Annotated in this window: 104 protein-coding genes, 2 tRNA genes, 1 other RNA gene and 4 pseudogenes (2 of these 111 cut by a window edge); 85 read left to right on the top strand and 26 right to left on the bottom strand. The window is 40.7% G+C overall.

Annotation, left to right across the window (positions count from 1 at the left end; translation table 11 throughout):
- Nucleotides 1-122, top strand: partial view of an alginate export family protein gene (locus INE92_RS09920; protein ID WP_195435962.1) — the 3' end only. The gene continues 1159 nt to the left of window position 1, outside the view; only the last 122 of its 1281 coding nucleotides appear in the window; its start codon lies off the left edge, out of view; it ends in the stop codon at nucleotides 120-122.
- A 177-nt stretch (nucleotides 123-299) separates the two neighbouring features.
- Here the strand turns inward: INE92_RS09920 and INE92_RS09915 are convergent, their stop codons facing one another.
- Nucleotides 300-989, bottom strand: coding sequence for a Crp/Fnr family transcriptional regulator (locus INE92_RS09915; protein ID WP_074708081.1), 690 nt, complete (start codon nucleotides 987-989; stop codon nucleotides 300-302).
- Between the two features lie 246 nt (nucleotides 990-1235).
- Between INE92_RS09915 and INE92_RS09910 the strand changes: the two genes are divergently transcribed.
- The 3 genes from INE92_RS09910 (at nucleotide 1236) to INE92_RS09900 (ending at nucleotide 6157) form a co-directional block, all read left to right on the top strand.
- Complete coding sequence (locus INE92_RS09910) at nucleotides 1236-1775, top strand: flavodoxin family protein (protein ID WP_004317688.1); 540 nt, start codon at nucleotides 1236-1238, stop codon at nucleotides 1773-1775.
- A 252-nt stretch (nucleotides 1776-2027) separates the two neighbouring features.
- Nucleotides 2028-2849: an MBL fold metallo-hydrolase gene (locus INE92_RS09905; RefSeq protein ID WP_212702018.1), complete on the top strand. Its 822-nt coding sequence runs from the start codon at nucleotides 2028-2030 to the stop codon at nucleotides 2847-2849.
- 17 nt (nucleotides 2850-2866) lie between these two features.
- On the top strand, nucleotides 2867-6157 hold the full coding sequence (locus tag INE92_RS09900; RefSeq protein ID WP_195435958.1) for a S41 family peptidase: 3291 nt from the start codon (nucleotides 2867-2869) through the stop codon (nucleotides 6155-6157).
- A gap of 156 nt (nucleotides 6158-6313) precedes the next feature.
- Here the strand turns inward: INE92_RS09900 and INE92_RS09895 are convergent, their stop codons facing one another.
- Entirely contained in the window at nucleotides 6314-6985 is a 672-nt protein-coding gene (locus INE92_RS09895) for a YczE/YyaS/YitT family protein (RefSeq protein ID WP_195435956.1), read from the bottom strand.
- A gap of 155 nt (nucleotides 6986-7140) precedes the next feature.
- On the opposite strand from INE92_RS09895, the gene INE92_RS09890 reads away from it, so the two are divergent.
- Nucleotides 7141-8031, top strand: coding sequence for a helix-turn-helix domain-containing protein (locus tag INE92_RS09890; protein ID WP_004304051.1), 891 nt, complete (start codon nucleotides 7141-7143; stop codon nucleotides 8029-8031).
- 169 nt (nucleotides 8032-8200) lie between these two features.
- Here the strand turns inward: INE92_RS09890 and INE92_RS09885 are convergent, their stop codons facing one another.
- On the bottom strand, nucleotides 8201-9958 hold the full coding sequence (locus INE92_RS09885) for a 1-deoxy-D-xylulose-5-phosphate synthase (RefSeq protein WP_195435955.1): 1758 nt from the start codon (nucleotides 9956-9958) through the stop codon (nucleotides 8201-8203).
- Between the two features lie 178 nt (nucleotides 9959-10136).
- On the opposite strand from INE92_RS09885, the gene INE92_RS09880 reads away from it, so the two are divergent.
- The 12 genes and pseudogenes from INE92_RS09880 (at nucleotide 10137) to INE92_RS09825 (ending at nucleotide 19658) form a co-directional block, all read left to right on the top strand.
- A complete protein-coding gene (locus INE92_RS09880) occupies nucleotides 10137-10904 on the top strand; it encodes a class I SAM-dependent methyltransferase (RefSeq protein ID WP_120068026.1) in 768 nt (255 codons plus the stop codon).
- Between the two features lie 410 nt (nucleotides 10905-11314).
- Nucleotides 11315-12346 (top strand): alpha/beta hydrolase, encoded by a 1032-nt coding sequence (locus tag INE92_RS09875; RefSeq protein ID WP_004326669.1) that lies wholly within the window; start codon nucleotides 11315-11317, stop codon nucleotides 12344-12346.
- Nucleotides 12347-12363: 17 nt separating this feature from the next.
- Nucleotides 12364-12915 carry a cyclophilin-like fold protein gene (locus INE92_RS09870; RefSeq protein ID WP_004297067.1) on the top strand — a complete coding sequence of 184 codons (552 nt, stop codon included), beginning with the start codon at nucleotides 12364-12366 and terminating at the stop codon, nucleotides 12913-12915.
- Nucleotides 12916-12926: 11 nt separating this feature from the next.
- Nucleotides 12927-13790, top strand: a complete 864-nt coding sequence (locus INE92_RS09865; protein ID WP_015532899.1) for a DUF3737 family protein — start codon at nucleotides 12927-12929, stop codon at nucleotides 13788-13790.
- Between the two features lie 3 nt (nucleotides 13791-13793).
- Nucleotides 13794-14579 (top strand): annotated as a pseudogene (locus INE92_RS09860) (MalY/PatB family protein); the annotation flags it as partial.
- A gap of 135 nt (nucleotides 14580-14714) precedes the next feature.
- Nucleotides 14715-16001, top strand: coding sequence for an IS1380-like element ISBf12 family transposase (locus INE92_RS09855; protein WP_009040242.1), 1287 nt, complete (start codon nucleotides 14715-14717; stop codon nucleotides 15999-16001).
- A gap of 170 nt (nucleotides 16002-16171) precedes the next feature.
- Nucleotides 16172-16549, top strand: a pseudogene (locus INE92_RS09850) (cystathionine beta-lyase); the annotation flags it as partial.
- A gap of 70 nt (nucleotides 16550-16619) precedes the next feature.
- Nucleotides 16620-17405 (top strand): annotated as a pseudogene (locus INE92_RS09845) (EamA family transporter); the annotation flags it as partial.
- A gap of 50 nt (nucleotides 17406-17455) precedes the next feature.
- On the top strand, nucleotides 17456-17827 hold the full coding sequence (locus INE92_RS09840; protein WP_008640050.1) for an ISAon1 family transposase N-terminal region protein: 372 nt from the start codon (nucleotides 17456-17458) through the stop codon (nucleotides 17825-17827).
- 40 nt (nucleotides 17828-17867) lie between these two features.
- A complete protein-coding gene (locus INE92_RS09835) occupies nucleotides 17868-18803 on the top strand; it encodes an ISAon1 family transposase (RefSeq protein WP_008025715.1) in 936 nt (311 codons plus the stop codon).
- Nucleotides 18804-18847: 44 nt separating this feature from the next.
- Nucleotides 18848-18997, top strand: a pseudogene (locus INE92_RS09830) (EamA family transporter); the annotation flags it as partial.
- Nucleotides 18998-19082: 85 nt separating this feature from the next.
- A complete protein-coding gene (locus INE92_RS09825; protein ID WP_009039854.1) occupies nucleotides 19083-19658 on the top strand; it encodes a sugar O-acetyltransferase in 576 nt (191 codons plus the stop codon).
- A gap of 157 nt (nucleotides 19659-19815) precedes the next feature.
- Here INE92_RS09825 and INE92_RS09820 read toward each other — a convergent pair whose 3' ends face one another.
- The gene (locus tag INE92_RS09820; RefSeq protein ID WP_015532896.1) at nucleotides 19816-20727 is read right to left on the bottom strand and encodes a helix-turn-helix domain-containing protein; all 912 of its coding nucleotides are present in this window, start codon (nucleotides 20725-20727) and stop codon (nucleotides 19816-19818) included.
- A gap of 185 nt (nucleotides 20728-20912) precedes the next feature.
- Here INE92_RS09820 and INE92_RS09815 point away from each other — a divergent pair, with 185 nt between their 5' ends.
- The 13 genes from INE92_RS09815 to INE92_RS09755 all read left to right on the top strand — a co-directional run bounded on the left by INE92_RS09815 (nucleotide 20913) and on the right by INE92_RS09755 (nucleotide 36118).
- Nucleotides 20913-21308 (top strand): putative quinol monooxygenase, encoded by a 396-nt coding sequence (locus INE92_RS09815; RefSeq protein WP_151922920.1) that lies wholly within the window; start codon nucleotides 20913-20915, stop codon nucleotides 21306-21308.
- A 115-nt stretch (nucleotides 21309-21423) separates the two neighbouring features.
- Nucleotides 21424-22629, top strand: a complete 1206-nt coding sequence (locus tag INE92_RS09810; RefSeq protein WP_015532894.1) for a cupin domain-containing carboxymuconolactone decarboxylase family protein — start codon at nucleotides 21424-21426, stop codon at nucleotides 22627-22629.
- Nucleotides 22630-23311: 682 nt separating this feature from the next.
- A complete protein-coding gene (locus INE92_RS09805) occupies nucleotides 23312-24898 on the top strand; it encodes an ATP-binding protein (RefSeq protein WP_195435952.1) in 1587 nt (528 codons plus the stop codon).
- A 401-nt stretch (nucleotides 24899-25299) separates the two neighbouring features.
- A complete protein-coding gene (locus INE92_RS09800) occupies nucleotides 25300-26433 on the top strand; it encodes an OmpA family protein (RefSeq protein ID WP_015532892.1) in 1134 nt (377 codons plus the stop codon).
- 214 nt (nucleotides 26434-26647) lie between these two features.
- Nucleotides 26648-27721, top strand: a complete 1074-nt coding sequence (locus INE92_RS09795; protein ID WP_195435950.1) for an STM4015 family protein — start codon at nucleotides 26648-26650, stop codon at nucleotides 27719-27721.
- A gap of 3 nt (nucleotides 27722-27724) precedes the next feature.
- Nucleotides 27725-28735 (top strand): STM4014 family protein, encoded by a 1011-nt coding sequence (locus INE92_RS09790; protein WP_195435947.1) that lies wholly within the window; start codon nucleotides 27725-27727, stop codon nucleotides 28733-28735.
- Nucleotides 28722-29576, top strand: coding sequence for an STM4013/SEN3800 family hydrolase (locus tag INE92_RS09785; RefSeq protein WP_015532890.1), 855 nt, complete (start codon nucleotides 28722-28724; stop codon nucleotides 29574-29576). The genes INE92_RS09790 and INE92_RS09785 overlap by 14 nt, the downstream gene beginning before the upstream one ends.
- Nucleotides 29573-30847, top strand: a complete 1275-nt coding sequence (locus tag INE92_RS09780; RefSeq protein ID WP_195435944.1) for an STM4012 family radical SAM protein — start codon at nucleotides 29573-29575, stop codon at nucleotides 30845-30847. The genes INE92_RS09785 and INE92_RS09780 overlap by 4 nt, the downstream gene beginning before the upstream one ends.
- A gap of 11 nt (nucleotides 30848-30858) precedes the next feature.
- Nucleotides 30859-32388: an STM4011 family radical SAM protein gene (locus INE92_RS09775; RefSeq protein WP_195436044.1), complete on the top strand. Its 1530-nt coding sequence runs from the start codon at nucleotides 30859-30861 to the stop codon at nucleotides 32386-32388.
- A gap of 260 nt (nucleotides 32389-32648) precedes the next feature.
- Nucleotides 32649-34013 carry an MATE family efflux transporter gene (locus INE92_RS09770; protein ID WP_055236535.1) on the top strand — a complete coding sequence of 455 codons (1365 nt, stop codon included), beginning with the start codon at nucleotides 32649-32651 and terminating at the stop codon, nucleotides 34011-34013.
- Nucleotides 34014-34054: 41 nt separating this feature from the next.
- On the top strand, nucleotides 34055-34603 hold the full coding sequence (locus tag INE92_RS09765) for a Crp/Fnr family transcriptional regulator (protein ID WP_009039845.1): 549 nt from the start codon (nucleotides 34055-34057) through the stop codon (nucleotides 34601-34603).
- Between the two features lie 122 nt (nucleotides 34604-34725).
- Nucleotides 34726-35604: an AraC family transcriptional regulator gene (locus INE92_RS09760; RefSeq protein ID WP_008771206.1), complete on the top strand. Its 879-nt coding sequence runs from the start codon at nucleotides 34726-34728 to the stop codon at nucleotides 35602-35604.
- Between the two features lie 91 nt (nucleotides 35605-35695).
- Nucleotides 35696-36118, top strand: coding sequence for a pyridoxamine 5'-phosphate oxidase family protein (locus tag INE92_RS09755; RefSeq protein WP_004317738.1), 423 nt, complete (start codon nucleotides 35696-35698; stop codon nucleotides 36116-36118).
- Between the two features lie 576 nt (nucleotides 36119-36694).
- Here INE92_RS09755 and INE92_RS09750 read toward each other — a convergent pair.
- From INE92_RS09750 to INE92_RS09740, 3 genes are all read right to left on the bottom strand, one after another.
- On the bottom strand, nucleotides 36695-37291 hold the full coding sequence (locus INE92_RS09750; protein WP_004317740.1) for a type 1 glutamine amidotransferase family protein: 597 nt from the start codon (nucleotides 37289-37291) through the stop codon (nucleotides 36695-36697).
- 529 nt (nucleotides 37292-37820) lie between these two features.
- Nucleotides 37821-37894: transfer RNA gene (locus INE92_RS09745), tRNA-Asp, on the bottom strand.
- Nucleotides 37895-37949: 55 nt separating this feature from the next.
- A tRNA-Asp gene (locus INE92_RS09740) sits at nucleotides 37950-38023 on the bottom strand.
- A gap of 418 nt (nucleotides 38024-38441) precedes the next feature.
- On the opposite strand from INE92_RS09740, the gene purU reads away from it, so the two are divergent.
- The 10 genes from purU to INE92_RS09690 all read left to right on the top strand — a co-directional run bounded on the left by purU (nucleotide 38442) and on the right by INE92_RS09690 (nucleotide 48763).
- Nucleotides 38442-39299: a formyltetrahydrofolate deformylase gene (gene purU / locus INE92_RS09735; protein ID WP_008771204.1), complete on the top strand. Its 858-nt coding sequence runs from the start codon at nucleotides 38442-38444 to the stop codon at nucleotides 39297-39299.
- A complete protein-coding gene (gene hisH, locus INE92_RS09730) occupies nucleotides 39299-39889 on the top strand; it encodes an imidazole glycerol phosphate synthase subunit HisH (RefSeq protein ID WP_008643438.1) in 591 nt (196 codons plus the stop codon). The genes purU and hisH overlap by 1 nt, the downstream gene beginning before the upstream one ends.
- A gap of 91 nt (nucleotides 39890-39980) precedes the next feature.
- A complete protein-coding gene (hisA, locus tag INE92_RS09725; protein WP_195435928.1) occupies nucleotides 39981-40700 on the top strand; it encodes a 1-(5-phosphoribosyl)-5-[(5-phosphoribosylamino)methylideneamino]imidazole-4-carboxamide isomerase in 720 nt (239 codons plus the stop codon).
- A 124-nt stretch (nucleotides 40701-40824) separates the two neighbouring features.
- Nucleotides 40825-41577, top strand: coding sequence for an imidazole glycerol phosphate synthase subunit HisF (hisF, locus tag INE92_RS09720; RefSeq protein WP_049702510.1), 753 nt, complete (start codon nucleotides 40825-40827; stop codon nucleotides 41575-41577).
- A 191-nt stretch (nucleotides 41578-41768) separates the two neighbouring features.
- On the top strand, nucleotides 41769-42380 hold the full coding sequence (gene hisIE / locus INE92_RS09715; RefSeq protein ID WP_004313661.1) for a bifunctional phosphoribosyl-AMP cyclohydrolase/phosphoribosyl-ATP diphosphatase HisIE: 612 nt from the start codon (nucleotides 41769-41771) through the stop codon (nucleotides 42378-42380).
- Nucleotides 42381-42422: 42 nt separating this feature from the next.
- Complete coding sequence (locus tag INE92_RS09710; protein ID WP_151921446.1) at nucleotides 42423-43151, top strand: cell division ATP-binding protein FtsE; 729 nt, start codon at nucleotides 42423-42425, stop codon at nucleotides 43149-43151.
- A gap of 13 nt (nucleotides 43152-43164) precedes the next feature.
- On the top strand, nucleotides 43165-44484 hold the full coding sequence (locus INE92_RS09705; RefSeq protein ID WP_004313659.1) for an aspartate kinase: 1320 nt from the start codon (nucleotides 43165-43167) through the stop codon (nucleotides 44482-44484).
- A 78-nt stretch (nucleotides 44485-44562) separates the two neighbouring features.
- Nucleotides 44563-45723, top strand: coding sequence for a diaminopimelate decarboxylase (gene lysA, locus INE92_RS09700; protein WP_151928122.1), 1161 nt, complete (start codon nucleotides 44563-44565; stop codon nucleotides 45721-45723).
- A 142-nt stretch (nucleotides 45724-45865) separates the two neighbouring features.
- Nucleotides 45866-46345 carry a ferritin gene (locus INE92_RS09695; protein WP_004304025.1) on the top strand — a complete coding sequence of 160 codons (480 nt, stop codon included), beginning with the start codon at nucleotides 45866-45868 and terminating at the stop codon, nucleotides 46343-46345.
- A 153-nt stretch (nucleotides 46346-46498) separates the two neighbouring features.
- Nucleotides 46499-48763 (top strand): ATP-binding protein, encoded by a 2265-nt coding sequence (locus tag INE92_RS09690; RefSeq protein WP_178286788.1) that lies wholly within the window; start codon nucleotides 46499-46501, stop codon nucleotides 48761-48763.
- A 33-nt stretch (nucleotides 48764-48796) separates the two neighbouring features.
- Here INE92_RS09690 and INE92_RS09685 read toward each other — a convergent pair whose 3' ends face one another.
- Both INE92_RS09685 and kbl read right to left on the bottom strand, forming a co-directional pair.
- Nucleotides 48797-49204 (bottom strand): DUF2721 domain-containing protein, encoded by a 408-nt coding sequence (locus INE92_RS09685; protein ID WP_004313656.1) that lies wholly within the window; start codon nucleotides 49202-49204, stop codon nucleotides 48797-48799.
- 172 nt (nucleotides 49205-49376) lie between these two features.
- The gene (gene kbl / locus INE92_RS09680) at nucleotides 49377-50570 is read right to left on the bottom strand and encodes a glycine C-acetyltransferase (RefSeq protein ID WP_008025472.1); all 1194 of its coding nucleotides are present in this window, start codon (nucleotides 50568-50570) and stop codon (nucleotides 49377-49379) included.
- Nucleotides 50571-50706: 136 nt separating this feature from the next.
- Between kbl and INE92_RS09675 the strand changes: the two genes are divergently transcribed.
- The 5 genes from INE92_RS09675 to INE92_RS09655 all read left to right on the top strand — a co-directional run bounded on the left by INE92_RS09675 (nucleotide 50707) and on the right by INE92_RS09655 (nucleotide 56026).
- Entirely contained in the window at nucleotides 50707-51660 is a 954-nt protein-coding gene (locus INE92_RS09675; RefSeq protein ID WP_004313654.1) for an NAD-dependent epimerase/dehydratase family protein, read from the top strand.
- A complete protein-coding gene (locus tag INE92_RS09670) occupies nucleotides 51660-52508 on the top strand; it encodes a DUF4348 domain-containing protein (RefSeq protein WP_004313653.1) in 849 nt (282 codons plus the stop codon). Before INE92_RS09675 ends, INE92_RS09670 begins: the two co-directional genes overlap by 1 nt.
- A gap of 101 nt (nucleotides 52509-52609) precedes the next feature.
- Nucleotides 52610-53602 carry a UDP-N-acetylmuramate dehydrogenase gene (murB, locus tag INE92_RS09665; RefSeq protein WP_015532883.1) on the top strand — a complete coding sequence of 331 codons (993 nt, stop codon included), beginning with the start codon at nucleotides 52610-52612 and terminating at the stop codon, nucleotides 53600-53602.
- Between the two features lie 10 nt (nucleotides 53603-53612).
- Complete coding sequence (locus INE92_RS09660) at nucleotides 53613-54371, top strand: MBL fold metallo-hydrolase (protein ID WP_134993472.1); 759 nt, start codon at nucleotides 53613-53615, stop codon at nucleotides 54369-54371.
- Between the two features lie 83 nt (nucleotides 54372-54454).
- Nucleotides 54455-56026, top strand: coding sequence for a DUF3352 domain-containing protein (locus INE92_RS09655; RefSeq protein WP_212702017.1), 1572 nt, complete (start codon nucleotides 54455-54457; stop codon nucleotides 56024-56026).
- Nucleotides 56027-56030: 4 nt separating this feature from the next.
- Here the strand turns inward: INE92_RS09655 and INE92_RS09650 are convergent, their stop codons facing one another.
- Nucleotides 56031-56219 (bottom strand): hypothetical protein, encoded by a 189-nt coding sequence (locus INE92_RS09650; RefSeq protein ID WP_165450665.1) that lies wholly within the window; start codon nucleotides 56217-56219, stop codon nucleotides 56031-56033.
- 301 nt (nucleotides 56220-56520) lie between these two features.
- The gene (locus INE92_RS09645; protein WP_004316866.1) at nucleotides 56521-56895 is read right to left on the bottom strand and encodes a DUF3127 domain-containing protein; all 375 of its coding nucleotides are present in this window, start codon (nucleotides 56893-56895) and stop codon (nucleotides 56521-56523) included.
- A 154-nt stretch (nucleotides 56896-57049) separates the two neighbouring features.
- Between INE92_RS09645 and dnaN the strand changes: the two genes are divergently transcribed.
- From dnaN to INE92_RS09525, 24 genes are all read left to right on the top strand, one after another.
- Nucleotides 57050-58174 (top strand): DNA polymerase III subunit beta, encoded by a 1125-nt coding sequence (gene dnaN, locus INE92_RS09640; protein WP_004316865.1) that lies wholly within the window; start codon nucleotides 57050-57052, stop codon nucleotides 58172-58174.
- Nucleotides 58175-58284: 110 nt separating this feature from the next.
- The gene (locus tag INE92_RS09635) at nucleotides 58285-59064 is read left to right on the top strand and encodes a 3'-5' exonuclease (protein ID WP_004316864.1); all 780 of its coding nucleotides are present in this window, start codon (nucleotides 58285-58287) and stop codon (nucleotides 59062-59064) included.
- The gene (gene coaBC / locus INE92_RS09630) at nucleotides 59064-60272 is read left to right on the top strand and encodes a bifunctional phosphopantothenoylcysteine decarboxylase/phosphopantothenate--cysteine ligase CoaBC (RefSeq protein ID WP_008025458.1); all 1209 of its coding nucleotides are present in this window, start codon (nucleotides 59064-59066) and stop codon (nucleotides 60270-60272) included. The genes INE92_RS09635 and coaBC overlap by 1 nt, the downstream gene beginning before the upstream one ends.
- Nucleotides 60273-60298: 26 nt before the next feature.
- Nucleotides 60299-61960, top strand: a complete 1662-nt coding sequence (gene recN, locus INE92_RS09625) for a DNA repair protein RecN (protein ID WP_087318230.1) — start codon at nucleotides 60299-60301, stop codon at nucleotides 61958-61960.
- 102 nt (nucleotides 61961-62062) lie between these two features.
- Nucleotides 62063-62806 (top strand): 23S rRNA (guanosine(2251)-2'-O)-methyltransferase RlmB, encoded by a 744-nt coding sequence (rlmB, locus tag INE92_RS09620; RefSeq protein ID WP_004316861.1) that lies wholly within the window; start codon nucleotides 62063-62065, stop codon nucleotides 62804-62806.
- Nucleotide 62807: 1 nt separating this feature from the next.
- Entirely contained in the window at nucleotides 62808-64514 is a 1707-nt protein-coding gene (locus INE92_RS09615) for a serine protease (RefSeq protein ID WP_195435910.1), read from the top strand.
- A gap of 368 nt (nucleotides 64515-64882) precedes the next feature.
- Nucleotides 64883-65827 (top strand): tyrosine-type recombinase/integrase, encoded by a 945-nt coding sequence (locus INE92_RS09610; protein ID WP_087323186.1) that lies wholly within the window; start codon nucleotides 64883-64885, stop codon nucleotides 65825-65827.
- Nucleotides 65828-66184: 357 nt separating this feature from the next.
- Nucleotides 66185-66781 (top strand): UpxY family transcription antiterminator, encoded by a 597-nt coding sequence (locus INE92_RS09605; RefSeq protein WP_128858912.1) that lies wholly within the window; start codon nucleotides 66185-66187, stop codon nucleotides 66779-66781.
- Complete coding sequence (locus INE92_RS09600) at nucleotides 66759-69173, top strand: SLBB domain-containing protein (protein WP_203462532.1); 2415 nt, start codon at nucleotides 66759-66761, stop codon at nucleotides 69171-69173. Before INE92_RS09605 ends, INE92_RS09600 begins: the two co-directional genes overlap by 23 nt.
- A 15-nt stretch (nucleotides 69174-69188) precedes the next feature.
- Nucleotides 69189-70325 carry a chain-length determining protein gene (locus INE92_RS09595; RefSeq protein WP_117684788.1) on the top strand — a complete coding sequence of 379 codons (1137 nt, stop codon included), beginning with the start codon at nucleotides 69189-69191 and terminating at the stop codon, nucleotides 70323-70325.
- 19 nt (nucleotides 70326-70344) lie between these two features.
- Entirely contained in the window at nucleotides 70345-71757 is a 1413-nt protein-coding gene (locus tag INE92_RS09590) for an undecaprenyl-phosphate glucose phosphotransferase (protein WP_195504238.1), read from the top strand.
- A gap of 674 nt (nucleotides 71758-72431) precedes the next feature.
- Nucleotides 72432-73298 (top strand): SDR family NAD(P)-dependent oxidoreductase, encoded by an 867-nt coding sequence (locus INE92_RS09585; protein WP_117684786.1) that lies wholly within the window; start codon nucleotides 72432-72434, stop codon nucleotides 73296-73298.
- Between the two features lie 29 nt (nucleotides 73299-73327).
- The gene (locus INE92_RS09580) at nucleotides 73328-74866 is read left to right on the top strand and encodes an MATE family efflux transporter (protein ID WP_015532876.1); all 1539 of its coding nucleotides are present in this window, start codon (nucleotides 73328-73330) and stop codon (nucleotides 74864-74866) included.
- 25 nt (nucleotides 74867-74891) lie between these two features.
- Nucleotides 74892-76637: a thiamine pyrophosphate-binding protein gene (locus tag INE92_RS09575; protein ID WP_015532875.1), complete on the top strand. Its 1746-nt coding sequence runs from the start codon at nucleotides 74892-74894 to the stop codon at nucleotides 76635-76637.
- Nucleotides 76638-76653: 16 nt separating this feature from the next.
- Complete coding sequence (locus INE92_RS09570) at nucleotides 76654-77832, top strand: glycosyltransferase family 4 protein (protein ID WP_015532874.1); 1179 nt, start codon at nucleotides 76654-76656, stop codon at nucleotides 77830-77832.
- A gap of 12 nt (nucleotides 77833-77844) precedes the next feature.
- Nucleotides 77845-79059, top strand: coding sequence for a polysaccharide pyruvyl transferase family protein (locus tag INE92_RS09565; protein ID WP_195436653.1), 1215 nt, complete (start codon nucleotides 77845-77847; stop codon nucleotides 79057-79059).
- Nucleotides 79060-79169: 110 nt separating this feature from the next.
- A complete protein-coding gene (locus INE92_RS09560; RefSeq protein WP_015532872.1) occupies nucleotides 79170-80102 on the top strand; it encodes a glycosyltransferase family 2 protein in 933 nt (310 codons plus the stop codon).
- Nucleotides 80099-81187, top strand: a complete 1089-nt coding sequence (locus INE92_RS09555) for an EpsG family protein (protein ID WP_015532871.1) — start codon at nucleotides 80099-80101, stop codon at nucleotides 81185-81187. The genes INE92_RS09560 and INE92_RS09555 overlap by 4 nt, the downstream gene beginning before the upstream one ends.
- 8 nt (nucleotides 81188-81195) lie before the next feature.
- Nucleotides 81196-82389 carry a glycosyltransferase family 4 protein gene (locus INE92_RS09550; protein WP_015532870.1) on the top strand — a complete coding sequence of 398 codons (1194 nt, stop codon included), beginning with the start codon at nucleotides 81196-81198 and terminating at the stop codon, nucleotides 82387-82389.
- Nucleotides 82390-83214, top strand: a complete 825-nt coding sequence (locus INE92_RS09545; RefSeq protein ID WP_015532869.1) for an alpha-1,2-fucosyltransferase — start codon at nucleotides 82390-82392, stop codon at nucleotides 83212-83214.
- A 22-nt stretch (nucleotides 83215-83236) separates the two neighbouring features.
- Nucleotides 83237-84385: a glycosyltransferase gene (locus INE92_RS09540; protein WP_229097052.1), complete on the top strand. Its 1149-nt coding sequence runs from the start codon at nucleotides 83237-83239 to the stop codon at nucleotides 84383-84385.
- A 19-nt stretch (nucleotides 84386-84404) separates the two neighbouring features.
- The gene (gene wecB, locus INE92_RS09535; RefSeq protein ID WP_015532866.1) at nucleotides 84405-85568 is read left to right on the top strand and encodes a non-hydrolyzing UDP-N-acetylglucosamine 2-epimerase; all 1164 of its coding nucleotides are present in this window, start codon (nucleotides 84405-84407) and stop codon (nucleotides 85566-85568) included.
- A complete protein-coding gene (locus tag INE92_RS09530; protein ID WP_055236187.1) occupies nucleotides 85565-86269 on the top strand; it encodes a WecB/TagA/CpsF family glycosyltransferase in 705 nt (234 codons plus the stop codon). The genes wecB and INE92_RS09530 overlap by 4 nt, the downstream gene beginning before the upstream one ends.
- Nucleotides 86270-86671: 402 nt before the next feature.
- Nucleotides 86672-86905, top strand: coding sequence for a DUF4248 domain-containing protein (locus tag INE92_RS09525; protein WP_008025410.1), 234 nt, complete (start codon nucleotides 86672-86674; stop codon nucleotides 86903-86905).
- 86 nt (nucleotides 86906-86991) lie between these two features.
- Here the strand turns inward: INE92_RS09525 and INE92_RS09520 are convergent, their stop codons facing one another.
- From INE92_RS09520 to INE92_RS09505, 4 genes are all read right to left on the bottom strand, one after another.
- The gene (locus INE92_RS09520; RefSeq protein WP_008025408.1) at nucleotides 86992-87435 is read right to left on the bottom strand and encodes an N-acetylmuramoyl-L-alanine amidase; all 444 of its coding nucleotides are present in this window, start codon (nucleotides 87433-87435) and stop codon (nucleotides 86992-86994) included.
- Between the two features lie 16 nt (nucleotides 87436-87451).
- Nucleotides 87452-87550, bottom strand: coding sequence for a smalltalk protein (locus INE92_RS09515; RefSeq protein ID WP_004303901.1), 99 nt, complete (start codon nucleotides 87548-87550; stop codon nucleotides 87452-87454).
- 74 nt (nucleotides 87551-87624) lie between these two features.
- Nucleotides 87625-88110, bottom strand: a complete 486-nt coding sequence (locus tag INE92_RS09510; protein ID WP_008025406.1) for an HU family DNA-binding protein — start codon at nucleotides 88108-88110, stop codon at nucleotides 87625-87627.
- 258 nt (nucleotides 88111-88368) lie between these two features.
- Nucleotides 88369-90693 (bottom strand): DUF3987 domain-containing protein, encoded by a 2325-nt coding sequence (locus INE92_RS09505; protein WP_195436654.1) that lies wholly within the window; start codon nucleotides 90691-90693, stop codon nucleotides 88369-88371.
- 153 nt (nucleotides 90694-90846) lie between these two features.
- On the opposite strand from INE92_RS09505, the gene INE92_RS09500 reads away from it, so the two are divergent.
- The 4 genes from INE92_RS09500 (at nucleotide 90847) to INE92_RS09485 (ending at nucleotide 92731) form a co-directional block, all read left to right on the top strand.
- The gene (locus INE92_RS09500; RefSeq protein WP_134993255.1) at nucleotides 90847-91206 is read left to right on the top strand and encodes a hypothetical protein; all 360 of its coding nucleotides are present in this window, start codon (nucleotides 90847-90849) and stop codon (nucleotides 91204-91206) included.
- Between the two features lie 137 nt (nucleotides 91207-91343).
- Nucleotides 91344-91850, top strand: a complete 507-nt coding sequence (locus INE92_RS09495) for a DUF805 domain-containing protein (protein WP_009041088.1) — start codon at nucleotides 91344-91346, stop codon at nucleotides 91848-91850.
- A 133-nt stretch (nucleotides 91851-91983) separates the two neighbouring features.
- On the top strand, nucleotides 91984-92277 hold the full coding sequence (locus tag INE92_RS09490; RefSeq protein ID WP_032851637.1) for a RyR domain-containing protein: 294 nt from the start codon (nucleotides 91984-91986) through the stop codon (nucleotides 92275-92277).
- A 79-nt stretch (nucleotides 92278-92356) separates the two neighbouring features.
- Nucleotides 92357-92731: a RidA family protein gene (locus tag INE92_RS09485; RefSeq protein ID WP_004327226.1), complete on the top strand. Its 375-nt coding sequence runs from the start codon at nucleotides 92357-92359 to the stop codon at nucleotides 92729-92731.
- Here INE92_RS09485 and INE92_RS09480 read toward each other — a convergent pair.
- Nucleotides 92699-94189, bottom strand: a complete 1491-nt coding sequence (locus INE92_RS09480; RefSeq protein ID WP_151921587.1) for a bifunctional folylpolyglutamate synthase/dihydrofolate synthase — start codon at nucleotides 94187-94189, stop codon at nucleotides 92699-92701. The two genes, INE92_RS09485 and INE92_RS09480, sit on opposite strands and share 33 nt — an antisense overlap.
- Before the next feature lie 132 nt (nucleotides 94190-94321).
- On the opposite strand from INE92_RS09480, the gene INE92_RS09475 reads away from it, so the two are divergent.
- Nucleotides 94322-95647, top strand: coding sequence for a PhoH family protein (locus INE92_RS09475; RefSeq protein WP_074708612.1), 1326 nt, complete (start codon nucleotides 94322-94324; stop codon nucleotides 95645-95647).
- A 100-nt stretch (nucleotides 95648-95747) separates the two neighbouring features.
- Here INE92_RS09475 and INE92_RS09470 read toward each other — a convergent pair whose 3' ends face one another.
- From INE92_RS09470 to INE92_RS09455, 4 genes are all read right to left on the bottom strand, one after another.
- Nucleotides 95748-96725, bottom strand: a complete 978-nt coding sequence (locus INE92_RS09470; protein ID WP_015532860.1) for a dihydroorotate dehydrogenase-like protein — start codon at nucleotides 96723-96725, stop codon at nucleotides 95748-95750.
- Between the two features lie 24 nt (nucleotides 96726-96749).
- Nucleotides 96750-97418 carry a YggS family pyridoxal phosphate-dependent enzyme gene (locus INE92_RS09465; protein WP_195436655.1) on the bottom strand — a complete coding sequence of 223 codons (669 nt, stop codon included), beginning with the start codon at nucleotides 97416-97418 and terminating at the stop codon, nucleotides 96750-96752.
- 6 nt (nucleotides 97419-97424) lie between these two features.
- Nucleotides 97425-97904, bottom strand: a complete 480-nt coding sequence (locus INE92_RS09460) for a DUF4494 domain-containing protein (RefSeq protein WP_004296648.1) — start codon at nucleotides 97902-97904, stop codon at nucleotides 97425-97427.
- 83 nt (nucleotides 97905-97987) lie between these two features.
- A complete protein-coding gene (locus INE92_RS09455) occupies nucleotides 97988-98551 on the bottom strand; it encodes an HdeD family acid-resistance protein (RefSeq protein ID WP_004317609.1) in 564 nt (187 codons plus the stop codon).
- Nucleotides 98552-98688: 137 nt separating this feature from the next.
- Between INE92_RS09455 and tpx the strand changes: the two genes are divergently transcribed.
- A complete protein-coding gene (gene tpx / locus INE92_RS09450) occupies nucleotides 98689-99189 on the top strand; it encodes a thiol peroxidase (protein ID WP_004296650.1) in 501 nt (166 codons plus the stop codon).
- A gap of 192 nt (nucleotides 99190-99381) precedes the next feature.
- Nucleotides 99382-100266 carry a DUF3078 domain-containing protein gene (locus INE92_RS09445; RefSeq protein WP_004317613.1) on the top strand — a complete coding sequence of 295 codons (885 nt, stop codon included), beginning with the start codon at nucleotides 99382-99384 and terminating at the stop codon, nucleotides 100264-100266.
- Nucleotides 100267-100334: 68 nt separating this feature from the next.
- Here the strand turns inward: INE92_RS09445 and INE92_RS09440 are convergent, their stop codons facing one another.
- The 4 genes from INE92_RS09440 to INE92_RS09425 all read right to left on the bottom strand — a co-directional run bounded on the left by INE92_RS09440 (nucleotide 100335) and on the right by INE92_RS09425 (nucleotide 105168).
- Complete coding sequence (locus INE92_RS09440; RefSeq protein ID WP_004317614.1) at nucleotides 100335-100985, bottom strand: DedA family protein; 651 nt, start codon at nucleotides 100983-100985, stop codon at nucleotides 100335-100337.
- 31 nt (nucleotides 100986-101016) lie between these two features.
- Nucleotides 101017-102468: a tetratricopeptide repeat protein gene (locus tag INE92_RS09435; protein WP_004317616.1), complete on the bottom strand. Its 1452-nt coding sequence runs from the start codon at nucleotides 102466-102468 to the stop codon at nucleotides 101017-101019.
- Between the two features lie 99 nt (nucleotides 102469-102567).
- The gene (locus tag INE92_RS09430) at nucleotides 102568-104307 is read right to left on the bottom strand and encodes a glutamine--tRNA ligase/YqeY domain fusion protein (protein ID WP_004317618.1); all 1740 of its coding nucleotides are present in this window, start codon (nucleotides 104305-104307) and stop codon (nucleotides 102568-102570) included.
- A gap of 48 nt (nucleotides 104308-104355) precedes the next feature.
- Nucleotides 104356-105168 (bottom strand): phosphate ABC transporter substrate-binding protein, encoded by an 813-nt coding sequence (locus INE92_RS09425; RefSeq protein ID WP_008643354.1) that lies wholly within the window; start codon nucleotides 105166-105168, stop codon nucleotides 104356-104358.
- A gap of 179 nt (nucleotides 105169-105347) precedes the next feature.
- Here INE92_RS09425 and pstC point away from each other — a divergent pair, with 179 nt between their 5' ends.
- The 6 genes from pstC (at nucleotide 105348) to INE92_RS09395 (ending at nucleotide 110541) form a co-directional block, all read left to right on the top strand.
- The gene (gene pstC, locus INE92_RS09420) at nucleotides 105348-106544 is read left to right on the top strand and encodes a phosphate ABC transporter permease subunit PstC (protein WP_195436656.1); all 1197 of its coding nucleotides are present in this window, start codon (nucleotides 105348-105350) and stop codon (nucleotides 106542-106544) included.
- A 1-nt stretch (nucleotide 106545) separates the two neighbouring features.
- Nucleotides 106546-107421: a phosphate ABC transporter permease PstA gene (gene pstA / locus INE92_RS09415; RefSeq protein WP_008025376.1), complete on the top strand. Its 876-nt coding sequence runs from the start codon at nucleotides 106546-106548 to the stop codon at nucleotides 107419-107421.
- 8 nt (nucleotides 107422-107429) lie between these two features.
- On the top strand, nucleotides 107430-108188 hold the full coding sequence (gene pstB, locus INE92_RS09410) for a phosphate ABC transporter ATP-binding protein PstB (RefSeq protein WP_151926919.1): 759 nt from the start codon (nucleotides 107430-107432) through the stop codon (nucleotides 108186-108188).
- 75 nt (nucleotides 108189-108263) lie between these two features.
- On the top strand, nucleotides 108264-108953 hold the full coding sequence (gene phoU, locus INE92_RS09405; protein ID WP_004317629.1) for a phosphate signaling complex protein PhoU: 690 nt from the start codon (nucleotides 108264-108266) through the stop codon (nucleotides 108951-108953).
- A gap of 390 nt (nucleotides 108954-109343) precedes the next feature.
- Nucleotides 109344-109946, top strand: a complete 603-nt coding sequence (locus tag INE92_RS09400; protein WP_015532856.1) for a riboflavin synthase — start codon at nucleotides 109344-109346, stop codon at nucleotides 109944-109946.
- A gap of 58 nt (nucleotides 109947-110004) precedes the next feature.
- Entirely contained in the window at nucleotides 110005-110541 is a 537-nt protein-coding gene (locus tag INE92_RS09395) for a nitroreductase family protein (RefSeq protein ID WP_015532855.1), read from the top strand.
- Between the two features lie 368 nt (nucleotides 110542-110909).
- Here INE92_RS09395 and INE92_RS09390 read toward each other — a convergent pair whose 3' ends face one another.
- Together INE92_RS09390 and rnpB are read right to left on the bottom strand one after the other, a co-directional pair.
- Entirely contained in the window at nucleotides 110910-112229 is a 1320-nt protein-coding gene (locus INE92_RS09390; RefSeq protein WP_008643322.1) for a YihY/virulence factor BrkB family protein, read from the bottom strand.
- 22 nt (nucleotides 112230-112251) lie between these two features.
- Nucleotides 112252-112615: RNase P RNA component class A (gene rnpB, locus INE92_RS09385), an RNA gene on the bottom strand.
- A 98-nt stretch (nucleotides 112616-112713) separates the two neighbouring features.
- Here rnpB and INE92_RS09380 point away from each other — a divergent pair.
- The 3 genes from INE92_RS09380 to INE92_RS09370 all read left to right on the top strand — a co-directional run.
- The gene (locus INE92_RS09380; RefSeq protein WP_151926918.1) at nucleotides 112714-113694 is read left to right on the top strand and encodes a C40 family peptidase; all 981 of its coding nucleotides are present in this window, start codon (nucleotides 112714-112716) and stop codon (nucleotides 113692-113694) included.
- Nucleotides 113695-113807: 113 nt separating this feature from the next.
- On the top strand, nucleotides 113808-114959 hold the full coding sequence (locus INE92_RS09375; RefSeq protein WP_004317637.1) for a dipeptide epimerase: 1152 nt from the start codon (nucleotides 113808-113810) through the stop codon (nucleotides 114957-114959).
- Between the two features lie 219 nt (nucleotides 114960-115178).
- Nucleotides 115179-115343: the beginning of a trypsin-like peptidase domain-containing protein gene (locus tag INE92_RS09370; protein ID WP_004317638.1), read on the top strand. 1371 nt of this gene lie beyond the right edge of the window; only the first 165 of its 1536 coding nucleotides appear in the window; the start codon lies at nucleotides 115179-115181; its stop codon lies off the right edge, out of view.

Below are 115343 nucleotides of genomic sequence, written 5' to 3'. Positions count from 1 at the left end.
ATTCTTTTATGCGTGGCACGAAGACGATGGACGCTGTGAAAACCGGCAATCATAAAAGCTGGCAGGATTGGGGTTGGCTATCGTTGAATATTAATCCGAAGATATTGTTTGTGAAGTGGTAAATCCAAGGGAATAGATAGAATTTAAATAAAGAGAGAGTTTTTGAAAGTTTTTGAATTTATAAAATCATCCTTACTACAGTATATCTGAAGTGAGGATGATTTTTTGTTTTAACCACTTCTTGATAGTACACTCTTATTGTTACGTCTGTTGTTACGGATATTTTTCTAAATACGTCGTTACAGATACTTTTCCAAAGTTGTTTTATCTAAAATCTCGATTCGTTTTCCTTCCATGATGACGAGTCCTTCTTTCATCATCTTATTGATTTCTTTAGATAGAGCAGGGCGTGACACATTTAAATATTCGGCGAGCTGGGATTGGGTGTGCATGATATCTACTACTAACGCATCTTTTTTCTTATGTTCGTATAGATAGACAATGAACCTTTCCCGTACGGTTTTACGTGAAAGAGGTTTCAGACGGGATACGGTACAGATGTTACAATTACCTGCGATACAAAGAAAATTATGAAGAACTTGTGGGTCCTGACTAATTACTTTGAAGGTTGAATCTTTGGTTGCCATAAGTATCACACTGTCCTCAAGAGCAGTGAAAGTAGCCGGCAAAGTATTGTTCGAATTAAAAAGATGAGGAGTGGCGAAGGTACGTGGAGCGATAATGTATTCAATCATCACCTCATTACCTAATCCGTCAATAATATCTGTACGTAGTTTTCCTTCCAAAAGTACAAATAACTTGTTGCAGGGTGTTCCTTGTGTAACGACTATCTCTTTTTTATTAGCCGCATAGATTACAAAATCCAGCTTTTCCAATAAGGACTCTTTGATGTTTAAAGGTAAATCCCTGAATAAGGGGATTTGAAACAGCTTTTCTTTATGTGAGTCGGTCAGTTGTATTTTTTTCATTGTATCATGTTGTCTGTATCACGGGCAAAGATATAAATTATATATTAGTGAAAGAAACTTTCAGAACTATTTGTAGAATAACTATATACAAGAAAGTTGTTAAAACGAATGTAAAATATAGAATCTGTAATTATGGTATCTTTCTCTGTAATTTATCTACATGCAGGATACCTTTATTTGTCTATTTTTGCAACATGAATCATTGATAAAAAGAATTCTGAAAATAAAAAGTAATAAAAGAAAGTTATGGCTAAAAAAGTTTTGATAATTTCGTCTAGTCCACGTAAAGGTGGTAATTCGGATTTGCTTTGTGATGAATTTATGAAAGGTGCTATCGAGGCGGGCAATGAAGTAGAGAAGATTTTTCTGAAAGACAAAACGGTTCATCCTTGTACGGGATGCAGTGTTTGCAGTATGTACGGTAAACCCTGTCCACAGAAAGATGATGCAGCGGAAATCGTGGAGAAGATGATTGCTGCCGATGTGATTGTAATGGCAACCCCGGTTTATTTCTATACTATGTCCGGGCAGATGAAGATTATGATTGACCGTTGTTGCGCACGTTATACGGAAATAACTAATAAGGAATTTTATTTCATTATTGCGGCAGCAGAAAACGATAAAGCAATGATGGAGCGTACTATCGACGGCTTCCGTGGCTTCCTCGATTGCTTGGAAGGACCACAGGAAAAAGGGACGGTCTATGGAATCGGTGCATGGAAAGTAGGAGAGATTAAAGATACTCCCTACATGCAGGAAGCATATAATATGGGAAAGATGGTGTAACTGTTTGTTTTCCATATTAAAGATATTCATAAAGAATATGATAAAATGGATTGTTCGAATATTTAAAATATAGTTTCGAACTTAACTTTTAAAACCTGACGGGAAATCTGGAAAAGACGGTTATGTTTTCCAGATTTTCCCCTTTTTACGATTACTTAATTGACTGGATTGCTTGTTCTGCCACAGAATTATTATAATTTTGTGGCAGAACTTTTTATTTTGTATAATTCGTTTGATAACTAACTAAGTATCATGGGCTATAAAATAACGACTCTTGTGGAGAATTGTGTCTATGGACGTAAATTGCAGGCAGAACATGGTCTTTCTCTATATATCGAGACTCAAGAACATAGATTACTTTTCGATACGGGAGCATCTGACTTGTTTATCCGTAATGCCCGCTTGTTGCATATTGACTTGCAAAAAGTCGATTATTTGATATTATCTCATGGTCATAGCGATCATACGGGCGGACTACGTTATTTTTTGGAATTGAATACGCGGGCAACCGTTGTCTGTAAGCGTGAGGTTTTTTCTCCTAAATTCAAGGATGAACGTGAGAACGGGATGATGCATACACAAAACCTCGATCGTTCCCGTTTCCGCTTTATTACAGAGCAGACCGAGCTGCTTCCCGGAGTTTTCCTTTTTCCCTCTATTGATATTATAAATCAGGAAGATACCCATTTTGAACGTTTTTGGGTTCAGCAAGAAGATGGATGCAAAATACCGGATACTTTTCAGGATGAATTGGCGGTGGTATTGGTGGAACCGGAAGGATTTTCTGTATTAAGTGCCTGTTCTCATCGGGGAATAACCAATATTTTGCGTACGGTTCAGGCTGCCTTTCCCGAATCTCCTTGTAAGTTACTTCTGGGAGGTTTTCATATCCATAATGCGGAAAAACAAAAATATCAGGTCATTGCAGATTATTTACAGGAATATCTTCCCCGACAGATTGGCGTTTGTCATTGTACGGGAGTGGATAAATATGCCTTCTTTTACAAAGACTTTGGTGACAGCACATTTTATAATTACACGGGAAAACTAATTCAAACCGATTTATCGGAATAAATTTATAATAATTTGATATGAAGAAACTAATAACTTCTTTAGCGCTGGTACTATCAGCATTATCCAGCTATGCAATTACTCCTTTGTGGATGCGTGATGCACGTATTTCACCGGATGGATCAGAAATTGTTTTTTGTTACAAGGGTGACATTTATAAAGTCCCTGCACAAGGAGGAACAGCTGTTCAACTCACCACACAAACCTCTTATGAAGCCAATCCGGTTTGGTCGCCCGATGGCAAGCAAATTGCGTTTGCCAGTGACCGGAATGGAAATTTTGACTTATTCATTATGCCTGCTGACGGAGGTGCCGCCCGGCGGTTGACCTACCATTCTGCATCAGAAATACCGTCAACTTTTACTCCGGATGGAAAGTATGTCTTTTTCTCTGCCTCTATACAGGATCCGGCAAGCAGTGCCCTGTTTCCTACAGGAGCAATGACGGAATTATATAAAGTTCCTGTTGCCGGCGGACGTACCGAGCAAGTGCTGGGCACTCCTGCCGAACTGGTCTGTTTTGATAAAACAGGGAAGAATTTTCTTTATCAGGATCGTAAAGGTTTTGAGGATGAATGGAGAAAGCATCATACTTCTTCCATTACGAGAGATATTTGGTTATATAATACCCAAACGGGAAAACATACGAACCTGACAAACCGGGGAGGAGAGGACCGTAATCCTGTGTATGCACCTGATGGTAATGCTATCTATTTTTTAAGTGAGCGTGATGGAGGTTCCTTCAATGTGTATACTTTCTCTTTGAATACTCCACAGGAAGTGAAAGCTATGACTACTTTCAAAACTCACCCGGTACGTTTTTTGTCTGTCAGCGATAAAGGTACCTTATGTTATACCTATGATGGTGAGTTATACACACAGAAGTCTGGTGCACGTCCGGAAAAAGTAAAAGTAGAACTGGTCCGTGATGATGGGCAGCAGCTTGCTACACTTAAATTCTCACAGGGAGCAACTTCCGCTTCTGTATCTCCGGACGGTAAGCAAATTGCTTTTATTGTACGTGGTGATGTGTTTGTGACTTCAACTGATTATGCTACCACCAAGCAAATCACAAATACTCCGGCAAAAGAAGCTGCCGTTTCTTTTGCTCCGGACAATCGGACACTGGTTTATGCCAGTGAGCGAACCGGTAACTGGCAACTTTATACCGCTAAAATAAGTCGTAAGGAAGACCCGAATTTCCCTAATGCTACTCTTATTGAAGAGGAAGTATTATTACCGTCCAAAACGGTAGAACGTGCTTATCCGCAATATTCACCGGACGGTAAAGAATTGGCTTTTATCGAAGACCGTAATCGTTTGATGGTACTCAATTTGAAAACAAAAAAGGTACGTCAGGTAACGGATGGTTCTACATGGTATAACACCGGAGGTGGATTCGATTACGAATGGTCGCCTGATGGTAAATGGTTCACTCTCGAATTTATAGGCAACCGCCACGATCCTTATTCGGATGTAGGCATTGTCAGCGCACAGGGAGGGGCAACTACTAATCTGACAAATAGTGGATATATCAGTGGTGCTCCGCGTTGGGTACTCGATGGGAATGCTATTCTTTTCCAAACCGAACGCTATGGTATGCGTGCGCATGCTTCCTGGGGATCGCAGCAAGATGTGATGTTGGTGTTTCTCAATCAGGATGCTTATGATCGTTACCGTTTGAGTAAGGAAGATTTCGAATTACTCAAAGAATTTGAAAAGGAACAGAAGAAGGCAAAGGAGAAAGACGATGAGAAGACGAAAGACGCAAAGAAGTCTAAGGCGGAAAAAGCAGATAAAGGAAATGCTGACAAAGACAAGATCGACAAGGATAAGGCAGACCAAAAAGAGATACTTGTCGAGCTGAACGGCATTGAAGACCGTATCGTGCGTCTGACTCCCAATTCATCCGACTTGGGTAGTGCCATACTTTCAAAAGACGGGGAAGATCTTTACTATTTCTCTGCGTTCGAAGGTGGATATGACCTTTGGAAAATGAATCTCCGTGAAAAAGATACGAAGCGTCTGCACAAACTCAATACCGGTTGGGCATCGTTGATGCTGGACAAAAAAGGAGATATCTTTTTGTTGGGAAGCCGGATTATGCAAAAGATGGATGCCAAGTCGGATGCGTTGAAGTCCATCAGCTATCAGGCTGAAATGAAAATGGACTTGGCTGCCGAACGTGAAACGATGTTTGACCATGTGTACAAACAGCATCAAAAACGCTTCTACAATGTCAATATGCACGGGGTTGACTGGGATGCTATGACTAATGCTTATCATAAGTTCCTGCCTCATATTGATAACAATTATGACTTTGCAGAATTATTGAGTGAGTGGTTGGGTGAGCTGAATGTTTCACATACCGGAGGACGTTATTCTCCCAAAGGAAAAGGAGATGTCACTTCTAATCTCGGACTCTTGTTCGACTGGAATTATCAGGGAAAAGGAGTGCAGATTGCCGAAGTAATAGAAAAAGGTCCGTTCGATCATTCACGTACCAAAGTAAAGGCTGGTTGCATCATTGAAAAGATTAATGGAGAAGAGATAACTCTCGATAATGACATAACTTGTTTGCTGAATAATAAAGCAGGGAAGAAAACATTGATTTCAATCTACAATCCACAAAGTAAAGAGCGTTGGGAAGAAGTGGTGATGCCGGTCACCAACGGGCAACTGAATGGATTGTTATACAAACGTTGGGTAAAACAACGTGCGGCAGATGTTGAAAAATGGTCGAAAGGACGTTTGGGATATGTTCATATTCAGTCGATGGGAGATGACAGCTTCCGTACTGTATACTCGGACATTCTTGGAAAATATAACAACTGCGAAGGCATTGTGATTGATACCCGTTTCAACGGTGGTGGCCGTCTGCATGAAGATATTGAAATACTGTTCAGTGGTCAGAAGTATTTTACACAAGTGGTACGCGGACGTGAAGCCTGTGATATGCCGAGTCGTCGTTGGAACAAACCTTCCATTATGCTGCAATGTGAAGCTAACTACTCGAATGCACACGGAACTCCGTGGGTATATAAACATCAAAAGATTGGCAAACTTGTCGGTATGCCTGTTCCAGGTACTATGACAAGTGTGTCTTGGGAAACTTTACAAGATCCTTCACTGGTTTTTGGTATTCCTATCGTCGGTTATCGTTTGCCTGACGGCAGTTATTTGGAAAATACCCAATTGGAACCGGATGTAAAGGTTGCCAATAATCCGGAAACAGTAGTCAAAGGAGAGGATACCCAACTAAAGATGGCTGTGGATGAACTTCTGAAAGAGATAGATAGTCAGAAGAAGTAAATACGAGTATAATTATATCTAAAATAAAGAGTCGCTTCTTTGTTAGAATCTGATTGATTCTTTCAAAGAAGCGACTTTCTTTTATAGTGATTTTCTTATATTGACCTTTTTATATGACTTCTTTTATAAGGCGTTTATTTTAAATAGATATAGGGCTTACTTCCAGACCGGCAGTAATCTATGGAGGTTTTTTCTAGTCATTATCTTCTGATTCAGGAAGCTGACGATATACCCCGTTATACAAGCGGCAATGAGTGATCCTTCGCGTACTCCCTGAATACCTTGAGTTAGCAGGAGCGAGAGAATCACGGCTAATGTAACCAAAGTAATATCAAAATAAACTTTGAACTTTCCAAATTCCTTGTTATAATGGCGGGATGCATATTTCACAAATGCTTCTGCGCTCATCATGGCTACTCTTGGTTTCAGTTCAAGCACTACTCCGATAGACTGTACCATGCATCCTGTAAGTAATAAAGCAATCGACATACCATAATTAGCGGGATGCAGTTCGCTTGTCAGCATCATATTGAAATCAATGAATGCCGAAAAGATAAAAGAGAACGGTAGTTGAAGAAGAATTTCAATAAGATCCTGTCGGGTTCTATTCTTTCGGATTAACCAGAACTGTCCCAGGATAAGCACCATGTTGATGATAAATGTGCAAGTACCCAACGATAAAGGACTATTCAGGCTTAATACATAATTGATGCTCGATATGGGAGTAGTTCCCAATGCCGAGCGTATAATCAACACGATACCTGCCGCTAAAAAATAGAGTCCGATAACAAACACTAAATACCTCTTAAAAATCTCTTTCATTTCCATGTCTTTTTAACCTCTTTCTATTGATTCCCTTCTCATGTATTGAAAAGGATATGCAAAGGTCCTGTTTTTTACTCTGAAATAGATTATCTAATTCCATACAGTTTTTGTCATATCCGAAACAAATCGTATTTTTACGTCATAAAATAAAGGTGTAAATGGTAAAATCTCGTATATTTGATAATACACAGTTGTTGAAGGAGCATCCTGAACTTCCTCATTATAAAGAGGAGGTAGTCTGTTTCCGGAGTGAATATAAAGATAGAAGTTATCCGGCAAATGAATGTTATTTCAATCGGGAGCTTTATATGATATTCGTTCTTGAAGGTCGTTCGGAAATTCTACTGAATGGAGAGTTTATTGCGATAGAACCGAATATGTTACTTATTCATGGAGCAAATTATCTCACGGAACATCTTTATTCAAGTCGGGATATTAAATTTATCACTCTCGCCCTTTCCGAATCTATGCGGACAGACGATTCATATCTGACACAAATCACGGCAATCCTGCTGGCAACTATGAGGCGGAATAAGCAATATACGATTCAGTTGACAGAGTATGAAGCTCAAATCATCCATAAGGAGCTGGAAGTATTGATGCATCTGATGAATATTGAACATCATTTCCTTTTCCGGCGTATACAGGCAGCGTGCAATTCTCTGTTTTTGGATATAGCAGATTTTCTTTCCCGAAAGACCGTTATCAAAAAAGAGATCAGTCGTAAAGACCACGTTCTGCAAGAATTTCATGCACTCGTTACCCGTAATTTCAGGGAAGAACATTTCGTGAGCTTTTATGCGGATAAACTGGCTATTAGTGAACAGTACCTGGCACGCATTGTACGCCTTGGAACAGGTAAGACTATCAATAGCCTTATTAATGAATTGTTAGTAATGGAAGCGCGTACTTTATTGAGTTCTACCAAATTTACGGTTGGCGAGATTGCTGCTAAACTGGGGTTTAGTGATGCAGCCGGTTTTTGTAAGTTCTTTAAAAGAAATGCGGGACAGACTCCGTTGAATTATCGGAAAGGATTATTGATTTGAACGGAAAGGATTGCTGAACTGAATGGGGAATTACTGAACTGAATAGGGAATATAATGAATTTAAATAATAAGTTGGCTGATTTGAATGAAAATGGAAGTAGGTTGATGCAACTGTCCTTAAAGACTGTATACATCAACCTACCTGAATATATAGTGAATGGGTTTGATTTTAACCGATCAGTGTTGTGATATCTTCTACAATCTGTTCATCCGTCAGATGATTGGCACGGAGAAATTCCTGTATATCATATCGGTCAACAAATTCTTTTTTAGCTCCAAAGTTCAGAACTTTCATGTTTGTAGCACCATAATAACGGGCAATCTTTTCACCGAAACCGCCATCCAATACACCGTCTTCCAACGTAATCACTAATTCGTGATCTGCTTTCAGTTCATCCATCAGTTCGTTGTCTACACCGGTGATGTAACGTGGATTGATGAGTGTTGCATCAATATTGGCTTTTTCTTTCAGAAGTGATGCAACCGACTGTCCCAATCCATAGAACGAACCTAAAGCAAGAATGGCTACTTTCGATCCACGATGCGTCACTTTATAGCGATTGAGAACACTATAATCAGTCTCCACCGGTTCCCCACAAGTAATTACATCTGTTGCCGGCACACGGATAGCAACCGGGTGTTCATTTTGGCGGATACTCCATTCTAGCATAGCAAGATATTCCTCTTTGCAAGTCGGTGCCAGATAAACCATATTAGGAATATTGCTGATGAGCGGAATATCGAAGAAGCAGAGGTGAGTTACATCATTCATTCCGGACAGTGTTCCCCAGAATACCAACAAAACAGCCGGGTTATTATTGATACAGAGGTCTTGCGAAAGTTGATCGTATGAACGTTGGATAAATGTACTATACACTCCGTAAACAGGTTTTCCGCCATTGGCTGCGATACCCGAAGCAAGAGCTACTGCGTGTTCTTCTGCAATACCGACATCTACAAACTGTTTGCCAGCTTCCTTGCGGCGGTCCGGAGTGAATCCGAGAACGGCAGGAGTACCCGAAGTGATTGTCACCACACGAGAATCTTCTTTCATCTTTTTCAGCAGATATTGAGCGGTTACTTCGCTGTAATCTTCTTCCTCATAACTGACTTTTGCTTCTCCGGTTTCCGGATTGAATGGAGTGCGCCAGTGATAAGTCTCTTTATCCTGTTCGGCACGTTCATAACCTTTACCTTTCAAAGTGTTGATGTGTACTACTATCGGATGCTGAATATCTTTCACTTTGGAGAATGCTTCAATCAACGCCTGTACATCGTTACCGTCATTTACATATATATAGTCCAGTCCCATCGCCTTGAAGAAGTTACATTCGCACTGACCGTTACTGTCACGCAATTCTTTCAGGTTCTTATATAGTCCACCGTGATTTTCGGCAATAGACATCTGATTGTCATTGACAATAATAATCATGTTTGTACCAAGCTCCGCCATATAGTCCAATCCTTCAAATGCTTCGCCGCCACTTAAGGAACCGTCGCCTATCACAGCTATGATATTCTCATTGCCACCGATCAGGTCGCGTCCTTTTGCCAATCCGCTAGCCAGGCTGACGGAAGTGGAAGTATGACCGATAACAAAAAAATCATGCTTACTTTCTTGTGGTTCGGAATAACCGGATACGTTGTCATACTCTGCCGGATAGAGAAAAGCATCTTTCCGTCCGGTCAGCATCTTATGTACATAACTCTGATGCGATACATCAAAAACAATCTTGTCTTCTGGTGAGTTGAATACATAATGTAAAGCGATAGTCGCTTCCACCATTCCGAAATTAGGGCCGAAATGCCCGCCGTGTTCACTCAACTTTTGCAGGAGTGATGCACGGATTTCATTACTTAAATCATTGAGTTCTTTAAACGATAACTTCTTTACGTCTGCAGGAGAGTAAATATTTTCTAAATACATATCAATTTGTTTTTTACGTTTATACCTATTATCTTTATCACACTGCAAAGATACTGCTGATTTTAGATTCGGTTTGTATATAGATTACGGATTATTTTACCTATATTACCGACCTTGGAAAATAGGACTGACGATAAACATAAAAATAGTAGATAATATATATTGGAGGACAACATATATGAATAGTGATTATAAAGTGGGCGATTTAATTTATGATGCAAATATTTATGATGCGATGAATACTAATCTAGATGATTGGTACTTTTATAAGCGATGGCTGCCGGAAAACAAGGATGCCCGGATACTTGAACTTTGTTGTGGTACGGGCAGGCTCACTCTGCCCATTGCAAAGGAAGGATATGATATTACTGGGATTGATTATACCCCTTCAATGCTTGCCCAGGCAAAAATTAAAGCTTCCGAAGCAGGATTAGAAATAAGTTTTATCGAGGCAGATATCAGAACTTTGAATTTGCCGGAAAAATACGACTTTATCTTTATTCCGTTTAATTCAATTCATCATTTATATAAGAATGAAGATTTATTTAAGGTATTTAATGTCGTTAAGAATCACCTCAAAGACGGTGGCTTATTTCTGTTTGATTGTTTTAATCCGAATATCCAATATATAGTTGAAGGTGAAAAAGAGCAGAAAGAAATTGCTGCATATACAACCGATGACGGTAGAGAAGTATTGATAAAGCAGACAATGCGATATGAAAATAAAACTCAGATTAACCGTATCGAATGGCATTATTTTATCAATGGCAAGTTTAACTCTATTCAAAATCTGGATATGAGAATGTTCTTCCCTCAAGAGTTAGATTCATATTTGGAATGGAATGGTTTTCATATTATTCATAAGTATGGCGGATTTGAAGAAGAGGCATTTGACGATAATTCGGCAAAACAGATATTTATTTGTCAATGTGACTTAGTGTATTGAGATTTTATTAATAAATAAGTGAAAATGTAATTTGTCGGCAATCAGTATGGTAGCGTGGTTGCCTAAAGGCCTTTTGGGGCTGTCTTTATCCTTTTGAACTGGAAGTACTCATCAGAATTCTTTTTCAGTTTCGACTTTTCTCATTTTGTTTAATGATTCTTTAGTTACTTCTCGTAATAAATTTGGCGTTCGCTAAAGTAGGAAGTCTGACTTTGGCTTCCTTGGTTTTGATACTTACTTCATTTCCTTAAATAGGTTAGAATAGATATTATAGCAGATTGATAAAAAATAGAATCTGTAATTCGGGTAATAATGTCAGTAATTCATCTACATACAGTCTCTTTATTTCACCCTATTTTTGCAACGTAGAAAATAGATAATCAATTCTTTAATAATTAAAAATAAGAGATATGAAACGGATTTTATTATTAACAACTGTATTTATGATGATGCTTGGAACTAGTTTTTCTTCTGCACAGACAGATGCAGATAATTTTTATAAAAGTGATTTGGTAAGTGTGGAGAAAGTTTCTTTTTCCAACCAGTATAAAATGAAGGTAGCCGGAAATTTGTTTCTGCCTAAGAATATGAAAGAAGGGGACAAATATCCTGCAATCATTGTCGGACATCCAATGGGAGCTGTCAAGGAACAGAGCGCGAATCTTTACGCAACGAAAATGGCCGAACGGGGTTTTGTAACACTCTCCATAGACCTGTCTTTTTGGGGTGGGAGTGAAGGCGAGCCGCGTAATGCTGTTCTGCCGGAAGTTTATGCGGAAGACTTTAGTGCCGCAGTTGATTTTTTAGGTACCCGTCCGTTTGTTGACCGGAATCTAATTGGAGTAATCGGTATTTGCGGTAGTGGAAGTTTTGCTATCAGTGCAGCGAAAATAGACCCTCGCCTTAAAGCCATTGCGACAATCAGTATGTACAATATGGGTACGGCTAGCCGTAACGGGTTAAAACACTCATTGACATTGGAACAGAGAAAGCAAATAATGGCTGAAGCGGCAGAACAGCGTTATGCTGAATTTTTAGGTGGAGAAACTAAATATACCGGTGGCACTGTACATCAACTGACAGAAAAGTCCAGTCCGATTGAGCGGGAGTTCTATGAGTTCTACCGTACACAAAGAGGAGAATTTACCCCCGACGGAGCAACTCCTATGACCACCACTCATCCTACACTTTCCAGTAATGTGAAATTTATGAATTTCTATCCTTTCGAAGATATTGAGACTATTTCACCCCGCCCTATGCTTTTCATCACCGGTGAAAATGCCCACTCACGTGAATTTAGTGAAGATGCCTACCGATTGGCCGCCGAACCTAAAGAACTGTATATAGTACCCGGTGCCGGACACGTAGATCTTTACGATCGTGTAAGCCTTATTCCATTTAATAAACTGGAATCTTTCTTTAAAGAATATCTAAAGAAATAAGTTTTAATACTATAAATATGAGATACTATATAATAGCAATTCTTACTATGCTGACATTATCGGTCGGTTCCGCATCATGTAGCGAAGATGAACCTATACAGGGAACAGGTCAACAAGTGACTCCGGGTAATGGTTCTGGTTCCGGTGATAATGGCAGTAACAATAATGGCAATAATCCCGATGATAATGACGACAATAACGATGATACCCCAGTGAGCAATAATCTTAAAATAACAATCGGACCTGTTTCATTCAATGCCACATTGGACAATAATGAGACAGCGAAAGCATTTAAGAGACTACTCCCTATGACAGTGGATATGTCCGAACTGCATGGTAATGAAAAATATTATTATCTGTCGAAGGGTTTGCCGACAGCGTCGTCCAATCCCGGGACTATTCGGACAGGTGACTTGATGCTTTACGGTTCCACTTGTGTGGTCCTATTTTATGAAACCTTTTCCACTTCATATACTTATACCCGTTTAGGACGTATAACAAATCCTTCAGGACTGGCCTCCGCCCTTGGTTCAGGAGGCGTAAATGTAACTTTTGAAATAACAGATTAAAGAATAAACTAATGGAACAAATAAGAAATAAAGAATATGGAGGCGAACGTCCTCTGTTCGCGACCCACGACCTTCAACTGGAAGATGTAACAATTCACGCCGGTGAATCTGCGTTGAAAGAATGTAGTAATATTATAGCAATCAACTGTCGCTTTGAAGGAAAATATCCTTTTTGGCATACCAACGGATTCATTGTGAAAAACTGTCTCTTTACAGAGGGAGCCCGTGCTGCTCTATGGTACTCTCAAAGTCTGCAAATGGCAGATACCTTGGTAGAAGCACCGAAGATGTTCCGTGAAATGGACGGAATAAAACTCGAAAACGTGCAGTTGCCTAATGCTTTGGAAACGTTTTGGTATTGTCGTAATATAGAGCTGAAGAACGTACAGATTGATAAAGCGGATTACCTTTTTATACACAGTGAGAATATTAAGATACAAAACTATGCCCAAAACGGGAACTATTCGTTCCAATATTGCAAGAATGTAGAAATCCATAATGCAGTTATCAATTCCAAAGATGCTTTCTGGAATACGGAAAATGTAACAGTCTATGATTCCGAGCTGAACGGAGAATATCTGGGCTGGCATTCTAAAAACTTACGTCTGGTAAATTGCAGGATTTCGGGGACTCAACCGCTTTGCTACGCACATGATCTGGTGATGGAAAATTGTACGATGGCGGAAGATGCTGACCTTGCTTTTGAACACAGTAGTGTGAAGGCAACGATTAAAAGTCCCGTTCATTGCGTAAAAAATCCTCGTACGGGAAGTATTGTTGCCGAAAGTTTCGGAGCAATCATTTTGGACGAAAATATTAAATCACCAGCAAATTGTGAATTGAAACTTTGGGACGATCTAACCTGTTTTAATTGAAATATGAAATATAATTTCGATGAAATTATTCCACGCAGAGGAACGAATTCTTATAAATGGGATTCGGCTGAAGATGCGGATGTATTGCCGATGTGGGTAGCTGATATGGATTTCCGTACGGCTCCCCCTGTCGTGGAGGCATTGAAGAAACGGGTGGAACATGGGATTTTCGGTTATGTACGTGTACCTGATGCATACTACGAGGCAGTTCTAAATTGGTTTGCTCAACGGCATGCCTGGCGGATGGAAAAAGAGTGGATTATTTACACCACCGGTGTTGTGCCGGCAATATCTGCTGTGATTAAAGCATTAACGCTGCCCGGAGATAAAGTAATGGTGCAGACACCTGTATATAACTGTTTTTTCTCCTCTATCCGTAATAACGGATGCGAGATGATTGCCAATCCTTTGGTATATAGAAACAGGGGCTATCAGATTGACTTTGATGATTTGGAGCGGAAAGCTTCAGACCCGAAGGTAAAACTTCTGTTGTTATGCAATCCGCACAATCCTGCCGGAAGAGTGTGGAGCAAGCAAGAGTTAAGGCGGATAGGTGAGATTTGTCTTCGAAATAATGTGTTTGTGGTTGCGGATGAAATTCATTGTGAATTGGTATTTCTGGGGCATGAATATACTCCTTTTGCTTCTATATCAGAAGAATTCCTACTGAACTCGGTCACTTTTGTTTCGCCTAGCAAAGCCTTTAATTTGGCAGGACTTCAGATAGCCAATATCATTTCCGCAGATGCAGATGTACGGAGGCGGATAGATAAAGCGATTAATATAAATCCTTAATTCCGCAACACTATTATAAATTAAACTTTTTAAGTACCTGAGCAACAAAAAGTTGCTCAGGATTTTGCCATGTCAGAATTTTCACTTATCTTAGTGTTGCAAAAAAAACAAGAGAATCCGACGATAGACATGGCGAAGATACAAATTAAATCTGAGAGACTCACTCCTTTTGGGGGATTATTTTCAATCATGGAGCAATTTGACTCCACATTATCATCTGTAATCGACTCAACCCTCGGTCTAAGGTGTAGATCGTTCGGTTATCAGTACAGCGAAATCATCCGTTCTCTCATGAGTATCTACTTCTGTAGCGGTTCATGTATTGAGGATGTCACTACTCATTTGATGAACCACCTCTCGCTTCATCCGACACTTCGCACTTGTAGCTCTGATACTATCCTCAGGGCGATAAAGGAGTTGACGCAAGAAAACATTTCATACACATCAGATATGGGCAAGACCTACGATTTCAATACGGCTGACACTCTCAATACTTTATTGCTCAATTGTATATTTGCATCTGGCCAACTGAAAGAGGGTGAGATGTATGATGTTGATTTCGACCATCAGTTCATAGAGACAGAGAAGTATGATGCAAAGCCTACATACAAGAAGTTCCTTGGTTATCGCCCTGGCGTGGCGGTTATTGGCGATTTGATAGTCGGTATAGAGAATAGCGATGGTAACACAAATGTTCGTTTCCATCAGAAGGACACGCTGAAGAGGTTCTTTGCGAGATTTGAACAGAATGGGCTCACTATCAATCGCTTCAGAGCTGATTGTGGATCATGTTCCGAGGAAATCGTGGAGGAAATAGAAAAACACTGCAAGTCCTTCTATATCCGTGCTAACCGCTGCAGTTCGATCTACAATGACACCTTTGCTCTCAAAGGCTGGAAAACTGAGGAAATCAATGGCATTGAGTTTGAATTGAACTCTATCCTTGTTGAGAAGTGGAAAGGTAAGGCATATCGACTTGTGATTCAAAGACAGAAACGGATGGATGGTGTGCAGGATTTTTGGGAAGGAGAATACACATACCGTTGTATCCTGACTAACGACTATGATTCTTCCGTAAGAGAAATTGTCGAGTTCTATAACCTTCGTGGAGGAAAGGAACGTATCTTCGATGATATGAACAATGGTTTCGGGTGGGACAGATTGCCCAAATCCTTCATGGCAGAGAACACAGTGTTCCTTCTTCTTACAGCACTTATCCGTAACTTTTACAAGGCCATTATTCAAAGACTTGACGTAAAGAAGTTCGGGCTCAATGCAACAAGTCGCATAAAAGCGTTTGTCTTCAGGTTTATCTCTGTACCAGCCAAGTGGATCAGGACATCAAGGCGGTATGTGCTGAACATCTATACCTGTAATAATGCTTACGCAGATGTTTTCCAGACTGATTTTGGATAATGCCTACAACTTATGGGAATGATATTGTGTATTGCCTCAAGTCACATTGTGGGGTAAGGGGATATTGTAGGCAGAAGTGGGTGCTTCAAGTTCAAATTATCTGCAAATTCAGTAATGAGAGGACGTGTAAACGCAATAAGGACGTTCAAGGGCTTAGTTGCGGATTTGAGGTAAATGAAGTCTGTGATGTGAATCCTTTTGGAGTGGAGGCGTTGATAGCTGCTTATAATGAGGGTGAAGAATGGCTGGAAGAACTTAAAATCTATTTGTTTGCGAATTACATCTATTTAAAAGGTTATTTCGAGACCTATCTTCCGGAGTTTCCTGTAATGATGTTGGAAGGTACGTATTTAGTTTGGGTAGATTGTTCGGTTCTGCATCAGGCGTCAGCGGAAATAGTCAAAGACTTGTTGAAGAAAGAAAAACTTTGGGTGAACGAAGGCAGCCTGTATGGAGAGGCTGGTGAAGGATTTATCCGTATCAATATTGCCTGTCCGCGACAGCGGTTGATAGATGGATTAAACAGATTGAAGCGGGCTTTGAAATAATAAAATAATTGTCAGTTTATTGAGAAATCCCCCTTCTCACTCCCCGTAAATACGAATGAAAAGAAGTAATATGGAAAGTCTGAATTGTTCGAAAGGGAATACGGTAGGTATTGTTGTTGCCTATTTTCTCATTTATGTAGTCTGGGGCTCCACCTATTTTTTTATCGGTGTGGCCTTGAAAGACTTTTCGCCTTTCCTTCTCGGAGCGCTCCGGTTTACGGCTGCCGGGATTATACTTCTGGGAATCTGTTATTTGCGGGGAGAACAAATTATAAAGAAAAGCTTGGTAAAACGTTCCGCCGTTAGTGGCATTGTATTGTTGTTTGTAGATATGGCTGTCGTTATGTTGGCGCAACGTTATCTGACCAGTAGCCTTGTAGCCATTATCGCTTCTTCCACAGCCCTTTGGATTTTGCTGTTGGATGTCCCGATGTGGCGTACTAATTTCCGTAATCCACTTACTATAATGGGAGGTTTGATTGGTTTCGGAGGGGTAGTGATGCTTTATGCAGAGCAACTCAATGTCAGATGGTTACATTCGTATAGTGAGCGTGGTATTCTGCTCCTTATTTTCGGGTGCATATCCTGGGCTTTGGGAACGCTATATGCCAAATATCGTTCTTCTCGTGAAGAAAAAGTGAATGCTTTTGCCGGTTCTGCCTGGCAGATGCTTTTTGCCAGTGGAATGTTTTGGCTTTGTGCTGTTATCAATGGAGATGTTCGGGAGGCCGATTTGCGTGAAGTCTCGGTTACAAGCTGGCTCTCCCTGCTTTATTTAGTCTCTTTCGGTTCTTTACTGGCATATTCGGCATACGTTTGGCTGTTGAAAGTGCGTCCGGCTGCGGAGGTAGGGACGGCTCAGTCTGAAACCTTGGGGGATTGCGTTAAAATTCTTATTTTTGCATCATGAAAACATCCTCTTCCCAAACGATTGATCCTGTTGCTTCTTTAAGCTTGTTCTTGCCTTCAGGAATCCTTGATTACTTTACCCTAGTCAATCATGTTTCTCAGGATACTTGCTTTATTCTTTATTTAGAGGAGAAAGCCACTATTCCTGCTGAGTACTCTGATCTCCATCTTCACTCAAAAGGTTTCCTCCCTGAGATTGAAGTTCAGGACTTCCCTATCCGTGGTAAAGCCGTTTATTTACGTATCAAGCGTCGTCGCTGGGAAGATCCATCCACTGGGCAGACATATAGTCGTGACTGGAGTTTGGTAGCCACCGGTACTCGCATAACCGCTGAGTTCGGTGCTTTTTTAAAAGAATTACTTAGATAATCACGCCGTTAGCTGCCAAAGTGTAGCTGAGCATTACTGTATGGATGGCAAACAGCTTCAAAGCCAATATAAAGACCACCTGAGTGACTTCCAGAATTGGGATCAGAGAGCACATGCCCAAGAGTATATCCTTTATCCAAAGAATATGGGTTATCACCTATGTATTGACGAAACGGCTTTAAGTAAGGGAGATCTTTATACCATCTTAATAAATAGAGATAAGCGAGGTAGGAAAGGTTCTATTATAGCTGTAATTCAGGGCACTAAAACCGATGATATCATTGCGGTACTTACAAAGATGCCACAGGAGCTGCGTAATCAGGTCAAAGAAATTACACTGGATATGGCCGGGAGCATGCAAAAGATTGCCAAAACGTGCTTTCCACGTGCCATGCAGGTGATTGATAGGTTTCATGTACAAAAACTTGTATACGAAGCTGTACAAGAGTTGCGCATTACATATAGATGGCAAGTGATAAAAGAGGAGAATAAAGCTATGAAAGCGGCAAAAGAGAAGGGGGAAGTATATAAAGCAGAAGAACTCGAAAACGGAGATACACTCAGGCAATTATTGGCCAGAAGCAGATATTTATTATTTAAATCACCTGATAAATGGACCAAGAGTCAGAAAATCAGGGCAGAATTACTTTTCAAGCAGTTTGAAGATATTAAGCACGTATATTACTACTCATTGGAGTTGGGAAAGATCTTTTCCACAAACTATGACAAGGATGTAGCAAGAGCAAAGCTGGCACTATGGTATAATAAGATTGAAGAATATGGATACGATACATTCACAACAGTAGCAAACTCTATTGAGAATCATTATGAAAGGATTCTGAACTTCTTTGTGAACAGGAGTACAAATGCAGCAGCGGAAGCATTTAATGCTAAAATCAAAGCATTTAGGGCATCATTTAGAGGAGTAGTGGATATGAGCTTCTTCCTTTTTAGGCTAGCAAAGGTATATGCATGAAGGGAATTGACTAAACTTAATCCCCCAAGAATTACAACTGAGCCGTAGGGACACATGCTTATGTCAATCCTTTTATTGCTGTTCTTTTAGGAGTCTTTTTAGGAAACGAACAGGTTACTTTTATTCAGGTTTCCGGTTTGCTGGTTATTCTGTTGGGAGTGATGTTGATAGGTCGGAAGCGTAAAGCGCAATAAATAGAAAACGATGTACATCTTATATCATTTCGATAATATAATTCCTTATATTTGTATCAGGATGAATAAACCAATAATTTGAGAAATGAAAACAGAAAAAGAAAAAATGTTGGCGGGAGAAGTTTATGATTGTGCTGATAATGAGTTACTGACCAGATGGCATAAAGCAAAGCAGCTTCAACAGGAGTATAATAATACTCTCACTACTGATGCAGGTAAAATTTCTGATTTATTAGATGAATTAATCGGTTCAAGGGGGGATAATGTCTGGATTAGTGCTCCTTTCTTTGTGGACTATGGTGAGAATATTTATATCGGGAAGAATGTAGAGATTAATATGAATTGCGTTTTTCTTGATTGTAACAAGATTGTTATCGGTGATAATTCGGGGATTGGGCCGGGAGTACATATTTATACTGTTTTTCATTCTACAAAGGCATCGGAAAGAACCTCTGAAAACAGTACTTTTTGGAAGTCACAGACAGCTCCGGTGATTATTGGCAATAATGTGTGGATTGGTGGAGGATGCATCATTCTTCCGGGAGTAACTATTGGCGATAATACAACTATTGGGGCAGGGAGCGTTGTCACAAAGTCTATTCCGGCCAATGTGCTGGCGGTTGGCAATCCGTGTAGAATCCTTAAACAGATAGAGGATTGACGCTTCTTTAATATTCGTATTATCTCGTCAGTAAAAAAGTCACTTGTAATGCTATGTTAAGCACTTCCCATTCATAACGTAAAAAATACGTGAACGGGGAGTATTAGGGAGGAATGTGGTGATCTAATAATGACGCTATATCTCTGTATTTAAGATGTCAGGTTTGCGTGCGGAATTTATTAGGAGTCATCCCGACAATTCGTTTAAACATTCGGCTAAGATGTTGTGGATACTGGAATCCGATTTCGTAGGCAATCTGACTCGTTGTTTTATCTGAAGACAAGAGTTGTTCTTTTGCCAGTTCAATCATTTTATCCTGAATATATTCGGAGACGGTTTTACCAGTTTGCTTACGAATCATATCGCCAAAGTAGTTGGGAGAAAGAAATACTTTGTCGGCAAAGTATTTGACCGATGGCAATCCTAAATGTTGCGGAGCATCTCCTTCAAAATATTCATTGAGCAGATGTTCGAAGCGGACGATAATATCATTGTTAACTTTGTTTCGGGTTTCAAACTGCCGTTCGTAAAAGCGCATACAATAATCAAGCAGCAATCTGATATTGGTACAGATCAGGCGGCGACTGTGTCTGTCGATAGCATGGTTTAGCTCGATTGCTATTTTTTGCAGGCAATCCATTACTATCTGTCGCTCCTCTTCAGAAAGATGGAGTGCTTCATTGGTTTCGTAAGAGAAGAATGAGTAGTTTTTTATTTCTTGTCCGAGGCTAGTGCCTCGTATGAGGTCGGGATGGAATAGGAGGCCGTGCGCATTGGGCTGAATGTTTTGGATTAATTCCAAATCAGTAATTTGCCCGGGGCCAAAACAGACAATGGTTCCGTCTTGATAGTCATAATATTGACGACCGTATTTAATATCACCGCATTTTACATTCTTCAAGAATAGCGCATACACTTCATAGCGAAACCATGCGCGTGTAGGCCATGTGGTGGACTTGGTGAGATCGATGATGCTGACCAACGGATGTTTGGTTTCAAGTCCGAATATTTCGTTATAACGATTCACGTTATCTATTACAATCATTTCGTCTTTATAATTCTCTTCCATAGCGTTGTCTGCTTTTAGTAGGTTACAAATATAATTCTTTTATCCATAAAATTAGTTCTCCATCTTCAAAATCCATGATTGGGGTATAAATATCCGTAAATCGTCTACATTCGGGGTGGATGATTCCCAGTAACTTTGTTATCGGTAATTTAATACTGAAATTCGAACTATCATAAGTTATCAAGATGAAAAAGTTACTGATTGCTTTTCTATTGTTTGCTGCCGCTATTTCGGCCAGCATCATTAAACCGGTTGAGCGGCTTGCCACCGAAAATAATAAAGTACGGTTGTCTCGCATAACAGTCGATTCGGCACGACTGGAAGAATATAATGCTTATCTGAAGGAAGAAATCGAAGCCTCAATGCGATTAGAACCAGGTGTGCTGGTACTCTATGCCGTAGCGGAGAAAGAACGTCCCCACCATGTGACAATTCTTGAAATTTATGTTGATGAAGCAGCTTATAAAAGCCATATTGCTACGCCTCATTTTCAGAAATATAAAAAAGAAACGCTTGATATGGTGCAGTCGCTCGAACTGGTAGATACCACTCCACTCATTCCCGGGCTGAAGATTAAGTAAATTGAATCAGTAATATTGGTTTCTATATCCGTAATTTGTATCATAAAGAGTTGGAACAGAATAGCTAACTTTGCATTATCAGAGAGTTCATAAATAATAAACCATACGTAGTTATATGAGAAAATTGTTTTTTATTATTGTAACAGCCATCGGAATGATGCAAATCCCGATGCAATCTATAAATGCACAGAATATGAAAAAAGAAGAAGTACCTCAAAACATCAGCGCATTTCCGGTAGGAAAAGCGAATACAGGATTCGAACAATATTTCACGGGTAGATCTTGGCTGGCACCGCTGACTGGTAACAAAGACTTGAATGTACCCATGTCCAACGTTACTTTTGAGCCTGGCTGCCGGAATAATTGGCACAGCCATACGGGTGGACAACTCCTGATTGCCGTCGGCGGTGTGGGATATTATCAGGAACGTGGTAAAGCGGCGCGCCGTTTACTTCCCGGTGATGTGGTTGAAATTGCTCCGAACATCGAACATTGGCATGGCGCCGCTCCCGATAGTTGGTTCTCACATCTGGCTATCGGATGCAATCCGCAGACCAACCAGAATACATGGTTGGAACGAGTGGATGACCAACAGTATGCCGAAGCAACGAAAGGTAACGTAGCAATCGGACTGCAAGCTACCGATCCTGAATTGGACGATATATTTAGTAATTTTACAAAAGAAGTGCAAGAATACGGTGCACTGGACATTAAAACCCGTCTTATGGTAACATTGGCATCCAATATTGCTTCACAAGCGCAGGCCGAATACCGCATCACACTCGAAAGCGCACTTAATGAAGGCATTGCTCCGATAGAAATAAAAGAAATCCTTTACCAGTCAGTAGCCTATGCGGGCATGGCTAAGGTCAGAGATTTTATCGGTATCACCAATGATATATTGCTCGCCCGTGGCGTGCGTCTTCCTTTGGAAGGACAATCGGTTGTATCATCCGAAACACGTTTCAATAAGGGACTGGAATTGCAGAAATCCATATTTGGTGAACGGATAGAACAGATGCATAAGAACGCTCCCGACAATCAGAAGCACATCCAACGTTACCTCTCCGCCAACTGTTTCGGCGACTATCAGACACGTAGCGGACTGAATGTAAAGACCCGCGAACTGATTACATTCTCGATACTTGTTTCTTTAGGCGGCTGTGAATCGCAGGTAAAAAGTCACATACAGGGAAATGCCAACGTAGGGAATAATAAAGATACGTTGCTGGCAGTCGTAACGCAACTCTTGCCATTTATTGGTTATCCGCGCACACTCAATGCCATAGCCTGTCTGAACGAAGTGATTCCGGAAAAGTAATAAAGACATTGATGCATCCCCAAAGATAACGATTAAAATCTATCCGGGACTTGACAAACGCTTTTTAATGTTATATATTTGTAGTCCGGGAAAGTATGAAACGAATGAATACTGAATGAAAAAACAGACGGAATATGGATATGAAATGGATGGAAAATAGTATAATATTACAACGAACTTAGCTCATTCCCTTAGCTTATACTAGGGGATAAGGCAACAGATATAGCCCAAAGGCTGCGAACTTTACAGAGTTCGCAGCCTTTTTTGTAACCTATTATTGAATATATTTTTGCAAATTCAGGTTTTAAAGTTTATAATAAACAGGGGGGACGTTTATAATAAACGGTCACAGTATTTATTAATAACGCTCTTTATGTTTATGTGGTAGGTTGTTATCTTTTTTGTATAACCTTTCTCTAAAGGATAGAAACTTGTGTGGTTGTGATAATAATAATTGATATATTGACTGGGTAATTTAATTTTATAAAATATAGTTTCTCCACTATTCTTGTTATTGTTACTCTATGTTATCTATCAGCTTTGTTTTGAAATGCACTTTGAATACCTGTTTTTATCTGTCGGAAACTTTGCAGGACGAGATAATAAAACCTCATATTTGATGATCGATTCACTGCAAGATTTGTTATCTTTGCAAAGGTTTCATTTATAAAGAGAAGAAGTTATGGATATCATGGACCGTTTGAAAGGGCCTCGGCGCAATCTGCCTATCGGGATACAAAGTTTTGAGAGACTTCGTCGCGACGGCTATTTGTATGTTGACAAAACAGCATTTGTCTACGAACTTGCCTCAACGGGCAATCCGTATTTCCTTAGCCGTCCGCGTCGTTTTGGCAAAAGTCTGCTGCTTTCTACACTGGAAGCGTATTTCTGTGGAAAGAAAGAGCTTTTTGAAGGACTTGCCATTGAGCAGCTCGAAACAGAATGGAACGAACACGCTGTACTGCATCTTGACCTTAATGCCGAGGATTACTCTGAAATAGAAGGATTGAGAAACGGACTTGAATTGCAGCTTCGTAGTTGGGAAAAAGTCTATGGAACCAGTGAGGAAGGTTTGAGTTATTCCGGTCGTTTCATGCAAGTCATTAAAGAAGCTTATCGACAAACAGGTCGTGGCGTAGTTGTTCTTATTGACGAGTACGACAAACCGCTGCTTCGCTCCATGCATAATCCGGAATTACAAGACAAGTTCCGCGAAATGCTCACCGCTTTTTATACTGTACTGAAATCAGCAGACCCCTGGTTGCGCTTCGTCTTTATCACCGGAGTGACCAAATTTGCTCAAATGGGTATATTCAGCACTCTCAACCAACTGATCGATATCAGCTTCGACCCGCAATACAATGCTCTTTGTGGTATGACCCGCCCGGAAATTGAAGCCAATTTCGTCCCGGAACTGGAACGGTTGGCAGAAAGGAACGGTTTGACAAAAAAAGATTGTATGGCATACCTTACTCGTATGTATGACGGATATCATTTCAACTATGTCCGTAAGGAAGGTATGTACAACCCGTTCAGTATACTGAATGTGCTTAGGAGCGGGATGTTTGAGAATTACTGGTTTGCCAGCGGAACACCTACTTTCCTAGCCGAAATGCTGAAGAAGACCCATTATGATTTGCGTGAACTGGACGGATTGGAAGTAACTGCTGCCTCTCTTACCGACGACCGTGCTGACGTAAACAACCCTGTGCCGATGATTTATCAAAGCGGCTATCTGACCATTAAAGGATATGATACAGAACTGCGTCTCTACAAGCTGGGTTACCCCAATGATGAAGTGAAGTATGGCTTTCTTAATTTTATCACTCCGTTTTATACCTCGTTGGATGAATCGAAAGCCCCCTTCTATATCGGACAGTTTGTAAAGGAACTAAGGGCAGGAGATGTTGAGGCTTTCCTCACCCGCCTTCGTGCGTTCTTTGCCGATTTCCCCTACGAACTGAATGATAAGACAGAGCGTCACTATCAAGTGGTATTCTATCTTGTTTTTAAACTACTGGGGCAGTTTATTAACGCCGAAGTGCAAAGTGCCCTGGGACGTGCTGACGCTGTGGTGAAAACAGCAAATGCTGTTTATGTCTTCGAATTTAAGCTAAACGGTACCGCAGAAGAAGCATTGGCACAGATTGATAATCGCGGCTATCTCATACCTTATACTACTAATGGTTGCCGTATAGTGAAAATAGGTGCAGAGTTCAGTAAGGAAGAACGCAATTTGAGTCGATGGTTAGTAGAGGAAGAAGGATAGTAGGGAATTGATAATAAAAGTATAGTATATAATTTCAAACCCAAAAAGTAACGCCCAAACGGTAAAAACAGCATCCGTTTGAGCGTTTTTTTTAGAAATCTTTTTGGAAGGATGAGGAAGGAAACGATAGCTTATATCTTCCATTACGCCGTTCCCTATGCGATATAGACGTTGATTTTAATGTTTCCTTTGACAACTCCCGGTTGATGTTCTATTTTTCATATTTTAGATTGCTCGAAAACACAATAGATGTTAATTGGCTACCAGGCTTGCGAACTAATTTTTGATATGATATGTTGTTTAAAGTGAATAACGAATTAAAAAATGAACTAGAAAGTTAGACATGGACAAATAAAACATTTCTAATGATTTAGCAGATAAAACATTACATTTTAAAACTTATGATTATGAGAAAATCGATTATTTTATTAGCCTTGATATTGGGTGGCGTTACAGCAAATGCCCAATCAGTTGTAGAAGGTACAAAAGTAACAGACAATTGGTCTGTGGAAGTCAATGCCGGTGCAATCACTCCCCTTACTCACAGTGCTTTCTTTAAAAGTATGCGTCCTGCTTTTGGAGTGGGAGTTTCCAAGCAATTAACTCCTATCTTCGGTTTGGGATTCCAAGGAATGGGATACATTAATACTACTCCGAGTAAAACATCTTTCGATGCTTCCGACGTCAGCGTATTGGGTAAAGTCAACCTGATGAACCTGTTTGCAGGTTACAAAGGCGAACCCCGTTTGTTTGAAGTGGAAGCCGTTGCAGGAATGGGCTGGTTACATTATTATGTGAATGGTGATGGAGATCAGAACACTTGGTCTACCCGTTTGGGATTGAATTTCAACTTCAACTTGGGTGAAAGTAAGGCATGGACATTGGGTATCAAACCTGCCATTGTATATGATATGCAAGGCACTTACCCCGAAACAAAGAGCCGTTTCAATGCCAATAACGCAGGTTTCGAATTGACAGCCGGATTGACATATCACTTTAAGACAAGTAACGGAACACATCATTTTGCAAAAGTGAGAGTGTACAACCAAGCTGAAATTGACGGATTGAACTCTTCCATCAATGCGCTTCGTTCGGAAGTGAACAACAAAGACGGTCAGATCAGCAACGCCAACCAGCGCATCAACGGACTGCAAGAAGAACTTGAAGCCTGCCGTACAAAGGTTGTTCCGGTAGAGACTGTAGTGAAAACCGCCCGTGTGCCCGAATCTATCATTACTTTCAGACAAGGTAAATCATCGGTTGACGCTTCCCAACTTCCTAACGTGGAACGTGTAGCTTCATACATGAAGAAATATCCTGACTCAAAAGTAGTTATTAAAGGATACGCTTCTCCGGAAGGTAGTGTGGAGGTCAACGCAAGAATCGCTGCTGCACGTGCAGAGGCTGTAAAAACTATCCTTGTTAATAAATACAAGATTAGTGCATCCCGCATCACTGCCGAAGGTCAGGGCGTAGGCGACATGTTTACCGAACCGGATTGGAACCGTGTAAGTATATGTACGATTGAAGATTAAACAGATAGATTACATAAATAGAATAATGAAGGCTGCCCAAAAGGCAGCCTTTGTTGTATGTACTGGTTTTATAGATAAGCGGCTAATTTTTGAATATCCTGAAAGATTAGTAAACAGATTTCTTTGTACATTACATAAAATAGCTATTTTTGCAAGTATTGTTCATGCGCGTTCTGTGTTGAGTGTGCAAATATCAACCATTAAAAACTGTATTATGAAGAGAGTATTCGTTTTTCAAGATTTTAAATCGCAGAAATTCTGGAGTATAGAGGTAGTCGGGACAGATGTTACTGTAAATTATGGTAAGCTGGGGACTGCCGGACAAACACAAGTGAAAAACTACGCAACTACTGAAGAGGCTGAGAAGGCTGCCAACAAACTGATTGCAGAGAAGACAAAGAAAGGTTATGTGGAAACTGCCGAAGAAACAGCACGTGAAATGAAAGTGGAAGCTAAGAAATATACATTGAGTTATGATGAGTATGAAAACGATGTGAAGCTTTTGGATAAGATATTGAAAGACAAGCATCTCTCTGAATATAAGCAAATAACGATTGGCTGTTGGGATTATGAAGGTGATGACTGTTCGGCTTTGTTACAAGGTCTCATTGAAAATAAGGACAAGTTTGCGCAGATAGAAGGCCTGTTCTGGGGGGATATTGAACAGGAAGAACAGGAGATCTCATGGATTGAACAAGCCGACCTTAGTCCGCTGCTCGATAGTATGCCTAAATTGAAGGATCTGAAAATAAAAGGAACAAACAATCTGCGCTTGGGAAGAACTTCACGTCCGGAGTTGCGGTCGCTGGAAATAATCAGTGGTGGTCTGCCTACTGAAGTGGTAGAGGACATTCTTGCTTCTGATTTTCCCAATCTGGAAAAACTGGTTCTATATGTTGGTGTGGAAGATTACGGATTTGAAGGTGATATTGAGATCTTCCGTCCGCTTTTCTCCAAAGAGCGTTTCCCGAAGCTGACTTATCTGGGGCTTGTTAACTCTGAAGAACAGGATAGTATTGTAGAAATGTTCCTGGAATCGGATATTCTTCCTCAACTTGAAACCATGGATATTTCGGCTGGTACTCTGAAAGATGAAGGTGCACAGTTGTTGCTGGATAATATGGATAAAATCGTTCACTTGAAGTTTATCAATATGCGCTATAATTATTTGAGTAAGGACATGAAGAAACAGTTGCAGAACCTTCCTATGAAAATAGACATTGCCGAAACCGAAGAGGCGGATGAATATGATGGTGAATTGTGGTATTACCCGATGGTTACAGAATAGGAGATGCAGATAATCGTTGTCAGCAACTCTTTATCCAAACGTATAGAATACTTTGTTGAAGCAGGTAAGCACCTGCAGACAGAAGTTTGTTTTATGACTTATGAGGAACTTTTTAACTGCTTGCCGCTATTGCGGCAGGCAGTTATCAAACTGGAACCCTGTGTAAGTGATGAAACTGATCTCCTGAAATATGCGCTGTTGAATCAGGCATATAAGGAGACATTGCAACGTTTGAGCGAGATGAGCCTGCCTGATGATGTGTGCTTTTTAAATACTCCTGATGCTTTGTTGCGTGCTCTTGATAAAAAGGAAACAAAAGAAGTCCTGATGGACAAAGGGCTGAAAGTGACTCCGATGTTGCCGTCTCCACAATCCTTCGATGAGTTACGGCAGCTTCTTGCCGATTGCGGTAGAGGATGCTTTTTGAAACCCCGTTATGGTTCGGGTGCGGGAGGCATTATGGCGATTCGTTATCAGCCCAACCGGAACAAGTGGGTAGTCTATACTACGCTGCGGCAAGTGGACGGAGTGATTCATAATACCAAACGAATCAATCGTTTGAGCGTGGAAAAAGAGATAATCCCGTTGGCAGAAGCTGTGATACAAACAGAAGCTATCCTGGAGGAATGGATTCCTAAAGCACAATTGCAAGGAGAAAATTATGACCTTCGGGTAGTGTGCCGGGAGTCTGAAATAGATTATATCGTTGTGAGATGCAGCAAAGGAAGCATAACGAATTTACACCTGAACAACAAGGCGCATTGGTGGAATGAATTGTCTCTATCCGAAGAGGTACGGCAACAAATCTATTTTCAATGTCAGGAAGCTGTGCAATCCTTGGATTTGCGTTATGCAGGAGTAGATGTATTGATAGAAAGAGGGACGGATATTCCTTATATAATAGAAGTCAACGGACAAGGAGACCATGTTTATCAGGATATGTTTGCTCATAATTCTATTTATACTCAACAAATAAAAAACATAAAAAAGAAATATAACCATGCAAATAGATGAACTGCCGGCTGGCGAACAGACCCGTCATCCGGATCTGGATATGAATCAGGTGGTGGGTACTCATGATATATTGATGCTTTGCTTTGACACCTTGCGGTATGATGTCAGCAAAGAGGAAGAAGCGGCCGGAAGAACGCCTGTACTGAACAGCCATGGAGGAGAATGGGAGAAAAGACATGCTCCGGGAAATTTCACTTACCCGTCTCATTTTGCCATCTTTGCCGGATTTCTGCCTTCTCCGGCAGAACCTCATTCGTTGCGTAGCCGTAACTGGTTGTTTTTCCCCGTGCAAGCGGGTACAGGACGTATTCCGCCCAAAGGAAGTTATCCATTTACAGAAGCGACTTTTGTGCAGAGTCTTGCCCATACAGGCTATGAAACGATTTGTATAGGTGGCGTAAACTTCTTTAGCAAGCGTAATGAGCTGGGGCGTGTATTCCCCGGTTACTTTACTAAAAGTTATTGGCTGCCTACCTTTGGATGCACAGCACCCGATAGTACTGAAAAACAGATTGATTTTGCATTGAAAAAACTAGAAAATTATCCGGACGACAAACGGATCTTTATGTATATCAATTTTTCTGCTATCCATTATCCGAACTGTCATTATGTGGAGGGTAAAATGAAAGATGATAAAGAATCACATGCGGCTGCCCTGCAATATATTGACAGTCAGTTACCTCGTTTGTTTCAGGCTTTTCAGAAACGGAGCAATACGCTGGTGATTGCTCTTTCCGATCATGGCACTTGTTATGGTGAAGATGGGTATGAATACCATTGCATATCTCACGAAACGGTTTATACAGTCCCTTACAAACACTTTATTTTAACGAAACAATGAATCAACCGCTACCACGATATGTAGACTATATGTATAGCTATCCACATAAAACTGCCTATCGTCCTTTTCCATCTCCGGTTTCGCTGCTTCCTTACCTGGAACAGGTGGAAGGGCAGAAGGCATCACTCTATTTTCATATTCCTTTTTGTAGTCATAAATGTGGATATTGTAACCTGTTTTCTCTACAAACCAATCGTGCGGATTATATCGCAACTTATTTGGAAACCCTTCATAAGCAGGCACAACAATTGTCACCTCTCACCACCGGACTGATCTTTGACAGTTTCGCCATTGGAGGAGGTACACCGTTGCTTCTCACCGTTTCCCAACTGGAATACTTATTGGAGACGGCTGCCCTGTTCGGAGTGCATCCCTCACATGCTTTTACTTCCATAGAAACATCACCGGAGTATGCTGATCCTGCCCGTTTGACATGGTTGAAACAAGCCGGAGTGGCTCGTATAAGTATCGGTATACAAAGTTTTCTCAACGAAGAGTTAACCGCTTTGAAAAGACGTCCCCGGCAAGACACGATCAATCAGGCGTTGGAAACTATCCGGAAGATGGAATTTCCTTTTTTTAATATCGACTTGATTTACGGAATCAAAGGACAAACAGTGGATAGTTTTCTCTATTCTTTAGAGCAGGCTCTTCTGTTTCAGCCTAACGAACTCTTTATCTATCCGTTATATGTGCGACAGGGAACAGCTATCACGGAGCGGGAATCTGATGATGTCTGTTTCCGGATGTATTGTGCCGCCCGTGATCTCTTGAAAGACAGAGGCTTTCTACAAACTTCGATGCGGCGTTTTATTCATCATCCGTCTACTGATGCGGAAATTTCCTGTGGAGATGAAGTGATGCTTTCGTGTGGTTCCGGTGGACGTAGTTACTTGGGTCATTTGCATTATGCCACCCGGTATACTGTTTCTCAACACTGCATTGCTCAAGAGATAGATGACTATATGGACACTACTGATTTTACAGTAGCTCGCAATGGATTTATTCTCTCTCAAAAAGAACGGAGGCAACGTTTCATCATTAAAAATCTGATGTATTATATGGGGCTTGATAAAGCCGAATATGAGCGTCGTTTTGGCGAATCACCGGATGATATTCCATTATTCCGGCAACTGGCAGAACGGCAATGGATAGAAAATACAGATGATCGCATTTGTCTTACTTCCGAAGGAATGGGATATTCTGATTATATTGGTCAGTTATTCATTACCCCTGAAATAAGAGGGCTGATGGAAACTTATTCTTATTGAACGAAATGGAAATGAAAAACGAGGGGGATTTACTTTCCATCAAGCGTATCTATTATCGCGGTAAATTGAATAGCTGCAATTATACCTGCTCTTACTGTCCTTTCGGCAAAAAGTCACATCTGACAGCCACTACGCAGGATGAACAGGCGTGGAACCGTTTTATTACGGCTATTGAACAATGGAAAGGGGGACCGTTGCAGTTATTTATTATTCCTTACGGTGAAGCATTGATACATCGTTATTATCGGAAAGGGATCATTCATTTAGCGGCGTTGCCACAAGTGGCCGGAATTTCCTGTCAGACTAATCTTTCTTTTTCGGCCGATGAATGGCTGGACGAATTTCCGGCTACACCGGCATTGATAAGTAAGATAAAGATTTGGGCCAGCTTTCATCCGGAAATGACTTCAGTAGAAAGTTTTGTCCGGCGACTTCATACGCTTTATAATGCAGGAATACAGGTCTGTGCCGGAGCGGTAGGCAATCCGATGGCAAAAAGTGTACTTAGCGATTTGCGAAATGCTCTTTTGCCGGATATTTATTTGTTTATTAATGCTATGCAAGGTTTGAAGTCTCCGTTGAGCGTAGAAGATATTCGTTTTTTTACGCAACTGGATAACCTTTTTGAGTATGATTTAAAAAACGCTTCGGCTCAATGGACTATCTGTTCGGGAGGGAGAAGTAGTTGTTTTATTGATTGGAAAGGAGATATCTTTGCTTGTCCCCGAAGTCAGGTGAAGATAGGAAATCTTTATCAGAATCAGATCTTGGACCCCTTGCTTCCTTGTCGGCGGAAGGTCTGTGATTGTTACATTGCTTTCAGTAATTTGACTAATCATCCTTTGCATCGAATAATGGGAGCAGGTGCATTTTGGCGGATCCCGGATAAGCCTTTCATTACTTCCGTGTTTTTTGATGTGGATGGAACACTTACCGATGCACAGGGAAGGGTTTCGGAAAGTTATGCCCATGCTTTGCGGTACATAGCGCAATTTGTTCCCTTATATCTTGCTACTTCTTTATCTATGCAACAGGCACGGAGAAAGTTAGGCAAGACTCTTTTCAGCCTGTTTGAAGGAGGGGTGTTTGCCGACGGTGGATTACTGGTATATGGCGGGCAGAGCCGGTGTATGCCGGTTGAATTACTACTGGACATAAACGAAGAATCCGCAAAGATAACGGCGCATAGCTATGAAGGCCAAGTTTATAAGTACAGCATGCTGGTTTATGATAAGGAAGAGAGAATAAATATTCTTTCTCGCTTAAAAGAGAAACCTTATCAGGTGTTTTATAAACCACCTCTTATTACGGTTATCCATAAGGAAGTTGATAAACGGAAAGGAGTGCTTCATATATGCAAGGCTTTAGCTTTTCCCCTTGACCAAGTATTGGTTGTCGGAAATTCACTGAAGGATTGGGAGATGATGTCAGTAGTATTTCATTCTTGTGCAGTGATGAACGCCGAACCACTTTTAAAAGAACGTGCCCGCTACACGCTGAATCCGGATCGATTGGCTGCTTTCTTCCGCTTCCGGGAGTAGAAAAGCGGCTGCAATAAAAGCTTCACATTGATACCTGATTGTACCATTCAAAAATAAAAATCAGTTATAATTTGGTAGTTATAAAAACAAAGCGCATATTTGCAGCCCGAAAATAGGGACAGGCATAAAAATCCTCATCGGAGGGTGCTATAATAGATAATTATAGTGCTGGATAAGATGAATGGTGTAAATCATTCGCTTGTCCGGCACTATTTTTTATTGTAACAATTTAAGATAAGAGGTAAAGTAGCGGAGAAACTATGAAAGAGTTAAATTTGACACAAGGAAGTGTTCCGAAGGTATTGCTGCAATTTGCAGTGCCTTTTCTTATTGCCAATGTGCTTCAGGCGCTTTATGGTGGAGCCGACTTGTTTGTTGTGGGGCAATATGATGATTCGGCAAGTGTGGCGGCTGTGGCTATCGGCAGTCAGGTGATGCAGACGATTACAGGTATTATCCTTGGCATTACGACAGGCACAACTGTATTGATTGCTATCGCCATCGGAGCAAAAGATGATCGGAAAGTAGCTTTTACAATCGGTTCTTCTGTGTGGCTATTTTCAATTGTAGGAGTCTTGCTGACCTTAGTCATGGTGGCATTTCATGGGCAGATAACCGAACTGATGCACACGCCTGCGGAAGCGATGGCTGATACTAAAAACTATATTCTGGTATGTTCGGCTGGTATTTTGTTCATAATAGGGTATAATGTTGTATGTGGTATCCTGCGTGGATTGGGTGATTCAAAGACACCGCTTTATTTTGTAGGCTTGGCATGTGTAATCAACATAATGCTCGATTTTATACTGGTCGGCTATTTCCATTGGGGAGCTACAGGAGCGGCTATTGCTACTGTAACCGCGCAAGGCGTCAGCTTTGGAATAGCGCTTTGGTTCTTATACCGGCATGGATTCCACTTTGATTTCTCACGGAAGGATATCCGTTTGAACCGGAATCTGTCTAAAAAGATCATGGTATTGGGAGCGCCTATTGCTTTGCAAGATGCTTTAATCAATGTTTCATTTCTGATAATCACTGTCATTGTGAATCAGATGGGAGTCATTGCGTCTGCTTCTTTAGGTGTTGTTGAGAAAATCATAGTGTTTGCCATGCTGCCTCCGATGGCTATATCATCGGCTGTGGCAACCATGACTGCACAAAATTACGGGGCGGGACTTATCAAGAGAATGAATAAATGTCTTGCTTCCGGAATAGGGATTGCTCTTGTTTTCGGTGTGTCGGTTTGCGTGTATTCGCAATTCCTGCCGGAGACTCTTACCGCTTTCTTTACGAAAGATGCCGCTGTGGTGGCAATGGCAGCAGAGTACCTGCGGGGATATAGCATCGACTGTATCGTAGTCAGTTTTGTGTTCTGCATCAATTCTTATTTCAGCGGACAAGGGAACTCGTTATTCCCGATGATTCACAGTCTGATAGCCACTTTCCTGTTCCGTATACCATTGTCATACTGGTTCAGCCAGATGGATAGCTCGTCGCTGTTTATCATGGGATTTGCTCCACCCATTTCAACGGTGGTTTCATTATTGATTTGTATCTGGTATTTGCGATATACCCAAAGGAAATTATACTTGAGAGGCACATTGATGCCTGCTATGTCGAATTAGGTGTTTTTAGGTGACATATAATTAACTAAAATCTATTTTGTATGGAAGCTTATTTGAAGAAACTCTGTTTTGAGTATCAGGTTGATGAAAAAGAAGTGAAAGAGCTGTTGGCTCGTATGGAAATGGTGTATCTGGATAAAGGAGAAACGATTGCATCTGCCACAATGCCCGAGCAGAGCTTGTATATTATTGTTTCCGGCATTCTGCATACATACACGACTCATGAAGGAGAGGATAGAACCATCCGGTTTTTATCTGAAGGGGATGCTGTATTGTGCTATAACTCCAGTCAATATGCTGTAAAGGCGCTGACGAAATGTGCTGCTTATTACATCAGCGAAGAGGAGATTGAAGAGTTGTGCGCAACATCTATTTCGTTTGCCAACTTGGTTCGTCAACTGATGGAATATCAGTTCTATTTTAAAGAAGAAGAGAATATGAACGTTCGGAAACTGACGGTAAGAGAGAGGTATCTTTCTTTATTGGCAGAAATCCCGGATATCCTGTACAGGGTACCTTTGAAGTATATTACTCATTATCTGGGTGCCGATGTAACCAGTTTGGGATATATGGCTGGAAGTTCTAAATAGGAAATATAACCTGGACATCTATTTTTCTATGTATTCCTTATCAGATGGTTCATTGACTATTCAAAATTGAGTTTGAAAAGTCTTTGGATTATTTGGTAAGGAATATTATTTTTGTATTCCAAATGAAAAACTCAATACCTCGATATACTTTTTATAAGAATAAGTATGGAAGCGAACTTTTGGTCGATGTGGTAGAACTGAAATATGTGAAGAAGTTCTTGGCTGAAAGTGCTATTCACACGTTGAATTATTATGATGTTACTTTTATAACAGAAGGTAAAGGGACGTTTTCTGTCGATAACCAAACCTATGAAGTAACCCCATGTGACGTTCTATTCTCTAAACCGGGAGAAATCCGGAACTGGGATACGCGTCATATCATCAATGGTTATGCGCTGATTTTCGAGGAAGAGTTCTTGTCTTCCCTCTTTAAAGATTCTTTGTTTGTACAGCATCTTTCGTTTTTTCAGCTGGAAAGCTTTTCATCAAGACTGCATTTGCCAGATGAGCTTTATGCCCGTATACTCCAAATTTTGCATCATATAAAGATGGAGATCGACTCGTATCAGCAAAACGATGTGCATGTATTGAGAGCGTTGCTTTATGAAGTCCTGATGTTATTGGACCGGGCTTATCTTAAAATGACTTCGATAGAGGAGGGCAGGAGCAGAGAAGCGTCTAATAACCATGTAAGTAAATTCATGAATTTGGTAAATATCCATTCGAAAGAGCAACACTCGGTTCAGTATTATGCGGATAAACTCTGCATTACTTCTAACTATTTGAATGAGATGGTAACCTCGACAATGGGGTTTAGTGCCAAACAATATATTCAGAATAAAGTGATGGATGAGGCTAAAAGACTGCTCGTTTATACAAATGTCCCCATATCGGATATTGCTTTTGAACTCTGCTTTTCAACGGTCTCCTATTTTATTCGCAGCTTCCGGCAACATACGGGAGAAACTCCATTACTTTATCGGAAAACACATAAACCGTAAAAAGTACTATTTTCCCCTTTCTTTTTATTACGCCGTTCCTCTTCTATTTCTCTACTTTCGCATCAGATAATAACTAACAATAAAAAATGAAATGATGAGAGACGCAGAAAAAACAGTAGGGAACATGATTGATAAGTTGAAAACAGCTTTTATCGGTTCTATAGACAGGGAGGGATTTCCTAATATCAAGGCAATGTTGCAGCCAAGAAAAAGGGAAGGGATAAAAACGATTTATCTGACAACGAATACTTCATCCATGCGTGTGGCGCAATACCGGGAAAACAATCATGCGTGTATTTACTTTTGTGATACAAGATTTTTTAGAGGTGCGATGCTGCGGGGTACAATGGAAGTATTGACAGACAGTGCCAGCAAAGAAATGATTTGGCAGGAGGGTGATACCATGTATTACCCGGAAGGAGTGACAGATCCCGACTATTGTGTATTGAAATTTACGGCAACTTCCGGTAGGTTTTATAGTAATTTCAAATCGGAGAGCTTTATCGTAGAATAAAACTCATAGTATATAAGAGATACTAAGAGACAGCGCTTTTATAGTCTCAATGTGCTATTTTTAAGATTGTATAAAAGAATAGCAACTTTAAAAACAATGAACCAGTGAATAAACGGCATAAAATAGGGCAATAATATGCGGAAATACAGGTCTATTTCGCATAAAACTACATACGGAATGCATCTTTTCTTGTTGGCAAAGCGTTCGTTCCTCGGTGAGGAGCGGGGTGTTCCTCGGTGTGCGTCGCTAGCTTCCTCACCGAGGAACTTGTTTGTCATCGGTGAGGAAGCTGAAACTGGTCTTTTTGAGGGTGGTTTTTCTCTAGTTTGGCATAACTGTTAGAAAGGATAGGAATAATAAAAAGAACGGTTATCTTAATATTTTATGTTGAATGGTGAATGAATAATGGAAAATAGCTGCTATTTGGATGATATATGTCCCAAATGATAATAATAAAGAACTTTCTCCCGACAGATGCCGGGCTTTTTTCTATTTTTCTTAAATCGTTATGCTATTGTCTCTCTTTCTGATTGCTTAAATATTCCTTTTTTAAGAATGGTCATTCTTTCATTCATTTTATGCTCCCGGACAGAATCCGTTTTTATAAAACAGATAACTTTCCTCTATCGCATCGGCAGTATCAGCTTCTAATGCATATAATATTTCTTTGCAAAATTCCAATTGCCCGGTTCCGTTGGCAGTTACAATATTCTCGTCTCTTACAGCTTGTTCATTGATATAGTTCGAATCGCCTGTATATTTATCCCCAGCATACTGTTTTAGATAATTGAGCGTATTGCTGGTATGCTTTACCTCATTAAGGAAACCGTGCATACCCAGAAAAACAGAAGCATTACATATTCCGGCAACTAATTTCTTTTCTTTAATAGCTTTTTCTACAAGTGGAACTATTAATTCAGCTTCAGGTGAGAACCAGTTCATACCGCCAATTAACACCAGCCCCGCATAATCTTCCGCCATATCTTTTAGCCCATAATCAGGCAGCACTCTGAATCCGCCTATTGAACTTACGGGTTCTTGAGTTATTGATAGGGTTTTCACTTTATAACTAATAGGATTTCCGGGCTTGACTCCCTGATTCAAACAGGTAGCTATATATGCGCCTTCCCAGTCGGCGAACCCTTCTAAAATTACAAATATTACTTCTTTCATATATGATTCTAATTTTTAGTGAGTACAAAGGTGTGATATTTAATTGACTTTTGTAGTAGTAATTGTGGTAAAATATCGAATAATACAATTAAAATATGATTATTCAGTTTACAATAGGAAACTTTTTATCATTCAAAGAGCAATGATGAAGGGCGTGAAGTAAAAACTATAACTTTTCCATTCAGGAAAAATGAATTGGAAGGTACAATACCTTATGGAGGAGTGCGATACGCTCGGAAAAGAAATGACTCAATTAACGGAAGATAAATTTTTGTCCGTACTGGGACTGTCAATACACAAACAGGTAAACTTGTCGTCGCAGGTTATTATGATACAAACAATAATAACAAGTATGACAAAACAGATAAGGATGAAATCTTAATCTATGATTTGAAAACCTTGAAGTTAGCTTCGAGAATATGATTTCCGGCTAGATAGCCAACTGTGTACAAAGTAGAAAAGTGAAATAAAAAAAACTCTGTAATCATTGAATTACAGAGCTTTTTCTTTGTTTCGCTTTCTTAAGAAGCGGTGCGTACGGGACTCGAACCCGTGACCCCATGCGTGACAGGCATGTATTCTAACCAACTGAACTAACGCACCAAATTTTAATTGGATTAACTCATTTCTATTCTCTTTTACTTCTTAATGAAAGAAGCGGTGCGTACGGGACTCGAACCCGTGACCCCATGCGTGACAGGCATGTATTCTAACCAACTGAACTAACGCACCAGAATTTCAATTTATTAATCTGCATCTCTCTCGATTGCGGGTGCAAAGGTAGTTGTTTTTTGTAAATCTGCAAGCGTTTTGAGAAAAGTTTTTTTCAAGAAAAAACGATAAAAATGCTTAGTGTCTCATTTTGAGTACTTTTGTAATGAAAAAAATATTGTTTTTTTTCTCTTCGGATAGTGACGCTATCCGGTTGTTATAGTGACGCCATCACGATAGGATAGCGTCACTATCCTGAAGTTTGTCATTCTATTCATAGAAAATAACTCCCGATATCTTTCTATCTGTAAGAAATCACCGTTTTTATATCAACTTTATGCTTGGATAATTCGTAATTTTGCAATAAATCGTTATTTTTGCGGACTAAAATAAGAAAGGTGGAAAATTATCCGCCTAGAATCGTTAATTAGTAAAAAGAATGATGACAACAGCCAAACTGTTATTGCACTGTCCCGACAAACCGGGAATCCTTGCGGAAGTGACAGACTTTATTACGGTAAACAAAGGAAATATTATCTATCTGGATCAATATGTAGATCATGTAGAGAACATATTCTTTATGCGTATTGAATGGGAACTGAAAGACTTTCTGGTTCCGCAGGAGAAAATTGAAGATTATTTCAGAACTCTCTACGGGCAAAAATATGAAATGGATTTTCGCCTTTATTTCTCTGATGTAAAACCACGTATGGCTATTTTCGTTTCCAAGCTGTCACATTGTCTTTTCGATATATTGGCACGATATACAGCCGGAGAATGGAATGTAGAAATACCTCTTATTATAAGTAACCATCCGGATTTGCAGCATGTAGCAGAGCGGTTCGGAATTCCTTTCTATCTGTTTCCTATCACAAAGGAGACGAAAGAAGAACAGGAGCGTAAGGAGATGGAACTGCTTGCCAAGCATAATATTACATTTATTGTATTGGCGCGCTATATGCAGGTAATTTCCGAGCAGATGATTAATGCTTATCCGAATAAGATTATTAATATACATCACTCTTTCCTTCCTGCGTTTGTAGGAGCGAAGCCTTATCATGCGGCATTCCAGAGAGGTGTGAAGATTATCGGTGCAACCAGTCACTATGTAACGACTGAATTGGATGCCGGACCGATTATTGAACAGGACGTGGTGCGTATTACTCATAAGGACGCTATTGAAGATCTTGTAAATAAAGGAAAGGATTTGGAAAAAATCGTTCTTTCACGTGCAGTACAGAAGCACATCGAACGTAAAGTTTTGGCTTATAAAAATAAAACAGTAATATTTAGCTGATGAAAGTAGCAGTTGTAAAATACAATGCCGGCAATATTCGTTCTGTGGATTATGCTTTGAAGCGGTTGGGTGTGGAAGCGGTGATTACTGCTGATAAAGAAGAACTCCAATCGGCAGATAAAGTTATTTTCCCCGGAGTGGGAGAGGCGGAAACTACCATGAACCACTTGAAAGCAACGGGACTGGACGAACTGATAAAAAATCTCCGTCAGCCTGTATTTGGAATTTGTCTCGGTATGCAGTTGATGTGCCGGTATTCCGAAGAAGGAGAGGTCGATTGTTTGAATATCTTTGATGTGGACGTGAAGCGTTTTGTTCCGCAGAAACATGAAGATAAAGTGCCGCACATGGGATGGAATACCATTGGAAAAACGAATAGCAAATTGTTTGAAGGATTCACTGAAGAAGAGTTTGTCTATTTTGTACATAGCTTTTATGTGCCTACCTGTGACTTTACTGCTGCTACAACAGATTATATTCACCCGTTTAGTGCTGCATTGCATAAAGATAACTTTTATGCCACCCAGTTTCATCCGGAGAAAAGCGGCAAGACAGGAGAGAAGATTCTGACGAACTTTTTGAATCTATAATAAACTATGTTGCCGTTTATAATAAACTCCATCATAATTTATAATAAACTCGTTCATCGTTTATAATAAACTTTTAGCAAATAAATAATAGATGATAGAAATTATTCCAGCCATTGATATTATTGACGGAAAGTGCGTACGTCTTTCCCAGGGAGATTACGACAGTAAGAAAGTATATAACGAAAATCCGGTGGAAGTTGCCAAGGAGTTTGAAGCGAACGGTGTTCGCAGGCTTCATGTGGTAGACTTGGACGGTGCTGCTTCTCATCATGTAGTCAATTATCGGGTGTTGGAACGGATTGCTGCGCACACTTCTCTCGTTATCGATTTTGGTGGTGGAGTAAAGAGTGATGAAGATTTGAAAATTGCTTTTGAGAATGGAGCACAGATGGTTACAGGCGGAAGTATTGCGGTGAAAGATCCGGAATTGTTCTGTCATTGGCTGGAAGTATATGGCAGTGAGAAAATCATTTTGGGAGCAGATGTGAAAGATCATAAGATAGCCGTTAACGGTTGGAAAGACGAAAGTTCCTGTGAGCTTTTTCCATTTCTTGAAAAATATATGGATAAAGGTATACGCAAGGTAATCTGTACGGATATTAGCTGTGACGGAATGTTGAGTGGGCCTTCTATTGATTTGTATAAGGAGATGCTGGCAAAATTCCCTGACCTCTATCTGATGGCTAGTGGCGGGGTGAGTAAGGTGGATGATATTGTTGCTTTGGATGAAGCTGGTGTTCCCGGAGTTATTTTCGGTAAGGCATTATACGAAGGACATATCACCTTAAAAGATTTGAGAATCTTTTTATAATTAGCGTACCAGAATGAAATGGTTGTTTATATTATAAATAGCTACCTTATTATAAGAGAAAACAAAGAATCAAACTTCAGGGATATAGATTATAAATTGTTGAACAATAAATAAAAGTAGGATTGTGTTAGCAAAAAGAATAGTACCTTGTCTGGATATAAAAGACGGACAAACCGTGAAAGGAACGAATTTTGTCAATTTGCGCCAAGCCGGTGATCCGGTAGAGTTAGGCCGTGCTTACAGTGAACAAGGAGCAGATGAACTTGTTTTCCTGGATATTACTGCAAGTCATGAAGGACGTAAGACTTTTACGGAATTGGTAAAACGGATTGCTGCTAATATCAATATCCCATTTACCGTAGGTGGCGGAATCAACGAATTAAGTGATGTAGACCGCCTGTTGAATGCAGGGGCGGATAAGATCTCTATCAATTCTTCCGCTATCCGTAATCCTCAATTGATTGACGAGATTGCAAAGAATTTCGGTTCGCAAGTTTGTGTGTTGGCAGTAGATGCCAAACAAACCGAAAATGGTTGGAAATGTTACTTGAATGGAGGACGTATCGAAACAGATAAAGACCTGTTCGAGTGGACAAAAGAGGCCCAGGAACGCGGAGCAGGAGAGATTCTCTTCACAAGCATGAATCACGATGGGGTAAAGGCCGGTTATGCAAATGATGCACTTGCCGCTTTGGCGGATCAGCTTTCCATTCCTATCATTGCTTCGGGAGGTGCGGGCTGTAAAGAGCACTTCCGCGATGTCTTTTTACAAGGAAAGGCAGATGCTGCATTGGCTGCCAGCGTTTTTCACTTCGGAGAAATTAAAATTCCCGAATTAAAATCGTATCTTTGCGGCGAAGGAATTACCACTAGGTAATTGCTGCGTAGCAAAAATTAGCCTTTAGGCTGCGGCGAAGGAATTACCATCAGGGGGTGAGGCACCCCGGCCGGGTTTCCATGCGGATGAATAATCTATTTAGATAAATAGAATAAGATATTTGCAAAAAAACTCCATAGGCGAATAGAACATAATTGTAATTTGGAATAGTAATTAGAACTTATATAAAAATGGAATTGGATTTCGATAAAATGAACGGACTCGTTCCGGCTATCATACAGGACAACGAGACACGTAAAGTCTTGATGCTGGGCTTCATGAATAAAGAAGCTTATGATAAAACAGTAGAAACCGGAAAAGTTACATTCTTTAGCCGTACCAAGAATCGTTTGTGGACAAAAGGCGAAGAAAGCGGTAACTTCCTTCATGTGGTATCTATAAAGGCCGATTGCGACAATGATACACTACTGATTCAGGTAAACCCGGTAGGTCCCGTGTGTCATACTGGTACAGATACTTGTTGGGGTGAGAAAAACGAAGAACCGGTTATGTTCCTGAAAGCATTGCAAGATTTCATTGACAAACGTCATGAAGAAATGCCCGAAGGCTCTTATACTACCAGTCTGTTTGAGTCGGGAATCAATAAAATAGCTCAAAAAGTAGGTGAAGAAGCTGTAGAAACAGTAATCGAAGCAACAAACGGTACTGACGAACGTTTGATCTACGAAGGAGCCGACCTTATTTATCACATGATTGTATTGCTTACTTCAAAAGGCTATCGTCTCGAAGACCTTGCACGTGAATTGCAGGAAAGACACAGCAGTACATGGAAGAAGCATTAAACAATTAAAATTTAATAATTAAAAATTAAAACGGGAGTCAGCATGGATGACGAGGCGTTGATTCAATATAAGAACGTAGAAATCCATCAACAGGAACTCTGTGTATTAAGCGATGTAAATCTGGAACTGCACAAAGGAGAGTTCGTCTATTTGATCGGAAAAGTAGGCTCGGGAAAAACGAGTTTGCTCAAGACTCTGTATGGCGAAGTGGACGTAATTGACGGTGAAGCGGAAGTGTTGGGTTATAACATGCGTTCTATCAAACGTAAGCATATCCCGCAACTGCGTCGGAAATTAGGCATTGTCTTTCAGGATTTTCAGTTGCTCACAGACCGTACTGTATATAATAATCTGGAATTTGTGCTTCGTGCCACAGGCTGGAAAAACAAACAGGAAATCCAAGACCGCATTGAAGAAGTGCTCCAGCTGGTGGGAATGTCCAACAAAGGTTATAAGCTCCCGAACGAGCTTTCCGGTGGCGAGCAACAGCGCATTGTGATTGCACGTGCCGTACTCAATTCTCCTGCTATTATTCTAGCGGATGAACCGACCGGAAATCTGGACGTAGAGACCGGTAAGGCCATTGTAGAATTGTTGCACAATATCTGTGAATCCGGTTCATCCGTAGTGATGACGACGCACAATTTGCAATTGCTGAAAGAGTATCCGGGCAGGGTATATCGTTGCGCCGACCATCAGATTGTAGATGTGACAGCCGAATACATGCTCAGACAGAGAACAATAGAAATAGATTTAAATATAGATAACTAAAACAGTAACGAAAATGAAAGTTTTAAAGTTTGGAGGAACTTCCGTAGGTTCTGCTCAGCGCATGAAGGAAGTAGCCAAATTGATTACCGATGGTGAACAGAAGATTGTTGTTCTTTCTGCTATGTCAGGAACAACAAACACATTGGTGGAAATTTCGGACTATCTGTATAAGAAGAATCCGGAGGGTGCCAACGAGATTATCAATAAGCTGGAAGCAAAATATAAACAGCACATTGATGAACTTTTTGCAACCCAGGAATATAAACAGAAAGGTCTTGAAGTTGTCAAATCCCACTTCGACTACATCCGCTCCTATACTAAAGACCTTTTCACTTTGTTCGAAGAGAAAGTGGTTTTGGCACAGGGAGAGCTTATTTCTACGGCGATGGTAAACTTCTACCTGCAGGAATGTGGCGTGAAGTCCGTGTTGCTTCCAGCTTTGGAATTCATGCGTACTGACAAGAACGCAGAGCCGGATCCTGTATATATTAAGGATAAATTGCGCGCACAGCTCGATCTCTATCCGGATACAGAAATCTACATTACGCAAGGTTTCATCTGCCGCAATGCTTACGGTGAGATAGACAATCTGCAACGTGGTGGTAGTGACTACACTGCTTCTTTGATTGGAGCCGCAGTAAACGCTTCTGAAATCCAGATTTGGACAGATATCGACGGTATGCACAATAACGACCCGCGTATTGTTGACAAGACCGCTCCGGTTCGTCAGCTTCACTTCGAAGAAGCAGCCGAGTTGGCTTACTTCGGTGCAAAAATCCTGCACCCTACCTGCATCCAGCCTGCTAAATATGCCAATATCCCTGTTCGTCTGTTGAACACAATGGATCCGGAAGCTCCGGGCACACTGATTTCCAACGACACGGAAAAAGGTAAAATCAAGGCAGTGGCCGCAAAAGAAAACATTACTGCGATCAAGATCAAATCCAGCCGTATGTTATTGGCTCACGGTTTCCTGCGTAAGGTATTCGAAATCTTCGAAAGCTATCAGACGTCTATCGACATGATCTGTACTTCAGAGGTAGGTGTATCTGTAACAATCGATAACACGAAGCATCTGAACGAAATTCTGGATGACCTGAAGAAATACGGAACAGTAACCGTTGATAAAGAGATGTGTATCATCTGCGTTGTAGGTGACCTTGAATGGGAAAATGTCGGTTTTGAAGCGAAAGCTCTTGATGCGATGCGGAATATACCGGTGCGAATGATCTCGTTCGGAGGAAGTAACTACAATATCTCCTTCCTCATTCGGGAGTGCGATAAGAAAGTAGCTTTACAGTCGTTGAGTGATATGCTTTTCAACGACAAATAAATCCACAAATAACACGAGCGCTTTTACCGAACTGATAAAAGCGCTCTTTTTTAACCAACTAAACAAGTTTTTCGAATTATGAAGGGAATATTTCCAATCGATAAATTCCGCACTTTGCAGACACCTTTCTATTATTACGATACCAAAGTGCTGCGTGATACATTGTCGGCTATTAACCAGGAGGTTGCCAAATATCCTAATTATTCAGTGCATTACGCTGTTAAAGCCAATGCCAACCCGAAAGTACTTACCATTATCCGTGAGAGCGGAATGGGAGCCGATTGTGTGAGCGGCGGAGAAATCCGTGCCGCTATCCGTGCCGGATTCCCTGCCAATAAAGTTGTTTTCGCAGGAGTCGGCAAAGCAGATTGGGAAATCAATCTCGGACTGGAGTATGGTATCTTCTGTTTCAATGTCGAGTCTATTCCCGAACTGGAAGTAATCAATGAATTGGCTGCTGCTCAAAATAAGATTGCTAATGTTGCTTTTCGTATCAATCCTGATGTCGGCGCACATACACATGCCAATATAACTACCGGTTTGGCAGAAAACAAATTCGGTATCAGTATGCAGGACATGGACAAGGTGATAGACGTAGCACAAGAGATGAAAAACGTAAAGTTTATCGGTCTTCACTTTCACATTGGCTCGCAGATTCTGGATATGGGTGATTTCGTAGCCCTCTGCAATCGTGTCAATGAGTTGCAGGACAAACTGGAAGCACGAAGAATTTTGGTAGAACATATCAATGTAGGTGGTGGTTTGGGTATTGATTACGGACACCCCAACCGTCAGGCTGTCCCGAATTTCAAGGATTACTTTGCTACCTATGCCGGACAATTGAAATTGCGTCCTTATCAGACACTGCATTTTGAACTGGGACGTGCAGTGGTAGGTCAGTGTGGTTCTTTGATATCCAAAGTCCTCTATGTAAAACAAGGAACACGGAAGAAATTTGCCATCCTTGATGCAGGTATGACCGACCTGATTCGTCCGGCTTTGTATCAGGCATTCCATAAAATGGAAAATATAACTTCTGAAGAACCGTTGGAAGCCTACGATGTAGTAGGACCGATCTGTGAATCGTCAGACGTTTTCGGAAAAGCGATTGACTTGAACAAAGTGAAGCGTGGTGACTTGATCGCCCTTCGTTCTGCCGGTGCGTACGGTGAAATAATGGCTTCCGGATACAACTGTCGTGAACTGCCGAAAGGATATACTTCCGACGAATTGGTGTAAGTAAAAAATGAACTGCTACAATCAAAATGTGAATGTAGTTTAAAAATATAGGGTGCATGGAACAATTTTAACTGAAAGCGTGTTATTTTTGTAATGAGTTCAAAAAGAAACTACATTAACAACTTAATAAAAAAATACGATTATGATTTCAGAAAAATTACAGAATGCAATTAACGAACAGATTACTGCTGAAATGTGGTCTGCTAACCTGTATTTAGCAATGTCTTTCTATTTTGAGAAAGAAGGTTTCAGTGGTTTTGCTCATTGGATGAAAAAGCAATCCCAGGAAGAAATGGGACATGCTTATGCAATGGCAGATTATATCATCAAACGTGGAGGAACTGCTAAAGTGGATAAAATAGATGTTGTTCCTAACGGATGGGGTACACCTCTCGAAGTATTCGAACACGTTTACAAACATGAATGTCATGTTTCTCAATTGGTAGACAAGCTGGTAGACGTAGCAGCTGCTGAAAAGGATAAAGCAACACAGGATTTCTTGTGGGGATTTGTTCGTGAACAGGTAGAAGAAGAAGCTACAGCGCAAGGCATTGTTGATAAAATCAAGAAAGCCGGTGATACTGGAATTTTCTTTGTAGATTCACAATTGGGACAGCGTTAATGATGCTACTCTGAAAAAATAGTTTTTTATATAGAAAGAAGCTACTCGAAATTTCTTCAAGTAGCTTCTTTTTTTTCACTTATTTGGCTCGTATCTGGAAATAAACTACCTTTGTATTAAGAGTCAGAGAGAAATTAATCCCGATTATTATAAATGAATGGTGTGAACAGAGGAATTTTTAGATTGCTCCCTATATTTTTATTGCTCTTTTTGGGGGTGAGCAGTTGTTCTCAAAAAGAGGAACGGCGTATTTTAGTTATCCACTCTTATGAGGAGACTTACGCGGCTTATCCGGAATTTAACCGGATGATAGCGGAGCAATTTGAGAAAGAGAAAATAGATGCTGATATCCGTACCGTTTATTTAGATTGCGAGTCCTACAGGGAAGAACCGGAGTTGGAACGAATGCGTTTTCTGGTTGATTCCGTTTCGAAAGACTGGCGGCCGGAAGTGATTCTGGTGAATGAAGATCAGGCTACCTATTCATTGATGAAATGTGGGGTTCAGTTGGGCAAAGAAGTACCTGTGGTTTTTGGTGGTGTCAATTACCCGAATTGGGGATTGCTGAAACGCCATCCTAATGTGACGGGTTTCCATGATAAGATTGCCTTTAATGAAAATGTCAGTGTGGCAAAAGAACTTTTCGGTGAACACGTCCGGTTGTTTACCATGCTTGATACCACTTATATCGATAAACAAATCAGAAGAGATGCAAAGGAACAGTTTAAAGGTCATAAAGTGACCGGATTCGTCGATAACCCCGAACTTTCTCTTGAAGAACAGATACGTTTGACGCAGGAGGAAGGTTATACTCGTTTCATGGCTATTCCTTTACGTAATGCCAGAAATCATTCGGACGCCACCTTTATGTGGGTGTTGAACAGAAGCTATCGCGATCAATGCTATATTCAGCTGAAACGGGATTATACTACCATTAATATTGGAAGCATTTGTGGCAGTCCCAGCTTGACAGCTATCAATGAAGCCTTCGGGTTTGGTGAGAAGTTGTTGGGTGGATACATCACCTCGTTGCCTATTCAGGTGGAAGAAGAGGTGAAAGCAGCCGTTCGTATATTACACGGTGTGAGTCCGGCGGACATGCCTATTGTTGAAAGCCGGAAAGAGTATGTTGTTGATTGGAATACAATGACGCAAATAGGTTTGAGTAAGGAAAGTATTCCTGCTAAATATCGTATTATCAATATTCCGTTTAGTGATAAATACCCTTTGTTGTGGGGAATTTCAGTCGCATCGTTCATTCTTATATTAATTATTCTTTTCGCTTCTCTTTGGTGGCTATACCTTCGGGAACAGATGAGGAAAAAGCAGGCTCTTATAGCATTGGCTGATGAAAAAGAAACATTGTCATTAGCCATTGAGGGTGGAATGACGTATGCCTGGAGATTGGATAACGGTTGTTTTGTTTTTGAAGATGCATTCTGGGCGTCGCAAGGGTTAAATTCCAGACAACTTTCGTTTAAGGAATTCATGAGCTTTATCCATCCCGACCATTGGGAAGGAGTGAAGTTCAACTGGCGAAATCTGAAAAGTGCTCATAAAAAGATTGTGCAGGAGCTTTGTAACTTCGACGGCAAAGGCTATCAGTGGTGGGAGTTCCGTTATACTACCAAACAGCTACCCGGAGGCGAATATAAAACCGCAGGTTTGTTGCTTAATATACAGGATATAAAAGATCGTGAAGAAGAATTGGAAGCAGCACGCTTATTGGCTGAAAAGGCGGAATTGAAACAATCATTCCTCGCAAATATGAGCCATGAGATACGTACTCCGCTTAATTCAATCGTTGGCTTTGCCAATATACTGGCATTGGAAGATGGATTGAGTTCCGTAGAACGCGAAGAGTATATCAGTACTATTAACAAGAACAGCGAGTTATTACTCAAACTGATTAATGATATCTTGGAACTTTCCCGTATCGAATCAGGATATATGTCTTTCTCATTCAAGAGATGCAAGGTGAGAGAGTTGATTGACGATATCTATATGACACATCAGGTTCTGATTGCTCCACATTTGGAATTCCTGAAAGAAGTGGATGATACACCTCTGGAAATCAATGTGGACAGAGAGCGCTTGATACAAGTTCTGACAAACTTTCTGAATAACGCCTGCAAGTTTACGGAAACCGGATATATCAAATTAGGATATAGTTATCTGCCGGATGAAGGCAAAGTGCAGATTTATGTAGAAGATACCGGAAGAGGGATTCCGCGAGAAGAACAACGGATGATTTTCAGCCGTTTCTACAAACAAAACGAATTTTCGCAGGGAGCAGGATTGGGACTTTCTATTTGTCAGGTGATTATAGAGAAGCTGGGTGGAAAGATCGAACTCAAGTCCGAAGTAGGCAAGGGAAGCCGTTTTACGGTTATTCTTCCTTGCCGGGTGGTATCTTGATAATGATAGACTTTAACGGGAATACGAACAATCTTATTTCTTGTTTTTTCCTTTCTCCATCGTTCCCAGGTAAATCTCCAGTGAACGGGTGGAAATCTGTATTTCGCGGAAAGATACGCCTAAAGAAGCTATCAGCAGAATCAATGCCAATCCGAATACATAAGCAGAGAATAATTGAAGCCCGATATAAATAAGGAACATGCTGACTACACAGAAAAAAAGGCTTGCAATACCTAGTCCTTGCATTCTACGGGTCAGGTTTAACCGTTTCCGTAGATTCTCGATTTGTGCTTCAGTGATATCCGAAGGGTTTTCCATGTAGCGGTCACGCAGTTGGCGCACAAGTTGGGCATACGATAAGAAACGGTTAGTATAAGCCAGCAATATCAATGAAACTGCCGAGAAAAGTAGGGCAGGAGTAGTGAGAGTCAATTCTTCCATAATCTTTTTTTTATAGTCAAGTAGCGGTTCAAAATTCATTTTATAAAAGAGAATTTTTTGGCACGGGTTACACGGATTTCACGGTTTTAGAAATATGCTTGCATAAAGCAGCAGCGTAATCTGTGTAATCCGTGCCTAAAAATGGATGCTGCAAGTAAACCTTGCCCCGGAGTTATTCCGCTTTCAGCACATTAAGCTCTTTGCCTACCTTGATAAAGGCAGCGATGCACTTGTCAAGATGTGCTTTCTCGTGCCCTGCAGAGATTTGCACACGGATGCGTGCCTGATCTTTCGGCACTACCGGATAATAGAAACCTGTCACATAGATGCCTTCCTCCTGCATACGTGCAGCGTAAATCTGGGACAACTTCGCGTCATACAACATAACGGCACAGATAGCGCTTTGTGTCGGTTTGATATCAAATCCGGCAGCTGTCATCTTATCACGGAAGTAGTTTACATTCTCAACAAGTTTATCATGTAATGCATTGCTCTCTTTCAGCATTTTGAAAACTTCAAGGCTGGCACCAATGATGCCCGGAGCCAAAGAATTCGAGAACAGATACGGGCGGCTGCGTTGACGAAGCAAATCGATAATCTCTTTACGACCGGTGGTGAAACCTCCCAGTGCACCGCCAAAAGCCTTACCTAATGTTCCGGTATAAATATCTACCCGTCCATGAGTCTTATACAACTCGCTTACTCCATGCCCTGTGGCACCTACCACACCGGCAGAGTGTGACTCGTCCACCATTACCAGTGCATCGTATTTCTCGGCAAGATCGCAAATCTGATCCATTGGAGCTACATTGCCGTCCATAGAGAACACACCGTCCGTCACAACAATACGGAAACGTTGTGCCTGCGCTTCTTGCAGACATCTTTCCAAGTCCTTCATGTCAGCGTTGGCATAACGGTAGCGCTTTGCCTTGCAAAGACGTACTCCGTCAATGATAGAAGCATGATTCAGAGAATCCGAGATGATGGCATCCTCTTCAGAGAAAAGCGGTTCGAATACACCGCCGTTAGCATCGAAGCAAGCGGCGTACAAGATCGTGTCTTCCGTTTGGAAATACTCCGAGATGGCAGCTTCCAGTTCTTTGTGTATATCTTGCGTTCCACAAATGAAGCGGACGGACGACATTCCGTAACCACGGTTATTCATCATTTCCTGCGAAGCCTTAATCAATCGCGGGTGATTGGATAATCCTAAGTAATTATTTGCACAGAAGTTCAGCACTTCCTTACCTTTTACAGTGATGGCAGCTTGCTGCGCACTTTCAATCAGTCGTTCTTCTTTATAAAGTCCGGCTTCCTTGATTTCAGCCAATGTTTGGCGGAGATATTCTTGCATTTTACCGTACATAGTGTTTGGGTGATTAAGTTATATTGCAAAGGACACAATTTTTCTTGGAATAACAATGTCTTTTTGATTAAAATCTGAAAAAAAAGTGCTTACTTTGCGCACTATTTAAGCTTGATATTCTAAGTCAGAAGAAAAAATGGAACACATTTTGATTATTGGAGCTACCGGACAGATAGGGTCGGAGCTAACGATGGAGCTACGTAAACGTTACGGAAATGCAAATGTAGTAGCAGGTTATATTCCGGGTGCAGAGCCTAAAGGGGAATTAAAGGAGTCCGGACCGTCAGCAATTGCTGATGTAACGGATGGAGAGGCGATTGCATCTGTGGTAAAAGAGTATCACATCGATACAATTTATAATTTGGCTGCTCTGCTGTCCGTAGTTGCCGAGTCGAAGCCCAAGCTGGCCTGGAAAATAGGTATCGATGGATTATGGAATGTATTGGAAGTGGCACGCGAACAAGGATGTGCAGTGTTTACTCCGAGTTCTATCGGTTCGTTTGGCGCTAGTACGCCTCATACGAAAACACCGCAGGACACTATTCAGCGTCCGCGCACCATGTATGGAGTCACCAAGGTAACGACCGAGCTGCTAAGTGACTACTATTTTAATAAATATGGTGTCGATACACGTGCTGTCCGTTTTCCGGGCATTATTTCGAATGTGACCCCTCCGGGAGGAGGTACGACCGATTATGCTGTCGATATTTATTACTCGGCGGTGAAAGGAGAAAAATTTGTGTGCCCCATTAAGCAAGGCACTTTGATGGATATGATGTACATGCCGGATGCGCTGAACGCAGCAATTACGCTGATGGAAGCTGATCCGACAAAATTGATACACCGAAATGCTTTCAATATCGCCTCAATGAGTTTCGACCCGGAGACGATTTATCAGGCTATCAGGAAGCATGTGCCGCAGTTTGAGATGATCTATGATATAGATCCTTTGAAACAGCGCATTGCCGATAGCTGGCCCGATAGTCTGGATGACACCTGCGCTCGTGAAGAGTGGGGCTGGAAGCCGGCCTACGATTTGGAAAGCATGACGGTAGATATGCTTGAAAAGTTAAGAGAGAAACTAAAATAATGAAAAAACTAATTGTAGGGGTCATGTTGCTCGGTATACTGGGTGCTTGTGGAAACAAGAAAACAAACATTGACCCCTTCGCATCTATCACAAAAGAAGTGGATTCTATCCGGCGGGTAGCCGATTCTATTCACTGTGATGAATCGCCGGAAGATCCGCAACCTATACAGGCAGATGAATCTTTCGATGATTTTATCTACAATTTTGCTTCCGATGACGTGTTGCAGCGTCAGCGTGTGAAATTTCCGTTGCCTTACTACAATGGAGATAAAAAAACGAATATCGAGGAGCATAACTGGAAGCATGATGACTTGTTTACCAAACAGCATTATTATACGCTTCTGTTTGATAGAGAAGAAGATATGGATTTAGTAGGAGATACCTCCCTCACTTCCGTACAGGTAGAATGGGTGTTTGTGAAAACACGAATGGTAAAGAAATACTATTTTGAGCGTATCAAAGGTGCATGGATGCTAGAGGCAATTAATCTGCGTCCCATTAAGCAAAATGATAATGAAAATTTCGTGGAGTTTTTCGGACACTTTGCCGCAGATAGTCTTTTTCAGAGTAAGCGTGTGTGTGAGCCTCTGGCTTTTGTAACCACCGATCCGGACGATGATTTCTCTATTCTGGAGACCACCCTCGATCTTAATCAGTGGTTCGCTTTTAAACCGGGACTTCCTGCCGATCGTCTTTCTAATATCAATTACGGGCAGCGGAATGACGATGATTCGCCAACGAAAATTCTGGCGTTGAAAGGTATCGGTAATGGTTTTTCCAATATCCTCTATTTCCGTCGCAAAGCCGGGGAATGGGAATTGTATAAGTTTGAAGATACAAGCATTTGATGCAGGTAGTAATACGCTACAAGAAATAGCCTTGCTGTTAATGATATAACAGTATTTGCCGGCTTATAACGAATAATGATATAACTTATAATTAAAAATATATGTATTCTCTTTTACCCTACAATACATTCGGTATTGATGTCAGTGCCGCTCGTTTTTTAGAGTACACTTCGGTTGAAGAACTGAAGAAGCTGATTGTGCAAGGTGCCGTTACGACACCTTTTTTGCATATTGGTGGTGGCAGTAACCTGTTGTTTACCAAAGATTACGACGGGTTGATATTGCATTCCCGCATTGAAGGAATCGAAGTGACGGAAGAAGATGCTCACTCTGTATCAGTGCGAGTGGGAGCAGGGGTGGTATGGGATGACTTTGTAGCTTATTGTGTAGAGCATGGATGGTATGGAGCGGAGAACCTGTCGCTGATTCCCGGTGAGGTGGGGGCAAGTGCAGTACAGAATATCGGAGCCTATGGCGTTGAGGTAAAAGATCTGATAACGGCTGTGGAAACAGTGAACATTCAAGCTGAAGAACGCGTTTATTCAGTTGGTGAATGTGGATATACCTATCGCAACAGTATTTTTAAGCGTTCGGAAAACAAATCGGCTTTTGTTACTTATGTCCGTTTCCGGCTAAGTAAAGAAGAACATTATACATTAGACTATGGCACCATTCGTCAGGAGCTTGAAAAATATCCGTCGTTGACACTTTCTGTTGTCCGGAAAGTGATTATTGCTATTCGCGAGAGCAAGCTGCCCGATCCGAAAGTGATGGGTAATGCCGGCAGTTTCTTTATGAACCCCATTGTGCCGAAAGAAAAACTGGAAGCCTTGCAACAGGAATATCCCCGCATACCTTACTATGAGCTGGCCGACGGCCGCGTAAAAATTCCGGCAGGGTGGATGATTGACCAATGTGGTTGGAAAGGAAAAGCCTTGGGACCGGCTGCTGTGCATGATAAACAAGCACTGGTGCTGGTGAATCGTGGCGGAGCAAAAGGTAGTGATATTATTGCACTTTCAGATGCGGTCCGAGCTTCTGTTCGTGAGAAGTTCGGTATTGATATCCATCCGGAAGTCAACTTTATAAATTGAGAATAAACAAGTGAAAGTAAGAATTATAGGAAGTGGAACATCGACGGGAGTACCTCAAATCGGCTGTACATGTCCGGTTTGTACTTCTTCCGATCCGAAAGATAATCGATTGCGTGCCTCTGCTATTGTGGAGACAGATGACGCGCGGATTCTGATAGATTGTGGTCCCGATTTCCGGACACAGGTATTACATCTCCCTTTTGAGAGGATAGATGGTGTGCTCATTACGCACGAACATTATGACCATGTAGGCGGACTGGACGATTTACGTCCGTTTTGCCGGTTCGGTTCCGTGCCTATTTATGCGGAAGATTATGTAGCGCAGGGATTGCGTTTGCGTATGCCCTATTGCTTTGTCGATCATCGTTATCCGGGTGTTCCCGATATTCCTTTACAGGAAATTTCGGTGGGGCAATCCTTTGCTGTAAACCACACGGAAGTGCTTCCTCTGCGTGTGATGCATGGCCGACTGCCGATTCTGGGGTATCGTATCGGGCAGTTGGGGTATATCACTGATATGTTGACCATGCCCGAAGAATCCTATGAACAATTGGCAGGAATAGATGTTTTGATAATGAATGCGCTTCGGATCGCCTCGCATCCTACTCACCAAAATTTGGAAGAAGCATTGGCGGTGGCCCGGCGTATTCAGGCAAAGAAGACATACTTTATACACATGAGTCATGATATGGGCTTGCATGCGGAGGTTGAAAAGAACCTTCCGGAAAATATTCACTTGGCGTTCGACGGATTGGATATCTATGTTTGAATATCGGTGAAATTTTTAGCAAAAGTTTTGTTTTCTTTGTAGAAATTATTATTTTTGCACCTAGCCGATAAACAGCGAATATTATGAAACTTCGTACGATAGTGAAAATAGCGATCACATCTTCTGTTGTACTTTTGTGCTCAGGTTTCGCATTGTACTCTTTTTTTAGACTGTCAGCAGCTGAAGGGCAGAAAGACTTTAATCTTTATGAACTGGTGCCATCCACAACTTTAGCAGTATTCGTTACTGATGACGTGCTCGAATTTGTAGCAGAAGTCGATGAGCTGACTTGTAGTAAAAATCAGCAATATCTTTATGTATCCAAACTCTTTTCTTATCTGAAACAGAGTCTTTACGCCCTTTCAGAAGATACTCCCCACGGTTTAAGCCGGCAAATGAATCAAATGTTGATTAGTTTCCACGAGCCGGATAACGAACGTAATCAAGTGCTCTATTGCAGATTGGGAAATGGAGATAAGGAGTTGGTAAACAGATTTGTACGCAAATATATATCCTCACTTTATCCGCCGAAAACGTTTATTTACAAAGGAGAAGAGATAATTATTTATCCCATGGCGGACGGTGATTTTCTTGCCTGCTATCTGACATCCGATTTTATGGCATTGAGCTTTCAGAAAAAACTGATTGAAAACGTTATTGATGCGTATAAAAGTGGAAAATCGTTGGCTGATGATTCTACCTTTACAGGAATACGTGCTCCGAAAAAAAGTGCGGCGGCCGCTACCATCTATACCCGTATGCAAGGGATGATGGGATGGACGGAATTTGACATGAAAATGAAAGATGATTTCATCTATTTCTCCGGCATCACTCACGATGCAGACACTTGCTTTGCGTTTATAAACCAGCTTCGCCAGCAACAATCCGTCAAGGGATTTCCGGGAGAAGTGTTACCGTCTACTGCTTTCTATTTTAGCAGGCAAGGGATTACGGACTGGGTGTCTCTACTTTCTTATGGAAATGCCCAAGGACAGAGCGTGCCTGCCCGCACGAGTGAAGTGCAAAATAGGGATAAAGAGTTTTCACGCTATCTGATGGAAAATGCCGGGCAGGATTTGGTTGCCTGTCTCTTTCAGCGTGAAGATACTTTGCAGGGTGCAGCGGCAGTCTTGAGCCTGTCGGTGGCAGATGTAACGGAAGCCGAGCGAATGCTTCGTGCCCTTGTTAATGCCGCTTCGGCGGACGAAGGAAGAAGAAATCCGCGTATAACTTTTTGTTATACTGTAAATAAAGCATATCCTATCTATCGGTTACCTCAAACAACATTGTTTGAACAACTAACCAGTTTTGCGGAACCAACCTTGGATGTATATGCAGCCTTCTATGGCGGGCGCTTGTTGCTCGCTCCTGCGGATGCTCTCGCGCATTATATTCGCCAACTGGATAAAGGTGAGGTGCTCAATGGAGCGATGGCCTATCAGACAGGCATGGATCATTTGTCCGATTCCTACCATTTTATGCTGATGGCGGATTTCGACCACATATTCCAACAATCAGAAAATCACGTTCGTTTTGTACCGGATTTCTTTCTGCGCAACGCCGACTTCTTCCGTCATTTCACCCTCTTTGTTCAGTTTGCCTGTGCAGACGGAATGGTATATCCTAATATTGTTTTGAAATATAAATCAGAATAAAAAATCATCGTTTGTCTGCGATCATTTTTCTGAAAACCTCCATAGCTTTTGGCTGGATTATCCATAAACTTTGCCTGCTTCCTCCATACATTTTCAAGATGCTGTTTATCGTTTTTTTTGCTCCATTGACCCATACTTTTTTGTGTGCGTTCTGCTTTTGGAGAAACGCCTTTTTGTTTTTTTCTTTTTGCATTTTTGCCGTTTTTATATGTGTGCTTATAATAGTCCTATGGTCAGCTTATTATGAGTGATTTTAACATTTGAATCTGTAAAATATACAGAAAAATTCACAGAAAATACGTAAAATATACAGAAAAATTCATCCCCCATTATAAACAAAGAAATAAATAAAAAAACTTCTTCTTCTGAAGATGAAAAAGAAGAAGAAAAAGATTTGTTTTTTTTCGGGAGAAAAGGAGATAAAAAAACTCCCGATGGAGTTTAATCCTATCGGGAGTTTTTTATGCTTATTCATCGAACGAATGACTTTCGGTTTAGAATGGCAGATCGTCTTTGGCATCGCCCGGAGTAAATTCCGGCATAGCCGATGGAGCTGGAGGAGGAACGGGAGAACCGGAAGCCATTGGAGCACCTGTGCTAACACGCTCTACTTTCCATGCGCGGATACTATTGAACCAGCGATCATTCCACTGACGGGCGTCAACGTCGAATGATACAGTCAATTCTTCGCCCATTTGAATGTTGAACTGCTCGATTTTGTCTGCGCCAAATACGTCGAAGCACATTTTGCGCGGATATTGGTCGTGGTTTTCGATAACGTACTCTTGTGATTTCCACTCGTTGCCGCTAGTTTTTGAAACTCCGCCTCTCGGGGGGAGGATAGCGATGATTTTTCCTGTAAATTCCATTGCGATAATTTTAAATTCTGCGGCGAAGTTACAATTTTTTAGTAATATCCCTCGCACAATACCTGTTTTTTTCTTTTGTTTTTATTGGGCAGCCCAAATCTTTTTTCGTAACTTTGTGCGATAGAACATTTAAAACTTAAATACACGAAAATATATGAAATTTATCGTTTCAAGTACTGCTCTTTCCAGCCATTTACAGGCCATCAGCCGTGTTATTAATTCAAAAAATGCGCTGCCAATTCTCGATTGTTTCCTCTTCGAATTGGAAGACGGAACATTATCTGTGACTGTATCCGACAGTGAAACAACGATGGTGACTACCGTAGAAGTGAATGAAAGCGATACGAACGGGCGTTTTGCCGTAGTAGCGAAAACATTGCTTGACGCACTGAAAGAAATTCCGGAACAACCACTCACATTCGATATCAATCCGGATAATTATGAAATAACGGTGCAGTACCAGAACGGAAAATACAGCCTGATGGGGCAGAATGCGGATGAATTCCCGCAATCGGCTACACTGGGGGATAATGCTGTCCGCGTGGAAATGGAAGCAAGCGTACTTCTGGGAGGTATCAACCGTTCGGTGTTTGCTACTGCCGATGATGAACTTCGTCCGGTGATGAACGGTATTTATTTCGATATTACAACAGAAGACATTACAATGGTTGCTTCGGACGGTCATAAACTGGTGCGTTGTAAAACGTTGGCAGCCAAAGGCAACGAGCGTGCAGCCTTCATCCTTCCAAAGAAACCGGCTACATTGCTAAAGAATCTTTTGCCGAAAGAACAAGGCGCAGTGACCATCGAATTTGACGAACGCAACGCTGTATTCATGCTTGAAAGCTACCGGATGGTTTGCCGCCTGATTGAAGGACGTTACCCGAACTACAACTCGGTAATTCCGCAAAACAACCCGCACAAAGTAACCGTAGACCGCCAACAGTTGGTAGGAGCTTTGCGCCGTGTGTCTATCTTCTCGTCACAAGCCAGCAGTTTGATTAAACTTCGTATGCAGGAAAACCAGATTGTGATTTCCGCACAAGATATTGATTTCTCTACTTCTGCCGAAGAAACACAAGTTTGCCAGTATGCAGGTGCTGCAATGAGTATCGGTTTTAAATCGACGTTCCTTATCGACATACTGAACAATATTTCGGCAGATGAAGTAGTCATCGAACTTGCAGATCCTTCACGTGCCGGAGTAATCATTCCGGTAGAGCAGGAAGAAAACGAAGACTTGCTGATGCTGCTGATGCCGATGATGCTAAATGATTAATACGTTTCACCACAGATTAACACAGATTCACACAGATGTTTTTTCTTTAGAAGAAGTAAAATCTGTGTGAATCTGTGTTAATCTGTGGTGACTCAATAAAATAAACAGAAATGAAATTAAACCTGAAAAATCCCATTGTTTTTTTTGATTTAGAAACAACCGGAACCAATATCAACACAGACCGAATTGTTGAAATTTGCTATCTGAAAGTATATCCGAATGGAAATGAAGAAGCAAAGACATTACGTATCAATCCTGAAATGCATATTCCGGAAGCATCCTCTGCTATACATGGTATTTATGATGCCGATGTAGCAGATTGTCCTACTTTTAAAGAAGTAGCGAAAAACATAGCCCGTGACATTGAAGGTTGCGATTTGGCAGGATTTAATTCCAACCGTTTTGATATTCCTGTTCTTGCCGAAGAATTTCTTCGTGCCGGAGTAGATATTGATATGACAAAACGTAAATTTGTAGACGTACAGGTCATCTTCCACAAAATGGAACAACGCACCCTGTCTGCTGCCTACAAGTTCTATTGCGACAAGAATTTGGAAGATGCGCACACTGCCGAAGCAGATACACGGGCTACTTACGAAGTGTTGAAAGCGCAGCTCGACCGTTACTCCGATCTTCAGAATGATATTGCGTTCCTGGCAGATTATTCAAGTTTCAGCAAGAATGTCGATTTTGCCGGACGCATGGTGTACGATGATAACGGAGTAGAAGTGTTCAACTTCGGAAAATATAAGGGAATGTCTGTAGCCGAGGTTTTGAAGAAAGATCCCGGATATTACAGTTGGATTTTGAATAGTGATTTCACGCTGAACACCAAGGCGGCATTGACAAAAATCCGCTTGCGTGAAATGAGTAATTTGATTACAAAATAATGCTAAAAGGAAAGAAAATAATTCTTGGAATTACCGGCAGTATTGCCGCGTATAAGGCGTGCTATATCATTCGCGGACTGATAAAACAAGGAGCGGAAGTGCAGGTCGTAATTACTCCGGCGGGAAAAGAATTTATTACTCCGATCACTCTTTCGGCTTTGACCAGCAAACCGGTCATCAGTGAGTTTTTTGCCCAACGTGACGGAACGTGGAACAGCCACGTCGATCTCGGTTTATGGGCGGATGCCGTATTGATTGCGCCGGCCACTGCCTCTACCATCGGTAAAATGGCCAACGGAATAGCCGACAATATGCTGATAACCACTTATCTTTCGGCAAAAGCTCCCGTGTTTGTTGCTCCGGCAATGGACCTCGATATGTTTGCCCATCCTGCCACCCAGAAAAATCTGGATATTCTGCGTTCCTATGGTAATCATATTATCGAGCCGGGGACAGGAGAACTAGCCAGCCATCTGGTAGGGAAGGGGCGAATGGAAGAGCCGGAGAATATCATCCGGGTATTGGATGAATTCTTTGCTTCGAGTGACGAACTGTCCGGAAAGAAAGTGATGATTACTGCCGGACCGACTTACGAAAAGATAGACCCGGTGCGTTTCATCGGCAATTATTCGTCCGGAAAGATGGGATTCGCGTTGGCAGAAGAATGTGCCCGTCGCGGAGCACAAGTGACCTTGATAACAGGTCCTGTGCAACTCAAAACGCAACATTCTGGTATCATCCGTGTCGATGTCGAATCTGCTGAAGAAATGTACAAAGCAGCGCAGGCTCATTTCCCGGATGCTGATGCCGGTATTCTTTGTGCGGCAGTAGCCGACTATCGTCCGGCAACGGTAGCCGATAAGAAGATTAAGCGGGAAAAAGAAGAAGAACTGACCCTGCATCTTCAGGCAACACAAGATATTGCTGCCTCTTTAGGAGCCATAAAAAGAAAACAACAATGCCTGGTTGGCTTTGCGCTCGAAACCAATAATGAGCAGCAGAATGCCGAAGGAAAGCTCGAACGCAAGAACTTCGATTTTATCGTGCTCAACTCGTTGAATGATGCAGGAGCCGGTTTCCGCCATGATACCAATAAGATAAGTATAATCGACAGGAAAGGTCGTACAGACTATCCTCTGAAGTCGAAAACAGAAGTAGCTCAAGACATCATTGATCGTCTGGTAGCCACCCTGTCTCCCAATTTTTAATTTTCAAATTTTAATTTTTAATTAGTTTGTTACGTTCACTATACATTCAGAATTACGCATTGATAGAAAAACTGGATATCAGTTTTGAAACAGGCTTTTCCGTTATAACAGGTGAAACGGGAGCCGGGAAATCAATTATTCTGGGAGCTATTGGGCTCCTGCTGGGGCAGCGTGCCGATGTGAAAGCGATTCGTCGCGGAGCTTCCAAATGTATTATAGAGGCACGGTTCGATATTGCTGCCTACGGTATGCGTCCGTTTTTTGAAGAAAACGAATTGGAATATGATGAAGAGTGTATTTTGCGTCGTGAGGTACAGGCTTCCGGCAAAAGCAGGGCATTCATCAATGATACTCCCGCTTCACTGGCACAAATGAAAGAGCTGGGCGAACAATTGATAGATGTACATTCTCAACATCAGAATCTGTTACTTAATAAAGAAGGATTCCAGTTGAACGTGCTTGATATTCTGGCACATAATGATGCAGCATTGGAGAAATACCATCTGCGTTATGGCGAATGGAAGCAGACAGAACGCGAACTGGCTGAATTAATGTCACTGGCAGAGAAAAGCCGTTCCGATGAAGATTATATCCGTTTCCAACTTGAACAGCTCGAAGAGGCCCATCTTGTAGAAGGAGAGCAAGAGGAATTGGAGCAGGAAGCCGAAACACTAAGTCATGCGGAGGAGATTAAAGCCGGACTTTACCGGGTAGAACAGTCATTTGTCTCGGATGAAGGCGGATTGCTTTCTTACCTGAAAGATAGTCTGAATACGCTGAATAGCCTGCAAAGAGTCTATCAGCCCGCTAAGGAACTTACCGAACGTATGGAGAGCGCCTATATCGAATTGAAAGATATTTCGCACGAAGTCTCTTCGCAAAGTGATTCCGTTGAATTTAATCCGGTCCGCCTGGAAGAAGTGAACGAACGGCTGAATCTGATTTATTCCCTGCAACAGAAACACCGGGCACAGACTCTTGACGAGTTGATAGCGTTGACGGATGAATATCGTAGCAAATTGTCAGACATCACTTCATACGATGAACGTATTGCCGAGCTGACCGTTCGTAAAGAGGAACAATATAAGCAAGTGAAACAACAAGCAGAACTGCTCACCAAAGCCCGTACGAAAGCTGCGCGTGAAGTGGAAAAGCAATTGGCCGCCCGCTTGATTCCGTTGGGAATGCCGAATGTTCGTTTCCAGATCGAAATGGGACTGAAGAAAGAGCCGGGATTGCAAGGAGAAGATACAGTCAACTTCCTGTTTTCTGCCAATAAGAATGGTACCTTGCAGAATATCTCTTCCGTAGCTTCGGGAGGTGAAATTGCCCGTGTCATGCTTTCTATCAAAGCATTGATTGCCGGAGCCGTGAAACTGCCGACTATCGTATTTGATGAAATAGATACCGGTGTTTCCGGTGAAATAGCCGACCGCATGGCGGACATGATGCAGGAAATGGGCGACCGGAACCGTCAGGTAATCAGCATCACCCACTTGCCGCAGATTGCTGCCCGCGGACGTGCACATTATAAAGTATATAAGAAAGACAGCGATACGGAAACAAACAGTCATATCCGCCGTCTCACCGATGAAGAACGAGTAGAGGAAATAGCTCACATGCTTAGTGGCGCCACTCTGACCGAGGCCGCCCTTAGCAATGCCAAATCCCTGCTTGATGCTAAGTAATTAATGGCTAAATTGATTCATTCAAAGTAGTTGAGGTAGTGAATTGTTAAGCGGTAACTGATAAGTAGTAAATTGTAAATAGTAAAATAGTAAATCAAATAGATGTTGGATAAAAGTGAAATGATTTTCGGTGTTCGTGCCGTGATAGAAGCCATTCAGGCAGGTAAAGAGATTGATAAAATTCTGGTAAAGAAAGACATTCAGAGTGATCTTTCCAAAGAATTGTTTGCTGCTTTGAAAGGGCTGATGATACCGGTTCAGCGTGTTCCGGTAGAACGTATTAACCGCATTACCCGGAAAAATCATCAGGGAGTGATTGCTTTCATTTCTTCTGTGACTTATCAGAAAACGGAAGATCTTGTTCCTTTCTTGTTCGAACAAGGGAAGAATCCGTTTTTTGTTATGCTGGACGGAGTGACCGATGTACGTAATTTCGGAGCCATTGCCCGTACCTGCGAATGTGCAGCTGTCGATGCAGTGATTATTCCTGTCCGCGGGAGTGCGTCTGTCAATGCTGATGCCGTGAAAACATCGGCAGGAGCGCTGCACACGCTGCCTGTGTGTCGTGAGCAGAACCTCCGTTCAACGCTGCAATATCTGAAAGACAGTGGTTTCCGTATTGTAGCTGCTACCGAGAAGGGAGATTACGACTATACAAAAGCCGATTATACAGGACCGCTGTGCATCATTATGGGAGCGGAGGATACGGGAGTTTCTTATGAAAACCTTGCGCTCTGCGACGAATGGGTGAAAATTCCGATGCTGGGCACCATCGAATCTCTGAATGTTTCCGTGGCTGCCGGTATCTTGGTTTACGAAGCTGTGAAACAAAGAAATAATGACTGATATGAAGAAGATTTTAATTCTACCTTTACTGCTTTTCTTCCTGATACAGGGAAGCATGGCGCAAACTCCCAAATGGGTAGAGAAGGCAAAACGGGCAGTCTTCTCTGTGGTGACTTATGACAAGAATGATAAAATGCTGAATACCGGAAACGGATTTTTTGTATCCGAAGATGGATTGGCTTTATCAGATTATACTCTTTTTAAAGGAGCCGAACGTGCAGTGGTTATCACTTCCGAAGGCAAGCAGATGCCGGTTAGCTTGATACTTGGAGCGAATGATATGTATGATGTCATTAAGTTCCGTGTGGCTATCACCGAGAAGAAAGTGCCTGCGCTCATTGTGGCTAAAATAGCTCCGGCAGTGGGAGCCGATGCGTGGATGCTTCCTTATTCTACACAGAAAAGTATCGCTTGCGTTACTGGTAAAGTGAAAGAAGTTTCCAAAGTAGCCGGAGAATATCATTACTATACATTGGGTATGCAGATGAAAGATAAGATGGTGAGCTGTCCGGTGATGAACGCTGAAGGTCAGGTATTTGGTATTGCGCAGAAATCATCCGGCATTGATACGGTGACCACTTGCTACGCGGCAGGAGCAGCTTTTGCCATGTCACAGAAAATCAGTGCTCTTTCTTTGGGAGACGCTGCTTTGAAAAAGATTGGCATCCGGAAAGGCCTGCCCGAAACGGAAGACCAAGCATTAGTGTACTTGTTTATGGCATCTTCGAGCCTGTCAGGCGACGATTACGAAAAGCTGTTGGATGATTTCATCCGTCAGTTCCCTGCCAATGCGGATGGTTATCTTCGTCGTGCCAATTATTATGCAGCTAAAGGTAAGGACGACCAGACTTGGTATGATAAAGCAGTTGCCGACTTTAATCAGGCTTTGAAAGTAGCCCAGAAAAAAGATGATGTATATTATAATATAGGTAAGCTGATGTATGCTTATCAATTGTCGAAGCCGGAAAAAACGTATAAAGACTGGACGTATGACACTGCTTTGCAGAATGTTCGTCAGGCAATCGCCATTGATCCGCTGCCTATTTATATTCAAATGGAAGGCGATATACTGTTTGCCCAGCAAGACTATGCCGGTGCTTTGGCAGCTTATGAAAAGGTAAATGCCAGTAACATTGCTTCTCCGGCCACTTTCTTTAGTGCTGCCAAGACGAAGGAACTGGCGAAAGGTGACCCGAAAGAAGTCGTAGCTTTAATGGATAGCTGTATTGCCCGTTGCCCGCAACCGATCACAGCAGATTTTGCTCCATATTTGTTGGAACGTGCGCAGATGAACATGAATGCCGGCCAGCCACGGAATGCGATGCTCGATTATGATGCTTATCATACAGCAGTCAAAGGAGAAGTGAACGACGTATTCTATTACTATCGCGAACAGGCCGCTTTGAAAGCACGCCAATTCCAACGCGCCTTGGATGATATAGTTAAAGCAATCGAAATGAATCCGACAGACCTGACCTATCAGGCGGAACATGCAGTGGTCAACCTGCGTGTAGGACGTTATGAAGAAGCTATTCAGATTTTGGATAATATACTGAAGGCTGATCCTAAATATGCCGAGGCTTACCGCTTACTGGGGCTTTGCCAGATACAGTTGAAGAAGACAGATGAAGCTTGTGGCAACTTTAAGAAAGCGAAAGAACTGGGTGATCCAAATGTAGATGAGCTGATTACCAAATACTGCAAGTAAGAGATTGCCTCTTCGAAAACAACATAAGTAAAAATGAATCCCTGCCAACTCGAAAATTGGCAGGGATTCCTCGTTTTGGGGGACGTTGTATAAAAAACTCTCTCTCTTTTTTTATTTTTCCCCACTTCACTTGTTAAGCTCAGGTTGTAGGTTTTAATGATATATGGTTTGATTTCCCTTTTTCCCCTCTTTTATAAGTTAAATGCACGCTTATTGAAAATACTGCATGGCTTCACTTATTTTTTTTAGAAATTATTCGATTTTCCATCTAAAACAGTGACTAAATTTAAAAATGTGATTCATTTTATCTATAATCTTACTATATTCCGCACGTTTTTTAATAACACTTATGAGATAAGTTATAATTTATGGAAAAAAATCGATTTACTATTTGTGCAAACAATTACATCGATTGTTTGCGACAAGAGGGTCGTTATTCTACGGCCCACGTGTATAAACACGCTATTCGTTCTTTTTCGCAGTTTTGTGGGACCCAATCCATTACGTTCAGTAGGATAAACCGCGAAACTCTAAAGAGGTATAGCAACTATCTGTTGGCTTCCCGTTTGAAGCCTAATACGATTTCTACGTATATGCGTATGCTTCGTAGTATCTACAATCGCGGAGTCGATACGCATCAGGCTCCTTATGTACATGGCTTGTTCCGGGATGTATTTACCGGGGTGGACACACGTCAGAAGAAAGCCATCCCGATCGGTGAACTTCACATATTACTAAACAAAGATCCTCAATCGGAAAAGCTTCGCCGGACACAGGCTATTGCCAATCTGTTATTTCAGTTTTGTGGAATGCCTTTTTCTGATTTGGCCCATTTGGAAAAGTCCAATTTGAAACAAGGTCTTTTAAAGTACAACCGTCTCAAGACTGGTACTCCTATGAGTATAGAAGTGTTGGAGTCAGCGCACAATGCAATCGGAGGATTATATAATAAAACCGATGCGCGGAGTCCCGATTATCCTGATTATCTTTTTCGGATATTAAGCGGAGCATATAAGAGAGAGGAAGAGGAAGCTTATCGTGAATATCAGTCAGCCTTGAGACGTTTCAATAATGATTTGAAAAGCCTGTCCAGAAAATTAAGGATATCTTCATCCGTCACGTCTTACACGCTTCGTCATTCTTGGGCTACGACTGCCAAGTACAGAGGTGTTCCTATCGAGATGATTAGCGAATCATTAGGGCACAAATCTATTAAAACAACACAGATATATTTAAAGGGTTTCGAATTGGAAGAAAGAACAAAGGTTAATAAATTGAATTATTCTTACGTATGTAGTTTTAAAATGTTCTGATTAATATTATTAAAGCATTATGGATTAGGGACTTAATGCTGGTGTTACTTCTTAGGTAACGGAAATATATTCGCTACAAAGATAGGTAAAAATATTAATAGCAAACAAGCAAAAAACTTCTTTTTTTCCTTTTTCTCTCAAATATGCAACATGAATCTATCTGAACATGAAAGATAACATCTTCATGCTCAAGGGATTTTTATTACCTAAATTCAAAAAAGTCTTATATTGAATGTTAGGTACCCGCTTTTATATTCCCTCATAATCGATTTTTTTCCTTTTTTCACTGCTATGTGTATCCTATATGTGTGTTATCCGTTACCTAAGAAGTAACGGAATCACATGGGGTAAAAAAATATGATTTTAACGAAACCAAAATCAGTAAATGCCGGGCCTATTAGTGGGACAGGGGAAGGCGTAGCACACTCAAAACGCTGGTATGTAGCACTCGTTCGAATGCATCACGAGAAGAAGGTATCCGAGCGTTTGTCTAAGATGGGAATTGATTCTTTTGTTCCCGTTCAGCAACAGATCCATCAATGGAGCGACCGTCGAAAGATGGTTGATACAGTCTTGCTTCCCATGATGGTTTTTGTTCATGTCAATCCAAAAGAGCGTATGGAAGTCCTAAGCTTCTCCACAGTTAGCCGTTATATGGTGATGCGTGGTGAAAGCACTCCTGCCGTTATTCCTGACGAGCAGATGGCGCGTTTCCGTTTCATGCTCGATTATTCCGATGAAGCAGTCTGTATGAATGATACTCCACTGGCGCGTGGTGAGAAAGTTCGTGTCATAAAAGGTCCTTTGAGCGGCCTTGTTGGCGAACTCGTGACTGTCGGGGGTAAGAGTAAGATTGCCGTTCGTTTAAATATGCTTGGCTGTGCTTGTGTAGATATGCCAATCGGTTATGTAGAACCTACAAAGATTAGTAATGACGACACAAAAAAACTTTAACATATTTCTATTCATTCTACTGTTAGGAGTTTTTTCTCCTTTGATGGCTCAAAATATGAGCGATTCTCAAGTGTTGGAGTATGTCAAAGAGGGGATTAGACAAGGGAAAGAACAAAAACAATTAGCCTCCGAACTTGCCCGTAAGGGCGTGACCAAAGAACAGGCTATGCGTGTGAAGCAGCTTTATGAGCAGCAGAACAACGTCAATGCTTCCAACGCTACCGGTACGGATGTCAATGAATCCCGTCTTCGTGAAGAAATGAAGGAGAACACCTCCGATATGCTGGAAGACCATCCGAGTACTCAAGATCTTGCACGTAGTAATCAGGTTTTCGGACGTAACATTTTTAATACCCGTAACCTGACTTTTGAACCCAGTGTCAACATCGCCACCCCTTTAAATTACCGTCTCGGTCCCGGTGATGAAGTGATTATCGATATCTGGGGAGCCAGCCAGAACACTATCCGCCAACAGATTTCTCCTGATGGCACGATTAACATTCAGAAAATAGGTCCCGTCAACCTGAACGGCCTGACTATTGCTGAAGCCAATGACTACCTCAAAAAAACATTAAACAAGATATATAATGGTCTTAATAATACGAATGATCCCACTTCTGATATCCGTCTGACTCTGGGCAGCATCCGTACTATTCAGATCAATGTGATGGGTGAAGTTGTCCAACCGGGCACTTACTCTCTTTCTTCCTTTTCTACTGTCTTCCATGCACTTTACCGTGCAGGAGGTGTGAGTGACATAGGAAGCCTTCGCAATGTTCAGCTGGTACGTAATGGCAAAAACATCGCCACGATTGACGTCTACCAATTTATCATGAAAGGCAACATTCAGGATGACATTCGTCTACAAGAAGGTGATGTTGTGATTGTTCCCGCCTATGACGTATTGGTTAAGATTGACGGAAAAGTGAAACGTCCGATGCGTTTCGAAATGAAGAAGGACGAAAATTTATCTACTCTAATCAGTTATGCCGGTGGGTTTGAGGCCGACGCCTACACCCGTTCCTTGCGTATCGTACGCCAAAACGGACAGGAGTATGAAGTAAACACAGTCAAGGACCTTGATTATAGTGTCTATAAAATGCGGAATGGTGATGTTGTGACTGCCGAGGCTATCCTTAACCGCTTCACTAATAAGCTTGAAATCCGTGGTGCCGTTTACCGTCCCGGTATCTACCAGCTAAACGGTAAACTGAATACCGTCCGCGAATTGGTGAACGAAGCCCAAGGACTGACGGGTGATGCTTTCTTGAATCGTGCTGTCCTTTATCGTCAACGTGAGGATCTTACTACTGAAGTTATCCCTGTTGACATTAAAGCCATCATGGATGGTACTTCTCAAAATATCATCCTGGCGAAAAACGACATTCTTTATATTCCCAGTATCCATGATTTGGAAGATAGGGGAGATGTTGTAATCCACGGCGAAGTGGCCAAACCTGATTCCTATCCTTATGCTGACAACATGACTCTTGAAGACTTGATCATTCAGGCCGGAGGCTTGCGTGAGGCCGCTTCTGTTGTTCGTGTGGATGTATCGCGTAGAATCAGGAATCCCCATAGTACAGTGGATAATGATACGATTGGTCGGACGTATACATTCTCCCTGAAAGAAGGTTTTGTCGTCGACGGCACACCGGGTTTCGTACTTCAACCTTATGATGAGGTTTATGTTCGTCGTAGTCCGGGTTATCAGGCTCAGCAGAATGTAGCCGTTGAAGGTGAAATCCTGTTCGGAGGGTCTTACGCCATGACCAGTCGTGAAGAACGTCTTTCAGATTTGATCAATAAAGCGGGAGGTGCTACGAATTATGCCTATTTACGTGGTGCAAAGTTAACCCGTGTAGCTAATGCAAGTGAAAAGAAACGTATGGTTGATGTAATCCGCCTAATGAGTAGACAGTTGGGAGAAGCTATGATTGACTCTTTAGGTATTCGTGTAGAAGATCATTTTACAGTCGGCATTGATTTGGAAAAAGCACTGGCCAATCCTGGCAGTACAGCGGATATTGTCTTGCGTGAGGGTGACGTGATTTCCATTCCGAAGAACAATAATACGGTCACGATCAATGGTGCTGTGATGGTTCCAAATACAGTTTCTTATATAAAGGGTGAGAATATAGATTATTACCTGAATCAGGCTGGTGGTTATTCTGAAAATGCAAAGAAGAGTAAGAAATTTATCGTATACATGAATGGCCAGGTAACTAAAGTGAAGGGTAGTGGTAAGAAACAGATTGAACCGGGTTGTGAGATAATTGTGCCTAGTAAAGCTAAGAAGAATACCAATATTGGTAACATTTTGGGTTATGCTACTTCTTTCAGTTCGTTGGGTATGATGATTGCCTCTATTGCTAATTTAATCAAGAAATAACGAATACCTTTATTTATGTCTACTTTGATGGAACAAACGTCTGAAAAGGAAACAAAACAGTTGCATAATAATCACAATGATGAGGAGATCGAAATTGATTTGATGGATCTTCTTCGTAAGGTAATAGGTATTCGTAAGAAGATCTATAAAGCTGCCGGTATTGGACTGATAATTGGTATTATTGTTGCGATAAGTATCCCTAAGCAGTACACGGTTGAAGTTACTCTTTCTCCGGAAATGGGTAATAACAAAGGTGGTGGTTTATCCGGTTTGGCTGCTTCTTTTTTAGGAAGTGGAGTTTCTATGGGAGATGGAACCGATGCCTTGAATGCTTCCTTATCTGCAGATATCGTCTCTTCTACTCCCTTCTTGTTGGAACTTTCTAATATGAAAGTACCTGTATCAGGGAGTGAGAAAATCTCTTTAAGTTCTTATTTAGATGAAGAATCTTCTCCCTGGTGGAGTTATGTAATCGGGTTTCCTGGTATGGTAATTGGCGGAGTAAAGTCTTTGTTTATCGAAGATGAGGATGAATCTATTTTTTTGGATAAAGCGAGTCAAGGTACCATTGAATTATCCAAAAAGGAATCTCAGAAGATTGAATCACTAAAGAAAAAGATTGTCGCTTCTGTGGATAAGAAAACTTCAATGACTTCCGTTACTGCAACTTTTCAGGATTCTAAAGTTGCTGCAGTCGTAGCCGATTCCGTGGTTAAGAAATTGCAGGAATACATCATAGATTATCGTACTTCCAAATCTAAAGAGGATTGTCTCTATCTGGAGAAATTGTTTAAAGAACGTCAACAAGAATATTATGTCGCTCAGAAGAAATACGCCGACTATATGGACTCCCATGACAATATCATTTTGCAGAGTGTTCGTACCGAACAGGAACGTTTGCAGAATGACATGAGTTTGGCTTACCAGGTATACAGTCAGGTTGCCAGTCAGCTTCAGGTTGCCAGAGCTAAAGTTCAGGAAGAAAAACCTGTTTTTGCTGTGGTAGAGCCTGCAGTTGTACCATTATATCCTTCGGGAACCAGTAGGAAGGTATATGTTTTAGTTTTTGTTTTCCTATCAGTTTGTATTGTTATATTCTGGAATTTATTCGGAAAAGATTTTCTGAATAAGTTCAAAGAAGTATGTGCCTAAAATCAATCTTTAATGTGATATGGTATCAACCACCAGTCAAATCAATAAATTTATAGAATTTATAGCAGTTCTGGGAGACCTGATCATTCTGAATCTGGTATTGTCCTTTCTCCTTTTCTTTTGGGAGGAAGCTTTTGTTTCTTTACCTTTCTCTTGTAGAGTTTCCTGGATGATGACTTCGTTAAGTCTCTGTTATCTGGCCTGTTCCGGTTCTCGTGGGAGAGTTTGGGATAGTCGGGGAATACGCCCCGACCAGCTAGTGTTGCGCGTGTTGAAGAATATTATAGCTTTTTCCATCTTTTGGGCATGTATCATGACTTTTAGTGGAATCTCTATCTATTCTCCTCTTTTCTTTGTCGCTTATTTCTCTTTCCTCTTTGTCATCTTAAGTATTTATCGCATTATTATCCGTCATTTCCTGATGGTCTATTGTGCTAAGGGCAAGCATAGACGTTATGCCGTTTTTATAGGTGGAGGCAATAATATGCAGGTATTGTATGAGGAGATGGAAAGTTCTCTGGCGTCTTCTCTATATGAGGTCGTGGGTTATTTTGATATTAAACCGAACGAAGCCCTTTCTTCGCAATGTTCTTATTTGGGTAATCCTGACGGTTTTTCAGATTTTATGTCCGCACACCCGGGAATCAAGCATGTTTTTTGTTCTCTGTCGATGGAGGAGGGACGTTATAATTTTTCTATCATGAATCATTGTGAAAACCATTTGCTTTATTTTCATGGTGTTCCTAATGTCTGTAAAGGTTTTCCTCGTCGTATCTGGCACAGTATGGTTGGCAATATGCCTATTTTGAATCTGCGTTATGAGCCTTTGGGTAAGATGGAGAATCGTATATTGAAGCGGATATTTGATATTGTTTTCTCCGGCCTTTTTCTAGTTACTATTTTTCCTTTTGTTTATCTCATAGTTGGAAGTATCATAAAGTTGACCTCTCCCGGTCCTGTGTTCTTTAAACAAATGCGTACGGGTTTGAATGGTGTGGATTTTGTGTGTTACAAATTCCGTTCTATGAAAGTGAATGATGAAGCCGATAGTAAACAGGCTACGGCTGATGATCCCCGAAAAACTCGTTTTGGGAACTTTCTTCGTCGTTCTAATATAGACGAACTTCCCCAGTTTATCAATGTCTTTAAGGGTGATATGTCGATAGTTGGTCCCCGTCCACACATGTTGGCTCATACGGAGACTTATGCCCGTTTGATTGATAAGTATATGGTGCGGCACTTTATAAAACCTGGAGTAACCGGTTGGGCTCAAACTCATGGCTTTCGTGGTGAAACGAGGGAACTTTCACAGATGGAGGAACGTGTAAAGGCTGATATTTGGTATATGGAACATTGGACAATGCTGCTTGATATCTATATCATTTATAAGACTGTGGCGAATGTAGTCTCGGGAGAAAAAAATGCGTACTGAAAAATAAAAAATAACTCTTAACTCCATACAGAGTGAATTAATGTCTACTACCCTTTGATTATGGTAAACGGATAGCTAAGAACAATTTTTTACTTTATACACGAATGCTGTTCATCATGACAGTACAACTTTATACCAGTCGGACTGCATTGGATGTACTGTAAGTATTCAATTGCTTATTTTGTATACTACCAGAAATATTGTAATGCTTCGATTATTCTGGTTGAGTTTGTGTAGACTATTCATTTTCAGAATATTTGCTTTTCCGTGCTGAAGTTTCTTGTCGAAAAGATAGAGGTTGGATATTAGCATTTAATGAGGATATCAGACTTTTGTATATTGATTATGTTACAGATATGTGTTTGGTAAGTATCATTTATTTCAATTGATTAAAAAAAGAATATCTTAATTTTCTATGAGGGTGGCACGCTCGCTTTTCTGTCTAAAAAAGCGTGCGTTATGATAAACACAAGATTATCCTTTATGGTATCAATTGATTTGAAATATTTGATTGCCCTTTTGGTATGTCTCTAGAGCGTATTATAATTGGTATGTGGATGAGGTGAAAAACGTGCTGTTAAATAATGATTAAGAAGTATAAAGATGGGAGTTATTGTTGTTTTTTCTATAATAGAACTCTTCTGGATTTAAAGTAACTGCTTGTATTATTTGAAATGTCAATAAAAAAATACTTAAAACGTGCTTTTGTTTTTTTATTACATGGTATACCTGAACGCCATGTAATAGCCAATATCACAAAACTTGCCCCAAATGAAATGCTGAAGGGGCGTACTGCATTGATCACGGGAGCTACTTCGGGTATTGGCTTTGAAATAGCCAAGTCTTATCTTGAAGCAGGAGCAAAAGTAATCATAACGGGGCGTGATAAAGATCGTATCCAACATGCCTGCTCACTGTTGAAAAGCATACATCAAAATTATATAGTTCACGGTATTCAAATGAATAATTGTGATGTACCTATTTTCAAAGAAAAATTAGAGGAAATGCTTCGTTGGAAAGATATTAATCAAATAGATATATTGGTAAATAACGCAGGAGTACTGGGCGGAGATATTAGAGATACCACAGAAACAGAATATGACAATATTGTCAATACCAATCTTAAGGGTGTATTCTTTTTATCTCAAATGATAGGACACTATTACAAGGAACAACACATTGAAGGAAATATTCTAAATATTGCATCTTCTTCAAGTCTACGTCCTGCGGCGTCTGCTTATACAATCACAAAATGGGGGATAAGGGGCCTGACATTAGGATTGGCGAAAATTTTAACTCCCTACGGTATTATTGTTAACGGTATTGCGCCTGGACCAACGGCAACCCGTATGATTTTTAAAGAAAGTAATACAGATATTGCATTCAAAAATCCAATAGGACGATGTGCCATGCCCGAAGAGATAGCTAATATGGCTGTTTTTTTGGTAAGCAATATGGGACGCAGTATCGTAGGAGATATTATTTATATGACAGGTGGTTCTGGACTGATAACGTTAGATGATGTAAACTATGAATTTTAAACTCATATACTTTTGGCGGTAATAGTTATATGAAACAGATGTCAATAAACCGGGAAAATAATAAAAGGATAGCGAAGAATACTCTCTTGCTCTATATACGGATGCTTTTTATAATGGTGGTTTCACTTTATACTAGTCGTATAGTATTAGCCACATTAGGTATCTCAGATTATGGAATCTATAATGTAGTAGGAGGAATTGTAATTATGCTCTCTTTTTTGAATGGGGCCATGTCTAGTGCGACTCAGCGATACTTGACTTTTGAGTTGGGGAAAGGTAATTTTTCAAGGTTTCAGTCTGTATTTAGCACTACAATACAAATACATGTACTATTGTCTTTATGTATTATTCTTTTGGCAGAAACAATAGGGCTATGGTTTCTGCTTAACAAAATGCAGATTCCTGTCAATCGGCTGACAGCATCAATATGGGTGTACCAGTGTAGTATTATTACTGCTGTCATCTCTATCATGTCTGTACCTTATAATGCGGCTGTCATTGCTCATGAAAGAATGTCTGCTTTCGCTTATATTTCGGTGCTGGAAGTTGCATTAAAACTAATAATTGTTATCCTTCTTCCGATGATAAATTGTGATAGATTAATAACGTATTCTCTACTAATTATGTTAGTTCAATTGCTGATACGTTTATGTTATAGTATTTATTGTAACCGACATATTAAAGAGGCGAAGTACAAACATCGGTATGAGAGGAATTTAATGAAAGAAATATTTAGTTTTGCGGGCTGGAGCTTTGTTGGGCACTTTGCTTCAGTAATGCATACTCAGGGTGTTAATGTTTTGTTGAATATGTTCTTTGGGCCAATAGTTAATGCGGCTCGTGGCATAGCGGTTCAGGTGCAAATGGCGGTATTTCAATTTTGCGGAAATTTTCAAACGGCTTTAAACCCACAGATTACAAAAACTTATGCACAGGGAGATCTTGAGTCAATGAACCGACTTATATACAGAAGTACACGGTTTTCTTTTTTTTTACTGTTTATGCTCACCTTTCCGGTAATTCTTGAAGCAGGAGAAGTTTTATCCATTTGGCTGAAAAATGTGCCCAACGATACGGTCGTTTTTTTGCGTATCATGTTGTGTACTTCATTGTTGTGGACTTTCTCCAATCCTATGTCGGCAGCTATACAAGCTACAGGAAAAGTTAAGAAACATAGCATGGTTTGCGGATGTATTCTTTTGGCAGTATTACCTTGTTCCTGGGGGGTGTTAAAAATGGGGTTTCCTGCATATAGTGTATTCGTAGTTCATTTTTTTCTTGAATTAATCTCACAAATAGTTCGTATGTATATGCTTTGTTCATTGGTGAAGTTTTCAATTAAAGAATTTCTTTGTGAAATATGTCCGAAGATTGTGAGCGTGGTGGGAGTATCTATCATTCTACCTTTGTTCTTTTTTGTGTACATGGAGCAAAGTATTATTCGGCTTGTTGTAGTAGTGTTTATTTCATTTATTTCTACAAGTATAGCTGTATATTGTTTAGGATTAACCTCCAACGAGAGGTATTTTATTAAGGAAAAGGTAATACTGCGTTTATATAAAAAGTAAAAGTTATATGTACTAATATAAAAATATGGAACAATTTTATACTGATGAACGTAACGTTCAAATCTTGATTGCTCTGCTTAAAAAACATGGTATTAAGCATATTGTAGCATCACCAGGTTCGACTAATGTTACATTTGTGGGGAGTGTTCAACAGGATTCTTTCTTTGAAATATATTCTTGTGTAGATGAACGATCGGCGGCTTATATGGCTTGCGGTTTGGCGGCAGAAATTATGCAACCTGTTGTGTTGAGTTGTACCGGTGCCACTGCATCACGTAATTATTTTCCTGCATTGACTGAAGCTTACTATAGAAAATTGCCTATTCTTGCTGTAACATCTACACAGGAAGAATCAAAGATAGGTCAACTCATTCCTCAGGTAATTGACCGTTCTATCCAACCTGCGGATACGGTAAAAATGAGCGTACATCTTCAGACTGTGAAAGATGATGATGACCAATGGAATGTGATGCTAAAGGCTAACATGGCAATTCTTGAGCTAAGCCATCGAGGATATGGTCCTGTTCATATCAATTTGACTACTCGGTATAGCAAAAAATTTGCGATAAAATCGCTACCTGAAGTTAATAAAATAAGTCGTGTAATGCCGTTTGATTCTTTCCCTGAATTATCGGTAAACGGTAAGATTGCACTCTATATTGGTACACATTTGCGTTGGACTGAAGCGGAAACAGAACTCATTGATAAATTTTGTGCTCTATATAATGCTGTGGTATTCAATGATCCAGCTTCTAATTTTCATGGTCATTACCGATTAGATTATGCTTTGAATGCTTCACAATCTTCATCTGACCCTAACCGTTCTCCAGATCTCCTTATTCATGTTGGAGAAATGAGTGACTTTTGCAGTATTATAGAAAATCCTAAACAAGTTTGGCGTATAAGCCCTGATGGAAAGATTCAAGATCGGTATCATGCTCTTTCGCATGTATTTGAAATGCCGGAATCCTACTTTTTTCAACATTATAATGCTTTAAGAGAAAACGGACCAGAAAGTGATAGTTATTTGCAATCCTGTCTTTCTGCTCAAAAACGCATATTAAGTAATCTACCGCAGTTGCCTTTTTCACACCTTTATGTTGCATCAAAGCTGTATGATAAACTTCCGAAGGGATGTACCTTACATCTAGGTATCTTAAGTCCGCTCCGTTCATGGGGCTATTTCCCATTGGATAAGTCTATTGAGGTCTATTGTAACGAAGGAGGATTTGGAATTGATGGGAATATGTCATCCTTGTTGGGTGCTTCTCTTGCATGCCCTGACAAATTATTCTTTGGAGTTGTTGGCGACCTGTCATTCTTTTATGATATGAACGTGTTAGGGAACAGGCATATACAATGTAATTTCCGTATTCTCCTGATTAATAATTCGCTTGGTGCTGAATTTCATTTATTCAAACAGCTTAATTCAGTGTATGTTAATAATATAGACTGGTATTTATCAGCAGGTAATCATTTCGGAAATCAATCACCAGTTTTGGTGAAACACTATGCGGAAAATTTAGGATATGAATACTTATCAGCCTCTTCTAAACAGGAATTTATTCAATGTTATGAGCGATTCATCACTCCGGAATTGACTGAAAAACCTATGATATTTGAGATATTTACTCAAGTTGATAATGAAAATGAGGCTTTAAAGCAAATCTGGAATATTGAAGTCCCCGGTGCTAAAACAATAATAAAGCAAAGCATAAAAAAAATCTTAGGTGACAAGGTGGTCAATCTAATAAAAGAAGTTATTAAGTAATTTTCTGATAAATAGTATGAAACAGAAACGATTTGTTGCTTATTTCAGTCATACGCAAATAATAGGGTTTACTAAAGATGGAGTATTACTTCCTCTTTATCTTGCTAAGTTATTGGATATGTCAGGTACTTTTTATTATGGTTATAATATAGGAGAATTACCTGTTCCTAATGAACATCGTGGTATGAAGTTCATACAATTACACTCAAAGGTTCCTACTGCATTCCAACAATTTTTCGATATGATACATCATATAGTCTTGCCTGCACGATCTATCGGCAGTATATTTCTGATACATAAAAGCCGCCAGGTTATGCTGATTACAATTCTTTATAAATTATTAAATCCTAAAGGAAAAGTAGTGGTTATGAGTGATTTGAATTCACAAGATGCTATTAATAGCAAAGAAAATGAATTTATTTATTCTCACCATTGGCTAAAAAAGAAGATTGATATTCTGTTCCGTAATCAGTTCTTCAAAAAATGTGATGTGTTTTCTGTAGCGAACCAATATGCTTATGAGACTTGTATCCCTTTATTTAAAAAGAATGGATGGAAATGTTTGGTACATTGTTATCCTGGAATAGATGATGAATTATTTCATAATCTTAGTCTAAAAGAGATTCCATATAATAAAAAGGAAAATATTATACTCTATGTGGGGAGAATAGGGAACTATGAAAAAAATACAGATATGATATTAGATGCGGCTAAAATTACAGACTTAAAAGATTGGAAAATAGTGTTGGTGGGTCCTATGACTGATAGCTTTATTACAAAAGGAACTTCAAAATATGCAGAATATGTAAAACAGTATTTCAAGGACAATCCCTCTTTAAAGGAGAAAGTCATCTTTATCGGTCCTGAATATGATCCCAAAAGATTGTTTGAATATTATGTGAAATCTAGAGTCTTTTTATTAACCTCACGTTCTGAAGGTTTTGCTAATGTATTAAGTCAAGCAGCTGCTTTGGGGTGCTATATTGTATCCACAGATGTAGGTGGTGCATCTATTGTTTCTAACAACTGGCAATTTGGCTGCAAACTGCCTCAAGAAGATGCGTTATATCTATCGAAAGTACTAACTGATATAATTGAGGAGAAACAAGATATTGATCCAGACAAAAGATTGTCATTTAACGAACTGTCTTATAGTAATATATTGAGCAAAAAAGTATTATCCAAAATGATGTAAGTAAGTCCTGAAATGAAAATTGTAATAATTAATCAACCATTGAATAACAGAGGGGATGAATCTGCTCACAAAGCTCTTGTCCGTTCTATTTGCAACTCAATACCAGATTGCAGAATAGAAGTACTTTTTGTACAAGCGAATAAAGATTCTATCAAACAGTTTAATGTCAATCTGTCTAATGTACAATATTTGAACTTAAGGGCTTTCAAAGGGTTTGGAAAATGCAGTTGTTGGGGAATGATTTATAAAGTAAAGTGGTTATGGAAGTTGCATCCAACAATCGTACATATTTTGCAAGTCTACAAAAAAGCAGATTTAATAATATGTGCTTCTGGTGGCATTTGTATGGGAGGCTTTCAGGATTGGAATCACCTTTTTTATCTTCAGTTGGCTAAATATGCTCGAAAACCTTTGGCTTATTATGGTAGATCGTTTGGTCCCTTCCCCATAACTACCAAATCTAATCGTGATTTCAAAAAATTAAGTTTGGAGATGTTGCATTATTTTTCGTTTCTGTCTATTCGTGACAGTAAAACAGAAAAATTAGCTCAAGAGTTGGGATTAGGTTATGTTTCTACGGTAGATTCTGCTTTCTTGGATGCTCCTAAAGTTATTCTTCCAAAAGAAATTCAACAAATTTTAGAAGGGAAAAAATATATAGTATTCGTTCCTAACTTATTAATTTGGCATTATGCTTATAAAGGAAGAATTTCAAAAGAAATGGTATTGTCTTTTTATTCACGGATGACGGATGTTATTGGAGCACATTATCCAGATCATGAAATTATTATGCTTCCTCAAACTTTCAATTACGGAAACTATGAGGGAGATGATATTCATTTGTTCAATGAGATAAAAGCCATGAAAAAAGACTATCCTATAACGGTTATCTCTGATCAGTATAGTAGTGATATCCAACAGACTATCATTCAAGGGGCGTCATGCTTGGTGGGTGCCCGTTATCACTCTGTAGTATTTGCCATAAATAATAATGTCCCATTTGTAGCACTCAGTTACGAACATAAAATATCCGGTTTGTTGGAAACTTTAGGAAAGACAGAATGTATGTTAGACATTACATTTGCATTGGATAGTGAGAAAAAAACAAATGAATTTTTAGTTCTCTTTAAAGAGAAACTGAACAATATAAAATCTGATTCAAAAGTGCAAGCATTAGCAAAAGCCATTTCAAATAAATGCTTCAGTTATTTTGTTAATCAACTTTGAAGAAGAAAGATAATCAAAATGAAATGTAGCTACAGACTATCGTGAATGTTATACAGGTAAAATATAAATGTATGATAACGAAGTTTTAATTTTTAATTTACTTAAGGTTAATGGTGAAATTTTCAATTGCTATTCCAGCTTACAAAGGAGTCTTCTTTAATGAGTGTTTAAATAGTTTGTTGCAACAAACTTATTCCGATTTTGAAATTATTATTGTGGATGACGCTTCGCCAGATAACTTGTTCCAAATAGTAGAAAACAATCAAGATATTCGTATTCAGTATTACAAAAATGAAACAAATATAGGGGCAGAAAATGTTGTCGATAACTGGAATCGCTGTCTGCAATATGCAAAAGGGGAGTACTTTCTTTTAATGGGTGATGATGATAAAGTATCACCATTATACTTAGAACAATTTGCTAAATATATAGAGAAATATCCACAGGTTAATGTGTTTCATTGCAGAACTGCAATTATTGACCAACAATCGAATATAATTGATTTATCAGAAGGATGGCCTGAATGGGAAAGTATGCTTGATAATATTTATCACCGCATGAAAGATAGAAGGATTCAATTTATTTCGGACTTTGTGTATCGAACAAGCTTCTTAAAAAATATGAATGGTTTTGTGAAATTTCCTCTTGCCTGGAATTCAGATGATGTAACTGCATTCGAAGCAGCAACTAACAATGGTATAGTACATATCAATGAAATTCTATTTTATTATAGAACCAATCCCTATAATATATCTACAACTGGTAATTGGATGTTGAAGGCAGAAGCTATGTTGCAAAAGGAAAAATGGATTGAAAATAGAATCAGCAAGATAGATAAGGCTAATAAACAAGAATGTATTATCTGTCAACTAATACAACAAAATTTACCTTCACAGATGCATTCTAAGCTTTTACAAGAACTATCTAATGGGGTAAAGGGACATAAAATCCACAATCTATTTTTTATACTTAAGAAATATAAGAAATATAGGCTCACTTTTATAGAATCAATTCATTTACTCCTTATTTGTATATTCAAATGATTCCTTATTGCATAATTTATATTCCTTTCATTTTATCATCAATTTTCGACTTTGATCGGACTAGTGAGAATACTAAAAGGAAAATAGTTTGGTTGTGGGTCTGTATATTAACTGTCTTTTGGGGAATACGATGGAATTGTGGGACTGATTGGGATAATTTTTATGATGTTTTCCAAGGATCTGATTTAAGTAATATATTCACTTTTACAAGAGGGATGGCTGAACCTATAGAGCCAGGCTATGTACTACTAAATGCGCTTGTAAAATCTGTAGGAGGCAATTATTCATGTTTCCTTTTTGTGTTTAGTTTTCTTATATTGTATTGTCTGGCACGTATTTCTTTTAAATTCACAAGTTATCCCTTGATTAGTTTTATATATCTAGTGATATCTTTGGGAGTTATTTTTCCCAGCAGGCAGGCTTTAGCAATGGGGATATCTTCTTATGCCATACCATTTCTCATTAAACGAAGGTTTATAAAATATTGTTTTCCTATTTTGATAGGAGCTACCATTCATATATCTGCTCTGTTGTTGTTACCATTCTATTTTATTAATCCTTCAAAAGTAGGAAAATGGCTAATTGGAGGACTTTATATTTTATCCTTTAGTCTCGGGAATTGGCTTCCGTCTATTATTGGGTCTGTTTTAAATTTAAATTTGTTGGGACCTCTTATTTCTATTAGATTGAATTCGTATTCTCAGACTGTATCATCAATTGATGAAGATTTTTCATCCAGAGGAACAATGAGTATCATGTTAAGCCTTATGTTTCTTTTATATTTTATGGTGAAAAAGTATTATAATGATAGGGGGAAATTATTGAGTTATTCATTTCATGGCTTTTTGGCAATGGAAATGATTAGGAATATTTTTATGCAGACAATGCGAGATCTTATGCGTTTAGAATTATTCTTTAGGCCATATACGGCTATTTTATATGCTGTTTCATTTGGGGAGCTAAAATATAGTAAATATAAGTATGTGTCCTATCTTGTATTTATTTTACTGATGTTTTACTATTTCTTTAAAATGCTAACAGGGGTATTTTCAACTGAATATTTGCCATATAAAACTATATTTTAATAGAAGTTATGAAGATAGCAATAATAGCTTATGGATTTTCAGGAAGTACATTACCTTTAGCAAAACATTTACGAAAACGTGGACATATCGTGACTTGCTTTTATTTGGTTGATCCGGGGACTTCTTCTCTCGAAGGTATTGATTTTGATTGTAGTTATTTAAGACCAGGGATACATACAGTTAAATCTTCTTTTGTAAATCAATATTTTGTTGATGATGAAATTCTGATATATACTGTTGTATTAGTGAGGAAACGACAGAATCTTGGAAATACTATTCTGAATAAAATCATCGGAAAAATAGATCATAATACTATATATGGTTTGTGTGATAGGATTAAAAAGGAGAAATATGATTTAATAAATTTAGTAGGACATACACATCCAATGGAACTTATAGGCAAATATCTGCTGGACCAAAAGTTGTTTTATTCATTACATGAAGTAATGAAAAACCATGCAGAGGCGAAAGCTGATGCTAATGTCGCGGCTTCATTTGCTTTGAAAAATGGCATACCTATTATTGTGCATTCATTGAAATCTTTTAATGATATATCTACTTTTAGTAGAAAGCTGGGTAATACTTCTTTTCTAAAACTTATTCGTTTTGGGATGTTTGAAACATTTCAGGAATATCGTCAAATGGGCTATAATCCGGAAATAAGTGATAATTTTCTTTTGTTTATAGGGTACATATTACCATATAAAGGTTTATCGATTTTATATGATGCTTGTGAATTGCTGGAAAAGGAAAGAATACTTAATTTTAAGATTGTTGTTGCTGGTAAAGGGTATGATCCAATATTACCTAAACTGAAAGCAAATAAACACTTTATATTAAAAAATAAATATATAACAAACCAAGAATTTGTTGATTTAATTTCATCTTGTAAGTCTGTCGTCTGTCCATATTTATCTGCTTCTCAGTCCGGTATACCACAAGTTGCATCTATATTTAGCAAACCTGTTATTGCTTCAAATGTAGGTGCTTTTCCTGAAGTGATTAGGACTGGAAAGAATGGAATATTGATAGAATCTGCAAATAAGGAAGAATTAGCTGCTGCCATTAATAAGATAATGTGTGATAATCAGTATTATGACAATCTTTCTCCACAATTGCTAGGAGCCGATGAATCCTTTTTATATGATTGGAATTTTATATGTAATCAATATGAAGATTTTTTTAACGAAATAGTAAATTAAATGAAGGTCTTATATTTCGGAGGGGGCTTAGGAAATCAAATTTTTGAATATACTTTTTATTTAGCTTTAAAAGATAGATTTCCTAAGGAGCGAATTTATGGTGTTTATCCTAATTTTAAATTTCGTGAACATATTGGTGGATTTGAGATAGAAGAAATATTCAATGTGAAATTTCCACCAACCTCTTTAAAAGCGAAATTTTTTATTGTCTTGGTATTTTTTTATAAAAAAATGTTCCCTAAAACACGTCTGTGTAGTTTGCATAGTACCAATGTGAATTGGGATGCAATAGTATTTAATGCGTTTAAATCAGATTTATCTTTTTATGAGAATCGTAATGATTGGATTAGTTTTAGACCAATAAATTTAAATGCAAAGAATCAAAATCTTATAAATCTAATGCTTTCGGTCCAGTCTATCGTTATCCATGTAAGAAGAGGTGATTTTTTGTCGTCTAAATATTGTGATATATTGGCTAACATTGCTACTCTTGGTTATTATCAAAAAGCAATTGAACTAATAAAGGGACGATTTTCAGCCTCTCATTTTTTTGTGTTTTCAGATGATATAGAATGGTGTAAATCTCATTTATCTATTCCAAACGATACAGTATATGTTGATTGGAATACAGGCAAGGATAGCTATATCGATTTGTATTTAATGACTCATGCGAAGGCCAATATAATAGCAAATAGTACTTTTAGTTATTGGGGTGCATATCTTAATAAAAATAACCCTATTGTGATTTATCCAAAGAAATGGATAAATGCAAATTATTATCCTAATATTTTTCCTGTTGATTGGATTGGTCTAACATCAGAATAATACTATGAACATTCTTTTTTTGATGAAGTACTATAGTCTTGGTGGAGTAGAGATGGTCACCAATGTTTTGGCTTCTAGATTTTTGGATAATGGCTGTAGGGTTTCCATTGTTAGCTTTATAGAACCCTCTAATGAGATTTTGTGTAGAAAAGACTCTAGGATAATTTATTACTTATTATCTGGATTCAATACGTCAAAAAAGAATATTGACCAATTGCGCAATATTCTTATTGAAGAAAAAATAGATATAGTAATAAATCAATGGGGGTTACCATATGTTCCGATCTATGTATTGAAGAAGGCATCAAAAGGCTTATCTTTAAAAATATTTTCAGTTCATCATAATTCTCCGAAAACGAATGGGCGCTTGAAAGATATAGAAATTGCTATGTCAGAAACAAATAATAAGTTCTGTGCCTTGATCTTATGTATGAAAAAGGTTCTGACTTATTATGTCACTAGCTATAGTATGTGGTATGTTTATCAAAAGAGTGATAAATACATATTGCTTTCAGATAGTTATATAAGAGAATTTCTTTCTTTTACTAGAGTTAAGAAAGCTACTAAACTAGTTGTAATAACAAATCCCATTACGATCCCATATATTGAAGAATATGAGAAAATTCTATCCTATAAAAGGAAAGAGATTATTTATGTCGGTCGTATTGATTATAATCAAAAAAGGGTATATCGAGTTATTGAAGTATGGAAACTTTTGGAAAAAAAATATCCTGATTGGAAATTAATTATTATAGGGGATGGTGAGGAAAAAAGCAAACTTGAAGAACAAAGTTTTCAATTAGGATTGAAACGTATTGTTTTTGAAGGATTTAAAAATCCATTGGAGTATTATAAGTACGCTTCGTTATTGATTCTTACTTCTGAATATGAGGGATTTCCACTTGTCATTCCAGAGGGTATGGCTTGGGGGGTAGTTCCCTGTGTCTATGGTAGTTATTCAGCTGTATATGATATTGTAAAAGATGATGTGAATGGAATAATAATCGAGCCGCAGAAAGATGAATTTGATGCAGAAAATATGGCGGAAAGAATGAGTCTGTTAATGTGTGACAATGTTCGGTTAAAATTAATGGCTAAAGCGGCAAAGCAAATGAGTAATCAGTATTCTTTAGATGTAGTTTCTGATAGTTGGTATAAATTGTTTGTCTAATAATGTAATTGTGTCATATATGAAAAAAGTAATGTTAGTCTTCGGGACGCGTCCCGAAGCTATAAAAATGGCTCCTTTAGTTAAGGAGTTTCAACTGCTTTCTGATGAATTTGAAACTATAGTATGTGTAACGGGGCAACATCGCGAAATGTTGGACCAGGTTCTTCAAATATTTGATATCCAGTCGGATTATGATTTGAATATTATGAAGCAAGGGCAGGACTTATATGATGTGACAGCTCGTGTTTTGACAGGTATGCGTGATGTACTTAAGGCCGTTCAGCCAGATTTGGTATTGGTACACGGTGACACCACAACTTCCACAGCTGCTGCATTGGCTGCTTTTTATCAACAGATCCCGGTAGGACATGTAGAGGCTGGGTTGCGTACTCATAATATTTACAGTCCATGGCCGGAAGAAATGAATCGGTTGATTACTGGACGTATTGCTAGTTGTCATTTTGCTCCGACGTCATTGAGCAAACAGAATTTATTAAATGAAGGTGTGTCGGAAGAAAAAATAGCAATTACGGGTAATACTGTAATCGATGCACTTCATATAGTGGTGGATAAGATAAAAAATGATGATGAGTTGGAGGCTGCTTTAAAAAATGCTTTAAGGAGGAACGGTTATAATATGGATCGTTTAATCAACGGTAAGAAGTTGGTTCTTATAACAGGACATCGGCGTGAAAATTTTGGTGATGGATTTCTTTCAATGTGCCAGGCTGTAAAAGCATTAACGATGAAGTATCCTGATGTAGATTTTGTCTACCCAATGCACTTGAATCCTAATGTTCGTAAACCAATTCATGAGGTTTTTGGTGAAAATCTGACTGACTTGGGAAATATGTTCTTTATAGAACCTTTGGAGTATCTTTTATTTGTCTATTTGATGGAGAATTCCACTATTATTCTTACCGATAGCGGGGGCATTCAAGAAGAAGCTCCTGGTTTGGGAAAACCTGTTTTGGTTATGCGTGATACAACGGAACGTCCGGAAGCATTGGAGGCGGGAACTGTAAAATTAGTAGGAACTAATTATGATAAGATAGTGGCAGAAGTTTCTGAATTGCTTGATAACAAAACTCATTATGAGCAAATGAGTAAGGCAGTTAATCCTTATGGCGATGGTAAAGCTTGTGAGCGCATTGTGGATTTTCTTAGAAAACAAATGAAATGAAAGTTGTTCCAGTAAAAATTAGAAATGTAAACGTATATCCATTTCAGGATATGGAGGAATTGATAGATTATACGGTCGATAAAAAGAAGCTGTTATTGTCATTGAATGCTGAAATTATAATGAGGGCGGAAGGAGAAGTGGCAGATATAATCAATTCCAATGTTGGGTATGCAGATGGTTATGGAGCTGTAAAAGCTATGTACCGTAAAGGTGAGAAGGAGTTAAAACGTATTCCTGGGTGTGAGTTATGGTTGGAACTAGTAAAAAGGTATCACTCTTTGAAAACATTTTATTTAATTGGAAGTACGGAGGATACTATTTGTGCCACAGTTAAGAAATTGAAAGAACTTTATCCGGATATTAATATTGTAGGATATCGTAATGGCTTTATCAAGGAAACTTCAGAAAAAGAGGCTTTATTGGTCGATGTGAAGGAAAAGAAGCCGGATTTTGTTTTCGTGGCAATGGGATTCCCAATACAAGAATTGTTGATGTATGAATTATATAGAATTCATACTGCTACTTATTTGAATTTGGGAGGTAGTTTTGATGTTTTTACTAACAAAGTAAGTCGTGCTCCAAGATGGATTCAAAATATAGGGATGGAGTGGTTCTATCGTTTCATTACTCATCCGAGTCGATATAAACGTCAAGTTGTATATTGGCAGTTTTTGTGCGCTTATTATGGGGGGCGTCTATAATAGAGGAAATAAATAAACTGCTAAGAGTTGAAGCGTTGGATTATATAATTAATATTCATGAAAATAATTGTGGTATAAAATAAATGTTGAAAATGTTGAGATGTAATAAACACGTGAGTGTTTCGTATGTGAGATGAAAAAAATGTAGGTCCCTAGCTTCATGCTGTAAAAAGCATGATTCTCCTACATTGTGGATTAGAAATAGCGCGACGGCGCATTTCTAATCTACGCCCTGACATCGGAGGTTAAAGCCGATGTGAATTTCCCACTATATCAACTGTCTGTGAAGATCGTTGATATTTCTTTTTATTCCCATTATACCGGATAATAGCCTCTTCTTTCTTTGTTTATATGTTCTAATTTTTGTAACTTTATAGCATATAAAACAGTAATAAAGAAACGATGGAACATTCAGAATTTGTAGTGAAATGTTATAATAAACAAGAGTTGGCGCAGATGTATTTTCCTGATTTGACGATTCGTGCTTCGGTCAATAAACTCCGAAGGTGGATGAGGAGATGCAAGCCATTGATGAATGAGATACTGTCTACCGACTTTCATCCGAAGACAAAGGCATTTTCTGTGAGAGAGGTACGGCTTATTACCTATTATTTAGGAAAGCCGGGAGAGCTATAAATGCTGTAATAATTGAATCTCTAAATGATATAAACATAAAAAAGAACTACGGGAGACTGCACTTTCGCCAGCTCCCGTAGTTCTTTTTATATATCCATATACTCCTTGCGACTGTCAAAACAGGGACAAGCTTTATGAATCGAAGCACTAAGTTGATAATGCCCCATGATTTGCGCTTCCGGATACTGATGTTTGAGAATTGTCAACAAGTCAAGCAACGCAAAACGCTGCGCCTGTGTTCTCGTATCTGCCGGACGGCCTTCTTCATCCAGTCCACCTTCATAGCAGATTCCAATACTGTGTCGGTTGAATCCTCTCACATGCGCTCCCGGTTCCGATACCGGCCGGCAATGGTGAAGTTCCCCATTGCGGGTGATGTAAAAATGATAACCTATATCCTTGAAACCTCGTTGCAGATGACATTGTCGAAGCTGCTCTACGGTGAAGGGAACATTGCAGCGCGTTGCGCTGCAATGAATCACCAACAACTTAATCTCACGTGGGAGATAGCTTTCTTCTGAATTTTCCATATCGGTCAGCAGGAGATTAATGTCCCACACAGGACGTTACACCGATAGCCGAGATGATAGAAGTCGCGATAGTCACGATAAACTGGAGAATGTTTTTCCAAAGTTGCTTTTTCATACGAATTTAAATTAAAGAATAGATACTCATGCATTATAAACTATAAACTCAAGAACCAATCAACAACCGGTTGATTATGCCGCCGGATCCGGAGCTTCTCCGCTGCCGGAGCCTCCTTGATTGTCGTCACCATCATCAGGCAGTGGATCTTTATCCGAATCTGCGGAAGAATCACTTTTATACAATGTATAATCCAGCGTCTTACACAGTTTGCGAAGATCACTTCCCGGATAAAAAAGCACTTTGCCCTTATCGATACACGATGCCTTGAATTCTTTTACCGTATCAGTAGGAGTACCCGTTTTGATACTCATGCGGAAATTGCCCAGGTCACCCATCTGCACGATGTTTCCTTCCTCCAGTACATTGACGATTTCGAGCAGGAACTCACCGATACAACCTTCCAATTCTCCTTTGGAGTAAGAAGAACGTTCGGTGATTCGTTTGCAGACTTCCTTGACCGTTACTTTGCGACCGCTACGTGCCACTGCATAGTACTTCGGAGTTTCATCAGGTTTCAACAGGTTCTTGCGAGCCATGAGAGTGTAATTCTGTGCCATAAACTTTTAATTTTTAATTTCTAATTTTTAATTGTTTAATTCTCTTGTAATCGATTACATGACAAAAGTAATACATTGGAAAAGTGACATGACGCATAGTGACGTACACGGGCGCATAGATAAAAAGAAAAAACATTGGGAGATTTGTATCGAAACTTCCCAATGTTTGATTTCAATTATTGAGATGTTTTTTTCAAATCTCCCGATGTTTTTCCGATTCTCCAAAAGGACAAAAGGACAAAAAGACACCTATGACTGTTATTTATTCATCTTAGTATAAGAACCATGAGATACCTTGCTGATTTTTATTCCGTTAAGTGATTTTAGAAGACGTGTAACCTTACGAAGGTTGAAATCGTATTTTGCGCCAATCTGAATTGCTTCATCTGTAGTGAAGTTATCAGGCAACTCATTGACGAAATTACGAATAATGTCCGGATTCTTCAGAGGACGGACCGCAGGAGCCGGCATGGATGAGTGTAACAGACGGCTGTGCTCGTAACAACATAGAACGATTTGAAGAGATCGTTCGAAATCGGCATCTATACAATAAATTTCGGAGGAGAGATCGGTTGCCTCAAATTGCCGGATGCGGGTCTGAATCATGCTGATACGCATCACCAGAAAAGCATAGCGCTTCACTACGGCTTGGAGGTCATCATTGCCCTCCATCGCTACCTCGGACAGCATACGTGAGAAAATCTCATTCAGACGGTTCCATTGCGGACGGGTGAAATGAAATAAAACAGGATGCGCCAGGCAGAAATTATATAGTTCGTAGACACGATGGGCAATCGGCTTGAAAGAGTCTTCCAATGAAATACAATCATCACCCATCTCTTTCCAGTGGGGAGCTTCACGGAAAGTGTAAGCCAGAATACGGCTGGGAAGTCCGTTCCCATAACTGTTTAACAAACAGTCTATCTGTCCGGGAGTGCCCGTTAGAAGCAAAGCTAATTTGGGATAACGGATATAGATTGGGATGATACCGTTGGCTTTATAGGAAGAATCAATGTTTTCGTGCTCAAAAGCTTTGCGGAGCATATCATCGAAGTTACCACAATCCAGGTGATTGGCCGTGGAGAGCGTTTGGGCTTCCGTATCGAAAATGATACTTCCTTGCGAACCGTTGTCCTGCATCTGAATTTGCATACGGGTGTAACTGGTAGTGGCGGGAATGAATAACATTTTAAAAGGAGGTCTTTGAGGCTCTTCGGAACACGTTTCTCCTTTTTTCCTTTTCCGCTGACATTCTGCTTGCCAGGTATTGTGCGCTGTATGGTAGTTTTTTAACATGGATTCACTGGTAGACAGTATTTCAGTCTGTATTTCTTCCAATAGATAGCGTCCGGTTTGGGCAATGCTTTTACCGCTGCCGGCAGAAGAAAATATGACACTGAACAAATGGGGGGAATATTTTTTGTGGTTATAAATTCCGAAAGTTTGTGGAAGTGCCGCACTTAGTGCGGTAAGATCGGAAAGGAGGGAGATGTCTTGTTCGCGGTCGCTTGCGTCTTCAATGATACAGTCATTCAGTAGATCGGGAAGATTATTGTACAAATCGCGCGGGAATAAAGGTGTTCCTTTCCTGAATTCTTCTCCCAGCCAATAGGCTTCTTCGGTGCTATCGGAGTTTTCTAAAGTGCCATAGGGGATTTTTGTCCTTATGTCCTTTTGAAAGGAAGAAGAGGTGGCTGTAGAGGAAGCAGGTGCGTGCTCGTTAACTTGCTTGTATCCAGATGATAAAACACTTGTCAATTCTTCGGGACGAAAATCTGTATGCTCGAAAAATGCAGTAAGCTCACGTAATATGCTTTCTTGCGGATAGTGTCGGCGGGAGGCTTCGCAGGCCAGTTTGAAGACATTGGAATGACGTTGTCCGGCGGTCAGGGGATGGAGGAAAATATAGGACGAAATAAATTGGGCGATTTCTGCTTCAGACACGTTTTCCGGGGTATTATCCTGAAGAGGAAAGGGAGGAAGCACTTTATTTTCAGAGGAAGCGTTTGTTTCCTCTTTTAGATGTGGTTCCAACACAAATGCCTGATAAAGACCGGCAACATATCCATTGGGCGAATAACTGAAATAACACAGACGACTTTCGTCCTTGCAGGCCGGATCACTCTCCAATCCCAGCAATTGATTGTAGTAACGGCTCACTAATTGCTGCCCTTCACGATGGCGGTTTTCGATACCTTCCACATAGGCGAAAACTTTCACTCCGTCGGTAGGACTTTCTATGACCGCTACCGTGTGAGGATCTGCCGCACAACGTTGGATGACTTGAAGACGATCTTTTACATGATCGTAATCGAGCCCGACAATATGGCTGGGGAGGAGGAAGTTTTTGATGGCATGTGCTCCGTCAAAAGTACCTGCCGGAGTGAAACAGGGGAGCTGGCTCTTCAACTTCTGTGCCGCGGCATGGTCTCCTTCTGCATAGTATCGGCGGATAGCGTTTATAATAGAGGCATAGACCGGATGAATACACATAATGATGACTTCAAGGAAAGACATGACTTTGGGCTTTTTTGAATACACGTTCTCGTAAACCGAGACTTTGATTTCTTCTAAGGCTTTCATATAAAATTGTTTTTTGTAAGATTGAGTTACCTGACTATCAGATAACGGGAACAAAGGTCGGGATATTAAAAATAGGGTTGCTTCCCTATGTGAATAGTACTTGATAAAGCAAATAAAAACTGAAATATTATAAATTATTAATCATAGAATGACATGGCAAAAGAAAAACAGGAACCATACGAGTTTTTGAGCAATTTGGTATTGGCTTTAATGGATATAGATCGTATTTTCAGTAACAGTTTTTTTACGAGCGAACTTGATATCTCTCCCAAAACACTGAGTGAGATAAGACGGGGAGAGGATATGTGTATTTATCAGTATGTGCGCGTGATCCGGTGTATGACGGAGTATCTTCATTTAATCATCCGGATGGATATGTTGCTGAAGGAGTTAAGAACCGTATTAGCTTCCAATTGTGATTTGGTGGTTGCTACGGTTCCGCACCGTTTTCATGGAACTTGCCAACCGAAAGAGTGGGTGGTAGTGATGCAATGGGATGGGGTGAAATTGTGATTTCTACAGAAAATAGGGCATTTTTTCAATCTTTTTGCCTGAATCCTTTCTTTATTTAATTTTTTTTATATCTTTGCTTTCATATTGAGAAACACGGATAAAAACTCACTTATTTATTCATATAAACTTAATAAATTATGTTCAAAGCTCCTTTTTCATTTGACGGTCGTATTCGTAGAATCGAATACTTCTTGTCAGGCATTATTGGTGGTATAGTTTCTAGTATTGCATGGGCACTAGGCGTAGGTACATTTGTTTTGGGTGCTGCCAGCGGATCGGCCGGGGGATCAGTATTTGGTTTATTGATCGGTCTTGCTGCTATGATTGCATCTGTTTGGTTCTCTCTGGCACAGGGGGTGAAACGTCTGCACGACTTAAATAAATCCGGTTGGCTGATTTTGTTGTGCTGTGTGCCTATTGTTGGTTGGATTTTTGCATTGTACATGCTGTTTGCAGATGGCACGGTAGGTCCTAATCCTTATGGTGCAGATCCGAAAAACCGTATGCCGTATCAGGCACAACCTGCTTCTGTAAACGTGACTGTAAACGTTTCAAGAGAAGATGTAAAAGTTGACAAGCCGGTAGAAGCTGCTCCTGCACCTGCGGAAGCTCCTGTAGAGGAAGATAAAGAAAAGGCTGAATAATCTTATTAAAGAAGAAATAATAGAGCCTCCTGCGAAATTCGTTTTGCAGGAGGTTTTTTTGTTATTAACCTGTTTGTTATTCAATATTTTGTCTAAATTTGTAAGTGTAACATAATAAATAATGATTTGTAAGATGAAAGAGTATATTCCCAATCCGGTGGATACAGGACACATCCAACTCCCGAAGGAATTGGAATACCTGGTAGAAGAAATGGCTAAGAATGTTCATGAGGTCTGGTCGAAAACCAGAATAGAACAAGGTTGGACGTATGGCGAAAAGCGGGATGATGTATTGAAACAGCATCCGTGTCTGGTTCCGTATGAAGAATTGCCTGAAGAAGAAAAGGTATATGACAGAAATTCTTCAGTGGAAACCTTGAAACTGATAATGAAACTGGGGTTTAAGATTTCGAAGGATGAAAAATAGATGATGAATGATGGCAACAATCTTATTCAGAATTTATTTTTATCTTTGAAATCCATTATAAACAGAAAAAGAAATAGATATGAAAAAAGTAATTTGCAGTGAGAAAGCTCCGGGGGCTATCGGCCCTTATAGTCAGGCGATAGAAGCTAATGGTATGGTATTTGTGTCCGGTCAGTTGCCTATTGATGCCGCTACGGGACAGATGGCTGAAGGGATAGAAGGACAGGCTCGCCAGTCGTTGGAGAATATCAAACACATTCTTGAAGAAGCAGGATTGACAATGGGAAACATTGTCAAAACCACAGTATTTCTTCAGGATATGTCCCTGTTTGCAGGGATGAATGGCGTGTATGCCACGTATTTTGACGGAGCTTTTCCGGCACGTTCGGCGGTTGCCGTAAAAGCTCTGCCCAAGGATGCGTTAGTAGAGATTGAGTGTATCGCGGTTCGCTAACAAATCTGCGACAATGAAACTGCTGCCTCCTACAAAGATCAGATCTTTTGGGGGGCAGTTCTTTTTTGCCGCCTGTACAGCTTCTACAACAGTGGGGTAGGTGGTACCTTTCAATCCGGCTTCTTCTGCCAATGCCAATAGTTCATTTTCCGGAAGTGCACGTTTCACGCTTGCTTTGGTAAAATAATAGGTGGCATATTTCGGCAATGCTCGCAGAACTCCCCGGATGTCTTTGTCATTGACCATGCCGAATACAAAATGGATCTCCTGATCGAAAGTTTTGTGAATGGCATTGAGCTGTACATGGATATATTCGATTCCATCAACATTATGTCCCGTGTCACAGATAATATCCGGATAGCTGTGTACTTTCTGCCAACGCCCCATCAGACCGGTGAGCTGACATACGTTTGCAAGACCTGCGCGATAGTCCTGGGATCTGATGTTGTAGTTCAGACGGGTCAGTGTCGCAAGGGCTTTTAGGATGGTGAACATATTTTCGAATTGGTAAGCTCCGCTCAACTCTGTGAAAAGTCCGAAAGGAAACATCTCATTGTGGATTTTGATAGCATCTTTTCTTTTGTCGAGTATCCGGTCTAGCGCACGTAGACTGTCTGGCAGATCTAACATGAGTAATGCTTGCCGCATCTGATTTGCCTCTTCTTCTGATTGTTCGTCCATTGCTTCGATCATTTCGTGCATGCTCTGAATTGTGTTGTCCATCATCGGTCTTATTTCTTGCAATTTCGAATAAGGAACTATTTCCATGTCCCAGTATCGGGTATTTTCACGGGCATATTCGATGGGCGCATTCTTTTCTTTAGCTTTCATGGTAAATACACGTTTCACCGCCCCTTGGGCTCTGCCGATAACGACTGGAACTCCTTCTTTGATAATTCCGGCTTTCTCTTTGGCAATCTTCGTCAGCGTGTCACCCAGATATTGGGTGTGGTCGAGGCCTATGTTGGTGATAACACACAAATCCGGATGGATGATATTCGTACAGTCCAATCTTCCGCCCATGCCTACTTCGATAACTGCTACATCTACTTTCTGGTCGGCAAAATAACGGAATGCCATAGCGGTGGTCAGTTCGAAGAATGAAGGATGCAGCGGCTCGAAGAAAGAGCGATGCTCTTCTACGAAATTGACTACATACTCTTCTGGTATCATCTCACCGTTGATACGGATACGTTCGCGGAAGTCGATTAAATGAGGGGAGGTGAATAGTCCTACCCGGTAACCGGCGCACTGCAATACGGCTGCGATAGTATGTGAGCAGGAACCTTTTCCATTGGTTCCGGCGATATGTATCGTTTTGAATTGTTGATGGGGATGCCCGAAATGTTCGTCTAATCGATGAGTAGTCTCTAAACCTGGCTTATATGCTTTGCTTCCTATTTGTTGAAACATTGGCGCACTCTCATATAAGTACTTTAAAGTGTTCTGATAGTCCATGTTTTATAATATTTAACTTCGGGCAATCTTTATTGCCCGCTAATTTGTTTATCTTTAGAACCGTCAATCTAACCGTAAATGCGGGGATTGGCGAATGAGATTGCAAATATCAACATTTAAATCTAAGAAATCATGGGAACTAAGAAAAATTTTGTGTTAGACACAAATGTTATTCTTCACGACTACAATTGCTTGAAGAATTTTCAGGAAAATGATATTTACCTCCCTCTTGTTGTACTCGAAGAACTGGATAAGTTCAAAAAAGGAAACGAGCAGATTAACTTCAATGCTCGTGAGTTTGTGCGCGAATTGGATGTATTGACTAGCGACGAGCTTTTCTCCGAAGGGGTGAAACTCGGCGAAGGATTGGGACGTCTGTTTGTTGTGACAAGCAATGTGCCGGCTACCAAAGTTTGGGAATCGTTTCCAATAAAGAAACCCGACCATCTGATTTTGGCAGCAACCGAATACCTGACCGATAAGTATCCGAATGTGAAATCTATCTTAGTGACCAAGGATGTGAATCTGCGTATGAAAGCTCGTTCAATCGGTCTGCTTTGCGAAGATTATATTACGGATAAGGTGGTCAATGTAGATGTGTTCGAGAAGTCGAATGAGATTTTCGAAAATGTAGATCCTGCATTGATCGACCGCATTTATTCTTCCAAAGAAGGCATTGACTTGAGTGAATTCGACTTTAAGGATTTGATTCATCCCAATGAATGTTTTGTGTTGAAGAGTGACCGGAATAGTGTATTGGCACGCTATAATCCTTTTACCCATTCTATTATCCGCGTGATGAAGGGTAAGAATTATGGAATCGAACCCCGGAATGCGGAACAGAGTTTTGCTTTTGAGATCCTGAATGATCCGAATATCAAACTGGTAGCTCTGACAGGAAAAGCAGGAACAGGTAAGACTTTGCTGGCTTTGGCTGCTGCGTTGGGTAAACTGACCGATTACAAACAGATTTTGCTGGCACGTCCTGTTGTAGCGCTTTCTAATAAAGACATAGGTTTCCTTCCGGGAGATGCACAAGAGAAAGTAGCTCCTTATATGCAACCATTATTTGACAATCTGAACGTGATAAAACGTCAGTTTGCAGCAAACTCTACCGAAGTGAAGCGCATAGAAGATATGCAGAAAAGCGAACAGCTGGTGATTGAAGCTCTGGCCTTTATCCGTGGTCGTAGTTTGAGCGAAATGTATTGCATCATTGACGAAGCGCAGAATCTGACCCCAAATGAAATAAAGACAATCATCACCCGTGCAGGCGAAGGTACGAAGATGGTGTTTACCGGGGATATTCAACAGATTGACCAACCTTATCTGGACAGTCAGTCCAATGGTCTGGTATATATGATTGATCGTATGAAAGATCAGAATATCTTTGCACACGTTAATCTGCTGAAAGGTGAACGAAGTGAATTGAGTGAACTGGCAAGCAACCTGCTGTAGGAAATGAAAATGAAGAATGAAAAATGAAAAATGAAGAATTTACTATGCAGCATAATAGCGCAGCTTATTCTTCATTCTTCATTTTTCATTCTTCATTTCATTATTCTTTCTTTCCGAAATATTTAAGGAACTGTGTACGTTCAAATGTATTGACGCCTTTAATATCTTTGATATTCAGTTTGCCTTTGAATTGAGCTATATTTTCGAATCCTTTGCGTTCCATCCATGCAGAGAGGAAGCGGTTGGCTTCTCCAATAAATGCGTTTGTATTCAGATAGACTGCGCTACATACTTCTACGGCTGAAGCACCGGCAAGGATCGCTTTCACTACTGATTCAGCATTGGCAACACCACCGGAAGCCGCATAGTCGATCTTATCTACCACTGCAGATGCAATTCCAATCCAGCGGAGCGGATTGGCGAGGTCGGAAGCATTACTGAATATTTCTCCTGACATATGCTCCATCTTTTCGATGTTGATGTCCGGTTGATAGAAGCGGTTGAAGAGAACAACTGCGGCTGCACCGTTGGCATACAACTGATCGATTAATACTACAGGGTTGGTCAGGTTATCACCCAGCTTCATGATAACGGGAATGTTAACCGTCTGCTTGATGCGGCGGAGAATGTCGATGTGGCGTTGTTCGAATGAACCGTATGTATATTGCAGTTCTGATTGCAAGGCGAGGATATTGATTTCCAATGCGTCGGCACCAGCCTCTTCAATTTTCTTTGCAAAGTCGATCCATTCGGAATCAGTGTAGCAGTTGATGCTGGCAATGATAGGAATGGGGCATACCTTTTTGCTTTCTTTTATTAAAGTCAGGTATTCAGATAACTTGTGCTCACGGATATATTCTTCCAGATAGTCACTGGCTTCGGGATAGAATGCCGGGTCTTTCAGTTGATCTGCTTCCAGCATGATCTGTTCCTCAAACAGTGATTTCAGAACGATAGCACCGGCACCATCTTCGGCCAATTTTTTGTTTTTGCCGACACTGTTGGTCAGCCCTGAGCTACTGATGATGATAGGGTTTCTAAGAGAAAGCCCTGCGAAAGTAGTTTTTAAATCGGTCATAGCAATATGTTTTTTAATACTTAATCAATAATTTCTTTCTCCGAAAATCTTGCTTCCTACTCGTACCAGCGTACTTCCTGCGGCAATGGCTTCGTGATAGTCATGTGACATTCCCATTGATAGTTCGCAGAAAGTATCAGAGTGGGTGAACCAAGTTGTTTTTATCTCGTTAAAGAGTCTATTTAGTGAACAAAATTCCCGGTTGATTTGTTCAATACAATCGGTGTTGCTGGCCATACCCATTAATCCGCAGATGTGCACATGAGTCAGCTCTTTCCATTCTCCGACATTCAGCATCTCTTTACATTCTTCGGGACTGAAACCAAATTTGGTTTCTTCCTGTGCAACGTGAATCTGCAACAGGCAGTTCACAGTACGTCCGGCCTTGACAGCTTGTTTGTTGACTTCGGCCAGTAGTTTATAACTATCAATTCCATGAATCATCGCTACGTATGGTATCATGTTTTTGATTTTATTCGTTTGCAGGTGCCCGATAAAATGCCATTCGATATCTTTCGGCAAACTTTCGTATTTAGCTGTCATTTCCTGCACTTTGCTTTCTCCAAAAATACGCTGTCCCGCCTGATATGCTTCTTCTATCGCTTCATTGGGATGGAATTTTGAGACAGCAACCAGCCGGACTCCTTGAGGGAGTTCGGCCAGCACTTGCTTTAAATTGTCAGCAATACTCATTGTTACTTATGCTTTTGACGGATCAAATTCCGGTTTGTCATTCGGTTCGGCGCTGTAAGGATATACATCCATGAGCGGAGTTTCGGATACCATACCGATCTGATAATCTGCCATGGTTCCTTTCATGCCTTCATCCAGCTTTTTCACTGCATCACGCAAGTCGGCAGCTTGTACCAATACTTGAGTAGAAGTCTTTTTTTCCGCACCGCTTTTTTCATCGAGCGTGATAAAAATAAGTTTGCATTTGAACCAGCGGTCGGCACTTTCTTCGTCACTGGGGAATAATTCGCTATAGTTGGCACGTTTGATGTCTGAAACGGTAAATTCTCCGGAGATAAACGGAGTCATTTCTTCGATAATCCGTGCTTCTGCTTCTGTAAAGCTGAGTGCGTCAACAAGATAAGGTTCAGTTACTTTCTTCTGCATTCCGTTTTCCATTACTTTCTCATAACGGATCTTGCACTCAAACCATGTATGCATTGCCATAATTTTCTTCCTTTTTAATTAATTGATTCATGTAAATTGCCTACAAAGATAAACAAAATACCAAAGTAAGTGCCGAAAGATTTTTATTTTCTTTTATGCAGATTTTTTAGTTCAAATGAAAGCATGACACGGAAAAGTCCGATGATGAGGAAAGTAAAAGAAATCATGTAGACTGCGTAGAGTGCTCCTATGGCGGGTTGCCATAATATTAAAAGGGAACACAGAATGGCAAGGATACCGAAAGCCATGTACCAGCCCCAGTCGCGGGTTCCGTAACGTTTCAAGTCGATGGAATAGCCGGTGGAGGAGAAGCCGCGGAACATAAGCCAGAAGGCTATGATAAAAGGAATGACTTCCATGCTGACCATTGGGTAGGCAATCAGGTAGATACCCAGAACAAGGTCGATCAGTCCGCCTACGATATACCATCCCCAGCTCGGGACACCTTTCCGGTTGCTAAAAGCGAAGATAATTTCCAAAATACCGCTTATCAACATCGATACGCTGAAGATGATACTTAAAGCTACATAGGTGCTCACGGGTGAGAACATGAGCCAAAGGGCTACAATGATATACACGATTCCCAAAAGAAGAGAAGTCCACCAATTTTTTACTGAATGTTGAATCTCATTGAATACAGTTTCCATACATTTTATATTTTAAATTGAATACTAGGGTGATTTCGTTGTGGAATAACAAATTCAATTTAGAAAAGGTTTTCCGTGAACATATTTGGGGGAATCGTTGTTTCTTATATAAAGTAAATTTTAAATATAGATGCATTATGGCAACAACAAATTTCAAAGGACAACCGGTGAAACTAATCGGTGAATTTATACAAGTAGGTAAGGTAGCTCCTGACTTCGAGCTGGTAAAAACAGATTTATCTTCTTTCTCTCTGAAAGATTTGAATGGTAAAAATGTGATTTTAAATATTTTCCCGAGTCTGGATACCAGCGTATGTGCAACCTCTGTACGTAAGTTTAATAAGATGGCTGCCGGACTGAAAGATACGGTAGTATTGGCTATCTCTAAGGACCTTCCTTTTGCGCACGGTCGTTTCTGTACAACGGAAGGTATTGAAAATGTAATTCCACTGTCTGATTTCCGCTTCTCTGATTTCGACGAAAGTTACGGAGTGCGTATGGCAGATGGTCCGTTAGCAGGACTTTTGGCCCGTGCGGTAGTTGTGATTGGCAAGGATGGCAAGATTGCTTATACGGAACTTGTTCCTGAAATCACCCAGGAGCCTGATTATGATAAAGCCTTAGCTGCTGTAAAGTAATATAGAATATGGAGTATTAAGTATTAGGTATTAACTATTAGTTGCAGCTAATAAACGAATACGGCTAATACTTAATACTGCTACTTATCTTAAAGATTTTGACCTAATGGGAACTGGTAAAAAGGCTTGGTAAACTGCCAAGGCTCCGTTCTTATTAGGTTGTGTTTTTTTCTACACTAAACCTCAACTATCATGAACAAGATGAAAACTCTATTCATCACCCTGCTATGTATGGGTGCTGGAACCCTGTCGGCTCAAACTGCCGATAGTACACAAACTTCTCCCTGGACAAAAGAAGGATTTGCCGGACTGAAACTGACACAGGTGAGCCTGACTAACTGGGCTGCCGGAGGTGATAACTCTGTTGCCTTTGACTTGCAGGGCACTTATCAGATTAATTATAAGAAAGGAAAACATCTGTGGAATAATCGTATCGAACTGGCTTATGGATTGAATAAGACCGGTGACGACGGAACCAGGAAGGCTAATGATAAGATTTATTTGAATACGAATTATGGCTATGCTATTGCCAAAAGTTGGTATGCCAGCGCATTCGCCACTTTCCAGACGCAGTTCTCTCCCGGATATGACTATTCTGTCAATAAGGATGTTGCTATCTCCGAATTTATGGCTCCCGCTTATTTGACTACCGGTTTGGGCTTTACCTATGATCCGGGTAAGATATTTACCGTTGTATTGTCTCCTGCTGCGTGGCGCGGAACATTTGTTCTCAATGACCGTCTCTCGGACGAAGGAGCCTATGGAGTGGATCCGGGCAAACACCTGTTATCCAGCTTCGGTGCTAACTTGAAAGGGGAAGCCAAATATGAATTTTTGAAGAATATGACAGTATATTCGCGTTTGGATTTATATTCCGATTATCTGCACAAGCCATTGAACATAGATGTGAACTGGGAAGTGCAAATAAATATGATTATCAATAAATGGTTTTCAACCACGCTCACTACTAACTTGATGTATGACGATGATGTGAAGATTGTACAAAAGGATGGTACCAAAGGATCTCGTGTACAATTTAAAGAGATCTTGGGAGTAGGAGTCCAATTCAATTTCTAAGGATTGGTTTTTAAGTATTAGGTATTAAGTATTAGTCATGGTAATACTTAATACCTAATACTTAATACTCATTTTTTCTTCTTCTTCTTCAGTCCCTTATAAGCCAGGAATCCGATGACCAATACCACCACTGCTATAATGACATAGCCGATTTCGTGGCTGTATGTGGTTGCCATTACATAGACGTCATTAGTGGTTTTGAGGTCTGTAAACCGGTAGATCAGGTATCCGAGTAGAGCCAATATACTGTTCCATATCGCAGCGCCGAGAGTGGTGTAAAGTAGGAAAGGTCCTAATTTCATGCCGGCTAATCCTGCGGGAATACTGATAAGTTGGCGTACCGCCGGAATGAGACGGCCAAAGAAAGTGGAGGCTGCACCGTGCTTTCTGAAATATTCTTCTGCATGGTGTACCTTTTCTTCGTCAATAAGGCACATGTGCCCTAAACGGCTGTTAGCGAATTTATAGACAATAGGACGACCCAGCCAACGCGCCAGGTAATAATTTACTAATGCACCGATATCTGCTCCTATGGTGGCAAATAGGACCACGAGAAAGATATTCATACTGTCGTCTGCCATAGCTTTCCATGCGGCAGGTGGCACTACGGCTTCCGAGGGGAAGGGAATAAAAGAACTTTCGATAGCCATAAAAATGGTGACTACCCAATAGTTCAAATTTTCTAATACCCATTTAAGAAGTTCTGCTACTGATTCCATGTTTTTTGAGGATAGAATTTATTAATCTGATTTATTTTTTCCCTTTCTTCTTTTTCTTATTCTCTTTTTTCATGCGTTCCCACACTTCCTTGAGAGTTCTTTCATCTTCCTCTCTATGTTCGGGACTATTTAACAGATCCAGAATCATATCTTCTTCCAGTGGATGTTCACATTCTTTGTTGTATTTAAAGAAGTTGTCGATTTCACCGTGCATGAGGCAAAGCACACTCAATTTCTCCGTCACATCTTCGTATTTCGGATTCATCTGGTACGCTTTTTCAAAGTATTCTTTGGCTTCTATCAGATAGTCACTTTCCGAATAAGCAGAGGCGATCATATACCACATTTCTATGTTAGAGTTAATCTCTATCGCTTTTTCGAAAGACAAGGCTGCTTCGTCTTCCAGCTCCTCTGCCAGATATAGTTTTCCCTCTGTCAGATAAATCAATCCTTCATTCGGGTTTATCTCTTTGGCTTTCTCGCAGAGCTGATGTGCTTCTTCATATCTTTCCAGATGAGACAGGGCGAAGGCTTTGCTGGTATATGTGTCTATTAATAGGACAGACTGTCTGTCTCCGTCTTCTTCAAAACGTGCGATTACTTTGTCGTAATAGTCATCGGCTTTCTGCCATTCTTCTTTATTGCCGTAAGATATTCCCATGAACATATAACCCAGTTCAGGGGGGATGGATTTAAGTTCGATCGCTTTTTGGTAATTCTCGATGGCATCATCCGAATTGTTCAGATAGAAAAAACAATGCGCTTTATAAGCGTAGGCTTCTCCACACTGATCGTCGGCTGCCAACGCAAAATCACAGGCTTCGATGGCCTTGTCTATTTGTTCCTGAACAAAGTAACATTTCACCAGTCCCATCCAATAGGAAGGGTTGAAAGGGGATTTGTCGATGAGTTTGTTGTAATAGATGATAGCCGATTCTACTTGGTGGGTCGATGCCAGATAATCGGCTGTGAGGGCCATATATTCTTCATCTTCGGCATAACGCGATTTACCTCGGTCGAGCCATTCTTTGGCTGCGTCCGGGTATCCCATGTCCAGATAGAGAAATACGACATCAATGATTGTTTCCAGTTCGTCGGCATCCGCTATCGTACTTAATAGCCATTGGGCTTCTTCCAGTTTTCCTCCATTCAGCAATAGTTCGGCTTTCAGCAGTTTCACTTCCGAGTCAAAATCTTCGGTGATGGAATCTGCTACTTTCTTTGCTTTTTGCAGTTTTTGGGTGTCCAGGTAGAGATAGGCTTGTTCGATGAGTAAAGCTGTATTTCCCGGATGTATCTTAAGTCCGTAGGTGATTACTTCTTGTGCTTCTTCAAATTTCCGTTCGGAGGCATACCAGTCGGCGATGTCGGCCAGTTGGTCAGCATCCAGATAAAGTTGTCGGTTTTCTGCTTTTGCTTTTTCGTAGTTTGTGATAAGTGTGGCTAGTTGCTTTTTGGCTGATGGTGAGTTCTTTCTACCCATTTTTATTAATTTTGTTCACCACAGATTACACGGATTAACACAGATTAGAGAAATAAAGAATAAAAATCTGTGTTAATCCGTGTAATCTGTGGTGAAAGGTTATTTATTAATCTTCCCCCACGTATCTTTCAACCCTACTGTGCGGTTGAAAATCAGTTTTTCCGGGGTTGATTCTTTGTCGATATTAAAGTAACCGATCCGTTGGAACTGCAGGTAGGAGAGTGTAGGCAGGGTAGCTGCGAACTTCTCTATGTAGCAGTTGGGCAGAACTTTCAATGAGTCCGGATTGATGATTTCTTTCATGGCTTCCAGTGCTTCGCAATTTTTAGCTTCGCGGATGGCAGCCAGTTCGTCGCGCGGGTTTTCCACTTTCCACAGGCGGTCGTACAAACGTACTTCTGCTTGCAGGCAGTGATTGCAGCTTACCCAATGGAGCGTGCCTTTCACCTTACGGTTTGCGTCCGGCATACCGCTACGGGTATTAGCGTCATATTCGCAATATACCTCTGTTATTACGCCGTTTTCGTCTTTCTTGCAACCGGTGCATTTTACGATATAGGCATTTTTGAGGCGTACTTCCTGTCCCGGTGTCATGCGGAAGTATTTCTTGGGAGCGTCTTCCATGAAGTCTTCGCGTTCCATCCACAGTTCACGGCTGAATTCGATCAGGTGGCTTCCTGCTTCCGGGTCTTCCGGGTTGTTGATTGCTTCCAGTTCTTCAACCTGTCCTTCCGGATAGTTGGTGATGATTAGTTTAACCGGGTTGATCACTGCCGATACACGGGTGGCACGGCTGTTCAGATCGTCCCGAACGGAGCTTTCCAACAGGGCGATGTCGTTTAGGGCATCGTATGTGGTATATCCGATTTTATCAATAAATTTATGAATAGACTCCGGTGAATAACCGCGACGGCGGAAACCGCAGATAGTCGGCATACGGGGGTCGTCCCATCCGTTCACCAATCCTTCTTTTACCAGTGTGAGCAGGTTACGTTTGCTCATCAGGGTGTAGCTTAGGTTCAGTTTGTTGAATTCAGTCTGACGGGGACGGTTGTCGTTCAGGTCTTTTCCTTCTTTCAGCCAGTCGATGAAGAGGTCATAAAGAGGACGGTGTACCACAAATTCGAGTGTACACAGCGAGTGAGTTACTCCTTCGAAGAAGTCACTCTGTCCGTGAGCGAAGTCATACATCGGATAAGCCTTCCAGGTAGTACCTGTACGGTGGTGCGGGTGTTTCACTACACGATAAATAATCGGATCGCGGAAGTGCATATTCGGGTTAGCCATGTCAATCTTGGCACGGAGCACCATGGCACCTTCTTCGATCTCGCCGCTATTCATTTTCTTAAAAAGTTCGAGGCTTTCTTCGATAGGACGATTGCGGTAAGGGCTTTCCACACCCGGTTGGGTAGGAGTACCTTTTTGCTGTGCGATCAGTTCGGAGCTTTGTTCGTCAATATATGCTTTTCCCTCCTGGATCAGGCGGATAGCGAAGTCCCATAATTGTTGGAAGTAGTCGGAAGCGTAGTATTCGTTTCCCCACTGGTAGCCCAACCATTGAATATCTTCTTTGATAGCTTCTACATATTCCACATCTTCCTTGGTCGGGTTTGTGTCGTCGAAACGAAGGTTACATACACCGCCGTGTTTTTCTGCGATGCCGAAATCAAGGCAAATAGCTTTGGCATGGCCGATGTGAAGGTAACCGTTAGGTTCGGGCGGGAAGCGTGTCTGCACTTTTCCACCATTTTTACCTTCTTTCAAGTCTTTCTCTACTGCCTGTTCAATAAAGTTCAAGCTTTTCTTTTCGCCTGCTTCTTCGTTTTTAATATCTGTCATAACGGTTAATGTTATCTGTATTTAGGCTACAAAAGTAGGACATTTTTTTTATTTAACCGGAATATAACCGCTCTTTTTTATAATGTCCTGTCCGTCGGACGAGAGAATAAACTGAATCAGGGGTGATACTTGTTCCTTATTTTTTACATTGTAGTAGTAATAAAGCGGGCGCACGATGGGGTAGGTCTTATTGGTGGCGTTCTCTACCGTAGGCGTGGCATAGTGGGTGCCGTCGTATGATACGGAAAGCGTTTTGACACGGGGAGATACGTATGCCAGTCCGACATATCCGATGGCTCCTTTGGTCTGGCTGACAGACTGGATGATGGCACCTGTTGCCGGCATGGAAAGGCTGCTTGCCATGTAGTTTTTATTTTTCAGTACGCTCTCTTTGAAAAATTCGTAAGTACCGGACGATGTTTCGCGCGAGTAAACCACTATTTTGCGATCGTCTCCGCCTACCTGTTTCCAGTTGTTTATCTTCCCCCGGAAAATGTCTTCCAGTTGTTGGCGAGTCAGCTGCTTTACCGGATTGGAGGGATGCACCACCACGGCAAGAGCATCGTAGGCTACAATCACTTCGTCTACTTCTTCTCCGGCTCCTTTTATTTTCATCTTTTCGCTGAACTTGATCGGGCGTGAAGCCATTGCGATGTCCGTTGTATGATCCATTAAAGCGGAGATACCTACACCGGTTCCGCCACCGGTCACTGTGACACGGGCCTCCGGATGCTGGTTCATAAACCGCTCTGCTGTCTGTTGTGCGACAGGCAGTACCGTATCGCTACCTTTAATACGTTGTGCGTTGGCACCGAGCGAGAGTAAGGAAAGGGCGATTAATAAGTTTCTTCTCACTTTCATATTTCTTCGTTTTATTAACGTTGCAAATTAAGCAATCGGATATTACATTTTCATTTCATCCGGAGTGGAAATGATACTTGTAACACAAACGTAACATGATTGAAACATTTCCTTCAAACGTTAGTCACACCTCCTTAATAAAGAGATGCTTTCTTTGCATCAGAAATCATAGCAGGTATATGAAAAAGGTATTTGAAAAGATTATAGAAGGAATGTTGACTTGTAGCGGCTTTGTGACAAGTATTACTATTCTGCTGATTGTACTCTTCCTTTTCACTGAAGCTTTCGGGTTGTTCAAGAGTAAGGTGATAGAAGAGGGATATGTGTTGGCGCTGAATAAGAGTAACAAAGTTAGTGTGTTGAGCCCTGCACAGATAAAGGATGTTTTTGATGAGGAGATTACAAACTGGAAGGAACTCGGTGGGGAAGATCTCCCTATCCGGGTTTTTCGTTTGGAGGATATAACGCAATATTGTACGGAAGAGGAGTTGGGACCTGCTTATGAATATGCAGGCGACAAGATTACGGAGCTGGTGGAGAAAACACCCGGCATCGTAGCTTTTGTTCCGCAGAAATTTATTGTTCATCCGGACGCGGTACATTTCATAGAGGATAACACTATTTCCGTAAAGGATGTATTTGCGGGTGCCGAATGGTTTCCTACGGCCACTCCGGCTGCTCAATTCGGCTTTTTGCCGTTGATTACCGGGACGTTGTGGGTGAGCCTGTTTGCCATCCTTTTTGCTTTGCCGTTCGGGCTGTCGGTTTCTATCTATATGTCTGAAGTGGCAAATCCGAAAGTGCGGAACTGGCTGAAACCGATTATCGAACTGTTGAGTGGTATTCCTTCCGTTGTTTATGGCTTTTTCGGATTGATTGTCATTGTTCCGTTGATTCAGAAATTGTTTGATCTTCCGGTAGGAGAGAGTGGCTTGGCGGGAAGTATCGTACTGGCCATTATGGCATTGCCTACTATTATAACGGTGACGGAAGACGCGATGCGCAACTGTCCGCGTGCAATGCGGGAAGCGAGTCTGGCATTGGGCGCTTCGCAATGGCAGACGATATATAAGGTAGTGATTCCTTATTCTATTTCGGGGATTACATCCGGTGTGGTACTCGGTATCGGACGTGCTATCGGGGAGACGATGGCAGTATTGATGGTGACGGGTAATGCGGCTGTGATTCCGACAACAATCCTTGAGCCTCTGCGTACCATTCCGGCTACGATTGCGGCCGAACTGGGAGAAGCTCCTGCGGGAGGACCTCACTATCAGGCGTTGTTCCTGTTGGGTGTCGTACTGTTCTTCATCACATTGATTATCAACTTTAGTGTGGAATATATTTCCTCTAAAGGATTAAAACGTAGCAAATAAGATGGAAATACGGAGTAATAATAAAGCTAAACACCGTTCGCAGAAAGTTGCTTTCGGGATTTTCCGGCTGTTGAGCCTTTGCATTGTACTGATATTGTTTGCAATTCTGGGATTTATCGTCTATAAAGGAATCGGCGCTATCAGTTGGGATTTTATCACTTCGGCTCCTACGGACGGGATGACAGGTGGCGGTATATGGCCGGCTATTGTCGGTACTTTCTATCTGATGGTGGGGAGTGCGCTGTTCGCCTTTCCGATAGGGGTGATGAGCGGAATTTATATGAATGAGTATGCGCCGAAAGGTAAGTTGGTACGCTTTATCCGGGTGATGACCAATAACTTGAGCGGTATTCCTTCCATCGTATTCGGATTGTTCGGTATGGCGCTGTTTGTCAATTATATGGGATTTGGTGATAGTATTTTGGCCGGTTCTTTGACATTAGGTTTGCTTTGCGTACCTTTGGTCATTCGGACAACGGAGGAAGCTCTGAAAGCCATTCCCGACAGTATGCGTGAAGGCAGCCGGGCCTTGGGTGCAACGAAGTTGCAGACGATCTGGCACGTCATTCTGCCGATGGGGATGCCGAACATTATCACAGGGTTGATTCTTGCCTTGGGACGTGTTTCGGGAGAGACGGCACCGATTCTGTTTACTTGTGCCGCATACTTCCTGCCACAACTGCCAACGGGTATTTTCGATCAGTGTATGGCATTGCCTTACCATTTGTATGTGATTTCCACGAGTGGAACGGATATGGAGGCACAATTGCCGCTGGCTTATGGTACGGCATTGGTGTTGATTATGATTATCCTGTTCGTGAATCTGCTGGCTAATGCATTGAGAAAGTATTTTGAGAAAAGAGTAAAAACAAACTAGATTAGTATATGGATACAGTGAAAATAGATGCGCGTGATGTGAACTTTTGGTATGGAGATTTTCATGCATTGAAGGGTATCAGTATGCAGATTGAGGAAAAGTCGGTTGTCGCTTTTATCGGACCGTCCGGTTGCGGTAAGTCTACTTTCCTCCGGCTTTTCAACCGGATGAATGATTTGATTCCTGATACCCGTCTGGAGGGAGAAATCCGTATCGACGGACATAATATATATGCGAAAGGGGTGGAAGTGGACGAACTCCGCAAGAATGTAGGAATGGTGTTCCAGCGTCCGAATCCTTTCCCGAAAAGTATATTCGAGAATGTAGCTTACGGACTTCGTGTTAATGGAATAAAAGACAATGCTTTTATTCGCCATCGTGTGGAGGAAACGTTGAAAGGAGCGGCTCTTTGGGATGAGGTGAAAGATAAGTTGAAGGAGTCGGCTTATGCGTTGTCCGGCGGACAGCAACAGCGGCTTTGTATCGCCCGTGCGATGGCTGTCTCTCCTTCGGTATTGCTGATGGATGAGCCTGCGTCTGCACTCGACCCTATTTCTACGGCTAAGGTGGAGGAGCTGATCCATGAATTGAAGAAGGATTATACGATTGTAATCGTTACGCATAATATGCAGCAGGCAGCCCGTGTCAGTGATAAGACGGCGTTTTTCTATATGGGCGAAATGGTGGAATTCGATCAGACGAAAAGGATATTCACCAATCCGGAGAAAGAGGCTACCCAGAATTACATAACGGGACGCTTCGGGTAATTCGTGAAATCCGTGCCTGAAATTTATTTCTGAAATGTCATTAGCAAAATATTAATCATTTATATATAATAGACTATGGTAAAGTTTATAGAATCGGAACTTATCCTATTGAAGAAGGAAATTGATGAAATGTGGACCTTGGTGTACAACCAGCTTGACCGTGCCGGAGAGGCTGTGTTGACCCTCGACAAGGAGTTGGCTCAACAAGTGATGGTTCGCGAGCGTCGGGTGAATGCTTTTGAATTGAAGATAGATAGCGATGTGGAAGACATCATTGCATTATATAATCCGGTGGCGATTGACCTCCGTTTTGTATTGGCTATGCTGAAGATCAATACGAATCTGGAACGCTTGGGCGACTTTGCGGAAGGTATTGCCCGCTTTGTACTTCGTTGCAAAGAGCCGGTGTTGGATGCGGAATTATTGAACCGTCTTCGTCTGGCAGAGATGCAGGCAGAAGTGTTGTCGATGCTGGAACTGGCGAAGCGTGCCTTGAATGAAGAAAGCAATGATTTGGCAGCGGGAGTGTTTGCCAAGGATAATTTGCTGGATGAAATCAATGCGGATGCGACAGGTATTCTTTCTGACTATATCATCGAACATCCGGAAGCTGTACATACCTGCGTAGATTTGGTCAGTGTGTTCCGTAAACTGGAACGTTCGGGAGACCATATTACCAATATTGCCGAGGAGATTGTTTTCTTCATTGACGCCAAAGTGTTAAAACATCGTGGAAAAACGGACGAAAACTACCCGGAAAAGTAATTTTTTGCGGATTTTTAAACAGAAATTAGGGCTCCTTAAAAAATTATCCTATATTTGTCACCTATAACGGACAAGTTACAGGAGATTTTGCTTCAAATGATAATAAATCCAAAGAATTTTCAAAAAGATGTTATATGACATGTTTTATAATTTGGATAGTATCGGTAAAACCGCCTATATTTGCACCGTTATCCTGAAAACAATCTTTTTACCTTAAAAAAAAACTAATACCTATTGAAAACTGAAAAATGGAGCTTTGTGAAAAGCCCCATTTTTTTTTGCTCTTATTTTTTAAGCTCCTTTCTAATTCGTATCTTTGACCCTTGCATTAAGAGAGTATTCTCAATCTTAAAATAGTAAGTAGTAAATCGTAAAATAGTAAATGAAATTATGTTTTCTGGAATCGTAGAAGAATATGCTACTTTGGTAGCACTGGTGAAAGACCAGGAGAATATACACTTTACATTTAAGTGTTCGTTTGTGAATGAGTTGAAAATCGACCAGAGTATTTCTCACAATGGTGTGTGTCTGACAGTGGTGACTCTGACAGATGATACGTATACGGTGACTGCCATGAAAGAAACATTGGAACGCTCTAATCTCGGTCTGCTGAAAGTGGGGGATAAGGTGAATGTTGAACGTAGCATGATGATGAATGGCCGGTTGGACGGACATATCGTTCAGGGACATGTAGACCAGACCGCTACTTGTATTGATATTAAGGATGCGGAAGGTAGTTGGTATTTTACCTTCCAATATGCGTTTGATAAGGAAATGGCGAAACGTGGATATATCACGGTGGATAAAGGTTCGGTAACTGTGAACGGTGTTAGCCTGACGGTATGTAATCCGACCGATGCTACTTTCCAGGTAGCTATCATTCCTTATACGTATGAGCATACAAACTTCCATACGTTTGAGATTGGCAGTGTGGTAAATATTGAATTCGATATTATCGGTAAGTATATCAGCCGGATGATTCAGTATAAATAGTTGGCTGTCGCAAAAGCGAATTTCAATCGTAAATTGTAAATCATAAAATCGCAATCTTATGGATTTTCTTCAATTGGTACAGGCTCGTCAAAGCGACCGTTCGTATGATAAGGAGCGTCCGGTAGAGCCGGAAAAGTTGGAACGGATACTTGAAGCTGCTCGTTTGGCGCCTTCGGCCTGTAATGCGCAGCCTTGGAAGTTTGTAGTCATCACGGATAAGGAACTGGCCCAAAAAGCGGGGAAAGCTGCTGCTGGTTTGGGGATGAATAAGTTTGCTAAAGATGCTCCCGTGCATATTCTGGTGGTAGAGGAATCTGCTAATATTACCTCTCTGCTTGGTGGAAAGGTGAAAGGCAAGCATTTTCCATTGATCGACATTGGAATAGTTGCTGCTCATATTGCTTTGGCGGCTGAAGCCGAAGGACTGGGCTCTTGTATTCTGGGTTGGTTTGATGAAAAAGAAATGAAACAGCTTGCCGGTATCCCTGCTTCCAAACGTTTATTGCTGGATATTGTCATTGGTTATCCGGCAAAGGAAAAACGCAAGAAAATGAGGAAGCCGAAAGAAAAGGTGATTTCATACAACCGTTATTGATTGAAAAATAATTATATTCTTAGTTCTTTAGGATAAGCATATAACAGAAAGCATCGTTGGTTTTAAAGGAAGAGTCCGTTCCTTTTAAACCAACGATGCTTTCCTTTTAAAGGAACGGACTGTTTATTTAAAACCAAAAGTGTTTCCTCTAAAGTGTTGATATATAACTTATTATTAATGCCGCTGAATAAGCGGCATTAATAATGTAGTATTTATTTCTTTTTTGACAAATCCTTCAGCAAATAGTCTACTGCCACTTTCAGTTGGGCGGCTTCTCCTTTCAGGCTGGCTTTGGGCTTATTATAGATAAGAGTATCAGGTTGTAAAGTCTGATTTTCGAGATCGTTGCACTGCTTGCGTCCTTTTCCTTATAAATCTTTCAGTAATACTTGACTTGCTTTTTTATAGTATTCTTCTCTGGACTCGGTCAGCACTTTCCATTCGTCGTTGAATTCTTCGTCTTTATCAATTTTGAAATTCTCGGAACCGTATGTATCCAAACGATCCAATAAGATGGCTACATTCAATTGATTGATATCCATTGATGGCTGATAGCCGATTTCTTCGCTTTTTTCGTCGGTGACTACCTCGTGAATCAATTCTATTTCTTGCAACTGATAAAGTACCTGGTTGGTTAGCCGGATGGGAATCTGATGCTCTTCCGAGATTTCTGCAGCCGTATAGGGAGGTTCGTTCTTCTCAAACCGTTTGGCTATGAGTGACATAATCAGGATGGATATAAAGTCTCGGTATCGTCTGCTGATATTCCGGGTGTCCTGGTCAAAACTAAAACTGCGGATGTTCTGCCCGGCATACGTCAATTCGGCTCCGAATAAACAGATTGTCCAAGATATTTGCAACCAAAGCAGAAATAAAGGAAGTGCAGCAAAACTACCGTAAATGGCGTTGTACTTTGACACCCACAACTGGCTGTTGATATACAGGAACTGAAAAGCCTGATAAGCAGACCCCGCCAGAATGCCTGCAATGAGCGCGTGTTTGAATTTTACTTTTGTATTCGGCATGAAGATATACAGCCCTGTGAACATCAGCCATGTCAGGACGAAAGGGATAAGCCGTATCATGAATTTCATAATAGGAGCAAGCAGGACGAAATCATCCATCTGTTTGAGAATGGTGCTCATAAACAGAGAAAGTCCTCCGGATACTACAATCAGAATCGGCATTAACAGGAACATAGAAAAGTAATCCGTAATCTTGCGATACATGGACCGTGCTTTTTTCACTTCCCAAATACGGTTGAAGGTGATTTCAATATTGCTGACCAGATTGATAACCGTCCATAACAACATGACCAAACCAACTCCAATGAAAATACCTCCTTTGGTTTGTGAAAGATAGGAGTTGACAAATGAGAGAATGGCCTCTGTTGTTTCTATATTTCCTCCGAAACCATTGCGGAACTGATGTTCCATCAGGTTGTCGAATCCAAAACCGCGTGCCACGGCAAACAGGATGGCAAGTATCGGTACAATGGCGAGCAATGTGCTATATGTCAGTGCGGAAGCTTTATTAGCCATCCGGTCTTTGGTAAACCGGTTGATACAAAGATAGATGGTCTTTATAATATTGTAGAGTGAGAACTTGGTTCGGGTCACTTCATCTTCCGTAATGCGCCAGATGTCATACGTAAGAAACTTCCATATATCGGTGATTTTCTTCTTCATAGTTCAACGGATAATTAAAAGAAAAAGCAGTCAGCCTATAAGCCGAGTTCTGTACCTTATATAAAACAAGGTGCCTGTCATTTATCTGAGTGGCGTGTCACCACGACACTTTAGCGGTCTACCCTCCGACATGGAGCGAGCAACTCTCATAACGCCGGTTTACATGACCTTACAACTCCTAAGACGTACAGCCCGACATGTCACCATGCGGCTGGTGGGCTCTTACCCCACCTTCTCACCCTTACCTCTCCCCGAAAGGAGCGGCGGTTATTTTCTTCTACGTTACTCTACCCTCACGGACAGCTTTCTGTTAGGAAGTAGGATGCTCTATGTTGCCCGGACTTTCCTCCTGCACGAAACGTGCACGCGACAGACCGGCCAACTGCTTTAGACTGCAAAAATACGTCATTTATTTTGTTTTAGCCAAAGAAAGTACCACAAATAGAAATAATTTCTACCTTTGCTATTATTAAAATGAATTTCAATGAAGAAGAATATCCTCCTTTTCTCTTGTTTTCTGGTGATTGCGGCAGTCAGCCTGAAAGCACAGGAAATACGTCCCATGCCTGCCGATTCAGCTTATGGGGTAGTGCATATCTCTGTTTGCAATTTGCGCGAAGAAGGCAAATTTACTTCCGGCATGAGTACACAGGCATTGTTGGGGATGCCGGTCAAAGTACTTCAATATACCGGTTGGTACGAGATACAAACGCCGGATGATTATACCGGATGGGTACACCGGATGGTGATTACCCCCATGTCGAAGGAACGTTATGATGAGTGGAACCGGGCGGAAAAGATAGTGGTTACTTCGCACTATGGATTTGCGTATGAAGAACCGGATGAAAGTTCTCAACCTGTGTCCGACGTGGTTGCAGGCAATCGTTTGAAGTGGGAGGGAAGCAAAGGTCATTTCTACAAAGTATCTTATCCCGACGGTCGGAAAGCATACATTTCTAAATCTATTTCTCAACCGGAAACAAAATGGAGGGCTTCATTGAAACAAGATGTTGAAAGTATCGTTGCGACTGCTTATTCGATGATGGGAGTTCCTTATCTGTGGGCAGGAACCTCTTCCAAAGGAGTGGATTGTAGCGGCTTGGTACGTACCGTGCTTTTTATGCATGATATTATTATTCCGAGAGATGCGTCTCAACAGGCTTATGTGGGCGAACATATTGAGATTGCTCCTGATTTTGCCAATGTACAACGGGGGGATTTAGTGTTTTTCGGTCGTAAAGCGACTGCGGAGCGTAAAGAAGGAATCTCTCATGTTGGTATTTACCTTGGTAATAAACAGTTTATCCACGCTTTGGGCGATGTACACATCAGTAGTATGAACCCTGCGGATAAGAACTATGACGAGTTCAACACGAAACGTCTGCTTTTTGCCGTTCGCTTCCTACCTTATATTAATAAGGAGAAGGGAATGAATACTACGGATAATAATCCTTATTATAAATAGTTGATAAATGATGGTTGATAGTTACTGTGAGTATTTGGCATAAATATCTATCATCTATTATCTGCCACCTGTCATTTATCACTTATCATTTGTAATTTATCATCTATTAAAGCATGCAGAACAGAAGAGATTTTTTGAAAACAGCGACTTTGGCTGCTTTGGGTTCAGGGTTGGTTGTCCGTCAGACATTAGCCGGAGAATCATCGCTTTCTAACGTCTATATAAATAAGCTCGGTTTGGGAGGAAAGATGAAAATGAGCTTTTTCCCTTATGAATTGAAGTTGAAGCATGTGTTTACGGTTGCCACATATTCACGCACAACGACTCCTGATGTACAGGTGGAAATAGAATATGAAGGGATAACGGGGTACGGAGAGGCCTCTATGCCTCCTTATTTGGGAGAGACGGTAGAATCGGTAATGAGTTTTCTGGGGAAAGTGAATCTGGAACAGTTTAGTGATCCTTTTCAGCTAGATGACATTTTGTCATACGTTGACAGCCTCTCGCCAAAAGACACGGCGGCGAAAGCTGCGGTAGATATCGCCCTTCATGATTTGGTGGGAAAACTGCTGGGTGCTCCCTGGTATAAAATATGGGGATTGAACAAAGAAAAGACGCCTTCTACCACCTTCACGATAGGTATTGATACACCGGATGTAGTACGGGAGAAAACAAAAGAGTGCGCCGATCAGTTTAATATATTAAAGGTAAAGCTGGGACGGGACAATGATAAGGAGATGATTGAAACCATCCGCTCGGTAACGAATCTACCGATAGCGATAGATGCCAACCAAGGCTGGAAAGACCGTCAATACGCGCTTGATATGATTCATTGGCTGAAAGAAAAAGGCATTGTGATGATAGAACAGCCTATGCCGAAGGAGAAGCTAGACGACATTGCCTGGATAACGCAACAAAGTCCATTGCCGATATTTGCAGATGAATCGTTGCAGCGTTTGGGAGATGTAGCTGCCTTGAAAGACGCTTTCACGGGAATTAATATTAAGCTGATGAAATGTACCGGTATGCGTGAAGCATGGAAGATGGTAACACTGGCTCATGCGCTTGGTATGCGTGTGATGGTGGGTTGTATGACAGAGACCTCGTGTGCTATTTCAGCAGCTTCACAGTTCTCGCCATTAGTCGATTTTGCCGACCTGGATGGTAACTTGCTTATTTCTAATGATCGATTTAAAGGGGTAGAAGTGGTGAATGGAAAGATCACCTTAAATGATTTGCCCGGAATCGGTGTCATGAAAATCTGACTTTACTGAATGAATGTCAGAGTGTTAAAGCCATCTGACATACAACGAATGTAAATTTGTCAGGTGTTGTCGTTAACCGCTGTTAAGCTCCAAATATTCTCTGTTAAAAGTGGACAAAAAAGAGTGACAAGTAGAATAAGTGAACGATATTTGTTATTATTTTAACGTCGTAAAAGTTAAAACAATATCGAATATTAACAATTTAAAGAATTATAAATCATGAAACAGACAACAAAGAACATTCTGGGAGTAGGAGCAATCATTCTTCTTAGCTCAGGAGTTGCAGGATTGACAACTTACAAATTGTTGCAATCTAACGAAGCTGCTAAAGAGACATCTTTTAATGAGATGTTCAAGCAGAATCCCAATGTCAAATTGGCTGCT

This window comes from Bacteroides xylanisolvens, assembly GCF_018289135.1.
In the GTDB taxonomy this organism is placed as follows: Bacteria; Bacteroidota; Bacteroidia; order Bacteroidales; family Bacteroidaceae; genus Bacteroides; species Bacteroides xylanisolvens.
Note: the sequence above shows the minus strand (reverse complement) of the source record. Positions and strands in the feature narration are given on the sequence as shown.

Excerpts from the sequence above, each read along its gene's own strand:
- INE92_RS09865 (WP_015532899.1), top strand. The coding sequence starts at position 12,927 with ATGGAACAAATAAGAAATAAAGAATATGGAGGCGAACGTCCTCTGTTC.
- INE92_RS09655 (WP_212702017.1), top strand. The coding sequence starts at position 54,455 with ATGAAACTTCGTACGATAGTGAAAATAGCGATCACATCTTCTGTTGTA.
- murB (WP_015532883.1), top strand. The coding sequence starts at position 52,610 with ATGTATTCTCTTTTACCCTACAATACATTCGGTATTGATGTCAGTGCC.
- INE92_RS09475 (WP_074708612.1), top strand. The coding sequence starts at position 94,322 with ATGGGAACTAAGAAAAATTTTGTGTTAGACACAAATGTTATTCTTCAC.
- INE92_RS09440 (WP_004317614.1), bottom strand. The coding sequence starts at position 100,985 with ATGGAATCAGTAGCAGAACTTCTTAAATGGGTATTAGAAAATTTGAAC.
- INE92_RS09435 (WP_004317616.1), bottom strand. The coding sequence starts at position 102,468 with ATGGGTAGAAAGAACTCACCATCAGCCAAAAAGCAACTAGCCACACTT.
- INE92_RS09770 (WP_055236535.1), top strand. The coding sequence starts at position 32,649 with ATGAAAGAGTTAAATTTGACACAAGGAAGTGTTCCGAAGGTATTGCTG.
- INE92_RS09825 (WP_009039854.1), top strand. The coding sequence starts at position 19,083 with ATGAAAACAGAAAAAGAAAAAATGTTGGCGGGAGAAGTTTATGATTGT.
- INE92_RS09545 (WP_015532869.1), top strand. The coding sequence starts at position 82,390 with ATGAAGGTCTTATATTTCGGAGGGGGCTTAGGAAATCAAATTTTTGAA.
- INE92_RS09390 (WP_008643322.1), bottom strand. The coding sequence starts at position 112,229 with ATGAAGAAGAAAATCACCGATATATGGAAGTTTCTTACGTATGACATC.
- INE92_RS09500 (WP_134993255.1), top strand. The coding sequence starts at position 90,847 with ATGGCAAAAGAAAAACAGGAACCATACGAGTTTTTGAGCAATTTGGTA.
- INE92_RS09495 (WP_009041088.1), top strand. The coding sequence starts at position 91,344 with ATGTTCAAAGCTCCTTTTTCATTTGACGGTCGTATTCGTAGAATCGAA.
- INE92_RS09635 (WP_004316864.1), top strand. The coding sequence starts at position 58,285 with ATGAAATTAAACCTGAAAAATCCCATTGTTTTTTTTGATTTAGAAACA.
- INE92_RS09875 (WP_004326669.1), top strand. The coding sequence starts at position 11,315 with ATGAAACGGATTTTATTATTAACAACTGTATTTATGATGATGCTTGGA.
- INE92_RS09795 (WP_195435950.1), top strand. The coding sequence starts at position 26,648 with ATGAAGAGAGTATTCGTTTTTCAAGATTTTAAATCGCAGAAATTCTGG.
- INE92_RS09755 (WP_004317738.1), top strand. The coding sequence starts at position 35,696 with ATGATGAGAGACGCAGAAAAAACAGTAGGGAACATGATTGATAAGTTG.
- INE92_RS09690 (WP_178286788.1), top strand. The coding sequence starts at position 46,499 with ATGAATGGTGTGAACAGAGGAATTTTTAGATTGCTCCCTATATTTTTA.
- INE92_RS09675 (WP_004313654.1), top strand. The coding sequence starts at position 50,707 with ATGGAACACATTTTGATTATTGGAGCTACCGGACAGATAGGGTCGGAG.
- INE92_RS09430 (WP_004317618.1), bottom strand. The coding sequence starts at position 104,307 with ATGACAGATATTAAAAACGAAGAAGCAGGCGAAAAGAAAAGCTTGAAC.
- INE92_RS09610 (WP_087323186.1), top strand. The coding sequence starts at position 64,883 with ATGGAAAAAAATCGATTTACTATTTGTGCAAACAATTACATCGATTGT.
- INE92_RS09530 (WP_055236187.1), top strand. The coding sequence starts at position 85,565 with ATGAAAGTTGTTCCAGTAAAAATTAGAAATGTAAACGTATATCCATTT.
- pstC (WP_195436656.1), top strand. The coding sequence starts at position 105,348 with ATGAAAAAGGTATTTGAAAAGATTATAGAAGGAATGTTGACTTGTAGC.
- hisIE (WP_004313661.1), top strand. The coding sequence starts at position 41,769 with ATGGAATTGGATTTCGATAAAATGAACGGACTCGTTCCGGCTATCATA.
- INE92_RS09835 (WP_008025715.1), top strand. The coding sequence starts at position 17,868 with ATGGATGGCAAACAGCTTCAAAGCCAATATAAAGACCACCTGAGTGAC.
- INE92_RS09915 (WP_074708081.1), bottom strand. The coding sequence starts at position 989 with ATGAAAAAAATACAACTGACCGACTCACATAAAGAAAAGCTGTTTCAA.
- INE92_RS09790 (WP_195435947.1), top strand. The coding sequence starts at position 27,725 with ATGCAGATAATCGTTGTCAGCAACTCTTTATCCAAACGTATAGAATAC.
- INE92_RS09560 (WP_015532872.1), top strand. The coding sequence starts at position 79,170 with ATGGTGAAATTTTCAATTGCTATTCCAGCTTACAAAGGAGTCTTCTTT.
- INE92_RS09750 (WP_004317740.1), bottom strand. The coding sequence starts at position 37,291 with ATGAAAGAAGTAATATTTGTAATTTTAGAAGGGTTCGCCGACTGGGAA.
- INE92_RS09580 (WP_015532876.1), top strand. The coding sequence starts at position 73,328 with ATGAAACAGATGTCAATAAACCGGGAAAATAATAAAAGGATAGCGAAG.
- lysA (WP_151928122.1), top strand. The coding sequence starts at position 44,563 with ATGAAGGGAATATTTCCAATCGATAAATTCCGCACTTTGCAGACACCT.
- INE92_RS09600 (WP_203462532.1), top strand. The coding sequence starts at position 66,759 with ATGACGACACAAAAAAACTTTAACATATTTCTATTCATTCTACTGTTA.
- INE92_RS09810 (WP_015532894.1), top strand. The coding sequence starts at position 21,424 with ATGAGAAAATTGTTTTTTATTATTGTAACAGCCATCGGAATGATGCAA.
- rlmB (WP_004316861.1), top strand. The coding sequence starts at position 62,063 with ATGTTGGATAAAAGTGAAATGATTTTCGGTGTTCGTGCCGTGATAGAA.
- INE92_RS09880 (WP_120068026.1), top strand. The coding sequence starts at position 10,137 with ATGAATAGTGATTATAAAGTGGGCGATTTAATTTATGATGCAAATATT.
- INE92_RS09670 (WP_004313653.1), top strand. The coding sequence starts at position 51,660 with ATGAAAAAACTAATTGTAGGGGTCATGTTGCTCGGTATACTGGGTGCT.
- INE92_RS09445 (WP_004317613.1), top strand. The coding sequence starts at position 99,382 with ATGAACAAGATGAAAACTCTATTCATCACCCTGCTATGTATGGGTGCT.
- INE92_RS09695 (WP_004304025.1), top strand. The coding sequence starts at position 45,866 with ATGATTTCAGAAAAATTACAGAATGCAATTAACGAACAGATTACTGCT.
- INE92_RS09615 (WP_195435910.1), top strand. The coding sequence starts at position 62,808 with ATGAAGAAGATTTTAATTCTACCTTTACTGCTTTTCTTCCTGATACAG.
- hisA (WP_195435928.1), top strand. The coding sequence starts at position 39,981 with ATGATAGAAATTATTCCAGCCATTGATATTATTGACGGAAAGTGCGTA.
- INE92_RS09895 (WP_195435956.1), bottom strand. The coding sequence starts at position 6,985 with ATGGAAATGAAAGAGATTTTTAAGAGGTATTTAGTGTTTGTTATCGGA.
- INE92_RS09760 (WP_008771206.1), top strand. The coding sequence starts at position 34,726 with ATGAAAAACTCAATACCTCGATATACTTTTTATAAGAATAAGTATGGA.
- INE92_RS09565 (WP_195436653.1), top strand. The coding sequence starts at position 77,845 with ATGAAAATTGTAATAATTAATCAACCATTGAATAACAGAGGGGATGAA.
- INE92_RS09585 (WP_117684786.1), top strand. The coding sequence starts at position 72,432 with ATGTCAATAAAAAAATACTTAAAACGTGCTTTTGTTTTTTTATTACAT.
- INE92_RS09855 (WP_009040242.1), top strand. The coding sequence starts at position 14,715 with ATGGCGAAGATACAAATTAAATCTGAGAGACTCACTCCTTTTGGGGGA.
- INE92_RS09570 (WP_015532874.1), top strand. The coding sequence starts at position 76,654 with ATGAAACAGAAACGATTTGTTGCTTATTTCAGTCATACGCAAATAATA.
- INE92_RS09885 (WP_195435955.1), bottom strand. The coding sequence starts at position 9,958 with ATGTATTTAGAAAATATTTACTCTCCTGCAGACGTAAAGAAGTTATCG.
- INE92_RS09870 (WP_004297067.1), top strand. The coding sequence starts at position 12,364 with ATGAGATACTATATAATAGCAATTCTTACTATGCTGACATTATCGGTC.
- INE92_RS09595 (WP_117684788.1), top strand. The coding sequence starts at position 69,189 with ATGTCTACTTTGATGGAACAAACGTCTGAAAAGGAAACAAAACAGTTG.
- INE92_RS09575 (WP_015532875.1), top strand. The coding sequence starts at position 74,892 with ATGGAACAATTTTATACTGATGAACGTAACGTTCAAATCTTGATTGCT.
- INE92_RS09805 (WP_195435952.1), top strand. The coding sequence starts at position 23,312 with ATGGATATCATGGACCGTTTGAAAGGGCCTCGGCGCAATCTGCCTATC.
- coaBC (WP_008025458.1), top strand. The coding sequence starts at position 59,064 with ATGCTAAAAGGAAAGAAAATAATTCTTGGAATTACCGGCAGTATTGCC.
- INE92_RS09470 (WP_015532860.1), bottom strand. The coding sequence starts at position 96,725 with ATGACCGATTTAAAAACTACTTTCGCAGGGCTTTCTCTTAGAAACCCT.
- INE92_RS09525 (WP_008025410.1), top strand. The coding sequence starts at position 86,672 with ATGGAACATTCAGAATTTGTAGTGAAATGTTATAATAAACAAGAGTTG.
- tpx (WP_004296650.1), top strand. The coding sequence starts at position 98,689 with ATGGCAACAACAAATTTCAAAGGACAACCGGTGAAACTAATCGGTGAA.
- INE92_RS09765 (WP_009039845.1), top strand. The coding sequence starts at position 34,055 with ATGGAAGCTTATTTGAAGAAACTCTGTTTTGAGTATCAGGTTGATGAA.
- INE92_RS09395 (WP_015532855.1), top strand. The coding sequence starts at position 110,005 with ATGGATTTTCTTCAATTGGTACAGGCTCGTCAAAGCGACCGTTCGTAT.
- INE92_RS09645 (WP_004316866.1), bottom strand. The coding sequence starts at position 56,895 with ATGGAATTTACAGGAAAAATCATCGCTATCCTCCCCCCGAGAGGCGGA.
- INE92_RS09815 (WP_151922920.1), top strand. The coding sequence starts at position 20,913 with ATGAAAAAGTTACTGATTGCTTTTCTATTGTTTGCTGCCGCTATTTCG.
- INE92_RS09905 (WP_212702018.1), top strand. The coding sequence starts at position 2,028 with ATGGGCTATAAAATAACGACTCTTGTGGAGAATTGTGTCTATGGACGT.
- pstA (WP_008025376.1), top strand. The coding sequence starts at position 106,546 with ATGGAAATACGGAGTAATAATAAAGCTAAACACCGTTCGCAGAAAGTT.
- INE92_RS09820 (WP_015532896.1), bottom strand. The coding sequence starts at position 20,727 with ATGGAAGAGAATTATAAAGACGAAATGATTGTAATAGATAACGTGAAT.
- INE92_RS09785 (WP_015532890.1), top strand. The coding sequence starts at position 28,722 with ATGCAAATAGATGAACTGCCGGCTGGCGAACAGACCCGTCATCCGGAT.
- INE92_RS09890 (WP_004304051.1), top strand. The coding sequence starts at position 7,141 with ATGGTAAAATCTCGTATATTTGATAATACACAGTTGTTGAAGGAGCAT.
- INE92_RS09685 (WP_004313656.1), bottom strand. The coding sequence starts at position 49,204 with ATGGAAGAATTGACTCTCACTACTCCTGCCCTACTTTTCTCGGCAGTT.
- hisH (WP_008643438.1), top strand. The coding sequence starts at position 39,299 with ATGAAAGTAGCAGTTGTAAAATACAATGCCGGCAATATTCGTTCTGTG.
- wecB (WP_015532866.1), top strand. The coding sequence starts at position 84,405 with ATGAAAAAAGTAATGTTAGTCTTCGGGACGCGTCCCGAAGCTATAAAA.
- INE92_RS09555 (WP_015532871.1), top strand. The coding sequence starts at position 80,099 with ATGATTCCTTATTGCATAATTTATATTCCTTTCATTTTATCATCAATT.
- INE92_RS09800 (WP_015532892.1), top strand. The coding sequence starts at position 25,300 with ATGATTATGAGAAAATCGATTATTTTATTAGCCTTGATATTGGGTGGC.
- phoU (WP_004317629.1), top strand. The coding sequence starts at position 108,264 with ATGGTAAAGTTTATAGAATCGGAACTTATCCTATTGAAGAAGGAAATT.
- INE92_RS09505 (WP_195436654.1), bottom strand. The coding sequence starts at position 90,693 with ATGAAAGCCTTAGAAGAAATCAAAGTCTCGGTTTACGAGAACGTGTAT.
- dnaN (WP_004316865.1), top strand. The coding sequence starts at position 57,050 with ATGAAATTTATCGTTTCAAGTACTGCTCTTTCCAGCCATTTACAGGCC.
- INE92_RS09400 (WP_015532856.1), top strand. The coding sequence starts at position 109,344 with ATGTTTTCTGGAATCGTAGAAGAATATGCTACTTTGGTAGCACTGGTG.
- INE92_RS09650 (WP_165450665.1), bottom strand. The coding sequence starts at position 56,219 with ATGCAAAAAGAAAAAAACAAAAAGGCGTTTCTCCAAAAGCAGAACGCA.
- INE92_RS09520 (WP_008025408.1), bottom strand. The coding sequence starts at position 87,435 with ATGGAAAATTCAGAAGAAAGCTATCTCCCACGTGAGATTAAGTTGTTG.
- purU (WP_008771204.1), top strand. The coding sequence starts at position 38,442 with ATGATGACAACAGCCAAACTGTTATTGCACTGTCCCGACAAACCGGGA.
- INE92_RS09515 (WP_004303901.1), bottom strand. The coding sequence starts at position 87,550 with ATGAAAAAGCAACTTTGGAAAAACATTCTCCAGTTTATCGTGACTATC.
- INE92_RS09840 (WP_008640050.1), top strand. The coding sequence starts at position 17,456 with ATGAAAACATCCTCTTCCCAAACGATTGATCCTGTTGCTTCTTTAAGC.
- INE92_RS09455 (WP_004317609.1), bottom strand. The coding sequence starts at position 98,551 with ATGGAAACTGTATTCAATGAGATTCAACATTCAGTAAAAAATTGGTGG.
- INE92_RS09590 (WP_195504238.1), top strand. The coding sequence starts at position 70,345 with ATGGTATCAACCACCAGTCAAATCAATAAATTTATAGAATTTATAGCA.
- INE92_RS09465 (WP_195436655.1), bottom strand. The coding sequence starts at position 97,418 with ATGAGTATTGCTGACAATTTAAAGCAAGTGCTGGCCGAACTCCCTCAA.
- INE92_RS09375 (WP_004317637.1), top strand. The coding sequence starts at position 113,808 with ATGCAGAACAGAAGAGATTTTTTGAAAACAGCGACTTTGGCTGCTTTG.
- INE92_RS09550 (WP_015532870.1), top strand. The coding sequence starts at position 81,196 with ATGAAGATAGCAATAATAGCTTATGGATTTTCAGGAAGTACATTACCT.
- INE92_RS09710 (WP_151921446.1), top strand. The coding sequence starts at position 42,423 with ATGGATGACGAGGCGTTGATTCAATATAAGAACGTAGAAATCCATCAA.
- INE92_RS09900 (WP_195435958.1), top strand. The coding sequence starts at position 2,867 with ATGAAGAAACTAATAACTTCTTTAGCGCTGGTACTATCAGCATTATCC.
- INE92_RS09775 (WP_195436044.1), top strand. The coding sequence starts at position 30,859 with ATGAAAAACGAGGGGGATTTACTTTCCATCAAGCGTATCTATTATCGC.
- INE92_RS09490 (WP_032851637.1), top strand. The coding sequence starts at position 91,984 with ATGAAAGAGTATATTCCCAATCCGGTGGATACAGGACACATCCAACTC.
- INE92_RS09910 (WP_004317688.1), top strand. The coding sequence starts at position 1,236 with ATGGCTAAAAAAGTTTTGATAATTTCGTCTAGTCCACGTAAAGGTGGT.
- pstB (WP_151926919.1), top strand. The coding sequence starts at position 107,430 with ATGGATACAGTGAAAATAGATGCGCGTGATGTGAACTTTTGGTATGGA.
- INE92_RS09425 (WP_008643354.1), bottom strand. The coding sequence starts at position 105,168 with ATGAAAGTGAGAAGAAACTTATTAATCGCCCTTTCCTTACTCTCGCTC.
- INE92_RS09780 (WP_195435944.1), top strand. The coding sequence starts at position 29,573 with ATGAATCAACCGCTACCACGATATGTAGACTATATGTATAGCTATCCA.
- INE92_RS09485 (WP_004327226.1), top strand. The coding sequence starts at position 92,357 with ATGAAAAAAGTAATTTGCAGTGAGAAAGCTCCGGGGGCTATCGGCCCT.
- INE92_RS09510 (WP_008025406.1), bottom strand. The coding sequence starts at position 88,110 with ATGGCACAGAATTACACTCTCATGGCTCGCAAGAACCTGTTGAAACCT.
- INE92_RS09540 (WP_229097052.1), top strand. The coding sequence starts at position 83,237 with ATGAAGTACTATAGTCTTGGTGGAGTAGAGATGGTCACCAATGTTTTG.
- INE92_RS09380 (WP_151926918.1), top strand. The coding sequence starts at position 112,714 with ATGAAGAAGAATATCCTCCTTTTCTCTTGTTTTCTGGTGATTGCGGCA.
- INE92_RS09605 (WP_128858912.1), top strand. The coding sequence starts at position 66,185 with ATGATTTTAACGAAACCAAAATCAGTAAATGCCGGGCCTATTAGTGGG.
- INE92_RS09705 (WP_004313659.1), top strand. The coding sequence starts at position 43,165 with ATGAAAGTTTTAAAGTTTGGAGGAACTTCCGTAGGTTCTGCTCAGCGC.
- kbl (WP_008025472.1), bottom strand. The coding sequence starts at position 50,570 with ATGTACGGTAAAATGCAAGAATATCTCCGCCAAACATTGGCTGAAATC.
- INE92_RS09480 (WP_151921587.1), bottom strand. The coding sequence starts at position 94,189 with ATGGACTATCAGAACACTTTAAAGTACTTATATGAGAGTGCGCCAATG.
- INE92_RS09460 (WP_004296648.1), bottom strand. The coding sequence starts at position 97,904 with ATGGCAATGCATACATGGTTTGAGTGCAAGATCCGTTATGAGAAAGTA.